Source organism: Pseudomonas sp. P4_B4 (assembly GCF_056402255.1).
In genome coordinates, this window is the sequence record NZ_JBFUHS010000010.1 from 56,827 (window position 1) to 172,169 (window position 115,343).

A 115,343-nucleotide genomic window follows, 5' to 3' on the forward strand; every position below is an offset into this window, starting at 1 on the left:
CAGGCGAATGTGTGCAGGCATGATTTCTCAAGACAATGGCTTGCTTGCCTGGAATTCTACGCTGCCTGAGACGCGTGTGAGGACTGTCGGAAACACGATTCGAATGTCCAGCCCCGATCGGCGACGCCGCAGTGCTCACCGAGCTTGAGCCCGAAGTAAAAGCGTCAGCAATTGCCCTTATATTGTTGGTGAATAGTCTGTTTGAGGTGTTACCGACGGCTGACCTTGATTGACTATGACGCTAGGGATTTTCGGTCATCCGGATGGACCAGGCAGCACGACCGCGGCTCCATCCATCAACCGCAACGAGGAGTTTGATAGCTATGGAAAAAGTCATCTATCTGCTGTGGCGTGATACTCAAGTCAGTCCTGATACCTTCGCCCATCGCCTGCGCAGTGAGGTCGCCGGGCAATTGCAGGCACTCGGTGCCCGTCATGTGCAATTGAACCTGGCCGATGCCGATGTGCAGCCTGCAGCCGGCCTGCGCCAGGAAAACAACCGGCCATTGCCCGATGGCAGCCTGTCGCTGTGGCTGGACAGTGCCAACGGGCCGGCTCGTCGCCCGTTCGACCACTTGATCAGCGCGGCAACGGCGCGCATGGCCACCTACCTGGTCTGCGAGTCGGTCGCCATCGCCAATACCCGCTTCCCTGCAACGCCCGGCGAGCGCACCACGGGTTTGCCCAGCTGGCCCTGCTGACCTGCCCTCCACGCCTGACCCCCGAGGCCTGGCTGGACATCTGGCGCAACCATCACACGGCGGTGGCCGTGGACACGCAAGCCAACTTCCAGTACGTGCATAACCTGGTGGTGTCGGCACTGACGCACGGCGCCCCACGGATCGACGCCATCGTCGAGGAATGTTTTCCGCCAGCGGCCATGACCGATCCCATGGCCTTTTTCGATGCGGTGGGCGACGAAGCGAAATTCCAGCGCAGCCTGGCCGTGATGATGGAAAGCTGCAGCCGCTTCATCGATTTCGACAGGATCAACGTGCTGCCCACCAGCCAATACTGCCTGTAGGACCGGGAAATCGTCATGCGTGAAGCCGGATAATCCAGACCTGGCCCTTGATTATCGAGCCTCAAGCGCTTTACGCATGAAAACCGCGCACCTCGAAGCAAAAGTGCTGTAGATCTGCGCCACTCACGCTAATTCACTGCATAGCGTGCCCGCTGGCGGTAATGATCACTGCGGCTGCAGCCATTAACTCCAGCGGTTATTTGGGTGAGGAGCATTCGTTCTATTGGGCTTGGTACAGGTAGCTAATCTACTGAACTTGAGAGGGAGCAACCTTCAGAAAGGCGAAAGCATATGGACGAAAACTTGATCGAAACCGACTACCTGATCATAGGGGCTGGCGCGACGGCCATGGCTTTCGTCGATACGCTACTCAAGGAAACCAATGCATGCATCATGATGGTGGATCGACACGACCGACCTGGCGGGCACTGGAATGATGCCTACCCGTTCGTCCGATTGCACCAGCCCTCGGCCTTCTATGGCGTCAACTCACGCGAACTGGGCAGCGGAACGAAAGACCAGGCGCAACTGAACGAGGGCTTGTATGAGCTAGCCTCCGGCGCCGAGGTGGTGAGCTACTTCGACCAGGTGATGAATCAGCAGTTTCTGCCGTCAGGTCGAGTCCGTTACTTCCCCATGTGCAACTACACCGGCGACCGCATTGACGATCACCGCTTTACCTCGCTGGTCAGCGGCGCAAACCATCAGGTCCGGGTGCACAAAAAGGTGGTGGACGCCACCCATGCCCAGACGGCAGTTCCCTCGACCCACCCGCCCAGGTACAGGGTGGAGCCCGGCGTGCAATGCGTGCCAGTGAACGACCTGCCGAAGATCCGGCACCCACACTCTGGCTACGTAGTGGTGGGATCGGGCAAGACCGGGATCGACGCTTGCCTGTGGTGCCTGCAAAACGGTATTGCGCCCGAAAACATCTGCTGGATCATGCCGAACGATCCATGGTTGATCGACCGGGCCAACCTGCAACCTGGCCTCGACAGCTTCGAACGAACAATCGGCGGTCTCACGGCACAATTTGAGGCCATCGCAGCCGCAGTCTCGATCCCGGACCTGTTCTCCAGGCTTGAGGTGGCGGGCCAGCTCCTGCGCGTGGATAAGTCCGTCGAACCCACTGCTTACCGCTGCGCCACCGTCACACGGGCGGAGTTACGTGAGCTTCGACGCATCGACAACATTGTGCGCCTGGGGCGGGTGCGAGTGATCGAGCCAACGCGCATCGTGCTCGAGCAAGGCAGCATCGCCACGAGCCCAGGTGCCCTGCACATTGACTGCAGCGCCAGTGCTATCCCGACAATGCCTGAAATGAAGGTGTTCGACGGCGGCAGGATTAACCTGTTGATGGTAAGCAGCTGCCAACCCTTGTTCAGCGCGGCCTTGATCGCTTATGTGGAAAGCCACCTGGACGATCAAACGCAAATGAACGTGCTTTGCACGATGGTCCCCCCGCCTCACGTTCCCACGGACTGGATCAGAATGTGGGCGGTCTACCTGGGAAACCAACTACGCTGGGGAGAGCATGAAGGCCTGACCCGCTGGATCAGGCAGTCGCGCTTATTCTTTCTGACTGCGGTGGTCAGGGGCTTGCAGGAAACCGATACCGAGAAACTGGCACAGCTGCATCGGCTCTCTGTCAGCAGACAGCAGGCTCTGGCGAGCCTGCCGCGGTTGCTGAGGTCCATCGCTTGAATTGCAGGAAGCGCACATGAACGAGCCACACCTCGAAATGCTCGACATCAATGGTATCCGCATGCAGGTCGCCATCCAGGGTTGCGGTCCGTTGGTCTTGCTATGCCACGGATTCCCGGAGCTGTGGTACTCGTGGCGCAACCAGCTTGCTGCGCTGGCGGCCGCCGGCTATAGAGCGGTAGCACCCGACATGCGTGGCTATGGTGGCACCGATGCGCCGGCCGAACCCGACGCCTACACCACACTCCACCTGGTAGGCGACATGGTGGAGTTGGTCAACTCACTCGGCGAGCGGCAAGCCGTGATCGTCGGCCATGACTGGGGCGCGCTGGTGGCCTGGAGCGCAGCATTGATGCGACCCGATCTGTTCCGCGCAGTGGTCGGCATGAGCGTTCCCTTCTCGCCACCGGATCGCGTGGAGCTCCTGAGCGCGCTTGCCTCGCGGGGTATCAGCGACTTCTACATCCAGTACTTCCAGACGCCGGGCATGGCCGAGGCCGAGCTGGAAAGGGACGTCGAGTCGTCGATCCGGCGCATCTACTTCAGTGGCTCGGGAGACGGGCCCGATGGGCCGGTGTTTGGCCGACTGCAGCCGGGCCAGGGATTCCTGGGGGGGATGATCGAGCCCGAAACCCTGCCAGCCTGGCTAAGCCTTGAGGATATTGCCTACTACACCCGCGAGTTCACCCGCAGCGGATTTCGCGGCGGCTTGAACTGGTACCGCAACATGACGCGCTCATGGGCACTGCTGGCACCTTGGCGCGGTTGCATTATCCGGCAGCCGTCGATGTTCATTGCCGGGAGCCGCGACGCCGTGCTGAAGTTTCCGGGCTCCCCGCGGCAGATCGAAGCTTTCGCGCAGACACTGCCGGGCCTGCGCGGGTGTCATATCCTCGAAGGTGCCGGCCACTGGATACAGCGAGAACGCGCGACCGAGGTCAATGAGTTGCTACTGGGCTTCCTGAAAAAACTCTGATCAGGAGGTTCAATTTCTACCCATAGTGGGAGGGCTGGTATGGCGCCCCAGAGAAGCACGCCCGCCAAAGGACGAAACCTGACGGCGGAACTCGTCGCTCGCGTTGAGCGATTTGAGCCCGATCCCGGACCCGAACCGGGCACGGCCGAACACACCGAAGCAGAGTTTGATGCGATGGTCGAGGCTCTGTTGTTTGAATACAAACCGCAGGAGCTTTGGATCTTTGCTTATGGCTCACTGATCTGGAATCCGGAGTTCGATTTTTTGGAGAGCCGCAGCGCCACCGCCTTCGGCTGGCATCGATCGTTCTGCCTGAAACTGACTCGCTGGCGCGGCACGCGCGAGTTGCCCGCCCTGATGTTGGCCCTCGACCGGGGCGGAAGCTGCAACGGGTTGGCATACCGGCTTCCAACGCAAGACCATTCCAAGCAATTGGGACTGTTGATGGTCCGGGAAATAGACGCAAACCCACCGACCAATGTTCCGCGCTGGATTTCGGTTAAAACCGAATCCGGGATAGTGCGTGCATTAGCCTTTGTCGCAGCACGCGACGGAATGGCCTATGCCGGAAAGTTGCCCATGGAAAAGGTGGCCCATGTATTGGCTCGCGCAGCCGGGCACTGGGGCTCGGCGGCCCAATACCTGTTCCGGACTGTGACAATGCTGGAGGAGCATGGCATTCGGGACCGTAATATGTGGCGGATACAAAGCCTTGTCGCACAGGAAATCGAAGACTCCCTGCTTGCTGCGCAATAACCAGGTTGGGCGAGCGAATCCCGCGATGCTCGCCCCTTGAGGATTATCCACGCTGAGTCGAAGCAGATCCGAATCATCACCCACCGTGGGAGCCAAATCTTTTCTTGTGAGTAAAGTCGAAGTAACGAGCAGCACAGTGACAGCACCGGACAAGGCAATTACAATTTGATTAACATATAGCGACTTGAGCGATTGAATACCCCATGGAAAGCAAGACTGCGCGCCTCACTGTGCTCATTGATCCCGTCAAGAAAAAAGCCTTCGAGGAACTCTGTGCAGCACAAGACCTGACGCCCTCTCAGGTTGTCCGTCAACTGATTCGTGACTACCTGGACACCCACGGTGCCACCTATTCGACCAAAAGCAAGCATGCCGCCAGTACCAAGTCATAACCTGACACGGGCGGTAAGCCTCTAGAGGGTCGACGGACCCTCTGCGAGACTGACCGCTTTAGCCAGCGCGGTGTTGAAATCGGCGTGGTAATGCTCCGTGCCGATTTCTTGCAAGATACCCACCCTATCGAGCTTGCTTAGCACCTTCGTGTTCGCTTCGCAGAGTTTCACCACGATATTGCGCTTGTGCAATTGCTGAATGACCTCCTCCAGCACCTGCAAGCCAGTGATATCCATAAACGGTACACGCTTCAAGCGAATAATCAGCAGACGTGGATCGGTATGGGTCTGCGCCAGGACACGCTCGAAGGTCTCAGCCGCACCAAAGAACAATGGCCCTTCAATCGTATAAATCAATGTCCCTGGCGGCAGGCGAATGTGCCCATTGGCCCTCAGCTCTTCTTCAAGCTCGTGCTCGATTACCTGTTGCACCTCCACAGATGAGGCCATGCGGCGCATGAAGTGCAGCATCGCAAGAATGACGCCGATATTCACGGCGATCACCAAGTCACTGAACACTGTGAGGCTGAAAGTGATGAGCAGGATAGCTACGTCTGCGCGTGGGGCCCGCTGGACCATGCGTTTGAAGTGCTTCAACTCGCTCATGTTGTACGCGACCACGAAAAGAATGGCGGCCAGGGCGCACAGTGGGATGTTTGAGGCCAGAGGTGCCAGAAACAGAATAATAAGCACCAACGTGACCGCGTGCGTAATGCCGGCCAGCGGGCCCGTGCCGCCGTTACGGATATTGGTTGCAGTACGGGCAATGGCTCCGGTAGCTGCAAAGCCGCCAAACAATGGCGTGACCAGGTTAGCCACTCCCTGACCGATCAGCTCCTGATTGGAATCGTGCTTAGTGCCCGCCATGCCATCGGCCACCATTGCGGACAGCAGCGATTCGATTGCTCCAAGCATGGCGATAGTAAACGCCGGACCAATCAAATCGATGACGCGAGACAACGTGATTTCAGGCAGGCTCAACGTTGGAAGGCCTTGAGGTATGCCCCCAAATGCGCTGCCAATCGTGGCTACCCCCTCGAAATGAAAGGTTGACTGTATCGCTGTAGCTACCGCCATTGCGACTAATGGGCCAGGTACCCGTTTGAGTCCGGGAATTTTGGACGCGGTGATGACCAGGAAAAGACTAAGTACCGCCAGCAGGGTCGTGGCCATATGAAGATCCGGGAGCGCCTGGAGCAAATGCCAGAACTTTTCATGGAAATGCTCTCCACTGATCTTCGCTAAACCGAAAAAGTCTTTCCACTGTCCGACCCAGATGATCACGCCGATGCCTGCGGTGAATCCGACGATCACCGGATCGGGGATAAACTTGATGATTGCACCTAGGCGGGCCATCCCCAGCAATAACAACATGGCCCCCGCCATCATCGTGGCGATTTGCAGACCGTCAACACCATGCTTGGCCGTGACCCCCGCCAGAATCACGATGAACGCACCTGTCGGCCCGGCAATCTGCAAGCGGCTTCCGCCAAAGAGTGAAACCAGCAGACCACCGATGATTGCGGTGTAGATGCCTTGCTCAGGCTTGACGCCAGATGCAATGGCAAACGCCATTGCAAGGGGGAGCGCCACGACCCCGACGATCACGCCAGACACCAAATTGCGCAGCCAATGCTCTCGCCCCAACAACCCAGCCTTCCATGCCTCACCTATCGCAATCATGGCTAGATCCTCAGTGGATGCATGTGCATAATATTAACATACAGTGATAATTGAAATGCCCTTGATCCACTGCTTCGTGCGGCTGGAGATGTTTATAGAGAAAGTTCAGATGGAGCTGGGCGGGCATGCACTGCAAATAGAGAATCTTGAGAGCGCGTGTAGCGTGGTGACTGACATGAATCGTAAAGCTGTGAAAAGCAAACATGCCGAAGGCGTGACCTTTGACACCCATGTGATCGCAAACCCGACCAACCCCAAGGAGTGGATCGTGTTTTTCAAGAAGGACGCCGGGAGAAGTTATTTCCTGGTTGATGACAACGAGGAAGTCGAGTCTTTCGGGCATCTGGATGACCTGATCGCCGAGCTTCGAGACTTGGGCCTCAAGACCGCTGAAATCCACTTTTAACCCTTGGATCACGCCCTGGAGACATGATCATGTCAGTGAAAATCGAGTACCTATCCAGTCAAAGCGAAGCTCTTTAGTCTGTATGTTTTGGCATCAGACGAGTTCAGTTTCGGCATGAAAAAAGTGCTCACGACTTTGCTGCCAAGCTCAAGGAGAGAATCGAGGCTCCGCATGTTTACCCTCAACGTGATCCGCCAGCGAAAATCATAGTTGATCGGTACAGGCAGATTGAACGTCACCCTGCATATCTACCTGCTTGTTCTACATAACGGATCCGATTGAACTCGTGACCTCCGGTAAAAAGCCGAGCAGCTCAATCACCGGTCAGATAGGCGTGTAACTACAAGGGAGTGACTGTTTTTTTACCGATTGATGCCTGACATGACAGGCCGCTCAGGGTCGATTTTGGCCCGTCGGGACAGGCAGAAATCGGCCAGAAGCCGTCAGTGGACGGAGCAATAACCAATGAGTAGCTATGCTTGGTTTGTTGCCAGTTTCTGGTAGCAACATCGTGAACGGAGGCGTTTGAGATGCAACTCATCACGTTGAAAATCGAAAAGCCGGATGTGACGAACTTCATTTTGGGTCAGACGCACTTCATCAAGTCCGTCGAGGACATCCACGAAGCGCTGGTTAATGCCGTGCCAGGTATCCAGTTTGGCGTGGCTTTTTGTGAAGCCTCTGGCAAATGCCTGGTGCGATGGTCTGGCACCGATACCTCAATGATCGAACTGGCACAGAAGAATGCGAAAGCCATCGCTGCAGGCCATAGCTTCATCATTTTCCTGGGCGACGGTTTCTATCCGCTGAACGTGTTGAACACCATCAAGATGGTTCCAGAGGTATGCCGTATTTTTTGTGCAACAGCCAATCCAACCGAAGTGATTCTCGCCGAGACGCAACAAGGGCGAGCAATCCTGGGGGTAGTGGATGGCTTCTGTGCCCAAGACATTGAAGGCGATGAAGACATCCTGTGGCGCAAGAACCTGTTGCGGCAGATTGGCTACAAGCTGTGAATGGCAGAGCGAGCACGCCCGGCCCTGCGTACACTGCACGGGGTGCTGGCCTGACGCCTATGCAGGGTGCCCTGCAACCCGGCATCACTCCCTGTCCAGCGCATCGATGATAGGGCATACGGCCCCGCCGCCGCTTGCATCGCATTGCCGCACCAGTCCGCCCAGCACCTGCTGCATTGCTGCAAGGTCGGCCATCTTTTGCTCGATCAGGGCCAGCTTGCGCACGGCCAGTGCCCGAGTCTCGCTACAACTGCAGGCCGCATCCAGTGTCAGCAGTGCGCCCACCTCATCCAGCGTGAATCCCAGCGCCTGTGCCCGTTTGATAAAGCGCAGCCGTTTGACCTGCTCCGGTAGATAGCACCGATAACCGCCGAGCGGCTTTGGCGGCTCATCCACCAAGCCACGTCGCTGGTAATAGCGAATAGTCTCGATGTTCACGCCGGCAGCTTGCGCCAACTTGCCGATACTCATTCCTGTCGCCATCACACGTCTCTTGATTCTGTACCTAGGTACGGAGTGTAAAGTCACTCTAGGTTAGTTCGATTCAATGGAGAAGACGATGGCGCAACAAATCGGCAAAAGTTCACTGATCGCGGGCGCGTTGGCCGCTATCAGTGCGTCGGTGTGTTGCGTCGGACCACTGGTACTGCTGGCGCTCGGCGTCAGCGGCACATGGATCGGCAACCTGACGGCAATGGAAGCATACCGGCCCCTCTTCATCGGCTTGACGCTACTGTTTCTCGGGCTGGCTTTTCGCAAGCTCTACCTGATGCCACAGGTCTGCGCAGCGGGCACGGCCTGCAGTCCGCGCACTATTACACGTCAGCGGACCGTGTTCTGGATCGTCACCGGGCTACTACTTGGCCTGCTGGCCGTTCCGTGGCTTGCCCGACTGTTTTATTGAAGGAACCTCGCCATGCGCAAACTGCTGATCGCCGCACTCACCGCCTTGTCCCTATCCGTGATGGCCGCTCCAGTAGAAACCATCAGGCTCGACGTGCAGAACATGACCTGTGCGGTATGCCCGATCACGGTCAAGAGATCGCTGGAGCAGCTGCCCGGCGTGAGTACCGTCAAGGTCGATTTGGCCGAGAAAGTGGCCATCGTCACCTATGACCCCGATAAAGCCGATCCCGAGGCGCTGACCAAAGCGACGACGAATGCGGGCTATCCCTCCACCGTGCACAAATGAGGCAACCATGAGTCCCGTCATCCTCGAATCCGTGCTGACCTGCCCGCATTGCAGCTTCGCCAAGCAGGAAGCCATGCCCACAGATGCCTGTCAGTATTTCTACGAATGTGGCAATTGCAGGACTCTGCTACGCCCAAATCCCGGTGACTGCTGTGTGTTCTGCTCGTTTGGCTCGATGAAGTGCCCGCCGATCCAGGAGCAGCGCGGATGCTGTGACATTCGGACGAATGTTCCTCCACATGTGGGGAATCCCATATTTGGGGGGGAGATTTAGGGTCAGCTTACGCCTGAAGGAAGTAGCCTGGAACGTAGCGCTAAAAGCCCAAGGCTTGCGGACAAGCGTCTTTCACTCAAATGGCTTGATTATTGCGTTATTGCTCATACGAGCTCCCAACTTACCAGGCACCAATGTAAAAGCAGCGGTTATGGGAGGTGTGTCATGTGGAATCAACCTCTGATGCTTGTGGTGATCTACCTTACTATCACCCTCAGCATCGGCTGGTTGTGGTCCATTGCTATCCTGTATTGGCTTTGAACCAATGGGAAAAGTGAATCACCACCTGATTTTATAAACACAAATGACCGGCAGTTATGGTCAAAAGCAGACGCCCGATGATTTTTCGCAAAACAGAGCGCCCGCTCACCGCTATGACTCTGAATCGCCCCACCCTTCCAGGATGTTTAATGCATCAGTCGTCGTTGTCGTCGCGATCGCGGTAGCGACGGTGATCGCGATCATAGTTACGAGAATCATAGTTACGACGATCATAGTGGCGGCCATAACCTTGATCATCGTCATCCCGTTGGTCGTAACCACGTCGATGATCATGGTCGTGATATCGGCCGTACCTTTCTCCATCATCCCAGTGAGGGCCACAGCCTCCCAACAACAAGAAACTGAAAATGGCCAGGATCGTGATGACTGCGCGATTCATAGGAACGTCCAAAACGTCGGGGTATTGAATGGTTATGGCGGCTGGAAATTTTCATCCGGACAACGTTCAGCCGTAACTATGACCACTGAGTAACTTAATGATTCCTTTGGAAAATACAGACAAGTGATGGTCACACTCGTGAACTAATAGCCCTTGGACCTGTCGACCAGATTTAACAAAGGCATTCCCTCTCTCTCTTTGCAAGTTCTCGACTATCACCGCCACCCCACCTTCAATCTGCACATCGCTCCGCGAACGACAGGCTATTGCCATGACAAAACGGCAGTGATCAAAGGAGCCAGGAAGCCAATCGACGAGTTGATGTGGCCGTCATCCCTTCCAGTCATGGACTCGGCTCTTCGTCCCAATATGCGAAGAAACTGTCCTGCTACGCCCATGGCGTCGCGCCCGGGATACCTACTATAGGACCGCCACCCCTGCCCAATCAGCAGGAGGCAGTTACCTATAGCGGATGCACATATTGCGCACCGCCGTACAGCACGGATTGGAGACAACAATGACAAAAGTCGCCGCAACCCAAGACGCTCCTTCACCTATCACCCCCTCGGCACCCGCCATTATCCGGTCGTCAGTGCGCCAGCATTCGATCAAGGTGCAGATTTGCTCCCCCGCCATCGGTGCCGAGCTCAGCAACGTCAACCTGGCCGACGCTGCCCAGGACCCCGAACTGATCGCAGAAATCAGGGCGCTGTGGTTGAAGCACAAAGTACTGTTCTTTCGCGATCAGGACATCACCCCCCTGGAGCAACAGCACTTCGCCGCGCAATTCGCTGAGCTGGAAGCCCATCCCCTGGCGCCGAGCCATCCGGAGGCGGACAAGCTGCTGATGCTGTATCGCAATCTCGATTTGAGCAAACCCAAGAGCTATGTTGAAAAGGCCAGCCGCGAAAACCTCTGGCATGCCGATGTCACCTACAAGAAGGCCCCGCCCCGCGGAGCGGTATTGCGTTGCGAGATGGGGCCGGAGGCTGGCGGCGACACCCTGTTTTCCAACATGGTGATGGCTTACGAAAACCTGCCGCAGGCCATCAAGCAACGAATCGACGGCCTGTACGCAAAACATGGTGCCGAGCAGACCTTTGGCGCCCAGTTGCCACGCGAAGAACGTCATGCGATGGCCGCGAAGAACCCCGCCGCTGAGCACCCGGTAGTGCTTACCCATCCAGAGACTGGCGAAAAGGTCTTGTTCGTCAACTCCGCGTTCACGACCCACTTCTCGAACTTCTTCAACTTCGAGGATATCCGCTACGGCCAGGACTTCATGCCAGAGGCTCATCATCTGATGAACTATCTGATGTCTCAGGCCGCCATTCCTGAGTACCAGGTACGTCTGAAGTGGCGAACCAACACGGTTGCCATGTGGGACAACCTGCAAGTCCAGCACTACGCGGTGGCTGACTACGGCAATGCACCCAGAAAGATGCTGCGCGCCACCCTCGCGGGTACCCCGCTCACCTGATCCGAACAGCCTCCCCCAGATAAACCGGGGCACCCGACCAGCAGAAATTGTCGGGCGGCCCTGGCTGCGACGAAAACTCGATCTGAACCGCATCATTGGAGAAATGACATGCTCTATGAACACGTCGACACCGCAGTCATCGATGGCGAATCGCTGCCGTGGATTCCCTTTACGCCCTATGCCGAAAACGTCCTGCTGAAGTACTTCAAGCTTGACCCGATCCGCGGCGAATGGATCGTCATGATGAAGGCGCCGCTGGACATGCAACTGCCCAAGCACCACCACACAGGCACGGTGATGGTCTACACGATCGAAGGCCAGTGGAAATACAAGGAGCATGACTGGATCGCCGGCCCCGGCAGCATCGTCTACGAGACGGCCGCGTCGACTCACACACCTGAAGTCGTCAGCACAGGAAGCGCAGACGGGTATTCGCTCATGCTGGTTCAAGTGACTGGCGATCTGGCGTTCCTGGACGGCAACGACAACATCGTCGCGCTGGAAAACTGGAAGACCGGGTTGCAACGTTATCTTGCTTACTGCGAGCAACATGACATCGCGCCGAAAGACCTGACGGCATTCAACTGATCCGGATTTCATGGGGAAACCCGGCGCCTCTGGTTCAAGGGGCGACCGGGCCAGTTACCGGATAGCAATCATTCAGGGGAGGGAAACAGGCTGTGTCGGGTCGCGGTCTTGACGCGAAATCTGACCCGGGCCTGGCCGCCTGCTCGCTCCCCGATCACAGACAAGCGAACGGAGCGATGCCATGAAAGGCCTGATGATGCAAAAGCAGCTTTTGATTTCCTCACTCATTGAACATGCCGACCGCCATCACGGCGATACGCAGATCGTATCCCGTCGAGTGGAGGGCGATATCCATCGCTACACCTTCCGTGACTGCCACCGCCGCGCGCGCCAGCTGGCCAGCGCGCTGACCCGCCTGGGCGTCAAGCCTTCCGAGCGGATCGGCACACTGGCATGGAATGGCTATCGGCACCTGGAGTTGTACTACGGCGTTGCCGGCATGGGTGCCATTGTGCATACCATCAACCCTCGTCTGCATGAAGACCAGGTTGCCTACATCGCCAATCACGCCGAAGACCAGTACATCTTCTTCGACTTGACCTTCTTGCCGCTGATCAAGGCCATCGCCGGGCGCTGCAATAGGGTCAAAGCGTTCGTCGCCATGACCGATCAGGCGCATATGCCCAAAGACGCCGGCATCGACAACTTGCTGTGCTATGAAGATCTCCTTCAACAGGGATCCCCTGACTACGCTTGGCCGATTTTCGACGAGGATGCCGCCAGTACGCTCTGCTACACCTCTGGCACGACGGGCAACCCGAAAGGGGTTTTGTACAGTCATCGCTCGTCGGTGCTGCACACCTATGCGGCCGCGCTGCCGGACGCCCTGAATTGTTCGGCACACGACGTGATCCTGCCCGTTGTGCCGATGTTCCATATCAACGCCTGGGGACTTCCGTACATCGCGTGCATGGTCGGGGCGAAGCTTGTATTTCCCGGACCTGCCCTGGATGGAGCATCGCTGTTCGAACTGCTCGAAGCCGAGCAGGTGACACTGTCCGCGGGTGTCCCGACCGTGTGGCAAAGCCTTCTTGGCCATGTGGAAAAAACCGGCCGGCAATTCTCCAGCATGAAACGCAGCATCATTGGTGGCGCCACCTGCCCCCCGTCCATGCTGCACACATTTCAGCAAACCTACGGTGTAGCGGTATTGCACGTCTGGGGGATGACGGAACTGAGCCCTATCGGAACCGTCGGCGCCCTGAAGGCCAGGCACGTCGAAATGTCCCCGGCAGAGCGTTATGCCGTGCAATCCAAGCAAGGCCGAGCGGTGTTTGGCGTCGACATGAAGATCGTTGACGCCGAAGGCATGGAATTGCCCTGGGACGGCGCAACCTCAGGTGAGCTGTTGGTGCGTGGGCCATGGGTGGTGCGCGATTATTTCAGGAACGAAGCGAACAGTTCGCCGCTGCTCGAGCACGCAGGTCAAGGGTGGTTCCCAACCGGCGATGTGGCGACCATCGATGTCGATGGCTTCATGCAGATCACCGATCGCAGCAAAGATGTGATCAAGTCGGGTGGCGAATGGATAGGCTCCATCGAACTGGAAACCATTGCGATGGCCCATCCGGCAGTCTCCCAGGCGGCCTGCATTGCCGCGAAACACGCCAAGTGGGACGAACGCCCATTGCTGATCGTCGTCAGGAAGCCGCAAGCGACACTGACGCGGGAAGAGCTGCTCGCGTTTTATGAAGGCAAGATCGCGAAATGGTGGACGCCGGATGATGTGATCTTTGTCGACACGATTGCGTTGGGCGCTACGGGCAAGATCCAGAAGAACCGTCTGCGGGAGCAGTTCGGTGATCATCTGATGGTCAAGGCTGCCGGCTGAACGAGTGCATGCACTGTGCGTGGCCGCGAGTGATCGCGACCACGCACAGTGCACTCGTTGCTAGCGCTCCAGCTGCTCGAGAAACGTCAGGAGCAACTCATTGACTTGATCCGCGCTCTCTTCAGCGGCGCTATGGCCCACGCCAGGTAGCAGCACTTTCTTCTGCAGTCCGGGTAGATAGGTGTCGAGTTGCTCGTAGAGACCGCGGATTTCCATCGGCTCGAGCGAAGGGTCGGCGGCACCACCAATGAACAGGCTCGGCTGGCGTACCACCGCGCCGTCGAGAAACGCGGTGATCTCCCAGTTCCGGTCGCGACAACGGTAGTAGTTCAAGGCACCGGTGAACCCTGTGCGCGTGTATTCAGCGACGTAGTAGTCGAGCGCCCGCGCGCTCAGCCATGACGGGAACTCGCCCTTCGGCTCAGTGAACGCGTTGAGAATGGGCTCACCAGGCTCGACGAACAGGCGCCAGCGTTCAGCCCCGACAGCGCTGCCGGAGATCGAGTAGAAGACGCTGCGCAAGGTCTTGCGCGGATCGCTGGCCAACTCGCGGTCCGGCTTGTCGAGCTGTTGGAAATACAGGTGGTGGTACACCCTGCCCTTTGCCATTGCCTGCAAACCTATGGTCGGCTTGATCTTGCCGCGCGGCGGCACCGGCGTATTGAGCATCACCAGGCCACGGAACAGATCCGGCCGCAGCATGGCCGCCGCCTGGGCCACCCAGGCGCCCAGGTCGTGCCCGATGATCACCGCGGATGTTTCGCCCAGCGTCGCCATCAAGCCGACCATGTCGCCGACGGCCTGACTCATGTCATAGTCTTCAATGGCATCGGGTCGATCGGTTTGGCCAAACCCTCTTTGATCGGGGACCACGACTCGATGACCGGCCTCGGCCAACACCGCGATCTGGTGCCGCCACATGTACCAAAGATAAGGAAAACCGTGCAGCAGGATGACGAGAGGACCTTGCCCCTCGTCGATGTAATGCATGCGAATGCCGTTGAGTTCGGCAAAGCAGTGGTTGAATGCATCAGGATCGTCAGCGTCCACCTGCGCCCTTGCCGCGAGCGGCTGACCGATACCTGTAGCGGTGCGCGTGTCCATTATCTACCTCCATCATTGTTGTCATTGTCGGCGTGAAGGTAGCCCTGAGCGGCTGTCCTGCACTAAGCTTCTCAGGACACAATCTGGTGAAACTGGGACACGAGGCAAAGCATGTATACCTTGACGCGAAGCGCCAGCCTTACCGACTTTGAGCAGGTTGCCCGCTCAGTGGGGCTCGATCCATTTCGCATGCTGCGCATGACCAGGCTACCGGCCAGTGTCCTCGACGATCCGAACATCATGATCAGCAGCGATTCGGTAGGCTGGCTGCTGGAGGAGTCCGCCCGCCTGTCCGGTCAGGACGCCTTCGGGCTGCTGCTCGCGGAAACCAGGCACCTTTCCAACTTTGGCATGCTCGCACTACTCATCCGCGAAGAGCCAACACTTCGCGCAGCGTTGCAATCCTGCTTTCGCTATACGCGCTTGCATAACGCCGGTGTGCAATTGTGGCTTGAGGATGTAGGCGACCTGACCCTGCTGCATGTGGGTGTGAACATGCAGGGCCATCGTGGCGTCTGGCGCCAGGCGATTGAACAGGCGACCGGTATTATGCTTCGGACGTTGAGCATCCTGAGCGGCCATACCTTCCGGCCGGTAAGGGTCAGTTTTACTCACGACCGACCTTCCAGCCTTGAAGTGCACCAGCGCGTGTTGGGAACAGCTATCGAGTTTTCCCAGGAGTTCAATGCCATCGTTTGCCGCAGGCGCGACCTGGACATGCCCATTCCCACGGCCGACCCCGCATTGCATCGCGAGGTGAAGCGATCGCTGGACATGCAGTTGGCCAACCTGCGCGACGAACCGGCGCAGCGGGTACGCCAGATCGTCAAGATGCTGCTGCCAAGCGGACTGTGCTCTGTCGATGGCGTGGCCCAGCATCTTGGCATGCACCGACGCACCCTTAACCGACACCTGGCGGCCGAGGGAGAGAGTGTCACGACGATCATCAATGCTGTACGCGCCGAACTTGCCGAAGAGTATCTGGCCAACAGCAAGCGCCGATTGTATGAAGTCGCCGAACTCCTCGGCTTTTCCTCTGCCGGTGACTTTTCACGCTGGTTCCGCAGCCGTTTTGGCAAGACACCCTCGGCTTGGGCCGTCTCCTACCGAGCGAGCAAGACGGCATCCGGGCCCCTATCGACTGAATAAAAAAACAGGTTCATGGGCAACTCAAGCCTGCTGGCCAGCCACGTTGCCTGAGCCTCCCGTACCCGACGTTTTTGACCCCGCCATCCCGCTGCTGGCGTCCCAATACGCGAAGATTCTGTCCCACAATGCTCCTTGCATTGCTCTCGTGCAGCCTACTATGGGTCAGTGGCCCCTGCTCTGTTGATGGGGGCCACAACACCTACCGGATACACGTAGACCGCCCGGGATCCTGGATCCTTGATGGCTCCAGCGGTTTGTGAATTCGGGTCCAGCAACCAATTCGATGGTGATGCAAAAAATACGATCCTGAATCTGATCGCGCTACTTGCAGTCCTCCACCGGGATCGCCCCGGGAGCAGCGCAAAAGTCATCAGAGCAGCGCCTGATCGCGCAACACATCTTCATGAAACGTCACCATCGGCCGAGGGAAGTCCTACACATGCCCACGCTTGTTCGCGCCGCCGTTTTGACCAAATACCTGGACGTTGCCCAGGACCTGGGATTCGACCCGCACGACGTCATGGCAGTCGCAGGCCTGCACAAGGCTCAGCTGCAAGACCCCGAATCCCGCATCCCCATCGATGCCGCCGTGCGTTTGCTGGAAGATTCGGCCACCGCCAGCGGTTGCCAGACCTTCGGCCTGAGCATGGCGGAGTCGCGCCAGCTTTCGGACTTCGGCGTGGTCAGCTTGCTGCTCAGTCATCAACGCACCCTGCGCGAAGCATTGCAGGTCATGGTGCGCTACCGTCATCTGATGAACGACTCGCTGGCCATCTTCGTTGAAGAGAGCGGCAAGATGGTGATCATTCGTGAGGAGATGGTCACCGAGTCGCCGATGCCCAGTCGCCAGGCCACGGAACTGGCGATCGGCGTGACATTCGGTCTGTGCTCTGCCCTGCTCGGCTCGCACTGGCGCCCTTACAGCGTCAACTTCATGCACCAGCCGCCGGACAACCTGTACCTGCATCGGCGGGTGTTCGGCTGCAACCTGGAATTCGGCAGCGAGTTCAATGGCATCGTTTGCCCTGCCGCCTGCCTCGACATGATCAACTTCAATGCCGACCCGACCATGGCCCGTCATGCCCAGAGCTACCTTGACTCGCTGCAAAACCCTGAGAGTACCTCGACGCTGTTCGAAGTGCGCAAGGCCATCTACCTGCTGTTGCCCATGGGCCGCGCCACCATAGAGCAGATCGCCCAATACCAGGGGATGAACGTGCGCACCCTGCAACGTCGCCTCAAGGACCACGGCTGTGCCTTCAGCGACCTGATCAACGACGTGCGCCGCGCCCTGGTACTGCGTTATCTGGAAAACCCGAACCACTCACTGAGCCATATTGCCGACATGTTCGGCTTCACCATGGCGAGCTCCTTTACCCGCTGGTTCATCAACCAGTTCGGCATGCCGCCGGCGGTGTGGCGCAGCGCGCAGAAACAGTCCGGTTCGGACGCTGCCGCCTCCAAGCCATTCTGAACACACGGCAAAAAAAAACGGCGACTGCTGGTACAGTCGCCGCAAAAAAAGGTGCTTGTGATACAGGTCGGGAGCCTCGCGCTCCCTCCCAGCGGCATCTGCCGATCAGCCCCCAATGAAAATGAAACACAGGTCGAGATGTAAACGGCGACTCACAATTTCACCTCTAACCCGACTTCACTGATGGACTCAGGCACGCTCTGCCCCTGAAGGCGGGCGATATCTTTGTGGTAATGACACTTGGCATAAAAGAACACCGCCGCCGCCACGAGGCTGATCAATGGAACCAATTGAAATGCCGCATGCAGACCGATGAGGTCCGACACCCGACCGGTGATGAACGGCCCCGGTGCCAACCCCAGCAGGTTGTTGGCCAGGGTCAGCGTGGCGAAGGCCGTGCCGTGCACCGAGTAATGGGTCAGGTTGGCAACCATCGCACCGGCGGGGCCAGTGGTGCCGGTGGCAATCAACATGCCCAGACAGATCAGCGCCAGTTGCACCGGCCCCGCCTGCAAGGCAAAAGCCGCCGACAGCAACAGGCAACTGCCCAGGCAGAAGCCGATGGCCAGGCTGACCTTGCGCTCCGGCGAGTGACGACACAGCCGATCGCTGAGCATGCCGCACACAATCATCCCCACACCGCTGCACAGCACGATGCTCGCCGCCATGCCACCGGCCTTGTCGGTGGGCATGTCGTAGTAGCGATTGAGGTAGCTGGGAATCCACACCATCACCGTGCCGCCCACGAATAACTGCAAGCCGCTGGCAATGTAGGTCGACACCACCGAACGGCTGGACCACAGCGTGCGCAGCGGACGCTTGACCACCACCGTTGCCCTGTTCGCCACTGGCGCGGCACGTGGCGGCGCAATACGTGCTTCCTTGACGATGAGCGGATACAGCATCGCCAGCACCAGGCCAAACAGCGACATGCCGGCGAACGACCAGCGCCAGCCCAACTTGGCCGCAATGGCGCCGCCCAGGGCCATCCCTAAAACAGCGCCGAACAAACCACCGGCCATAAAGGCACTGGTCAGGGTCGCGCGCATGTGTTTGGGGAACACCGAGATCACTACCGCGATGCCGACGCTGCCATAGGCTGCCTCACCGACACCGACCATGAACCGCGCGATGAACATCTGCTGGTAATCCTGCGCCACCGCGCAACCCAGGGTCGCCACGCTCCACAGCAACGCCATCAGCGCCAGGCTCTTGACCCGGCCGAAACGGTCAGCCAGCAACGACAGGGGAAACGTCAGCAGGCCGACCATCAGGGCAACGATGCCGCTGAGCAGACCGAGCTGTCCGTCGCTCAACGCCCACTCAGTCTTGAGCAGGGGGAATACCGCGTTCAGCACCTGACGCGACATGTAATCGGAAATCAACAGGCCGAACGTCAGTGCAAAAACGATCCAGGCATATTGGCGCGCAACGCTGACGCAACCAGCATCGTCATCGTCGGCGGCGATTGGGTGAAAGGCCATGCAGCCTCCTCGAGGTCTTTATTTTATTGTTGTTATCAAGCGTGTAGCCGGACGGCGAGCGATAGTGTCTACAAAGCCCGCACGCGAGTGCATCTACATGGCCAGGGCCATGCCGTTGCCCGGCAGAACGTTCTTGAGCAGGGATTCGGCGGTCAGGGTTGACCAATGCGCATTGCAGTGCGTGCATCCACTTTCTACCTCCATCTATTTTCAGTAGTCGGCTTGAAGGTAGTCCTCAGAGGGCGCCTTGCACTCAGCTTTTCAGGACGCAATATTGTGATATTGGGACAGGAGAATCCCGGTACACCCTGACGCAGAAACGAGACACCTTCCAATTTGGGCATGCTCGCGCTGCTCACCCTCGAAGAACCAACCACTGCGCGCATTCCTGCAAATTCGAACTCGCTAGATGTTGTTGCACAACCAGCGTCCCAATACGCGAAGAATTTGTCCCGCAATGCCCATGACGGCGCTCTCGAGCAATCTACCATGAGGCCGCAATCGCTCTGCCGATCGGGCCAGAGCGTATGCCGGGCACGCGTATCCCCACTCACCGAACCCGCAAAGACTGGATCAACAATAAAAAGCGCCACCGTGTATCAAGGCACGATTTCACCTGCCCCGCCCACGGTCCGGCCATAAACCATCGAAACGGAGACGCCATGCGAGTCGAACAACTAACCTGTGCCATCGGCGCGGAACTGCTCAACGTGAACCTGGGCGACGCAGTACGCGATGATGAATTGTTCAATGAAATTTACGCGGCGCTATTGAGGTTCAAGGTGCTGTTCCTGCGCGACCAGGATCTGGACAAGCTCTCGCGCCGCGATCACGAAGCATTTGCCATGCGCCTCGGCCAGCTTGAAACCCATCCGATGCTCCCCAGCCATCCGGAGGCCCCTGGTCTCGTGCAAATCTACAAGACCCCGGAGAACCCGGCGGATCGCTACGAGAATGCGTGGCACTGCGATGCCACCTGGCGTGAATCGCCTCCGATGGGCGCTGTACTGCGTTGCATCGAATGCCCACTGACCGGTGGCGACACCATGTGGGCCAACATGGTGCTGGCTTATGACAACCTGCCCATAGATGTGAAGCAGGAAATCGACAGCCTGATCGCCAACCACAGCTTCAATTCTTCCTTCGCCGCCGCCATGCCAAAGGAAAAGCGCCTGGCGATGAAGGCGCAATATCCGGATGCCGAGCATCCGGTGGTGCGTACCCATCCCGAAACTGGCGAGAAGGTGCTGTTCGTCAATGCCTACGCTACGCATTTCGTGAATTACCACAGCCAGGGACGTGTGCGTGTCGGCCAGGACTACAACCAAAAAGGCGTCGACCTGCTGAAGTACCTGATCAGCCAGGCCTACAACCCCGAGTACCAGGTCCGTTGGCGCTGGAAGAAAAACAGCGTGGCGATATGGGATAACCGCTGCACCCAGCACTATGCAGTGATGGACTATCCGCCCTGCCATCGCAAGATGGAGCGTGCGGCCATTATCGGCGACAAACCCTACTGACAAGTAAAAAGGCCCGGAGTCCAGAGACGCTGCTGAGCGTCTCTTTTGGGTCGATTGCATCCCTTGGTGACAGGCAGAAATCAGCCAATACGGACTTTCCGGTGCCACAATACCTGTTTGCCATTTGCTAAAACATCAACAGAGCTAAGGCCCCATGACCAAGAGGACTCAACCTTCAAACCGGTGGCTCACTGTTTCCCTGGATCGACAGGAACGGCTCACTCAATTCTCACCTAATAACATCGCGCCTTCATGAACATTCGTCCGCCGACAGCTTGCGAAGACACCCGGGGCAGGCGGACATCCCGGGTGTCAATCGACTCGGTGTTTACTTTTCCCACTCGGCCTTGGGAATCAGCAAGCCGTGGTTACCGTTATAAGCGGCGCGCTCAGGCTGTTTCCAACCCTCCAGCAGCGAATCGTCGAGACGGTAGATTTCCACGCCGAGAGGACGGCAAACCTTCAGCGGATCCTCCGCGTCGGGGCCCCACATCGGCAATGACAGGTCACCGCCCGGACAGGTGGACAGCGCGCAGAGCAGGTCGATTTCCGCGAAGAACTCCAGGTAGTCGCCCTGCTTCGCCGGGCACGCCTTCATGAAGTACATGTCGTCGTGATTGAGGCCAGTGCACTGGAAAATGTTCAACACATCGTGCACGTCGAACTCGGTCAGGCCGTGCGGCAACACCGCGCGGGTCAGGTTGGAGTGGCAATGGTGATGGAAATCCTCGCCGGTGAGCATCTTGTTCACGTAAGGATCGCAGCGGGTGCCGAGCAGGTCGTGCAAACGGCCGCCATGTTCGTCGATGCCGTAGTCGGCCAGGCTGTCGTCGGTGATGGTGACCATCGGTCGCAGGAACGGCAGGTTCGACCACAAGCGGTCGTAGGTGGTGACGTGCGCGCCTTGCAACTGACGGGTGCGGGCCGCCCACATGCGTTCGCGGGGATCGTTGGCGCTCCACACGTTGAAGTCGCCGACCTGCGGCCCCACAGGCGTGGTCACGCGAAACACATGCCCCGCCGGCACCTTCCAGGCGCGGCCGGTGCGAATCGGCACTTCGAATTGCTCGACCAGCGTGCGGCCTTCCTTGCTTTCGCGCACGCGGTCATAGAACGCTTTGTCTACCTGCAATGCGGCGCCCTTGCTGACTTGGTAGGCCGCTGGATAATCCTTGTACATGATGGATCCTCTCTTCAGTGTTTTGGTCGGCTGCTCAGAATATCCAGCAGCACGAGTTCGGAGTCGTTGAGATAGCTGCTCATGGCTTCCTCGGCTTCCTTCTTGCGGCCATCGCCCAGCAGGTCGTGAATATGCCGGTCGCGTTCAAGCCAGGGTTTCTGGAACGTTTCCTCGCTGGGAGCGTTGGAAAACACCAGGCGCATCTGAGCCGCCACGTGGGTGAAGAATTCGTCGAACAGCGGGCTGCGCATCAGGCCGACGATGTGTTGGTGAAAACGCAGGCTGTGGGTACCGAAGGCTTGCCAGTTCTCGCGATCCTGGGCCAGTTGCGCCGCCTCGATGGCATCGAGCATCAGATCGGACTGGTACTCGCGTAACGGTTTGCTCGCGGCGATCGCCTGCAATTCGAGAGTGCGGCGGACCTTGAAGATGTCGCGCACATCGTCGATACCCATTCGGCGCACCATCACGCCTTTGTTGCGCACATAGCTGGTCAGGCCTTCGCGACCCAACTGGTGTAGCGCCTCGCGTACGGTGTTGCGCGAGGCGTTGTAGGCGTTGACCAGCTCGCTTTCCACCAGTGGCATGCCTGGCAACAGGCGTCCGCCAATGATGTCTTCGCGCAGCTCGATGGCGACCTGGTCCGGCAGCGACAGGCTTTTTTCCTTGGGTTGACTCACCGTGCACTCCCTCCGTTCACGCGAGTTGTACGTCTTTGAGAAACTTGGTCATGCGCTCGCTTCGCTGTTCCAGCATCTCGCGCGGCGCGGCGTTCTGGATAATCTCGCCACCTTCCATAAACACCACCCGGTCGGAGAGCCTGAAGGCGAAGTTCATTTCATGGGTCACGATCACCATGGTCATGCCTTCGCGCGCCAGTTCCTCGATCACCGCCAGGACATCGCCGACTAGTTCCGGGTCGAGGGCCGAAGTCGGCTCGTCGAACAGCATCACCGAAGGTCGCATGGCCAACGCCCGGGCAATCGCCACCCGCTGTTGCTGGCCGCCGGACAGTTGGTGCGGGTATTTGCCGGCATGCTCCAACATGCCCACTTTGCGCAACAGCGCCAGGCTCAACAAGCGCAAATCATCGCCGCCACCATGGGCGTGATAGACCGGTGCAAGCATGACGTTTTCCAGGGCCGTCTTGTGCGGGAACAGGTTGAAGCCCTGGAAGACCATCCCGACCTGCACGATGCCCTGCATATGCACCTTGTGACCCAAGGCGCCTTGCGGTTCTTTGCTGCCCCGCAGAAAGGGTTGGCCTTGCAGAGTGATTTCGCCATGGTCGAGGCTTTCCAGGCCGTTCATGGTGCGGATCAGCGTGGTCTTGCCTGAGCCGGATGGGCCGATGATCGACACCACCTCGCCCCAACGCACATTCAGCTCGACGCCCTTGAGCACCTCCAGTTCGCCATACGACTTACGCACGCCCCGCGCCTGAAGGGCAAACTCACCAGGCTCGGCCTGGCCGGCAGCACGCCGGGTCGCCACCTGCCCGAGTTCGACGGGGGCGATGAGCTTCGGTTTGCGCAGGGTCACGTCCAGATGGTTTTCCAGCAGACGCAACAGGCGGCTGAACACCGTGACGATAAACACGTAGTAGAAGGCCACCGCGAACATGGTCTCCATGACCAGGAAGTTCTGGGTGTAGAGCTGTTGGCCGACCAGCAGGATTTCCGACAGCGAAATCACCGAAACCAGCGAGGTCAGCTTGACGATGGTGATGTATTCGTTGGCCAGGGTCGGCAACGCGACGCGCAGCGCCTGAGGCACCACGATCAGTTGCTGTACGCCGCGATAGCCGACGCCCAGGGCCTTGCCCGCTTCTAATTGACCCTTGGCCACAGCCAGCAGGCCGCCCCGGTGGATCTCTGCGATATACGCCGCTTCACTGAGTACCAAAGCGATAAGGCCTGCCGAGTAGGGATTKGAAAGCAGCGCACTGGTGGAAGGAAACGCCTGGGGCAGGTTGTAGACGAAGATCAACAGAACCAGTAACGGCAGACTACGGAAAAACCAGATATAGWGGCTGGCCGCGTCCCGCAGAAAACGCCGTTGCGACTGTCGCGCCAGGGCCAGGAAGAAACCGAAGACGATACCCAGCAGCCAGGTTTCCAGGCTCAGTTCGACCACAGTCGCCACGGCTCGCCAAAAGTCGCCGTTCCACAATAGGCCCAAGGTGTAGTGCCAATCGAATTGCATGTACTTACTCCGCGTTGCTGTGATTTTTCCACAGACTGGAAAGAATCGATGAATCGGCTACCGGGTGCGCTCGGCGCAATGTCTCAGTGTGTGGTGGTGCCCAGCGCCGCGTTGATCTCCTCGGCATTCGGTTCGTCCAGGTTGTAGCGGGCGAGCAATTCACCGTAGCTGCCGTTCTGTTTGATCTGGCCAAGTGCCGTGGTCAGCTCTCCCAATAACGCCTGGTTGCCTTTGCGCACGGCCAGCCCGATGACCACCGGATAGATCAGTTCGCTGGAGCTGATAACCGTTTTGCCCTGCAGTTTTTGTACGGTGATCTTGGCTACTGCGGGATCCTCCATCTGCACATCGACCGCCTTGGCCAGCAGGGCCTGAGCTGCTTCGGGCGAGGTAGGGAATTCACGAGACTCGATCGCCGGCTTGCCCGAGGCCAGGCAGTATTCGGTGGAAACCTTGTTGAGCTTGGGAACCCAGGACGCGCCCTTGATCGAGCCCACGCGCTTGCCGCAAAGGTCTTCCGGCCGCTGTGGCCTGAAGTCGCTGGCGGTGAGCACCATCAGCGAAGAGCCGGTCTTCAGGTAGCTGAGGAAATCTACCTGCTTGGAGCGTTCCGGGGTGACGTACAGTGCCGAGGCGACCACGTCGAAACGCTGGGCATTGACACCCAGTATCAGGTTGGCAAAACGAGTGTCGAGGAAGCGCGGCTCCAGCCCCAGTTGTTTGCCTATCAACTGCATGAACTCGGGGTCGAAGCCGGTTGGCTGCTTTTGCTCCAGATAGGTGTAGGGCGGATAAGTCAGGTCGGAACCGACCGACAGCTCTCCCTGCTTGAGCGTGCCCTTGATCTCTGCGGCAGACAGTAGCGGCGCCACGCAAGCCAGGGCGATCGTCAACGCGAGGTTGCGCGTGGTTTTCTTGCCCATCAGACCTTTTTGCATGTTCGTATCCTCGGTAGGTGGAAGCAGTAAGGGCGGCCATGATTGTTCAACAATCACTTAGTTACATATATGCGGATACTGTGCCAACTATTGAACTTAAGGCCTGCTTGAAAGTTTTTTGTCTGGAGAACGCCTTTTATGGACAGGCGGGTACGCCAACACGGTGCGATTCGTTACCGAATGCTACGTTGCAGAGCAAAAAACAGTTTTTACGCAGCTGAAATTCCAAGTTATTACCGAACGCGCACGATTTCCGCATAGCTCGTAAGCTGCAATGGATTGATCGTCATTGTGGAGGGGCAGCTTCACTATTTGGTGACCCTGCGCTCCGTAGTGGCTCGGTAAATCGCGCGCTCATCTCGATGGATTCCTGTACCCAATCGAACGGCAGCCAATGACCTCAACTTTGGATTGGCGGCGCCCAGGCAGGCGTCGATTTCACGGCCCTCCGGACATCTTCAGACAGAAAGGGACCTGGTCCCCCTCATTACATCGATCTCTATTTCGAGGTAATGAGGGTCGACGTCAGCGTTTATAGGCAATGGCGCGATCGAGGTGCATTTTGAAGCCAAGCTTTTGCCTCATTAAGAGCCCCAGTGTTTGTCTGCATGGTGTGTAGCGATAGGCCGCTTAGGGTCGGTTTCATCCGGTCGTGGCACGCAGAAGTCGGCCGGGAGCGGTCATTGGAATTTCCTCCTCGCTATGAGACAAAGACCGGGAGTCCTGCGGAGCACCAACACATTCAAGGAGAGTTGCGCATCATGGATGAAGTCATTACGTACCGAACGGCAACCGTAGAGGATGCACTGACCATTTGTGAGTTGGGCCAGGTGCTTAACGCGGTACATCACGCTGCCCGTCCCGATATTTATGCAGCTGCCACCCAAGATTTTTCGCGTGACCTTCCTCACTGGATGAGTTTTTTCGAGAAGCCGGGTCAGGTTGTATTCATTGCGAATGTCGGTCACCAGGCCGCAGCCTTCATTTCTGCCAGCCTGTCGATAAGCTCCGGGCCGCTGATGCAACCACTGGCTATTGTTCGTATCGGATCGGTGTGTGTAGCCGAGCATTTTTGGGGGAAAGGCATTGGTCGAAACCTGGTACAACTCGTTCAAAACTGGGCAATCGAGAACAACGCCCAAGACATAAGGCTGTCTGTGTGGACGTTCAATGCACGTGCCACGCGTCTGTACACAGAGTTGGGGTTTGAGGCACGTGCACTCGAGATGGGAATGCGCGTGTAGGGGGGGATTCCCTTCATAGTGAACAGAAGTTTTGAGCGACCGTTATGGGTCCAGGCTGTGTGAAAACGCACTGAATACGTCGAAAACTGAGAGCTGCGCGTGTTGCCTGCGAAACCAGCAGACGGAAGCGCGAATTGCCCTAGTCAGCTACATCGGCGTTTGTAGTGCCGTTTGGGCCGCGTCAGCGGCCGAAACGGCCACTCACGGACGATCAAGCGGCTGGATTCACGCCCTGATCGCTTCAAGCAGTTCTGCGATGCCGAAGATGCTCATCATTCGGTTGAGGTTGTAGGCCAGCACGTGAAGGCTCATCTCGGTGCTTACCCTCGGCAGGGTTTTGGTCAGGAAGTGGGTACTTCCCATCCAGTATTTGAGCGTTCCAAAAGGATGTTCAACGGTCTGTCGGCGACGCCTCATCATCGTTGGATCATTTTCCAGCCGTAGTTGCATTGCATCGACTACGGCTTCATGTTCCCAGCGCTTTACCCGACGCTCCTTGCCCGTCGTACATTGCTTGTGCATTGCGCAGGACTGGCAGCCCGAGAACCAATAGCAGTGCAGTAGCATGCCGTCTTCCACCGAAGAATGCCGCCGGGTCAGTAACTGTCCCGCAGGGCATCGATACTCGTCCGATGCAGCAACGTAGATGAAGTCCTGCTTACCAAATCGGCCTTCGGCTTTGCTGCCTGATGTCAGGGGTTTCGGTACGAAGGTAGTGATACCGGCTTGCTCGCAGGCAAGGATTTCCAGACCTTTGTAATAGCCTCGGTCGGCCACCACCGTTAGCGATTCAGCCTCGATTTCTTCACGCACCTGGTTCGCCATATTGCTCAGTTGCCCACGATCATTACCAACGTTGGTCACCTCATGGGCAATGATCAGATGGTGCTTGTCGTCGACAGCTGTTTGGACGTTGTAGCCAACCGTCCCGGTGCCTCGTCCGCTCGTGGCCATTGAGCGTGCATCTGGGTCTGTGAGGGAGATTTGCTGGTCTGGACTGTCGTGGAGCTGCGCCTCGATGTCCTTGAGTTTCTGCATCTGCTTTTTCAGGGTTTCGATTTTTTCTTTCAGCCGCTCGGCTTTGGCCTCGGCCACTTCGGGCGTTGCCCGATCCGCCGAATCCATCGCCGCCAGATAACGATCAATGCTCTGCTCGATCTGTTGCATGCGCGCCTTCACTTTGCCCTGGGTGAAGTTACGGTCACGGTTGTTGACGGCTTTGAACTTGCTGCCATCGATGGCGATGATCGATTGAGAGAAGAGATTGAGGTTGCGACAAAGCACTACGAACTGGCGGCATACACTGCGAATGGCTTTGCCGTTGTCCTTGCGAAAGTCGGCGATGGTTTGAAGTCAGGAGCCAAACGCCCCGTCAGCCACATCAACTCGACGTTGCGCTCGGCCTCACGTTCAAGCCGGCGGCTGGACTGAATCCGATTGAGATAGCCGTAGATATAGATCTTTAGCAAGGTCGCTGGATGGTAGRCCGGACGGCCCGTTGCAGCAGGATCGACACCCACAAACCCAAGTGCACCCAGGTCGAGTTCATCGACAAAAACGTCGACCACGCGCACTGGATTTTCTTCAGCTACGTAATCGTCCAGACACTCCGGCAGCAAGGTGACTTGCGTCCGAGCCTCACCTTCAATGAATCGCTTCATGATCGCCCCCGAAACGATCTCGACGATCAGAAGGTTAGACAATCACTGGCGTGTTCACACAGCCTGGACCCATAGCTGCCCGCTTCTACAAGGTTGCTGCAAGCCCCGGAGAAAATAGATCTATCATTGGTCGGACTTCCTGCTATCGCGCATGCAGCGGCTGAAATTGACCCGCGCGTATTTTCCAGGCGCGGTTGATCGGGCTCTCAGGCTTCAATGCAAGGCGCTCGGCAACCAGTGCCTCGGCAAGTGTGCGGTTGCCAAGGCGAATAGCGGCTTCGGTCAGCGTCCATGAGAAGACATCACGCTGCGCGTGACTACCGCCGAAGCGGTTGGCTTTGGCTCGTAGCGGCATCAACGACGCTATAGCCTGGGCGTAATCCCCACGACCAAACGCCACCAACCCTTCGCACGCCGGCACACCAATCTCTCTACTCATCATGGCGTTGGTACCAGTGCCAGCAGCGGCCCGCTTCAGGGTATCCAATTGCTGAGTTTGTGCACGGCTGTTTCCAGAACCCACGAATGACATCATCGCGTTCACGTCGTTAAAGGCGTAGAAGCCGTCTTCACAACGGGACTCCCATCTTTCGGCCAGTCCTTTCCACCGATCTCCAACGTCATGACCGAGCAGAGAGAGTCTCCAGAGCAGCGCTGATCCATCAAGTAGCTCAAGCGCTTGACCAAATCCACCCGCTGAAATGTCCTCATCAAAGAGACGAAACGCGCCCGCCACATCATTGGCCTCAAGGAGGAATAGCGCTTGGTGCCACCACAAATGGAAGGCAAACATGCTATTGGGAGCCCAAGCACTGGCGCTGGATGAAAGATACTTGGCCCCCTCTTCGCTACGGCCCTGCATTTCCATGACATGGGTGACGGCATGCACTGCCCAGCCATCCTGCGGGTTCAAGGCAACAGCCTCGCGCCCCTGCTCTTCGGCCTGCCGGTAATCCCCTGCCTCTTCCAGGCCAAAGGCATACATCCCTTTCACAAAGCCAAAGCCAGGAGTCTGGTTATCCCAGCGCGGCATCACACGAGCCACGCGATCACGTAGCATGTGCGAGTAACCTAGATAGAAGTCGCCCAAATGGGCGAATTGCAGTGCCAGCAGATCGCGGGGGTGCTCCATCGAAACACGCCCCCAGGTTTCGATTGCCCGCTCCCAGTCGCCGTCGAACCAAGCGCGTACGGCATGGATATGCTGCCGCTCGCGATCATTCGCTTTCGGCGCCAACCGCTCTGCCGCGTCCAAACTTTTGAACAGCTCTGAGTCAAACGCTTTGTCGGTCGCAGTCGCAATCGCGCCAGCACGAAAGGCGTAGGCCAGCGCAAAATCCGGGTGCTGCGCGATAATTTTGTCAGCCGCCGCCAGAGGATCGGCCTGGTAGGCATGCAGCAAGTCGCAAGCGCTATCCAGAGCATCGATCGCCTCCTGCACGCCATAGGAAACAGGATTGCCACGCTTGTCGCGTTTGCTCATGGTTTCCTCCTGACCACGCCCTAAGGGCATACATGATCGAGATGTGAAGATCGCTCTCGATTGTCCCCCCGAATGTGGCTCAGAGACACTTTTCCGACGAAACGTGAATGGCTTCTGGCCCAGGCTGTGTAAAAACGCCTGCATCATTTTTTAGGTCTGCGTTGCTACGTGAAATCTGCCGGAGTTCTGGTCAAATCAAGACCTGAAATTTGCGCGGGATCGCGTTATTTGACCCGAATCAGATCGCCGTTACTGGTCGAGAACGTTTTTACACAGCCTCGGTCGGATACAGCCTTTCGCCAAAGGCAGAAAACGGCCAGAAACAACCCGTCGTCAATCCCGTCTTATCGTTGCTGAAAAGCCACCTTCACTCCGAGCCCTACAAACAACGTTCCTATAATTTTCCCCTCCCAGCGACGTAACCCTGAAAGGCCCTTGACCCACTGGCTCAAGGGACGAATGGTGATGGAAATGACGCTGGTATAGACCGCGCTGAGCCCCGAGAATATCAAGCCAAGCACCGCGAACTGACTCAAGGATGAGCCTGATTCCAGGTGAATGAATTGAGGTAGGAATGCCAGGAAAAACAGGGCGGTTTTCGGGTTCAGTACCTCTGCGCCGACCGCTTGAACAAAAGCCTGGGGCAATGTCACGCCAGCCAAGGATGTTCGCGCAGTGGTGCTGGATTCAGCAAAAAATGCACGCACGCCCAGATAGATCAGGTAACAGGCGCCTGCCGTCTTCACGACATCGAACGCGAGTGCCGAGGTCATCAGAATTGCCGATAAACCAAGCGCTGCGCTCAACGTATGGATCAGGTCTCCTGTTGCAATACCCAGCCCTGTGGCAATGCCGACTTTACGTCCACCTTGAAGGGTGCGTGTGATGACCAGCAGCACCGCGGGGCCCGGGATTAAAAAAAGACCGATGACGACGGCTACATACGTCACGATAGAGGTCAGATCAAACATTGCCGTCACCTCAAGCCAGGACAAGGCTGCAGTTATCCTGATAAGGACGTCGAAAGCAATATGGGTTGCCTGAAAGGAGGAACACCATGAGCCGCACCCGCCATACCTGCCTGATGGCGACCTACAACGAGTGGATGAACGCAAAGATCTATCAAGCGGCCAACAGCCTGTCTGATGAAGAACTCGCAGCGGACAGGAAAGCATTCTTTGGTTCCATTCTCGGGACCCTGAATCACTTGGTGGCCGGGGACACTGTCTGGCTCAAGCGATTCGCCGCGCACCCGGCGAACCACTTGGCACTGGAGCCGATTCGACAGCTGTCTGCCCCCAGGAATCTCAACGAGTTACTGTTCTCGAATATCCGCGAGCTGTCGGCACATCGAGTGTGGCTCGATCAGGTCATTGTCCAGTGGTCTCGCTCCATTACCGAGTCGGATCTGGATCACACTCTCAAGTACTCAAGCATGAAGGGAGTGCCCGCTGACAAGAGCTTTTATGGCTTGGTCATGCACTTCTTCAACCATCAGACCCACCACCGCGGACAAGTGACGACCTTGCTTTCACAAGCGGGTGTCGACACAGGTGATACGGATCTGGTCATCCTCATTCCATCCGAACCCTGCACACAATAGAAAGCCCAGGTGCTGGGACGGGTTTTGCCGCATCAGGTTGGCTCACCGAGTTGATCGCCGCTCTCAGAGATCCGTCCCGCAAGCACCATCCAGGGTTATGGCCTTCAGTCCGGAACACCCTGACGTCGCTTGCGGAACTCGGCGACCTTATGCCGATTTCCGCACAGCGCCATGCTGCACCAGCGTCGTTTGTGCGATTTGGTTCGGTCGTAAAACATCAATGAACATTCGGGGCTTTCGCATTTGCGCACCAGGTTGAAATCGCCTTCTGCCAGCAACTGCGCGGCGGCGTAAGCGAGCCTGCCCAGACGCTGATGGCCTGCATCCCCCTGACGGAAGCGATCCAGCACCGGCGCGCCCGTCTCCTCCCACACCAGTTGCGGCACCACCCGCTGCAGAAAGGCATTCAGCGCCGCCGGATCCGCCACGCGGTTCTCTCGACGGGCGACGAGCAGGCTCTCGATGCAGTCGCGCAGCTTGCGCAACCGGGCAAGCAACTGCCCGTCACCCACCGCCACTTCCGTCGCCAGACCGAAACCGATCTGCTCCAGCCAGCGCGCCGCGTCGGCATCGCTGTTGAGCAGATCGCGGCGTTGGCCTTCGACCATCATTCGGGTGTTCAGCAAATCCAGCGCCGGATGGTCGGCCAGTACCAGCGGCGTGGGCAAGTCAGGCGTGGTGACGACGTCAGTCATGGAAATCTCCCGGCAATCAATGCGCGAATTGTAACCCACAAAAAAGATTTGACCAGTTACAAGACTCGTGCAAAATAAAATCCAGTAACCCGTATAAACATTTTTACAAGTTACAAAGGAGATCAATCATGAGCACGCCCACCGTTGCCTGCAAATTCGTCGAAGCCGACGGCGTCAGGGTTTTCTACCGCGAAGCCGGTGCAGCCGACGCCCCCGTGCTCTTGCTGCTGCACGGTTTTCCCAGTTCATCGCACCAGTTCCGGGACCTGATCCCGCAGCTCGCGGACAAGTACCGCCTCATTGCGCCGGATCTGCCCGGTTTCGGTTTCACCGAGGTTCCTGTCGAACGCAACTACGTCTACACCTTCGATACCATCGGCGAGACAATCCGGCAGTTCGTCGATGTGCTGAGTCTCAAGCGTTATGCGATGTATTTCTTCGACTATGGCGCGCCCACTGGCCTGCGCCTGGCGCTGGCTTATCCGGAGCGGGTCAGCGCGATTGTTTCGCAGAACGGCAATGCCTATCTCGAAGGACTGGGGGATGCCTGGGCGCCGATCCGCCAGTATTGGGACGAACCGTCGCAAGCCAATCGCCAGGTGATCAACGATGCCATCCTGCACCTGGAGGGAACGCGCTGGCAGTATATGGAAGGCGTGAACAACCCCGAACTCATTGCACCCGAGGGTTATCATCTGGACGCACTATTGCTGGAACGGCCCGGCAACAAGGACATTCAGCTCGATCTGTTTTATGACTATCAGAACAACCTGAAGCTGTACCCGGCGTTCCAGCAATTCTTCCGTGATACCCAAGTGGCGACGTTGGCGATTTGGGGCAAGGGCGATCCGTTTTTCATTCCGCCAGGTGCCGAGGCCTACAAGCGTGACAACCCGAATGCGGTGGTCGAGATGCTGGACACCGGCCACTTCGCGCTGGAAACCCACGCTGTGCAGATTGCTCAGCGAATAGTCGAAGTGGTGGGCAAGCATCTCGATTGAGATGTGCAGATGCTAAGGCTTTCTCGTCCCCGGGTTCTGCCAGAACGAGGGATCGGCACTCTTGAGCCGCTCGACAGCATTATTGATGTGGTTGAGCGCCGCATGGCGTGCGCCTTCGGGGTCTCGTGCGGCAATGGCGGAGTACACGGCCAAGTGCTCGGCCCGCACGGTCTTGGCCAGATCCCGGCGGCGCTCCTCGTTGGAGCGCGTGATGCGGATCGCCTCTTTGATGAATTGAGCGATGAATTCGTGCAATGACGGGTACAGCGGATTGCCGGTAGCCCTGGAAATGGAGTGATGAAACGCCAGGTCTTCCTCCACCCCGTCGCGACTCGCCTGCTCGGCTGCATCAATGGCCTTCAGTGCCTGGTGGATGGCTTCCAGCTGCGCCGGTGAATGCCGTTGGGCCGCCAGTGCCGCCGCCTCTCCTTCAATACCGCGGCGCAGTTCGGTGACCCTCAATACCGCCTCGATCGACCCGCCGACATCCAGATCAATAGTAAACGCCTTGATGTGCGCACCTTCGCTGACCACGGTACCGCTGCCCTGGCGAACCTCGACCAGACCGGCTGACTTCAGGCGCGAGATCGCCTCCCGAATGACTGTCCGGCTGACTCCGAAACGTTCCGAGAGCACGGGTTCGGTGGGCAGGCGATCGCCCGGCAGCGCTTCGCCGCTGGCGATATAGGCCTTGAGGGCCGCCGTCACCTGATCGGACAGCGTGCCCTTGGCGGAGTCTTTCAGGGCGCCCAGCGCATCGGCGCTACAGGAAGATTTGTCACGAATGGGCATAGGCATCTCTGGGGTCAAATCGGTGAACGGTACTGCATTTTAGACCCGCCGTCCTCTCTGGATTTAGTCATTGAATTCGTATGACGTATTATGATAAAAAACGCCACATCATGTAATCCGACAAAAACAAAGTCACCCACTACAAAAAAAAGGATGGGGGAAACACATGACTGAATCAGTGATTCAAACCGGTGCCGCCGTACCCGCCGATCGCTTCGAGGATCTGGCGTATCGCAAAGTGGCGTGGCGTATCCTGCCGCTGTTGTTGCTGTGCTACCTGGTTGCCTATCTGGACCGGGTGAACGTCGGTTTCGCCAAGTTGCAGATGTCCGACGATCTGCAATTTTCCGAAGCCATCTACGGCCTTGGCGCAGGGATTTTCTTCATTGCCTACTTCCTCGTGGAAATTCCCAGCAACCTGATCCTGCATCGCGTCGGCGCACGGTTGTGGATCGCGCGCATCATGATCACCTGGGGAATCATCTCCTCGGCCATGGCACTGGTGAGTACGCCAATGTCCTTCTACATCATGCGCTTCCTGCTGGGGATCGCCGAAGCCGGGTTCTACCCGGGTGTCATCCTCTATCTGTCCTACTGGTTCCCGACCCATCGCCGCGGCAAAATGTACGCCCTGTTCGCCACCGCCGTGCCGCTGTCCGGGCTGATCGGCGCGCCCTTGTCCGGCTGGATCATGAGCGCCTTCAACGGTGACCACGGGTATGCTGGCTGGCAGTGGCTGTTCTTTCTCGAAGGACTGCCCTCGATCGCCGTCGGTATCCTGGTGATTTTCTGCCTCAGCGACCGCATCTCCAGTGCCGGCTGGCTCACCCGGGAAGAGAAAACCCTGCTGCAGACGCGCATCGACGCGGAAACCGCCGGCCACCAGAAACACAGCCTGAAAGAGGTGTTCCTGCAGCCGCGCATCTGGCTGCTGACGGCCATCTACTTCTGCATGATCGCCGGTTTCTACACCGTCGGTTTCTGGTTGCCGACCCTTATCCGCCAAGCCGGCGTCAGCGACGTCTTGCAGGTCGGCATGCTCACCGCCATCCCTTACGCCGCAGCCGCAATGACCATGACTCTGGTTTCGCGTAGCGCCGACCGGCTGCGCGAGCGGCGCTGGCACCTGGCGCTGACCGCCGTGCTCGGCGGTATCGGCCTGTTCATCTCCGCGACCTGGAGCGACAACTTCACGGTTTCCATGATCGGTCTGACCCTTGGTTCGATGGGGGCCATGAGCACCCTGCCCTTGTTCTGGAGCCTGCCGACTGCCTTCCTCGGCGGCACGGCGGCGGCAGCCGGCATTGCCCTGATCAACTCCTGGGGCAACCTGGCGGGCTTCGTCTCGCCGTACCTGATGGGTTTCCTCAAAGACGCAACCCACAGCACTACGATCGGCATGTATGTGATGGCGAGTGCATTGTTCCTCGGCGCCCTGCTGGTCTTCAGAATTCCCGGAAAACTCGTCAACCGCTGACGTTTGGAGTAACTCATGAATATTCTCGTGACCGGCGCAGCCGGCTTCCTCGGCCGCCGCCTGATCGAAGCGCTGCTGCTGCGTGGTTCGCTCACCGACCGTACTGGCCAGTCCCGGCCCATCGGGCAAATCGTCGCCTTCGACATGGTCGAACTCACAGGGATCGATGATCCCCGGGTAAAAGTGGTGTGCGGCGATATCGCCAACCCTGAAGTGCTGGAGCGCCTGATCGATGCAAACACAGACAGCATCTTCCATCTGGCTGCGGTGGTTTCCAGCCAGGCCGAAGGCGACTTCGAACTGGGCATGCGCATCAACTTCACCGCGACCCAAAACATGCTCGAACGCGTTCGCCGACTCGGCACCTGCCCGAAATGGGTAATGACCAGTTCGGTCGCGGTGTTCGGCGGGCAGTTGCCGGAACGTGTCCGCGATGATCAGGTCTGGGCGCCGCAGAGCTCCTATGGCACGCAAAAAGCCATGAACGACCTGCTGCTCGCCGACTACAGCCGGCGCGCATTCGTCGATGGCCGCAGTCTGCGCATGCCGACCATTGTGGTGCGCCCGGGCAAACCCAACCTGGCCGCGTCCAGCTTTGCCAGCGGCATCATTCGCGAACCGCTCAACGGCCAACCCAGCGTATGTCCGGTACCGCTCGATACCCGGCTCTGGCTGATGTCGCCAGCACAGGCGATTCGCAACCTGATCCATGGTCATGAACTGTCCGGCGAGCAATTGACTGAAGGTCGGGTAATCAACATGCCGGGCCTGTCGATTACCGTCGAACGCATGATCGATGCCCTGCGCCAGACCGCAGGCGAGGAAGTGGCCGGACGGATTCGCATGGAACGCAATCCGGCGATCGAGCGCATCGTCGGCTCTTGGCCTGGCGCCCTTTGCGCCACCTACTCCCGGGACCTGGGCTTCACCGCGGATGAGGATTTCACCGATGTGATCGAGCAGTTCATCAATGAGTACCTGCCCGGCTAAACCAGATTGAGGAGTTCAACATGTTGAATGCCCCTGCCCGGCCGCTGCTGGGCTGCATCGCCGACGATTTCACCGGTGCCACCGACCTTGCCAACATGCTGGTGCGCGGCGGCATGCGCACCGTGCAAAGCATCGGCATACCCGCTGCCGATGTCGCCGGCCAGCTCGACGCCGACGCTATCGTCATCGCCCTGAAGTCGCGGACAGTGCCGGCCGTCGATGCCGTGAAGGAATCGCTCGAAGCATTGCGCTGGCTGCGTGAGCGTGACTGCGAACAGATTTTCTTCAAATACTGCTCGACCTTCGACTCTACCCCGGCCGGCAATATCGGCCAGGTCAGCGAAGCCTTGCTCGAGGCACTGGACAGTGATTTCACCCTCGCATGTCCCGCCTTCCCGGAAAACGGTCGCACGGTCTTTCGCGGGCATTTGTTCGTACAGGACCAATTGCTCAGCGAGTCGGGCATGCAGCATCACCCGCTGACTCCGATGACTGACGCAAACCTGGTTCGCGTGCTGCAAGCGCAGACTCGGGGCAAGGTCGGCCTGTTGCGCCACGACAGCGTATCCGGTGGCGTCGAGAGCATTCGAACGCGCATCGCCCAGCTTCGCGCCGACGGAGTACGCATGGCCGTCGCCGATGCCTTGTCCGATGCCGATCTCTATGTACTGGGCGAAGCCTGCGCGGACCTGGCGCTGCTCACCGGCGGCTCCGGACTGGCGCTGGGCTTGCCGGACAACTTTCGTCGTGCCGGCAAGTTGCGCGACCTGGACGCCGCACAAGTGACCGCGGTCGAAGGCGGCGAAGTGGTGCTCGCAGGCAGCGCTTCGCAGGCCACCAATGGCCAGGTAGCGACCTGGCTGCAGGCAGGTCGTCCGGCCTTTCGTGTCGATCCGCTGGCCCTGGCGGCGGGACAGCCGGTCATCGAGGAGGCGCTGGCCTTCGCCGCTGACCATGCGCAAACAGTGCTGATCTACGCCACCAACACTCCGGATGAGGTCAAGGCGGTACAACGTGAGTTAGGCGCCGAGCACGCCGGGCATCTGGTCGAGCAGGCCATGGGCCAGATCGCCGGCAGGCTGCGCGACGCAGGTGTCCGACGCTTCGTGGTCGCCGGGGGGGAAACCTCGGGTGCCGTGGTCCAGGCACTGAACATCCAGCTGTTGCAGATCGGCGCACAAATCGACCCAGGCGTGCCCGCTTGCATCAGCACGCCCGGGGAACCGCTGGCCCTGGCACTCAAGTCGGGCAATTTCGGTGGCGCGGATTTCTTCGACAAGGCCCTCAAGCAACTGGCAGGAGTACCGGCATGAGCAATGAAAACGCCCTGCGCGAAGAGATCTGTGAGGTCGGCGTTTCGTTGTATGCCCGTGGCTACACGGTGGGCAGCGCCGGCAACATCAGCGCCCGGCTGGAGGACGGATGGCTGATCACGCCCACGGACGCGTGCCTGGGACGCCTCGACCCGGCCGCGATTGCCAAGGTCAGCCTGGCAGGGGAATGGGTCAGCGGAAACAAACCGTCAAAGACCCTGGCCCTGCACCGCCAGGTCTACGATCGCAACCCGGGGGTTGGAGGCGTGGTACACACCCACTCGACCCACCTGGTGGCGTTGACGCTGGCCGGTGTCTGGCACGAGGATGACATTCTGCCGCCGCTGACCCCCTATCAGGTGATGAAGGTCGGCCACATCCCGCTGATCGCCTATGAACGTCCCGGCTCACCAAAGGTGGCCGAACGTGTGGCGCAATTGGCCAACCGCGTGCGCGGCGTGATGCTTGAACGCCTGGGCCCGGTGGTCTGGGAAAGCTCGGTGTCCAAAGCCAGCTATGCCCTGGAAGAACTGGAAGAAACGGCACGCCTGTGGCTGATGAGCAATCCACGGCCGACTCCGCTGCACCAGGCGGCGCTGGATGAATTGCACGAGGCCTTTGGTGTTCAGTGGTAACCCACAGGCCATACGATTGATTTTTTGACCGCAGGAGTCTTCATGCCACGTTTCGCTGCCAACCTCAGCATGCTCTACCCCGAACATGATTTTCTCGACCGTTTCGCCGCAGCCGCCGCCGATGGTTTTCAGGCAGTGGAATACATGTTCCCCTACGACTACAGCGCGCAGCAACTGAAACAGCGGCTCGACGATAACGGCCTGGTCCAGGCCCTGTTCAACGCACCACCTGGCAATATCGCGGCAGGCGAAAAAGGCATCGTGTCCTTGCCAGGCCGTGAATCAGAGTTTCGCGCCGGTTTCGACCAGGCCCTGGAATATGCCGCGGTACTGGGCAACGACCGCATTCACGTCATGGCCGGACTACTGGCGAACGAAGCGGATCGTGCCAGGCACCAGCATACCTACCTGGAAAACCTCAGCCACGCAGCGACGCAAGCAACCAGTGCAGGCATCACCGTTTTGCTGGAGCCGATCAATACCCGTGACATGCCGGGTTTTTTCCTCAACCACCAACATCAGGCCCAGGCCATCTGCAAGGCGGTCGGCCAGGCCAACCTCAAAGTCCAGTTCGACGTCTACCATTGCCAGATCGTCGAGGGCGACGTGGCGACGAAGCTGCGACAGGATTTCGCCGGCATCGGCCATATCCAGATCGCGGGCGTGCCGGATCGCCACGAACCGGACCTGAACAATGAGTTGAATTATCCCTACCTGTTCGAACTGATCGATCAACTGGGTTACACCGGCTGGGTGGGTTGCGAGTACAGGCCACGCGGCGACACCTCCAAGGGCTTGCAATGGCTGCGTGATTGGCAGGCCCGATCAAACCAGGGCCGGGCATAAATTACCCAGGACATACGGCATATGGAAATTGCCCCGCATTTGATCGACCGGTTGAATCCACAATCGTTTGCTGCCCCTCCCAAAAGGCGGCAATCGGCTGTGCAGTCATTCACTAAGCGCGTGACGAGGCAATGCAATCGAAATCAAAGCTGCGAACAGCACGAAAGCACTCGATATCCATAAGCACGCTTGCAGTCCATACACCTGATAGACCCAACCGGAAAGCACCGTGCCGATCAGGCGGCCCATCGCGTTCGACATGTAATAAAAACCCACATCCAGCGACACACCGTCTTCCTTGGCATAGGACACGATCAAGTAGCTGTGCAGCGACGAATTCACCGCGAACAGCACGCCAAAAACCATCAATCCTCCGAGCAGCACAACCTGTTGCGATAGCCCGGTGTTCAGCCCGAGAGCGATTGCCGCAGGTAGACCCGCCAGAGCAAGTGCCCAAAAAAATGCCGCACGACCATCCGGTACATGCCCACGTTTCTTGCCGGTGATGTTGGGCGCGAAAGACTGCACGATGCCGTAGCCAATCACCCAAGCTGCCAGGAAGCCGCCAACTTTCCAGAAGTCCCAGCCGAAGGCACTGCTCAGGTACACCGGCAACGCCACTACAAACCAGACATCGCGGGCGCCGAACAGGAACATCCGTGCCGCCGAGAGGATATTGATCGCCCGGCTCTTGGACAGGATGTCGCGAAATTTGGGCTTGGCTTTGGCCTTGCCCAGGTCCTTCTTCAACAGGATCAAGCTGCTGATCCAGATCAGCGCCAGGACACTCGCCATGGCCAGCAACGCGCCTTTGAATCCGATCAATGCCAGCAAGGCTCCGCCAAGAAAGAAGCCGACGCCCTTGAGTGCGTTCTTCGAGCCGGTGAGGATCGCCACCCACTTGTAGAGTTTGCCCTGCTGCCCATCGGGGACCAGGAGCTTGATAGAGCTTTTGGCACTCATCTTGTTCAGGTCTTTGGCGATCCCGGACAATGCTTGAGCGCCCATCACCCAGGGGATGGTCAACAAGGCCGAGGGCACCGTCAGCATCAACAGCGCCGCGACCTGCATACCCAGCCCGATGTTCATGGTTCGGTTCAGACCCAGCCGAGCGCCGAGGTAGCCACCCACCAGGTTGGTGATCACGCCAAAGAGTTCGTAAAACAGAAACAACGCAGCGATTTGCAGTGGGCTGTAGCCCAACGCGTGAAAGTGCAGCACCACCAACATGCGTAAGGCGCCATCGGTGAGGGTGAAGGCCCAGTAGTTGCCCGTCACGAGCAGGTACTGCCGCACATCCGGCGCGAGGGCTGACAACGCTTTCATGACCGTTCCTTAGACTGCCAGACCAACCATTTTGGCCAATTCGACGGTGCGGTTGGCATAGCCCCACTCGTTGTCGTACCAGGCATAGAGTTTGACCTGGGTGCCGTTGATGACCATAGTCGACAGCGCATCGATAATCGATGAACGCGGGTCGGTACGGTAGTCGATGGACACCAGTGGACGCTCCTCGAATCCGAGAATGTCTTTCAGCTCGTTCTCGGAAGCGTCCTTGAGGAACTGATTGACCTCTTCGACAGTGGTGGCACGCTCGACTTCAAAGACACAGTCAGTCAGCGAAGCGTTGGCCAGCGGCACGCGTACGGCGTGGCCATTGAGGCGTCCACGTAACTCCGGGAAGATTTCGGCAATGGCGGTGGCCGAGCCGGTGCTGGTTGGAATCAAACTCATCCCGGATGCACGCGCACGACGCAGATCCTTGTGCGGCTGGTCGAGGATGCTCTGGGTGTTGGTGAGGTCGTGGATGGTGGTGATCGAACCGTGGCGAATGCCCAGTTTTTCGTGGATGACTTTGACGACAGGGGCCAGGCAATTGGTGGTGCAGGAAGCGGCGGTGACGATGCGGTGCTGCGCAGGGTCGAACAGGTGCTGGTTAACACCCATCACCACGTTCAAGGCGCCTTGCTCCTTGACCGGCGCACAGACCACCACACGTTTCACACCTTGGTCCAAGTAAGCCTGAAGCACAGCGACGGTCTTCATCTTGCCGCTGGCTTCAATCACCAGATCACAATCCGACCAGTCGGTATCGGCAATTGCCTTGTTAGCCGTTACTTTGATCCGCTTACTGTCGATGACGACGCTATCGCCTTCGGCGCTGGCTTCGTTGTTCCAACGGCCATGCACGGAGTCGAAGTTCAACAGGTGTGCATGAGTCGCCGCGTCACCCGCTGGATCGTTGATCTGCACGAACTCGAACTCTGGCCAGCTCCAGGCTGCTCGCAGAGCGAGGCGACCGATCCGGCCAAAACCATTGATGCCAACTTTGATAGTCATGTTGTAGTGCTCTGTCTCTGTTGTCAGTGGGAGTTCGACTGGGTGTCGAACTGTACCAAGGGCAGTACGGAATATGGGTGTTGTTGCACGGTGAAATATCCTCAGATGGAGCGCTGATTGACACGTTTCATGAGTTCTTCCGCCGACTCCTTGCGCTCGGAATAACGATCCACCAGATAGTCCTGACGGTCGCGAAGCAGCAGCGTGAATTTCACCAACTCTTCCATCACATCAACGACACGGTCGTAGAACGGAGAAGGCTTCATCCGACCGTTGTCGTCGAATTCCATATAGGCCTTCGGTACGGAGGATTGGTTTGGGATGGTGAACATGCGCATCCAACGTCCCAGCACTCGCAGCTGATTGACCACGTTGAACGACTGCGAGCCACCGCACACCTGCATGACGGCGAGGGTTTTGCCCTGGGTCGGGCGTACCGCGCCCATGGCCAGTGGCACCCAGTCGATCTGCGCTTTGAACACTGCGCTCATGTTTCCGTGACGCTCTGGAGAGCACCAGACCTGTCCTTCGGACCACAACACCAAGTCACGAAGTTCCTTCACCCGTGGATGATCGTCGGGTGCGTCATCTGGCAGCGGCAAACCGGATGGATTGAATATCCGCGTCTCGGCGCCGAAGTGCTCCAGCAGTCGAGCAGCCTCCTCTACCAGCAGACGACTGAAGGACCGCTCACGAGTCGATCCGTACAACAGCAAAATGCGCGGCTTATGAATGGAGGTCTGTTCAATACCAAGCTTGTCAGCCGTCGGGAGATCAACCAGTTCGGTATCGAGTTGGGGGATATGGTTATCAAACATAGTCTTTGTCCTGCGCAACGGCGCTCTTGGATTCATCGAACCAGCGGCGTTTCAACCAGAGGGCCACACCAACCAGGGAAATCAGTACCGGCACTTCCACCAACGGGCCAATCACCGTGGCGAAAGCGACCGGGGAAGCCAGGCCGAAGGTGGCAATGGCCACGGCAATCGCCAATTCGAAGTTGTTGCTTGCGGCGGTGAAAGCCAACGCGGTGGTGCGTGGATAGTCAGCATTGAGCAGCTTGCCCATCCAGAAGCTGATGAAGAACATCACCACGAAATAGATCGTCAGGGGGATCGCGATGCGCAATACATCCAGCGGCAATTGCAGCACCACATCACCCTTGAGGCTGAACATGGCCACGATGGTCAACAGCAGTGCCACCAGCGTCAGCGGACTGATCTTCGCAATGAAGCGTTCCTGGAACCAGGCTTCGCCTTTACGAGCGATGAGGATCCTGCGGGTCAGGAAACCTGCCAGGAACGGCACGCCCAGGTAGATCAGGACCGACTCGGCGATGCTGACAATGCTGGTCTCAATCACACTGCCTTCCAGCCCGAACAGCGGCGGCAACAGCCCAAGGAAGACCCAGGCGTACACACTGAAAAACAGGATCTGGAAGATGCTGTTGAACGCCACCAATCCAGCGACGTACTGATTGTTGCCACCTGCGATCTGATTCCAGACCAGCACCATCGCGATGCAACGAGCCAAGCCGATCAGGATCAGGCCCGTCATGTATTCCGGCTGGTCCCGCAAGAAGATGATCGCCAGTGCGAACATCAACACCGGGCCGATGACCCAGTTCTGGACCAAAGACAAAACGAGGATGCGCTTGTCCTTGAAGACTTCCGGCAGTTCCTCATAACGAACCTTGGCCAGAGGCGGATACATCATCACGATCAAGCCGATAGCGATGGGGATGTTGGTGGTGCCCACAGACAGACTGTTGAGCCACTGCGGCCAGCCTTCAAACAGGCTCCCCAAACCAATACCCAACGCCATGGCGAGAAAAATCCACAGGGTCAGGTAACGGTCCAGGAAGGAAAGGCGGCTTTTACTCATGGTCATTGCTCCTGCAGAGGATGCTGCGGCAACTGTTGCCAGTGCAAAGGAACAAGATTTTCATCGAGCGATCTCGTAGTCGAAGGTGGAATCCAACGATCTGGCTTTAACAGCAGGCGAGTGCCCGCTCAGGACGGTCGCCCATTTCATCAAGGCGTTTGGCATCAGGACTTAACCAATGCTTGTTGCTTTCGAGCACCGTGGTCAGCACTTGATGAACCCAGTCCGGCATATTTGGATGCAGTCGGTAATAGACCCACTGGCCTTGCCGACGGTCTGACAACAGACCGCAAGTCCGAAGTTGCGCGAGGTGCCTGGAGATTTTTGGCTGACTCTCGTTCAACGCGCAGGTCAGTTCGCAAACACAAAGCTCTCCTTCGCGGGTGATCAGCATCATCGTGCGGACCCGAGTGTCGTCAGCCAGGCATTTGAAAACAGTGGTCGGTGTCAGATGGTCAGCCATATCGGTTCTCAGAGTTTGTTTTTGACCAAGACGAACATCTCATTGTGAAGCCTCAGGCCATATATGGTTTAACGAATATATGTTTTCCCGTATGTAATGTAAAGAGTCAACGGCAGATCAATCCATCAAAGCGATTGAATTCCGCAGCTAACCTTCAATGAAAGCCGTGTATCAAGGCATAAGCTACGTAATTCGCTTACGGGCCTCTTCAAACATCTGTGGCGGCATATATATGGTTTCTGTAATGAACCTGTCATTCATGCAGAAATAGGTCGCCCCTAACCCGCCCCGGTCATCGAGGGCGGGCTCGGTGGCTGTGCACCAGGCTTTGCAACAACCCGGCGAGGTGCGACCTCAGGAATTGTCCCTCCAGTGCCGCAACAAGACGCCGGACTTGCCGAAGCCTTCAAGCGATCATCGACTTCATCGAAATCCGAGTTGCAAATGCCAGTCTCCGGAAGGACCAGCTCAACTCTTTTAGCCGCATCCCAATCTCCCGCCATTGATGTGCTTCATTGCCAGCTGGCGCTTACCGGCAACTCAAAAACCCATTGGGTGATGTTGCTCAGGAAGCACAGAGTTGATGATGAAGTTCGACGAATTCGACAGTCCGCTTCACGCCCTGAGGAAGTCAGTCAACCTAAATCGACGTTCTTCAGGAGCGGTGAACCGCGCTTCCTCAAGGCATTCAAATAGGTGGTTTCATCGTAGAGCATCCTGGACTGCCAGCACCGATACAGAATCCGAATCCACTTAAACGCGAGTGCGCGTTACGCGCCAGGTCGAGGCGCTCGTACAATTCGCGCAGCTGCAGCGACGGTTTCAGGGCATGCACGTAACAGCCGTGGCTGATGATCCGCCTCTTGAGCAGTTCGCGGTCGCGGGTTGGCACGATGCGGCCTTGCTGCGAAGCGATCTCGGCGATCTCGCCATCCTCGAAACCATTGTCGTAGAGGGTGTCGAAGCCGCTCATGCGCAGCACCCGTAAAGGTTGTGCACGAACCTTGAGCAGCGGGCTGATGTCCAGCGCTTCGAACTTGGGATACACCGCCAGCCGGTCGCTGTCGAAGATCACCCGCTCGAATCCCACCGACTCGCCGTTGAGCAGCACCAGTTCGACCTCGGGCTGGCTAACCATGACAGGAGGATAAGCCCGAAACGACCCAGGTCTGAAGACTGTCAGACGTCAGATGCGAGTTCCATAGACGCGCCCTACCCATGGGCTCTGCCTATGCTCATCCCTTCGCGAAGCCCCGTAACATTGGTGATTGCGTAACTTTTCTTCGTCTAACCTATGTCTGCTAGCGCGTGGCTAGCCCTGCGTGCCATATGGACAAGGAGAGACGAAATGGGCTTCGTTCGACAGCACCAATTGGACCTGAGCGCGAGACGAGCCGCCAAGGCGGCTTTAAGCGGCGCTAGCAATCAACCACTGAATATTGGGCCAGCGGTTGAAGCTCACTCTTTGCCCCTCAAGCTCTTGGTGAGACGTGCTTTCTTGTCGGCCGGAGGCGCTCAGCCAACCAAGGTCGAGCAAGAGCGGATCATGGGGACGAACGATCTGGTCGACGAGTTTTTCTTCGATCGGGCTTTGTTGGCGGGCATGCCGGTTTGCCGCATTCTGGTTCGGGCAGAGGATGGGCGGTCTCTTGGCTCCGGAACGGGGTTCATGGTGTCGCCGCGACTGCTACTTACCAATGAGCATGTCTTGGGAAGCGTCGAAGAGGCAGCCCCGTCATTGGCCGAGTTTAACTATCGCCTGAACATTGCAGGCGATCCTGAACCAACATATCGATTTCATCTGCGGCCCGACTTGTATTTTTTCAACAACGTCGAGTTGGACTTCACCTTGGTAGCCGTTGAACCAAAATCAATAGATGGATCTACTTCTTTGACGCGTTTCGGCTATCACCGCTTGCTGCCTACCAGTGGCAAGGCTGTGAAGGGGGAATGGCTGACCATCGTCCAACATCCTGGTGGTGCGGCTCGACAATGGGCTATTCGAGAAAATGAATGTACGGATGACAGTATTGCGGATGTGCTTTGGTACCGAAGCGATACTGCTCCCGGCTCCAGTGGAGCGGCTGTTCTAAACGATAGTTTCCAGGTTGTGGCGTTGCACCACTCGGGTGTGCCGAAGAAAGATGCCGCTGGCCGACCGATGTTACGCGACGGCAGTGCTGTCGATAGCCTTGATGGCATCGACGATTCACTTGTGGATTGGGAAGCCAACGAAGGTATTCGTGTGAGCAGTATTTGTGCTCACATCGATCAGACGGCACCGGAAAATCTAGGGTATTTGGCAGAGCTTGTAGCAGCGCGAGAAGGTGGAGATATCCTGTCCAACGCGTTTCATGCATCACGTCTGGATGAGGAGCTTGCTCCGCAGGTCAGTGTAATTGCACCTACGCCTGTGACTACTCCCGCAACAATACCTGCGTCTACATTTGGTGCCGGTAAAGGGCGTTTGGAGATAGGGACTTTGGTGCTTGAGCTTGGTGAGCCATTAGCCGGTCTCGTTGCACGCCTGGGACTCGGGACGCAGTCAAACCCAACAGGCAGTGATGTACCTGATGTGACAGACTTGTCGGTCGTTACAGAGGTTTACAAGGAACCAATTGTCGATACTGATTACTCGACCAGGCTTGGGTTCAATTCGAATTTTCTTGGCATCGGTACACCGCTCCCCACCGTTAAGGATCCATTGCTGATCGCCCCAACCAAGGGCGGCGATACGATCATCCCTTATGAGCACTTCAGTATCGTTCTTCACCGCGAAAGGAAGCTGGCAATCTTTACCGCTTCTAACGTTGATGGTCGGGTGGAGGTAAAGCAACCACAACTGGGACGTGACTACACTCGAACAGCACTCACGGGGCTACTCAAAAAAGGTGAGATGGAAAAGTGGGTCTTGGACCCTCGCGTTGAGGAGCGCTTTCAGATTCCAGATCGGTTTTACACCAAAGACAATGGTGCGTTCGACAAGGGTCATATTGTTCGTCGAGAAGACGTCTGTTGGGGAAATTCGTTTGAACAAATTCAACGGGCGAACGGTGATACCTACCACGTGACCAACTGCTCACCGCAGCGCGGAAACTTTAACCAGTCCGGGAAAAGTGGCATTTGGGGACGGCTGGAGAATTTCATTGGTGCTCAGGCAGATTCCGAGCGTTACTGCATTTTTGCAGGACCGATTCTGTCCAACGACGATGAAACGTTTCCAGGAACCGAGCGAGTCCAAATTCCTTCTCGCTTCTGGAAGGTGATTTGCGCAATAAAGGACAGAAAGCTCCAAGTCTTTGCTTTTGTTCTCGAGCAAGATCTATCAAGCCTGCCCATGGAGTTTGTCGTCACGCCGGAGTGGAAGGCCAGGCAAAAATCCTTGGCGGAAATCGAGGAGCTGGTCGGTCTGCTGAGCTTTGCGCAGATCTACCACGATGCAGATCAGATTTGAGTCTGGTTGGTAATAGACTGACGAGAAAACGGGGGATGGATTTATTTTTCACTCTAACTCTGTCTAGTTAGTCAGTTCTAGAGTAGAGAAATAAATCTGTCCCCTTTTTCCAAACCGCCGCGATCAGGGAAACGCGACCGCCGCCGCGAGATACAGCAGCAACGCTAGCAGCAACACCACGGTGAAGCCCAGGTGGATCGCCAGCAGGGTCGCCAGCACGGCCGCCACCACCGATACGCTGGCGTTGACGCCCCAGGCGATCGGCACCAGTGCTTCGGCGCGCGCGGAGACGCGCCCGAGTCCGAGCGGAAACGGCATGCCCATGGCGAACGCCAGCGGCGCTACCAGCGCGGCGCAGATGCCGAACCTGGCGAGGGTCTGCACCGGCGCCAGCAACTGGAACAACGGGGGCAGGACGATCAGGTAGAGAAGCACGATCGCGCAGATCGCCAGGACCGGACGCGCCAGCGGATGACGGGGCCCCACACCCGTTCCAATGTCCCCCCGCCGCCGGCCGGAGTAACGGCTGCCGAGGCCAGCGAAGATCAGGAACGCACTGAGCGTTACTGCCACCGAATACAACGGGTGGCTGAGGAACAGGGTGAACTTCTGGATGAAGGCGATTTCCATGAACATGAAGGCACCGCCGATGGCGGCGAAGTAGGACACGACCCGAAGTTCGAACCTGGCCAAAGCCGCATTTCGAGAGCGCCGCTGGCGCCGCCGCGCCACCCATAGCGGCGCCAGGATCAGCAGCACGGCGGCCACGCCGGACTGCAGCAGCGTGGCGATCAGCACCGGATAGCCCCACTCCAGCATTGACAGGCCGCCCTGCGCCTTCAGCGCCAGCAGTTCCGGCAGCGAGCGCCACTTGAAGAAGAGGAAGAAATACGGCCGATCATCCGTGGTCGGACGCACGTCGAACTTGTAGTGCGCCAGGAACTCCGCGCGCTCGCCGGACAGCAGGGCCTGCGCCGCGTCGAAGAACCAGGGCCGGTCGAGCAGGTTGTAGCGGTTCGCCTCGGTCACGGTCATCCCGGGGTAGTAGGCCAGGTCGAAGGAGCGCGCCCGGCAGAACTCCCGCAGCACGGCGATGCCGGCGTCGTCAAAATCCCTGTTGCTGACCAGCAGCGTCGCGGTCTTCCAGCCGCGGATCATGACGATGCGGCGCGCCGCGCTGGCCTGCCCGTCGCGCTCGATGGCCGCGGCCGCGGTGGCCAGCAGCCTGGGAACATCGCGCGGCGGCAGGGTGACCCAGCGGGTGATGGCCAGCAGGCCGCCGGGCGCGAGATGGCGCAGGTACTCGGTGAAGGCCTCCACCGTGTACAGGTAGTTCTCGGACAACGCATGCAGGCCGCCCGAGGCGGTGCCGAAGGAGTCCAGCAGGGCGATCTGGATCAGCTCGTAAGGCTCGCCGCGCGAAGCCACCAGGCCGCGCGCCTCGCCGATCAGCACACGGACGTTGGGCGCGCTGTAAGGCTTACCGGAGAAGTCGGCGAAGCGGCGCTGGACCAGATCGATCACCTGCGGGTTCAGTTCGATGGCATCCACCGCGCTGGCGCCGTGGTAGATCGCCTGCAGCACATCGGCGCCGGCGCCGCTGCCCAGCACCAGCACGCGGGGTTGCCGCAGGAGGTGATAGGGCAGAGCCGAGGTCAGGTAGTCCAGGTAGGCGAGCGGCTCGCGGCGTCCGTCATAGCGGTTCAGCACGGAAAGGCCGTCGCCGTCGGTGAAGATGGCCAGTTGTGCGGGCGGTTCCTGCGTCGCGTTGAGGCTTAGGCCCGGTGCGTAGCGCAGGGGAATGGTCGGGCTGTCGACGACCGTGAGCAGGCCCAGCGGACTCCAGGTCTGGGCGATTGCGCGCGCATCCTTGATACGCAGCGTCTGGCTCAGTTCCTTGTACTCGGAGGGCGACAGGGCGATCCAGCGCCCGGGCACGCCGGCCGGCACCGCGACCGCCGCCGCCAGCAGCAACGGCACGAGCCAGTGCCTGTGCCCCGTGCAAGCCATGCCGGCCAGCGCCCCGGCGGCGATGCCGGTGCCGCCCAGCAGCCGCAGCGCATCGACGGGCGTCAGGGCGAACAGCGCGGCGACGATCGCCAGGCTGCCCAAGCCGGCGCCGAGAATGTCGAAAGCGTAGATCCGGTGAATCTGTTCCTGAAAGCAGGTGAAGGTCAGGCAGATGCACACCGCCGCGCAGAAGAACGGCACGAACAGCAGCAGGTAGATCATCAGCAGGCGCGCCGACTGCCGCGCGTCCCAGAGGATCTCGAGGGGATTGAACGGAACCTGCTGGGCCAGGCTGAAGCAGGCGATGGCGCTCAGCCCGAACAACACCGCGCCGCCGATGAACACGCCGTGGAAGCGCGGCGCCAGCACAGGCCGTGCCAGCGCCACTGCGGTGCCGGCAGCGCCGTAGCCGAGCAGCGCGACGCTGATCATCATGTAGGCGAAATGGTGCCACTGGATGATCGAAAGCAGCCGCAACAGCAGCACCTCATAGCCGAGCACGGAGGCAGACAGCAGCGCCAGGGCGAGCAACGGCGGCGAATGCATGCTCAATCTCCTCCGACCAGCGGCACGAAGCGCACAGGCAGCAACTGCCGGGTGGACACACTGCCATCGCCGGCCTTCTCGATCAGCAGCAGGTACTGGATCATGAACGGCGCGCCGACCGGGATTACCATCCGTCCGCCGGCCTTGAGCTGGGCGATCAGTGGCGGCGGCACATGGCTGGCGGCGGCGGTGACGAGGATGGCGTCGTAAGGCCCGTGCTCGGGCCAGCCGTGGTAGCCATCGCCCAGCCGGGCCTGCACCTTCGCATATCCTAGCCGGCCCAGGCGCTCCCCGGCCTGCACTGCCAGCGGCTCGATGATCTCCATCGTGTAGACCGCCTGCGCCAGCTCGGCGAGGATCGCCGCCTGGTAGCCCGAGCCGGTGCCGATCTCGAGTACCACGTCGCCGGGCCCGACCTGCGCCAGGTCGGTCATCAGGGCGACGATGTAGGGCTGGGAGATGGTCTGGCCGTAGCCGATCGGCAGCGGCCGGTTCTCGTAGGCGTAGGGCACCTCGTCGGGCGGGACGAACTTATGGCGTGGCACCTTGGCTATCGCGGCCATCACCGGCGCGGCAAACTCGACTCTGCCGGTTTCGTCGCGGGTGACGGACGACATGTTGGCGATCTCCCGCACCATGGCGTCGCGCAACGGCGCGAACGGGTCGTCGGCATGCAGGCCGGCGGATGCCAGCGCCAGAGCGATGGCAGGCGCCAGGATGCGCGTCAGGAGCATCACCGGCTTCACAATGACTCCTCCGCCTGAGGAATAGTCGAATCGTATGGCCGGCGGGCGGGCTCGGCAAGCCGGGAGTGCCGGCAACCAGACCAGGCTGCGGCGACTGCCTGAGAAAATATCCAGGCTGCACGGGGCCTTCAGGTTTTCAGTTCGACTTAATGCGATCTGCACTGCTTATAGAGTTATAGAGTTATAGAGTCCAGCGCCATCAGACTCCTGTAGTTTTACGCTACTCGCCGGAGTAGAGCGCACCGTATTCACGGGCAAACAAACGATTTTGGTTAACAGCTTCATGGTTCCACGAAACGCCGGTGGTTTAGTAGACAGTTGTGAATGTCGACTCTTGATTATTGGCACACTATCACCAACCTCCGTTATTGCCCGTTAACTGCCCTGCGCGAAGGGCAGCCTCACGCCCTTCGTGATAGGCAGCAATCGGCCATTAACTGCCTCTCGCGAAAGGTAGCTATATAGATCGGTTGTTGCCAGTCGCAACAGGCGGCTACCGACCAACTGCGGCTGATGGTAGCAAAAGGCTACCGACCGGCCGCCTGTTACACGACTCCTGAAACATGGTGTCACTGGCATCTTCTGAAAATGACCAAAACCTCATGTTGGATTGACCGGCTCACAGAAGTGAATGCGCAGCTTGAATGAAGCTTACGCAGCCTTGAAGCAGTACACGGCCAGCTTGTTACCGTCCAGGTCCCGCGCATAGGCCGCATAGGCGTTAGGGGCCCAACCTCGCGGGCCCGGTGCACCTTCGTCGGTGCCACCGCAGGCCAGGGCTGCCGCGTGGAAGGCATCGATAGCGGCGCGATCCGGTGCTTCGAAGCTGATGGTGACACCGTTACCGACGCTGGCCGGAGCACCGTTCGCCGGCTTCAGGACGAAGAAGGACGGGGCATTCTCACCCCAGATCGAGCCATTATCTTCCAGATCAGCGATGCGTTTCTGGCCGAGTGTGCTGAGCACATTGTCGTAGAAACTGCGGGCCTTTTGCAGATCGTTGGTACCGACGGTGACGTGAGTGAAGATGCTCATTTTGATGCTCTCTTTATAAAGACACAGTGAGTAGATATTGCAGTTGGCCCGTGCGCGAGACGTCAGACGCTCAACGCCAGGACGATTCAATCAGCGATCGAAATGGATAACGGTGCGTATGCTCTTGCCTTCATGCATCAACTCGAAGGCCTTGTTGATGTCCTCAAGCCCCATGGTGTGGGTGATGAAGGTGTCGAGCGGTATTTCACCGGCCTGGGTCTTCTCGACATAAGTGGGCAGTTCGCTGCGGCCTTTAACACCGCCAAATGCCGAGCCGCGCCAGACCCGACCGGTCACCAGCTGGAACGGTCGGGTACTGATTTCCTGGCCCGCGCCGGCAACTCCGATAATCACCGACTCACCCCAACCTTTGTGGCAACACTCCAGGGCCGCGCGCATGAGATGGACGTTGCCAATGCATTCGAAGGAGTAGTCGACACCGCCCCCGGTCATCTCGACGATCACGCCCTGGATCGGTCTGTCGTAATCGTTGGGGTTGATGAAGTCGGTAGCGCCCAGTTGCCTGGCGATTTCGAACTTGGCCGGGTTGATATCGATCGCGATGATGCGACCGGCCTTGACCATGGTGGCGCCAATAATGGCGGCCAGGCCGATGCCGCCCAGACCGAAGATCGCCACGCTGGCGCCCTCTTCCACTTTTGCAGTGTTGAGCACCGCACCAATGCCGGTGGTCACACCGCAACCGAGCAGGCAGACCTTTTCCAGTGGCGCATCCTTGGGGATTTTGGCCAGGGAAATTTCGGGTAGCACGGTGTATTCGGAAAAGGTCGACGTGCCCATGTAGTGGAACAGGGGCTGGCCGTTATAGGAGAAACGACTGGTGCCGTCTGGCATCAATCCCTTGCCCTGGGTTGCACGAATTTTCTGGCAGAGATTGGTCTTCCCGGACTTACAGTATTTGCAGTCTCCGCATTCCGGGGTGTAGAGCGGGATCACATGATCGCCCACTGCAAGTGAGGTCACCCCCTCGCCCACCGCTTCGACAATACCGCCACCTTCGTGGCCAAGAATGACGGGGAAGATCCCTTCCGGATCGGCGCCGGACAAGGTAAACGCATCGGTATGGCACACGCCTGTCGCAACAATGCGCACCAGCACCTCACCGGCTTGCGGCGGCGCCACATCGATTTCGACAATTTGCAGAGGCTGGTTCGCCGCGAAGGCGACGGCCGCTCGTGATTTGATCATGGTCATGATTCCCGGAGGCAAAGAGAAGCCTCCACTTTGTAGAAAGGGTAAAGAGGTTGTGTTCAGAGGGGCGTTACAGAAGTCAGGCGTCCTTGCCCTGGAGGCCGGTTAGAGCGATGCCTCGATCTTTTTTGCTACGCCTTCATCCACCCAGGCATGCCAAACTTCCGGGTGTTCCTTGAGGAACATCCTGGCCAGCTTCGGCGACTCGATGCGTTCCCGGGTCATCCTGGCCAGATTCTGATTCAGCAGATCGATGGGAATGTTGACCTTCTCCAATACTGCGACCAGCTCGGGCGCCTGTTCATGAAACGCCTTGGAGAGCCCGACCATGGTGATGACGTCTTTGTTGGCCCCAGTCTTTTCTTCCAGTCTTATCGCATCGATCTGTCCCATCAACGGGGTCGGTGACCAGTAGTAGAACAGTACCGGTTCACCGCGTTTATAGCTGGACAGGACCGCTGCATCCAATGCCGCACCAGTGCCTGGACGGAAGTTGATGAAGGTGCTTTCAAGACCGTATTCTTTCAGCATCTCGGTATTGTCCTGTTCGCAGATCCAGCCAGCGGGACAGTTGTAGAAGCGGCCTTTGGACGGCTCCTCCGAGTCTTTGAAAACGCCAGGGTACTTGCTCAGGTCGGCGACTGTCTTGAGGTCGGGTGCTTGCGCCGGTCTATTGCGTTTTGCGTCCCCCTCCACGACATAGCGCGGCACATACCAGCCTTGAGTCGCACCGACGATCGGCGCGCCAACCCCGACGACCTTCCCGGCTGCCGCAGCCTTCTTCCAGACTTCGCTGCGCTCCATCCACTCTTCGCCAAACACTTGAATGTCGTTGCCGGCCAGCGCGGTCTCAAGAATGATGGTGTTACCCACCAACTGATCCGTTGCGCAGCCGTAGCCTTCCTTGAGCACGATCATCATGATGTCGGTGAGGAGCATCCCGCTCTCCCAGTTCAACCCGGCAAATTTCACCGGCTTGCCCGATTCACACCATCCCGAAGCCTGGCTTGAAGCACTACCAACGAGCAAGCCGAGGGTAAGTAACGAGGCCAGCAAACTCTTCCTGTTTTTCATGATCAGACGCTCCGAATCGTTATTATTGGGGGCAGCGAACTGTTGTGTGCGACACAGGAACAAACGAGCCCATCTGATTCAGCATGGACAGGTACGCGCGCAAACACGTGAGGCAAAGGCGTGAATCAATTGCTTTTATTGTTATGGGCGAAACTCAGACTGCCGGGTCAACGGAGGTACGCCCGTAAAACAATTGCCGGGCATAGGCACTGAACTCGACATTGGGTTGATCCACATACGCGAACACCGCGTTGAGCCTCAACCTGCCTCCTTCCACCGGCGTGACCCGGTGCAATGAATAGCGGCCACGGAACAATGTCAGGGTGCCTGGCACTTGAGGCAGAACCTCTATCTGCTGTGTTTGCGAGTCATCGAGGAATTGCCTGACTGCGTCATAGCAATCGTCGTATTCATTGCGCAGCATGCGCACGTACTCAAAATCCCCGCCAGCACTCGCCGCCTGAAGGGACAGCGTGACGCTGAAGTCGGAACGATCAAAGTGCCATCCCAACTCCTGTCCAGCCGTGAAGCCCTGCAAGTTAAGGGCGGCCAGCGGATCGGCATGACGATAGAGCGTGTCCAGATCCAGGACATCCTTGATGAAAGCAAGGACTTCGTCCGATCCGTAGATCTGCCGGATCAAATGGTCGGCAGGAATATCGGCATAAGCAACGGTGTCTTTTGCCGTGTTCATCAAGCGCCGGAGCGGATGTTCCGGGTCAACGCTTTCGTCCTGGGGTTTGAAATAAACCGTGTGGTTTTCCCGAAAATGAAACATGCGCGAGTGCAGGGCAAGTGTCTGTTGCGCCATCGCGACAACCGATGGATCACGAACAAAACCCGGAAAGATCGCAACGCCCTCTTGTCCCAGCAACGCCTGACTGCGCGTGACCAGTGCGAGATAAGCGGGACTGGTGCGATCGGTAATGGGGTAACGCTCGAGATCAATGATATCGCCCAGGGTGAGCGCAGGTGTGAAAGGCAGGGTAGTCATTGTTGTTGGTCTCCGGTGGGCTCTGCTGGATTCAGATTGCAACGGCACCAAAAACAAGTCACGCTCATAATTTTACGCAATTTTGTGAATTATTTTCAGGTCGCCTGCCATGAGACTGACGCTGGATCACCTTGTGATGTTGAAAACCCTGTCGGAAGTCGATTCGATTACGGCGGTGGCCGAGCGTCTATGGCTGACCCCTTCAGCCGTCAGTCACCGCCTGCGCGAAGCGGAGCGGCGGCTGGGTGTGAGCCTGACGGAAAGATCAGGAGGAAAGCTCAGACTCAGCCCTGCCGGTGTGCGCCTGGAACGGGCCGCCAAAGACATCATCGCCACACTCAATGAAGCCGAGTCCGAAGCCCGATCCATGGCCGGCGGCGTCACCGCTTTTGTACGCATGGGCGTCACCTCCTACGGTCCGTTTCGCTGGATTCCAAAATTCATCAAGCACTACTCCAGCCTTCGGCCAGACATTGAAATCACTCTGGTGACCGTGCCCCGCGATGATGTTTACGCGAGCCTGATGCAAGGCAGACTGGATGTATCCATTATCGATGACGGCATGGTGCCTAGTGGCGTAGCAAAACTGCCGCTGTTTCGGGACGACCTGATTGCGATCATGGCGACCGATCATCCTCTGGCAGGCAGGAAAAATATCTACGCGGAGGACTTCAAGACTTACAACCTGGTGACGTATTCAACCGATCGCGCCAGTGGCTGGGAATATGACCGGTTTTTCGCCCCTGCCAGCATCTTGCCGCGTCGAATGATCACGGTGGAGTTGATCGAAGCCATCGTTGAACTGGTTCGGTCAGGATACGGAATCAGCATATTGCAACGGGACCTGGTGACCCCCAGCCTTGAGCGTGGGGAGCTGGCGTGGGCCGCCCTGAATGACGGCCTCGACATCGCCTGGAACGCCATTGTTCGCCCCTCGGAACGAGAGGACAGTGAGGTCAACAAAATGGTTACAGAGCTTGATACCTGGATTAAAAATGCAGGAAAACCTGAACACAGCTAATCCCTGGTTAGCGCGTGAAAATGGTTTCTTTGGGTCGATTACAGTCTTTTGCGAGAGGCAGAAAGTGGCCGATTCTGTTGAAAACAGTCGGTCTGCCCAAACTGCCTGATCATTGACTAGTGAAAACGCCTTTTTTGCACGCAGCTACGTGAAATCCGAGTCCGGAAGCCTCTGCCAAAAGTAAAGATTTCAATCTCGGACGCGTACTTTTCTGATGCGCAAACCATGGCCGACTTTTTCAACAGAATCGGCCAGAAGCGGCCCCTCACGTTCAACTGAACCCATGTTACGACCGGGCTAACAGCGCTTGCTCAGAGCCGCGTACATCTTGAGTTAATTGCCCATCACCCCGCCTCAACCTGGTTGGACTTCCGGGCTTCCAGTATTGGCGGCAGGCCGCTCTCAAGTGGTTGTTCAGAACAGCGCCCCCTTACCCCGTCGATGCATTGCATGCATAGGCGTATCCTTGGCTGCAGAGTAAACTTCGCTCCAGGCCTATCGGAGCAATTCATTTTTATATTGGGAATTATTGTGTCCAAACCTATTGAGGATAATGCATCCCTCGAGCCCTTTTCGCTCGAAAGCCCCTCCCCGCTTTATGCACGGGTCAAGCAAATCATCATGCAGAAGATTCGCTCCGGTGCGTGGCTGCCCAATTCCAAACTGCCCTCTGAAAGTGAACTGCTGAATTTGCTCGGCGTGAGTCGCATGACCATCAACCGGGCGCTGCGAGAACTGACCATTGAGGGTTCGCTGGTGCGCATGCAGGGTGTAGGCACTTTTGTAGCCGAACCAAAAGGCCATGCGGCGCTCTTCGAGATCCACAACATTGCGGAAGAGATTGCGGCCCGAGGTCATGAGCATCGCTGTGAAGTGGTCGTGCTTGAAGAGATGCCTGAACGGGCGCGAGCTTCGATGCCCTTTCCCCTCGAGGGGGTCAAGCGCTTGTTCCATTCGGTTGTCGTGCATCACGAAAATGATGTGCCGGTGCAGATCGAAGAGCGCTTTGTCAATGCCGAGGTCGCACCCGCCTATCTGCAGCAGGACTTTACCAAGGTCACGCCTTACGCCTATTTGATTCAACTGGCCCCGCTGACCGAAGGCGAGCACGTGGTCGAGTCGATTCACGCCAAATCTGCCGAGTGCAAGCTTCTGCAAATCAATCGCTATGAACCGTGCCTGCTGATTCGCCGTCGTACATGGGCGGCAATGGGTCAAGTGGGTTGCGCACGCCTGGTTTACCCAGGTTCGCGCTATCGCCTCGAAGGCAAGTTCGGCAACTGACTCACAGGTCGAGCGGCCCCCGCCTGCCGCTCGATAGACATCTCCCCCTAGCCATCCCTCTGAAGCTGTTACCCGTGCCGACCCAATTGGCAGAATGGTGACACTCCTCAAGCCGATCGCGAAAAAGTGTTACATAACGCACAACTATCGTGACCACCAATCGAAAAATTGCAACAACATTTTCGTCCATCCCGCTCCGCTCAGAAATTTCGTATAAATCTTAACTATTTGATTTAAAACTATTTTATTTACTTTCTAATTTTCATTCGGCTTTCATCAGGCGCATTTGGCCCTTCACTTGCATTCACTTGTACATACAGGTTGGTATAAGCGTATACAGACATTGTAAGCGTGACTACCACCCCGTTCACCACTGAATGAGGAGATAACCATGACCACCAAGACCACTCGCCTGCGTGATGTCGAAATCCGCTCTGCCCGCGGTAACAAGCTGACCGCCAAAAGCTGGCTGACCGAAGCGCCGCTGCGCATGCTGATGAACAACCTCGACCCGGAAGTCGCCGAGAACCCTAAGGAACTGGTGGTTTACGGTGGCATCGGTCGTGCGGCACGTAACTGGGAATGCTACGACAAGATCGTCGAAAGCCTGACCAACCTGAACGACGACGAGACCCTGCTGGTGCAATCCGGCAAGCCGGTCGGCGTGTTCAAGACCCACAGCAACGCCCCGCGCGTACTGATTGCCAACTCCAACCTGGTACCGCACTGGGCGAGCTGGGAGCACTTCAACGAACTCGACGCCAAAGGCCTGGCCATGTACGGCCAGATGACCGCCGGCAGCTGGATCTACATCGGCAGCCAGGGCATCGTTCAGGGCACCTACGAAGCCTTCGTCGAAGCCGGTCGCCAGCACTACAACGATGACCTGAAAGGCAAGTGGGTACTGACCGCAGGCCTGGGCGGCATGGGCGGCGCTCAGCCACTGGCTGCAACCCTGGCCGGCGCGTGCTCGCTGAACATCGAATGCCAGCAGAGCCGCATCGACTTCCGCCTGAACAGCCGCTACGTCGATGAACAAGCCACCGACCTCGACGACGCGCTGGCCCGCATCGACAAATACACCAAAGAAGGCAAGGCGATTTCCATTGCCCTGCTGGGTAACGCCGCTGAAATCCTCCCGGAGCTGGTCCGTCGCGGCGTGCGCCCGGACATGGTCACCGACCAGACCAGCGCCCACGACCCGCTCAACGGCTACCTGCCAGCCGGCTGGACCTGGGAGCAGTACCGCGACCGCGCCGTCACCGATCCGGCAATGGTGGTCAAAGCCGCCAAGCAATCGATGGCCGTGCACGTTAAAGCGATGTTGGACTTCCAGAAAATGGGCGTGCCGACTTTCGACTACGGCAACAACATCCGTCAGATGGCCCAGGAAGAAGGCGTGGAAAACGCATTCGATTTCCCAGGCTTCGTACCGGCCTACATCCGTCCGCTGTTCTGCCGTGGCATCGGCCCGTTCCGCTGGGCTGCACTGTCGGGCAACGCTGAAGACATCTACAAGACCGACGCCAAGGTCAAGGAGCTGATCCCGGACGACGCCCACCTGCACAACTGGCTGGACATGGCCCGCGAACGCATCAGCTTCCAGGGTCTGCCGGCCCGTATCTGCTGGGTTGGCCTGGGCCTGCGCGCCAAGCTCGGTCTGGCGTTCAACGAAATGGTGCGCAGCGGCGAATTGTCCGCGCCCATCGTGATCGGTCGCGACCACCTGGACTCCGGTTCGGTGGCCAGCCCTAACCGCGAAACCGAATCGATGCAGGACGGTTCCGACGCCGTCTCCGACTGGCCACTGCTCAACGCTCTGCTCAACACCGCCAGCGGCGCGACCTGGGTTTCCCTGCACCACGGTGGTGGCGTCGGCATGGGCTTCTCCCAGCACTCGGGCATGGTGATTGTCTGCGACGGCACTGACGAAGCGGCCGAGCGTATCGCTCGCGTGCTGCACAACGACCCGGCCACCGGTGTCATGCGTCACGCCGATGCGGGTTACCAGATCGCGATCGACTGCGCCAAGGAACAAGGCCTCAACCTACCGATGATCGGCAACGTCTAAGCCCCGGAATCGAGGAGCCTGCACCATGAGCAGCAGTCCGTTTACCCAACAACTCCAAGGCATTCGCGTGCTTGATCTGAGCCGCGTTTTGGCCGGTCCGCATTGCACGGCCATGCTCGCCGACCTGGGCGCCGACGTCATTAAATTCGAAGTCCCTGACCACGGCGATGACAGCCGTCACCTGGGCCCCTTCAAGGATGGCGAGAGTGTCTATTTCGGCCTGATCAATCGCGGAAAGCGCAGTGTCGAAATGGACTTCAAGTCCACTGCTGATCGTGCCCGGCTATATGAGCTGGTCCGTGACGCAGACGTCGTCGTGGAAAACTTTCGTCCCGGCGTGACACGTCGCCTGGGTATCGACTTCGACACCCTCAAGCAATACAACCCCAAGCTGATCTACGCGAGCATTTCCGGTTTCGGCCAGCATGGTCCGCTGTCGGCTAACCCGGCCTATGACATCGTCGCCCAGGCAATGTCGGGGCTAATGAGCGTCACAGGTTTTGCAGAGACAGGCCCTACACGCAGTGGCGAAGCCATCGGTGATCTTTGCGCCGGTGTTTATGCGGCCTGGGCCATCAGCTCCGCGCTATTCGCTCGCGAACGGCATGCACCCGGCGCCCAGTACATCGACGTCGCCATGTTCGATGTGTTGTTCAGCCTGCAAATGACCGGCCTGTCGAATCTCCTCGCCAATGGTGTTGCGCCTGGGCTGGTGGGCAACCGCCATCCGGTTTCGACCCCCTTTGATACTTACCGCGCCGCCGACGGTCAAGTGGTCATCGCCGTGGCGAGCAACAAGCTCTTCCAACGGTTATGCGAATGCCTGGGCAAGCCAGCACTTGGCAGCGACCCACGCTTTGCCGATGACCCGCAACGCACACTCAACGAGCCGGCGCTACGCGCCGAAATCGAAGTCTGGACGCAGCAAATGAGCGTTGAGCAGGTCTGCGACATCCTGCTCGAGGCGGGCGTGCCGTCCTCCCCGGTGTGGAACCTCGCCCAGGCCGCCAGCAGCGAACAGGCCCAAGTACGACAGTTGCTGATTCACCCCGAAGGCTCCGCGCAACCGCTGGTACCGCAACCTGTTTTCTTCAATGGCCGCAAACCCCACGCAGTCACTCACGCCCCACGCCTCGGCGCCGACAACCATGCTTTCGGACTGAACAAACAGGAGCTTTCCCATGAACTTTAAATTAGATCAGGTCGAATTGGCCGTTGTCGAAACCGCTGAAAAACTGGCTCGCGAGGTGATCCAGCCGCGCGCCCAGCATTACGACGAAACCGAGACATTCTGTGCCGAAAGCCTGCAGGCGTTGGCCGAGCTGGGTGGCATGGGTATCAATTTGCCCGAAGAGTACGGCGGACTGGGCATTGGCAGCCTGGCCATGAGCCGCGTCGTTGAAGCCGTGGCTGGCGCCTGCGCCTCCACTGCATCGGCGTTGACTGCGCATTTTCTGGCAACCGATTCGATCCTGATCGGCGGTACCGAAGAGCAGAAGCACGAGTGGCTACCTCGCGCAGCGAGCGGTGAATTACTCGGCGCCTTCGCACTGACGGAGCCGGCAGCAGGCTCCAACCCGGCCGACATGCGCTGCCGTGCGCAGCGTGAAGATGGCGGTTGGCGGGTGCGCGGCAGTAAGCACTACATCACCAATGCCCGCGAAGCAGGCTTCATTGTGCTCTATGCCAAGACCGACGCCGAAGCCGGCCACAAGGGCATCAGTGCCTTCATGATTCCCCAGGGAACGGTAGGGATCAGCTTCTCCAGTCCGGAAAAAACCATGGGACTGCGTGGCAGCACGATCTATGAGCTGGCCCTGGACTGCTGGTTGCCCGAATCGGCATTGCTGGGCATCGAAGGTGCCGGCTTCAACACGGCAATGGCGGTGCTGGACCGGGGTCGCGTTGAAGTGGCGGCCATGTCCTTGGGGATCGCCAATGCCGCCTTGCAAGCGAGCTTGAACTGGGTCCGCGAACGGCAGATCGGCCCCAAGCCGCTTGCCGCCTACCAAGGCACACAGTGGCGTCTCGCCGACATGTATGCACAGCTGGAAGGTGCCCGCATGCTGACCTGGAAAGCCGCCGCCCGCCGCGACAGCGGTGAGCGCTTCAGCCTGGACTCGGCCACCGCCAAACTGGTCGCCGCCGAATGCGCCGGTTTCATCACCGATGCAGCGCTCCAGCTCCATGGCGGTTATGGCTACATCCGCGACCTTCCACTGGAACGCTACGTACGCGACGCACGGATCCTGCGCATTTTCGAAGGCACGTCCGAAGTGCAGAAAATCATCATTTCGCGAAGCTTGCTCGACGCCCAGCGCTGATCGAGCGAAAAACCGGGCCTGTTTAACAGGCCCTCCCCTGAGTCACTCCCCCACGAGAAGGCTGTCGTACAGTACGACGCCCGAGAGGAACTGCCATGTCCGCCACCAAAGAAAGTGCGCAGCGCAAGACGTATATAGAACGGCGATCCATCGATTACATACCTGAGTCCGAGCGCCATGGCCGGCTGCTCAGTCAGTTCACCCTGTGGTTCGGCGCCAACCTTCAAGTCACTGCGATCGTCACTGGTGCACTGGCTGTCGTATTGGGCGGCGATGTGTTCTGGTCGCTGATTGGCTTGTTGATCGGGCAACTGTTGGGCGGCGCAATCATGGCGCTGCACGCCGCTCAGGGCCCCCAGTTGGGCCTGCCGCAGATGATCTCCAGTCGCGTGCAATTCGGCGTCTACGGCGCCGTTATCCCTATCGTCCTGGTCTGCCTGATGTACGTGGGCTTTTCTGCCAGCGGCTCGGTGCTTGCGGGCCAGGCCATCAGTCAACTGGTCAATGTCAGTGACGCCGCTGGCATCCTGATTTTCGCGGTGATGATCGTTGTGCTCACAGTGCTGGGCTATCGGACTATCCATTTGATCGGACGCCTGTCGAGCCTGATTGGCGTGGTGTCTTTCTTCTACTTGTTCTACCGCTTGCTGTCAGCTCATGACATCAGCGAGCTGCTTGGAAATCGACACTTTTCACTGGCCAGTTTTCTCTTGGCAATATCACTCTCGGCTTCCTGGCAGATCGCATTCGGCCCCTATGTCGCTGACTATTCGCGCTACCTGCCGAGAAAGACTTCAGCCTGGAAAACCTTTTTGGCTGTGGGCCTGGGCTCAGTGATCGGCACTCAAATTTCCATGGTCTTCGGTGTATTCGTCGCCGCCTTGGCGGGTGATCAGTTTGCCGGCCACGAGGTGTCCTACATCGTCGGCATGGGGGCCAGCGGCGTCGTCGCGTCACTGCTGTTTTTCAGTATCGTGTTCGGGAAGGTGACCATTACCACGCTCAACGCCTACGGTAGTTTCATGTCTCTGGCTACCATCATCAGCGGTTTCAGAGGCAACCAGGAAATTTCCAAAACCGTGCGGTTGATCTACATCCTGGTCATGGTCGGATTCGCCACGGCGCTGGCGCTGTTGGGGAGGCATTCGTTCCTTCATGACTTCTCAGCGTTCATCCTGTTCCTGCTGGCCTTTTTCACGCCCTGGAGCGCCATCAACCTAGTTGACTTTTATCTGGTGACCAAGGAGCGCTATGACATCCCCGCCCTCTCCAATCCGGATGGTCGATACGGACGCTGGAATGTCACCGGCATAGCAGTCTACGCCCTCGGCGTAGTGATTCAGATGCCCTTCATTGCCACCAGTTTCTACACCGGCCCCTTGGTTGAAACCTTGGGTGGGACGGACATTTCGTGGTTGATCGGCCTAACCGTACCAGCCCTCATTTACTACTGGGTGGCGCGTAACTCGACGCAACGGATTCCCGCGCAGCTGATTCTTCCGGAAGAAGCCAATCCAGCCTGATTACACACTCACGGCAGGGCGGTCCAGCAGGACCGCCACTGCACTTCTCTCAACGCAGAGCGCCTGACCTCCTATGCTTGCCGCAAACACACCGAAGCACCCCGCCCCGAGTGCCCGCGACCGCCTGCTCGATGTTGCACTGGAACTCTTTGCAACGCGCGGCTACCAGGCCATCGGCCTGCGTGACCTGGCTGGCCAGTTGGGGCTGCATGCCGGCTCGCTGTACAACCATATCGAGAACAAACAAAGCCTGTTGTTCGAACTGATCGAAGGCGCAGTCTCCGACCTGTTGGCCGGTACCAAGCGCCGCATGCGGGGAGCCCGGACGCACCGCGACCGTCTCCAGCGCTTTGTGCACGCATTTGTGGTGTTCAACCTGACCGAGAAACATCGGCTAATGCTGGTGACACGGGAGTTCGTCAACCTCAGCGATGATCAACAACAGGAGATCAATCAGCTGAAGAGCAGCTACGCCACCCTGCTGAAGGCCATCGTTTCCGCCGAGTGTGGCGAAACTGGCTGCATCAGTGACCGCACAGGCCTGATCACAGAGGCCGTCATCGGCATGCTTTACGGACAGTCCCTCTGGCAAATCATTGACGTCCCGGAACAAAAACTCACGGATGCCCTGACTCACTTTGCCCTGGGCATCATTGCCTGTAGCAGAGACTCAGCGCTCAAGGCATAAGCACTATGCACCCGTTACGACATACGCTTCATGACGAACTGCACGCCCGCCCTTCCCTGTACTTCAGCGAGCCGGCTTATGTTTTTCACCTGGCCGTCTTGGGCAGCGACAATGAGCGACAGGCACTGCTCAACAGCCTCTACGACGAACCAGTCAGTGGTGAAATCCCCCAAGGCATCACCAGGCTTGACGAGCATTGGCTGAAATGGGAGCGACATGCGGAGTTCTTTACCCTTACTTACGTCGTCACCGCGAACACGGATCGCCCGCACTGGACTTCCTTGCCTGAGGCCCTGGCAGCAAAGATCAGCCCTTACACCCAGCTGCTGATCAACCGCGTGCAAATTGTGGTGCGCAACCATGACTCATGGGAGGGGGATCACGCGGCGTACGGATTCAAGGACCCGTGCGGCTCGTCCATCGGGGGTGGCGATGCGGCGGTATGGAGCGACTTCCGGCTGAGCGAATGCGGTGAAAACAGATTTTTGTTCATCAACACTCACCTCAACGCCTACCGCCAAGGTCGAATGATTCGCCGGCTACTTGAGATTGAAACCTATCGCATGATGGCCTCGCTTGCGCTTCCAACAGCGAAGCAATTGAGCTCGCAACTCGATGCCTTCGATAGAACCCTGGTCGACCTGTCGGAGCGAAACGCTGCGCCCGACTCCAGCAATGCAAAAAAACTGCTTTCAGAAATTGCAGCGTTGTCGGCCAAAGTCGTCAGTCTCTCAGCCAGGCACCGGCATCGCTTCAGTGCCACACAAGCTTACGCGCAGCTCGTATTCGATCGACTGGCAGAATTGCGGGAGAATCGCGCAGGTGACTACCAGCGCCTGGGAATCTTCATTGAGCGACGCTTCAAACCGACGGTAAGGTACTGCGCCGTGACGGAACAACGGCTCGATGTGCTGGCCAAGAGCGTGGCCAATCTAGGTGACCTTTTGCAGGCGCGCGTACAGGTAGAGATGGAAGAACAGAACGCCGAAATCCTGAAAAGCCTGAACGCCCGGGCCGATGCTCAGATCAAGATTCAGCGGGCGGTTGAAGGCCTTTCCATTATTGCCATCACGTATTACGTGCTGAGCTTGTTGAAATTGCTGTATTCGGGCGTCCATCTGCTGGGAGTCGACTTGTCACCAAGGTCCGCCGTGATTGTAATTGCGCCCGTCGCAGCTCTCATACTTTCACACATACTGATGCGGATTAGAGCCGTAAAACATCACTAAATCGTACTGAAAACTGCAGTATCAAGAGGTGGGCGACCCCACCTTACTGTTGATCTGACGATCTTTACGTTGAGTCAGCCCAGGCCGAAATCAGCTGACCGCAACCGACTGCTTTCGGTTGAATCCACAGTCGAAATCAGCCCTCCCGGACAGGCAGCGATCGGCCAATAGGAGCCATTCGTGACCGGAAGCAATCGGCCATTTTCTGCCACTCGCCAAGGGCAGTAATCGGCCCAGAGTGTGTAAAAACACGCAGACATCGTTTGGAAATCTGCGCTGCTACGTAATATCTGCCCGCGCTTGGCTAATCACTCCCCCTGTTGCGCGGGGTGGGCGATTCCACGGGCAAGACGCACGGTATAGTCCGTAGCGGCGGTCTCTAGCTCTTATGTCGCAGTAAGTGAGCGGACGCCTCAAAACCCGGGGGAACCATCCCTCAGTGGGCCAATGAGTAAAACTGTTCAGTTGCAGAAAAATTTTTCCCGGGGCCAAACATCTGGTCCTTGGTGATCATGTACATGAGCTCAATGCCACCCAGCAAAATGCTCGCGCAGCTAAAGCATTTAAGCCCGAGTAAAACGCCGCTAATTCCGGACTAATCAACGACTCACCGTATTCAATTCGATAGCCGCGCAGTCTACTGGATGCTTACTGCGACAGAACCACGGCGAGATCTGTCGGAAAACAGTTGTTTTCCGACAGACGTGTCCTCAACGCAAATGGCAACTGTAAGTCCTTAAAACGTCCACGAAAAACCGTGTCGGATAGCTGCAACAACTCGGAAATGCAACCCATCACGTTTCCAGGGGGCCGGCGTACATCCTCTACTCAATGCAGGTCCCTTTGCGGCTACGAAAACAGGCCCTGCTGCGACAAGAACGGATTCAGGAACATGCCGTGAGGATCGAGCTGGCGGCGCAAACTATTAAATTTCTGCAGATTCTGATCCGGGTAGAGTGATTTCACGTCTATATGCGGCGTGATGTATTGCCAATTCTTGGCCCAATGTGGCCGCCCGTTCCGGGCGCCGATCCAGTCCGCCATGACAGAGTTGATCATGGCGAGATGGGGAGCCATCGCCGCGGACCGCTTACCAGCATCGGGCTCGGATTTGGGATATGCACTAATGATTTCCATCCAGCAGACCCGGTCTTCCGTGGCACTTGAAAAAGCGGGAGACAACAGAGATTGACTCGTCTTCGTAAAGCGGGCGTGGAGACAGGTTGTGAGCGGAAAATCGCCTTGGAACTTGTAGGCATAGTTGAGTGCTGCGTACCAGGCCCGGACGATATTATCAACGTCCCATGCTCCCGGTCCCGTTTGAGGAATGGGAATGGCGACTTCGAGGTCGAGGACTGGAAAGGCCTGGTCTACATAAAACATTACGCGTGGGGCCGGGGCAACGAAGCCACCTTTGGCCTCGATAGCCTTTGCCCTATCGTGGATCGTGTTCCAAGTCAAAGACAGGATCGGCGTCCAGAATAGGGGATGGGTCGCCGTCCACTCCATGACCTGGGTCGCCATTTTATCGGCCCAGCCATCCGGCCTGAGCGGAATATCGCGTGACTCGTCTTGGGTCCGGTTAAATTTCTTGATCCAGATTTGCCCATTGTTGTAGCCGCTGCCCGGGAACCAGAACAGCTCGACATAGTCGTTCTCGGTCAACAGCTTGTGCAGACTATGCGGCCTTATCTCGCCCCCGGTGCCGTTCGGGTTCGGACCCATCACGCTTTCGGTAGCAGTGACGATTTCTTCGTCATGGAGATTGTAGAGCGGCTCGACCCGCAGCGTCAGCTTGGTGATGATCCCCAGTGTGCCGAGATTGACGCGAACGGCCGGCATATCGTCGGGAGTGGTTTCCTCAGAAAAAACGTGCAACTGGCCATCGGCAGCGACAATTTCGACCGCGTAGACAAGGTCGGACACCGTCTGCTGATTCCAGCCAGTGCCATGGCAGCCTGCCACCACGAAGCCAGTTGCGTTAATCGAGGCCAGAGCCCCCGTCGATGATAAATACATCTGCGGTAGCGACGGGTCCGGGGCAGTCAGGGCATCGCGGACTTCAGACCAGAGCGCCGAGGGCAGAAAGCTGACAAGATCGACCCCGTTGTTCTGCCATCGCCAAGCCTTTCGCGGGCCATCGGTATAAGCCGACATTTCGACGAGGGTCTCGCCATTGTTGACGATAAGGGGGCTGAAAGAATGACCGGTACCAATGGTACGTATAGTGGTACCAGCGCAACGTTTCACTAGATTCTGAACATCAGACAAGCTGGTGGGATAGGCGATTTCATCCGGTACGCTCGTCACGTTTCCCGCCCAGTTGGTCCAACGATTTTCATTGCCTTCGTCGTTATCGTTCTGATCGCTCACGATACATCTCCCTCTTCTATTGCCGAGCTTTATCGTTTCTTTCCGGTACAGCCCGGGCAGGAGCCGCAGCAATATGTCCGGGCGCCGGGACCATTATTCCACTGAGATCAACCCGAGAGTATTGCTCAATGTAGTGCCGGTAATTGTATAGTTGGCAACTACAGTGCTTCCCTTCTTGTAGATGAAGGATTGCCTTGCCTCATTGTCGTAGCCCCACACGACAAAGACATAGAGTGAAACAATACTTCCATCCGGAATATCGAACGCACCCGGATCAACTTCCTTGGTCTGACCAAGAAGAATGTCACCCGCATTGCCAGAAAGATGCTTTTCGCCGCCGTCATCAAGATATGTGACTTCGCCTCTTGCAACAAAACCGCCGCCATTATGCAGTGAAAACTTGCCAATCTCTTTTATAGCCATGAGTATTTATTCCTTAGATGATAACTGTCATCCGAGACGTCTAAACACGGACTGTGGTTGAACAAAGCACTCCAATGTTAATGCGAGCCTGTTTTTTATAGCAGCATTGCGGGATAACGCAAATTTTTACAAATGCTGGCGCAATCCGCAATTGGTGCGCAACTTGCTTAGCACACAAAATCGCATCGAGTTCTATCACCCCGCTACCGATTAATGCTTTTTTCTTTCTACCTATCAATCAATTCGCGATAACGCCGCTTCTTTGTTAGCCCGAGGTAGCGTCAAATTGCACTTTTGACCAAACACCCAACGATTCAAGTGCCACAAATGAATATTCGAATATAAGGATGCCTTGAGAACCGATTAGGCTAACTTCTTTAACATCTGCCCGCCTTTGAGCCGACACACTCCATGTCGGATCAGTAAAGAAATACTGGCCGTCATTGACAAACAAGACAGGTCCGTCGGTTGACGAATAGACTCCGATAAACCCACCGGGAAACTTGACATAAAAAGCATTATTTCGTGGCTTATTGTATTCGCGAAGCCCCCCTCGCCCAAAAATCAACATGCCTTTACCCATCAAATTTTAAATTGCGAAGTACTTCCTTAACGAAAACACTCGACATCTCTTGCTCCTTATCTTCCTGGTTCGCAACGATTTTCGCGTAATTGTACCCACAAACCTAAGCGCCTCCCTTGCGGCAGCTCCAGTGCGAACTGTTGTTTTTTTACAAGCCGTACTCTCTTCAGGGGTGATTACTTTATTTTTTTTCGCGCATGATCCAATGTAATTTTAAGTCTGCTACTAGAATCTCGGCCCATATGAAAAACTAGTTCACAGGTGAATGAAATTTACTACCGAAAATCATTAGGCGGCGGCGACACTACTTCTGCGCGCGGTAAAAACCTATGGTCGCGTCCGTCAGCCACGACAAGGTGGCCTACCTTTATGACAGTTTCAGCCGATTGCCGATGGGTACAGAAGAGCTTGCCCAGTACGACGAGGTGTTTTCGTTTGACCGGAAAAATGCTCAAAGCCATGGCCTGCAAAAGCTGTACAACTATATTTATGCCGACTATGACGCCGAAAGTCAGCCCCGCGAATACTCGGCTTTTGTAGTCATGTCCGGTAAAGACCGAGTCCCGCTTCTAGTGCGCCTGGCCCATGAGGTTGATCGTCTCAACATCTCCGATTACAAGTTTTTGGTTCAGTGCAAGAGCATCCTTGACTCGCATCCAGGCATAACCTATTTTAAAGAGCGGATGTCTTTGGAGTCCGTGGAGGAGTTGGTCAAAAAATCCAGGATTGTCATAGATATTTCTAAGGCCGGCCAGACGGGTTTGAGTTTTCGTTTTTTCGAAGCGATGGCGTTTCGCAAAAAAATCATCACAACGAACAGCAGCGTTACCGAATATGACTTTTATAACCCGTGCAATATTCTGGTCGTCGACGAGGCTTGCCCGGTAATTCCCGAGACATTCATCAACGCACCGTATGTGGATATTCCCGCTGAGGTCTATCAGAAATACACGTTGCAGGGTTGGGTTCAGACGGTCTTCTGCTTGCCGTAATTCCCTTCAAGATCGGCGCCGGCTTATTTACCGGCTCGATGTATTAGAAAAAGTGTTGTCACCCCTTTTCAATGACGCTAAGGCTCTGGCCCAAAAAAATGCGCAGGCTTTAAAAAGGGCAGGAGCGCAAATTTTGGCCATGGAAACTCATATCAGGGATCTGACGCCTCGGACTGTATTATCGGGCGAATTGACGATGCTCAGGATGCGGCCGAACAATTGTAAGCGCTTCAAGAACCCCACCTATTCAAAAATAGGCAGTGCGCTCAGCGAGGCTGATGAAAGCGAGCAGTTACAAGGCATCAGGGCTTCGTAGTTTTCAACCGAGATTACCTATGGCAGGCGTTCAAGTGTGTAGCGCAGCCACACAAAAGGGTTCTTGCCCGTTAGCTTTGACCGTCGTTTCTACGTCCATTGGTGGCGAACGCTGCTCGCCATTTCGCCCACGGCAACAGAATGACTTTCGGACTGCGTTTTTGGCACGCTGAACGACTGCAATGGGTCGGGGGCTGCCGGTCACGACCGGCAAAAATCGGCCAGAAGTGGACACTCAGAAACTCAACCGCGCACCAGGTAGGCCCCTGAGGGAACCCGATATCGCAGCTTCTTGCATTTGCCGGGTGCAGGCTGATGCCCCGGCGGACGATCAGGAAACCAAATTCGGCATTTGCCCGGAGGCGGCATATGGCCGCGGGGAATCTCAACCTCAGCGTACGCCCGCTCTGGCTCGACATTAGCCATTTGCACTTCCCCTTCGGGCTGAGGTCTGCTAGCCGTCGATAAATCCGGCGCCCGATCTGTCTCTGTGTTAGCGAAGTTGCCAGCGTCGCGCCCAGTGTCCGGAGTGGATTGCTCAACAACCGCCATTTCCGCTTCGCGGCGCCTTTGGGTCTCCTCTTCCAGCCCCTTCTGTACTGCGACCAGGTCCTCTTTGGCATTGGGTGGGGTACCCGAAGATTGGGCCTGCTGCGCCGCCTGGATCAATTGGAAGTTGCGGTTGCGCAACTCGACGTTGCGACCAACCCGCATGTTCGAGCGCGCCGCCAAGGTTTCAGCCTGCTGGTACTGCCCCTGCTGAAGACGCAACACACCGAGGTAATGCAGCGTCGCGGGATTGTTCGGCTGGATATGCAGGGCACGCTCCAGCGTGGCAGCGGCTTGGTCCAACTGGCCATTCTCATACTGCCGCGAGGCGGTTTCGATCAGGGTGGTTGATGCGCTGTTACTTTGCGAGGGAACTCTTCGCTCAGCAGCAACCGAACAAAGCGACGCGACGGCGCAGAACGCCAAGATGAGACCCGACAGAAAACTCTTGGTTGGCATCAGGGGACGGACTCGGCTGATCAAGGACGGCACTGCCGTAAAACAGGCCACAGCGCTGCTCGGCATCTCCGATATAAGGCCGCAATTGACCTGGCCAGTACCCTGAAGTTCCCGCTTGGGGTGACGACCATTGGCCTTGACCCAATCTTGTACGGCACTCACACGCTACGACGAACCTAAGCGCTGTCCAACTCCTGCTTGGTCATACGAAACTTGAAAGCACCGTCAGGCACCTGGAAATCGAGGTCGATGATGCTCTTGAAATGGCGGAACAGACGGAAGTCTGACTTCCACTGCGACGGTAGTGGTTAGACCGTCGCTTCCCGGCTAGGCGCGGCCTTTCAGGCAATGTTGGAGATGGCCTGAAGAAGTTGTGGAACTCAGGGAGTCGAACGGTAGTCGCAGCGGTCCAACACCTGGCAGGACAACGGGCGCGAGATGCCCAAAGTATCGTCTGCCGACCACCATTGCCTTTGGGAGAACCAATTGTTAACTGTCTTTTTACGTCAAATTTTCCGGTTAGCGATACCGCTCTTTTCCGTTGGCACTTCGTCCGCTGTTTTCGCCTGCCCGGAAGGACAGTACCAAGTCTGCATGGTCGCTTGTTTTTGTGCTCCAGGCTCCAAAGAGGAAACTGGGGAGATTTTCGAAAACATGAACCAAATGGCGGCCTCTGGATTGCAGAATTGGATTGTGCAATCGCGCAACACCGCGGCAACTGACGATATTCGGACAATCCCGCTGAATATTCGAGCCCAACTCGAACCCTACTATGACATCCAGGTGCTCGATTCGGCTCGCTACAAGGTAGGCGATGATGCAGAGCTGAACGCCGCACACACCATGCTGCAGAATCCCGATGTAAGTGCGGTCACCCTTATAGACATCATCGTCTTTCGCAGTCCCGATGATGCACTTAACAATGTCGCGCTATGGGCGCATGAATTGAAGCACGTGCAGCAGTACTTGCAATGGGGCGTTCACGAGTTTGCCACTCGCTATACCCGTGATTACACAACCGTTGAGGCGCCTGCCTACGAAATTCAAACCCAGGTAGCCAGAGCGCTAAGAGTCAGCGTGGCCCAGCCAGAGCCTCCTCGAAATCCTTGAGTTCAACGGGTTAAACCTGGTCGGCTAATGACGGATGAGATACTTGAAACGACCCGTTATAGACTTTTTTAACGTCCGCAAAGGGTTGCTTGCAGGCCTTCGCGAAAGGCAGCCAGCGCCCGATAAACGTCGTGAACACCTGCCGTGGGCTTGCGTCGCTGACGTATGCAGCGCCCTACAACTCCCCGCCAACGCAAGCGAGAAGCGCGTCGCAGGATGAGTGTCATGGGATTTAGAGAGTCGTTAAATCTGTTGGCAATTTAGGTAAGGAACAACTGTTCTTTTACGACAAGCAAAATGAACTAGCCTGATTCGATGGAGGCGAGTATTCACCCGTCATTAGGGCATACCTATGAACACAACCACCATAGCGACGGATTATCTGGTTGTCGGCGCGGGGGCAACAGCTATGGCCTTCGTCGATACATTGCTCGATGAGTCGGATGCGAGTGTGTTGATGGTGGATCGACATGCTCAACCTGGTGGACATTGGAACGATGCCTACTCGTTCGTCCGCTTGCACCAGCCGTCTGCCTTTTATGGAGTTAACTCCTGCGAGCTGGGCTCCGGCCAAAAAGACGAATCCGAATGGGGCGGTGGCTTATATGAATTGGCCTCAGGCGCCGAGATTGTCAGTTACTTCGATCAGCTTATGCATCATCGATTCTTGCCGTCAGGTCGGGTGCAATATTTTCCGATGCACAACTACGAAGGTGATCGCAGCAATAATCATTGCATCACATCCTTGGTCACCGGCGAAAGTAACCTTGTCCAGGTGCGCAGGAAGCTAGTGGACGCGACTATTGCACAGACAGCCGTTCCTTCGACCCATCCACCGCATTACCGGATAGAACCCGGAATACGGTGCGTACCGCTGAACGACTTGCCAAAGATCAGACAGCCTTACTTGCGTTACGTGGTGGTGGGAGGAGGAAAGACCGGCATCGATGCCTGTCTGTGGCTGCTGCAGAATGGCGTGGCACCAGGCAGGATTCAATGGATCGTTCCAAACGACCCCTGGCTGCTGGATCGCGCCAACCTTCAACCCGGCCAGGAGAATGTTGTACGAACAATCGGTAGCCTCGCTAACCAGTTCGAAGCAATAGGTGCTGCAGATTCGATCCCGGACCTATTCTTCAGACTCGAACGTGTCGGCGAACTGGTGCGCATCGATCAAGCCGTCGAACCCACCGCCTTCCGTGCTGCGACCATTTCACAGGGTGAATTGCGTGCACTACGGCGCATAAGCAATGTAGTGCGCTTGGGGCGGGTTTGCGCGATTGAAGCCAACCGTATATCCCTCGAAAGGGGCTGCATCGCTGGAGATCCCGACGCCCTTTACGTCGACTGCAGCGCTAGCGCTGTCCCAATTATTCCTGATGGAATCGTGAAAGCATTTGATGGCAATCGCATCAATTTGATGACAGTAAGCAGTTATCAGATCTTATTCAGTGCCGCAGTAATCGCATACGTGGAAAGTCACTTCGACGATCAGATGCAGATGAATGAACTATGCGGGATTGTCCCACTACCACGCTCACCGGTGGACTGGGTCAGAATGTGGGCCGCTTATCTTGGCAATCAACGGCAATGGAAGAACCACGCGGGGTTGTCCAACTGGCTTACGCAGTGCCATCTGCACCTTTTGCCGATAGTGATGAGAAGCCTGCAGGAGGGGGATCCTGAAAAGCTGGCAGTGTTGAACCGATTTACTGAAGCTAGAAAGAAAGCCTTGGAAAATATCCCCAGGCTCTTGCGGGCCGTAGAAGGTTCAGCGCAATCGTCCTGAGCGAATGAGTTGGGTCGGTTGTTGTCTGCTCCCGCAGACAGAAACCGGCCAAAAGCTGTCAGTCAGCGTCGATGAAATACGTGGGTGATTCCAATTTCAAATAAACACTGGGAAATACTCGGATCGATCTAGGCTTGAATGAAACCACGCGGGAGAAAAACACCATGTCCCTCGCTCCCCGAAATCTATTGGCCCTGGCTTTGGGTGTCTTCTTTTGCACAGCCGTGTGCGGACAAGGGGTAGCAGACACCGATTCCCCACCGGCAATACTTCCATTGGAATCCGAGACTGCGCCAAAACTCATTGTCTACCCGCCGCTTGCCGAGCCACTCGCCCGCGGTGTTGTCATTATCCAGTATCGAGCAGAACACGCCAGGATCATGCCGGTATTTGGCAAGGCGGCTGTTGATGTATCACCACGTCTCGGTCACCTCCACGTGACCGTCGACGACTGGAAAGGTACATGGGCGCACACCAGCGAAGACCCGATTATCCTGGTTGGACTGACGCCCGGCACTCACAAGGTTCTTCTTGAAGTGGCCGACCCGACTCACAAAATCCTCACCAGTACGACAGTGAGTTTTATAGTTCCGGAGAAGAAACCAACGGACGCTCCCCACATTGACGATGATCACGCAGTAAAACCATAACTGCTGGGTGTTCATAGCTAACTGCGGTGGTGTGAGTAGCCCCTGATTTCGAAAACACATCTGACTGACTACTCAGCCGATTTCTGCCTTTCGTCACCGTCAGCAATGGGTCGGTTGCAGCCCTTCCCGGCAATCACCTCTCGGCCAGAACCGGTCATTACCGGAAAACACAGATTGTCCGTCAGCCGACGAAACCTCAGGCCCGCCAGGCCGGATTCTCGATCAATAGCGCCATGCCTTGCCCGCCGCCAACACAGGCCGCGGCGACCCCGTAACGCAGATTGTGCTCACGCAGTTGTCGGGCCAGGGTCAGCACCAGGCGCAAGCCACTGGCGGCCAAGGGGTGACCGAGTGCCAACGAACCACCCTGGACGTTCAGACGCGAACGATCCAGCTCCAGTTCCTGAGCCACCGCCAGGACCTGGGCGGCCTGGGCTTCGTTGATTTCGAAGCGATCGATCTGCTCCAGGCTCAAGCCGCTGCGCTGCAACAGCAGGCGAATCGCCGGTGCCGGACCGATGCCCATGAACTCCGGCGCCACGCCGACCACCGCGCTGGCCCGCAGCAAGGCCAGCGGTGTATCCCGACAGGCCGCAGCGCGCCCGACCAGCGCCGCTGCCGCGCCATCGACCACTGCACAACTGTTGCCGGCGGTTTGCACCCCACCTTCGTGCACGCTGCGCAATCGGGCCAAAGCCGCGATTTCTCCGGGCCGAGGGTGGCTGTCCTCACTCACCGCGGCGACACCGCGTGACAGGCGGATGCTGCGTGGCTGATAGCCTTCCAGCTCAAACGTCTGATGCCCCACGGCAACGATCTCGGGTGACAACCACCCGGCCTGCTTCGCCGCAAACGCCCGCTGATGACTGGCACAGGCGTAGGCGTCCACCGCTTCGCGAGTCAGCCCATAACGCCGCGCCAGGTTGTCGGCGGTGGTGATCATGTCCACCCCGGGAGCCGGGTCGTACAACGCTTCCCAGAGAAAATCCTTGAACTGCACTTGCGCGCCAAGACGGAAACCGCCTCGATGGGTATAGGCCGCAATCGGATTGCGCGACATCGATTCGGTGGCCACGCACAACGCCAACTGCACGCCGTCATCCAGTTGCCTGGCGGCCTGGCGCAGCAGTTCGAAACCGGTGGCGCAGATGCGCTGCACCCCCAGTGCCGGAACCGATTGCGCCACGCCACTGTAGAGGCCGATGTGCCGTGGCAGCAGGTAGGCATCGAAACTGGCCTGGGCCATGGAACCCGCCAGCACGCTGTCTACCGCCAGCGGATCGACTGCCGCGCGCGCCAGTACTTCGCGCCCGACCTTGATGCCCAGGTCGATCGGCGACACCTCGGCCAGTGCCCCACCGAGGTCCACCCACGGCGTGCGTACCGCATCGAAAATAGCCGCATCGGCAAAGGCCGAGTACTGCCCGCCTGCGTTCACGACTTCGCTCACGATTTCGCCCCGGCGCGCAGGATGGCCGGATCGAGCCCGCGATACAGCGCCTCGACCTGCTCCGCGCGCCACTGCAATACCGCACGCTGATTGATCGAGCCCTTGTCGGTGATTTCACCCCGGTCGATGGACGCTGGCTCATCGAGCAAGGCGATCCACTCCAGGCGACTGGCGTTGCCCGTGGCCTCGCGATTGAGTCGCTGCAACCAGCCGGCGAACCACTCGCGTACCGGCGCGCTGGCCAACACCTCGGTGTCGCTGGCACTGGCCGCCAGCCCTGACAGCCGTCGACATTCGAACATCCGCGCAAAGACCAGCGCGCCCAGGCATTCGCGATCTGGCGCGCTCACCACCAGGTCCTGGACATAGGGCGAACCTTCGAGTACCGCGCGGCTGCGCAATGGCCCGACGCTGACAAACACCCCGGATGACAACTTGAAATCTTCGGCGATGCGCCCGTCAAACATCAGCCCCAATTGCGGATCGCGCGGGTCGGCGAGCTTGAGCGCATCGCCGGAACAGTAGAAGCCCTGCGGGTCAAACGCTTCGAGGGTCTGCTGCGGTGACCGCCAGTAGCCGGGCATGATGTGCGGCCCACGAAAGCGCCCTTCCAGTTTGCCGTCCACCGGCACCAGGCGCACCTCGCAACCAGGCGCCGGCAGGCCGACATAACCGGCCATGGACAACGACCCGGTGGTGAAGGTGCAGGACGGCGAAGCCTCGGTCATGCCGAGCCCGGCCATCATGCGGATACGTTCACCGCAGTGCTGTTCGCTGATCCGGTCGAGTCGGTCCCAGACACTTTGCGACAGACCGGCCGCGGCGAAGAAGAACAAGCTGATACGTTTGAAAAAGATCTCCCGCAGCTCCACATCCTGCTCCAGTGCCGAGGCCAGTTCTTCCCAGCCCTTGGGCACGGTCAGGTAAGCGGTGGGCGACACTTCCTTGAGGTTACGCAGGGTCTGCGCGAAACCCTGCGCTGTGGGTTTGCCGTCGTCCAGGTAAAAGCTGCCACCGTTGTAGAGCACGATGCCGACGTTATGGCTGCCGCCGAAGGTGTGGTTCCACGGCAGCCAGTCCACCAGCACCGGCGGTTCTTCGCCGAACACCGGAAACGTCTGCAACAGCATCTGTTGGTTAGAGCACAGCATGCGTTGGGTGGTGATCACCGCCTTGGGCAATTTGGTCGAGCCAGAGGTGAACAGGAACTTGGCGATGCTGTCCGGCCCCGTGCTGGCAAACGCGGCTTCGGCCTCGGCAGCGCCCGGTTGCTCAAGCAGGCTGGCAAAGCTCACCTGGCGACGCCCCGCGACCTGGCCACGCACGGTGATCAGTGGCGTTTGGGCCGGTAGCACGGCATCGATGGCACGCTGGTAGGCCGCGGCATCACTGACAAACACCAGGCCAGGCTGCAGCAGGTCGCAGACGTGACGCAGCTTGGCGAAATCCTGGGACAGCAGCGAATAGGCCGGCGACACCGGGCAGTAGGGAATGCCCGCGTACAGGGCGCCGAAGGCGAGTTGCAAATGCTCGATGTCATTGCCCGAGAGCAGCACCAGCGGTTTGTCCGCCGACAGGCCGTAGCTCAACAGGCTTTGGGCGATGGCCCGGACACTGTCGAGCATCTCGGCGTAACTGACCCGGCGCCACTCGCCGTCGGCCTGGCGGGCGGCGATAAAAGTCTGCTCGGGACGCACCCGGGCCCAATGCACCAGACGGTCGAGCAGTCGCGGCGGATACTCGGCCAATGGCTCCAGGGAACGCATGTGCAATGCACCCTGCTGTTCTGTCACCTCGACCGCTGCGCGACCGATGGACACGTGACGGTAGCGCGGCGCGCTGATCTGGGTGTGGGGTTGCGATCTGAATTCGGAACTCACGTGCTTGTTCTCCATCAAGGCACGCTACCACCAAGCCGCACGAATGGGCATGGTGGTGGCTGCAGCCTTTTTTATTGTTATTTCTGCTGTTCAGATCGGGTAATGCCGCGGTCCATGCTGCAAGGTGACCCAGCGCAACTGGGTGAAATGCTCGATGGACGCCTTGCCGCCAAAACTGCCGTAGCCGCTGGACTTGACCCCGCCGAAGGGCATTTGCGCTTCGTCGTGCACGGTCGGGCCATTGATATGGCAGATGCCCGACTCGACCCGTTGGGCCAGCGCCAGGGCGCGCCCGGTATCGCGGCTGAAAATCGCCGCCGACAACCCGAACTCGGAGTCGTTGGCCAGGCGCAGCAACGCTTCATCGCCCTCCCCGCGCAACAACACCGCCACCGGGCCGAAGGACTCTTCGCGATACAGACGCATGGTCTCGTTGACGCCATCGAGCAAGGTCGGCTGCAAAATGCTGCCGTCCAGTTGCCCACCGACCACCAGTCGCGCGCCCTTGCCCAAGGCATCGTCGATCAACCCCTTGATGCGCGTTCCGGCACTGGCATCGACCAGCGAACCGAGCACCGAATCCGCCGATGCAGGATCACCGGCGCGCAGGGTCTCGACCTTGGCCGCCAGCTTTTCGACAAAGGCGTCGGCGACCTTGGCATCGACGATCAGCCGTTCAGTGGACATGCAGATCTGCCCCTGATTGAAGTACGCGCCGAAGGCCGCTGCCTCCACCGCCGCATCCAGGTCGGCATCATCGAGCACCAGCAACGGTGCCTTGCCACCCAGCTCCAGCAAGGCCGGCTTGAGGTGGCGCGCCGAGAGCTCGCCGACAATGCGCCCGACATGGGTCGAACCGGTGAAGTTGACCCGCCGCACCGCCGGGTTGGCGATCAGCCGCTCGACAATCGCCGCGGCATCGGCCGGGGCATTGCTGATGACATTGACCACGCCATCACCCAATCCTGCATCCTGCAAGACCTGGCCGATCAGGCGATGCACTGCCGGGCTCAACTCGGAGGCCTTGAGCACCACGGTATTGCCGCACGCCAGCGGCATGGCGATGGCGCGGGTGGCGAGAATCACCGGGGCATTCCACGGGGCGATACCCAGCACCACACCGCAGGGTTGGCGCAGGGCCATGGCAAAACTGCCCGGCACATCCGAGGGGATGACTTCGCCATAGATCTGGGTGGTCATCGACGCCGCTTCACGCAGCATGTTGGCTGCCAGCCGCACGTTGAATCCGTACCAGTTGGCCATGGCCCCGGTTTCGCCAGCCGCTGCAATGAACTCGGCACTGCGCGCCTGCAACTGCTCGGCCGCCTTGAGCAAACGGCTGCGACGTTCATTGGGCGCCAGGGCGGCCCAGGCGGGAAACGCTGCCTGGGCCGCAGCCACCGCGGCATCGGCATCTTCCAGGGTGGCGGCAGCAACCCGCGATACCCGTTCACCGGTCACCGGGTTGCGGCGTTCGAAGGTCCGACCGTCGCGGGCAGGCAGCGACTGGCCGCCAATCAGCAGGGGCACGTCCAGCATGGTGATTCCTCTTTATTGTCTTTATCGGGAATACATTCGAGCGATGCAGAGCGCCGGGGCGCAGATGCACCCGGCGATCAGTCTCAGCGTTTGTAGGCCTGCAGACCGGGCTTGATGCTCTTGTCGTCGAGGAACTGCTTCATGCCCTGCTCGCGGCCACCTTCGGTATCGAGCAGGCGCGACTGGTCAAGCTTGGCGTACAGGTAGTCCTCGTTCTGCTCCCAGGTCAGCTCGCGGCAGCGCTTGAAGCCATGCTTGGCCGCACGCAGTACCACCGGGTTTTTCTCCAGCAGGTTGCGCGCCAGATCCACGGTGACTTCACGCAGTTGCGCCAGGGGTACGCTTTCGTTGACCAGGCCCATCTCGGCGGCTTTCTGCCCGCCGAAGGTCTTGCCGGTCATGATGTAGTACAGCGATTGACGATGGCCCACGGTGTCGGCCATGGCCTTGCTCACCAGGTTGCCCGGCGGGATGCCCCAGTTGATTTCCGAGAGGCCGAAAGTCGCTTCGTCGGCGCAGATCGCCAGGTCACAGGCCACCAGCGGGCTGAAGCCGCCACCGAAACACCAGCCGTTGACCATGGCGATGGTCGGCTTGGTGTACATGCGCAGCAGTTTCCATTGCCATTGCGAGGCTTCGCGGCGGATTTTTTCCTGGAGGATCTCCGGGCCCGCGTCCACTTCGCGGAAGTATTCCTTGAGGTCCATGCCCGCGGTCCAGGCTTCGCCGGCACCGGTCAATACCAACACGCCGGCCGCCGGATCCTGCTCCAGGGTTTCCAGCACATCGATCATTTCCCGGTTGAGTGTCGGGCTCATGGCGTTGCGTTTTTCCGGGCGATTGAGAATGACCCAGGCGATGCCTTCTTCGATCTCGACCTTGACGGTTGTCCAGCGACCTTCGTAGTTGCTCATGGCGATGCTCTCTTGTTCTTGGCTTGAAGATGACTGGAAATTAAAGGACCCATATAGTTATGTCAATTAACTATTAATCGAATTAACCATTTTTTTATCCACCCGCAAATATCCTCCGAACCCATCGCACTGAACGACGGGCATAGCTATCAGCGGCCAACCCCGGCAAACTAGATACGCTTGTTAACCTCCACTTCTTCAGGATTCACCCGCAATGGCCAAGCCTTCTCCCCTCGCCGACCAGAGCGAGTCCCCGTCCGCCACCGCCGAGCTGCAGGCACCGCTGGATTCGGCACTGGATGACCTGATCGGCTACGCGATGCGGCGCGCCCAACTCAAACTGTTCCAGAACCTGATCGGTCGCCTGTCAGCCCACGACCTGCGCCCCGCGCAATTCTCGGCCCTAGCGATCATCGAGCAGAATCCAGGGCTGATGCAGGCCGACCTGGCCCGGGCCCTGGCCATCGAGCCGCCGCAGGTGGTGCCGCTGCTCAATAAACTGGAAAGCCGCGCGCTGGCGGTGCGGGTGCGCTGCAAGCCGGACAAACGCTCCTACGGAATCTTCCTGAGCAAGACCGGCGAAACCTTGCTCAGGGAGCTAAAGCAGATTGCCGCACAAAGCGATTTCGACTCCACTTCATCGCTGACCGGCGAAGAGCGCGAGGAGCTGCTGCGCTTGCTGAGAAAGGTTTACCAGGACTGAACGCACGCTGCCGGCACGCTCCCCTCCAAAAAAAGGGACGGCCGGCGGGGAACATCGAAGGACCCGGGATTACCAGATCGGCAAGGTATAGAGCACCAGGAAGCGGGTCTGGTTTTCATCGCGAAATGCCGCGCCGGCCGGGAAGTCATTGCGGTAGATCGACTTGCGCGCCAACAGACCGACGTTTTTCAGCGGACCGCTCTGAATCACATAACCCAGCTCCATCTGAAACTCGCGTTCCTTACGGTCATCGGCATTGAAAGCGGCCAACTCGATATTGTCGCCGCGCACATAACGCAACCGCCCCTTCAGCCCAGGCACGCCGGATGCGACGAAGTCATAGTCGTAGATGGCCTGCCAGGTGCGTTCCCTGGCATTGAGAAAGTCCGAACTCATGGTCAGCTCGCTCATGCCCATCAACTCGGTGCCAGAGATGTACGGCGTCGCCGTGTCGCCACTGGCGTGCATGTAGCCGAGGCTCACCCGGTGCCCGCCGAAGCGGTAGCCGAACAATGCCGAGAGGTTGCGGTTGTCCACCTCACCCGCCTTGGCGCTGCCATCCTCGCGGCTGAAAAAACTGCGCAAGTCACTGGTGAACACGCCTTCGCCGAGCGGCAGGTTATGCAGCAATGCCAGGGTGTCCTGTTGGTACAGGTCGGTCACCTCGGCATGGTAGGCGCGCAGGCTCAGGTCCTTGTTGACCTGGTAATCACCTCCCAGATAAGCCAGGTGTGAGGTGGTGGCAGCGCCGTTGAAACGCCGGTTCGGCGAGGCGATGGCCATGGCCTGATAGTCCGTGGAATCACGCTTGTTGATGCGATCGATGTAACCGGTGTTCAGGGTCAGGCCATCGATGTCCCTGGAACTGAGCGTGGTGCCGCGAAAGGTCTGTGGCAGCAGTCGCGACGGGCTGGCAAAGGCAAACGGCAGGAAGATCGAGACATCGCCGCTCTTGACCGTTGTCTGGGCAAACCGCAGCTTGGCCGTCGGCGCCAGCCGCGAATAGTCATCCGCCGCGCGCTTGTCGCTGGCCGACACCGGCAACAGTTCGGTGCCGCTGCGATCCGGAGCGGAATCGAGCTTGACCCCCAGCAACCCCCGCACATCCAGACCAAAGCCTACAGTTCCTTCGGTAAACCCCGACTCCATGCCCAGGATGAAACCCTGGGCCCATTCCCGCGCGGCCGTCTTGGCGCCGCCGTCCTGGTACTCACGGTCGATGTAGTAATTGCGCAGGGTCAAGTTTGCGTGACTGTCCTCGATAAATCCCTCGGCCCGCAGCTGAGAAGGCAGAACGCTGACGCCAAGCAGCGCCACGACCCACCCTGGATGGATACTGCAAACGCAGGGGAGTGACGCTATGGAACCGGTGTTCATGGGGCGTTTTGGCATGTTCGATGTCCACTTTTTATTGTTGTTTTTGAGTGCCGGCCCCGCACGGGTCTGCCGGTTTCACGATCAGAGAATGGAAACAGCCAAGGGGCGTCGTCAATCACTAATGACCGATAATCGAACATTAATATTATTATCTACTTTTGCATAAGCATCACAATGCATTCATAACAATCTGTTTTTAAACACTTTATTCGTAGTTTTTTGCAATTCTCAGGACATCATTCTTTTTTTAGTTATCTTTGTTATCTTAATCGTCAGCAGTCACTGACGGCGCACCCAACGCTCGGAGGGCTCGACTGCATAACAAAAACAACAATGAGGTTCACCCATGGACAGTCCATCGCGTCGCTCGACGCTGACAATCGCTTTGTGCTTTATCGTTGCGCTGATCGAGGGGTTCGATCTGCAGGCTGCCGGCACCGCTGCCGCAGGATTGCGCCAGAGCTTTGCCCTGGACCCGAAGATGATGGGCTGGGTGTTCAGCGCCGGGATCATCGGTCTGCTGCCGGGTGCGTTTTTTGGCGGCTGGGTGGCCGATCGTATCGGCCGCAAGAAAATCCTCGTCGGCGCCGTGCTGCTGTTCGGTGTCTTCTCGCTCTGCACCGCCTATGTCGAGAGCTATTCCAGCCTGCTGCTGGTGCGCTTCATGACCGGCCTGGGCCTGGGTGCCGCCCTGCCCAACCTGATTGCCCTGTGTGCCGAGGCCGTAAGCGAGCGCCATCGCGGCACCGCCATCAGCGTCATGTACTGTGGCGTGCCCTTGGGCGGCGCGCTGGCGGCAGTGGTGGCGATGTTTTCCAGTGAACACTGGCAAACCACCTTCATCATCGGCGGTCTGACGCCCTTGCTGGTGGTGCCGCTAATGGCGCTGCTGCTGCCCGAATCCACTGCGTTTCGCCAGCAACACATCACGACCGCCAGCCCACGGTCGTCTACCGCCCAGGCGCTGTTCGGCGAAGGACGCGCACGTAGCACGCTGGCCTTGTGGTTGAGCTACTTCTTCACCCTGACCGTGATGTACATGCTGCTCAACTGGCTGCCCTCGCTGTTGCTGGAACAGGGTTTCACCAAGCCCCAGGCAGGCATGGTGCAGATGCTGTTCAACATAGGTGGGGCCATTGGTTCGCTACTCGGCGGGGTGATGCTGGACCGCTGCAACGGCCTGAAAGTGGTCCTGTTCGTGTACGCCGGAGTGTTGGCGGCGCTGGCCGGGGTCGGCCTGTCAGTGGGTATCGTGCCGATGGCCATCGCCGGGTTTGCCGTCGGGTTGTTCGTCATGGCCGCACAGCTGGTGCTGTACGCCCTGGCGCCCCCTTCCTACCCGACTTCGGTGCGCGCCACCGGTGTCGGCGCGGCCGTGGCCATCGGCCGGCTCGGCTCGGTGGCAGGTCCCCTGGCCGCCGGCCAGATCCTCGCCGCCGGTGCCGGCACCACTGGCGTGCTGCTGGCAACGTCACCAGGGCTGGTGATCGCTGCGCTGTCGATCCTGACCGTGATCGCCCGCAATGGAGCAACCACCGAGTCTCAACCGCAAGCTGCAAACTGAGCCCCGCCACCAGGGTGTCAGGAATGAAAATGCCCGGCAATGTGCCGGGCATTTTTTTATGAGCACCAGACCCGCTTCAATCAGTCGGAGTACCCCATGGCCCCAAACCCGCGCTGCAGATCTTCGATCAGCGCCTCAACATCCTCCAGCCCAACGTGCAATCGCAACACCGGATTCATTGAGCGATGCACCGCACTGTTGCGGTCCCTGGTATCGGCTACGGTGATCAGACTTTCATAGCCGCCCCAGGAAGCGCCCAGTCCGAACAACTGCAACCCATCGATGAAGCGCTCGACATGAGCAGCGTCCGCCTCTTTCAGTTCAAAGGACAGCAGACCGTTGCTGCCCGTGAAGTCCCGCTGCCACAAGGCATGGCCCGGATGATCGGGCAAGGCCGGATGGAACACCCGTTTGACTCGGGGGTGCGTTTGCAGCCAATGGGCGACTTCCAGCGCCTGGCGCTCATGCACCTCCAGTCGTGGCGCCAGGGTTCGCGCGCCACGTAGCACCAGATAGGCGTCGTCGGGGCTGACGGTCGCTCCAAAGTTGTCGCTCATGGACGCGAGTGCCGGCCACACTTCTTCCCGGGTGCAAACGCTGCCCATGACCACATCGCTGTGGCCACACAGGTACTTCGTCAGCGCCATGATCGAGATATCCGCGCCCAGTGCCAGCGGTCGGTACAGGTAACCCGAGCCCCAGGTGTTGTCGACGGCCAGCAGAATGCCTCGCGGTTTGCACAGGGCGGCGATGGCCGGCAAGTCGCAGAGTTCGTACAGCAAGGAACCTGGCACTTCGGTGTAGACCATTCTGGTGTTGGCTTGCAGTCGGGCCTGCAAATCACTGCCGTCCGGGGTGAAGTAGCTGACCTGGATGCCAAAGGGCTCGAGAAACTCCCGGGCCAGACGTCGCACCGGTGCGTACACCGCATCGGTGATCAGCACATGATCGCCGGGCCGCAGGTAGGCCAGAAACACCTGTGCGACCGCCGCCAGACCGGTGCCGAACAATCGCGTGCGATACCCCCCCTCCAGTTCAGTGACCAGGTCTTCGAGGGCGAACGCCGTCGGGTTGCCACGGGCACCGTAACTCAGCACACGCTCGTGATCACGGCGGGCTCGAGCGTCGCGCATTTGCGCCAGGTTGTCGAACAGCACAGTGCTCAAACGGGTGACGGGTACGTTGACTGACCGACCGCCACCCCCTGGCTCGGTGCGCGCGGCATGCACCAGACGAGTGCGTACCCGTGCGCCCACACGAGTTTGAGGTTGCAGCGGTTTGAGACTGGCGAGTTCGTCGTCACTCATCTGCGCCAGCAAGCCGATTTCCCAGGCCAGATACTGACGCGCCGCATCCTTGTTGCCGGTGTGGCGGTCATGGGTAAAAAACAGAAAATCGATGCATTGATCATCGGCTGGCGAGTCCGGACTTTCCTGCACGCCAAGGCCCTCTGCGTGCCACGCCGCGAGTCCGCCGTCCAGCCATCGGATGCCCGTGCGCTGGGCTTCAGGCAGTTCCCGGGCAACCAGCGCGGCCAGCCGCGGATCGTCGGCCATCAGCACCAGAGGCCGCTGCTCATCCGCGACATGCGTCGCCAACAGCGAGCGGATCGACCAGCGCGAGCCGCTGATGTGTCCCTTGCGATAGGCCATGCTCGGGCGCAAGTCGACCAGCACAACGGCGTCATCCTTCAACGCATCGGCCAGCGCCCGCGCCGTGATCGATGGCAACAGGTCGTGGCCGATCACTTCACCTGCGGACAACGCCAGACCGCTGCTGACGCCACCTGCCAGTACATACGCCTCGTGCCCCAACTGGCGCAGCCAACTGACGACAATGGGCGCACGCACGCCATCGCTGTCGATCAGCACTAGCCGCGCCCGGCGCACGCCGATATACAGATCAGTGGATTGAATCAACTGCCCGCCCGGTGTGTGTTGTGCGCCGGGCAGGCTGCCGGCAGCGAACTCTTCAGCGGTGCGCACGTCGCACAGAAACAGGCTGCGCCCGGCATCGTTGGCCCACTGCTCGACCTGGGCAGCTGCAACCGTTTTCACACCGCAACGCTCCCCCAGTCTGGCAGCCGCCAGTCGCTGCGCGGCCAAGGGTGCATCGGACACGGCATCGGCATAACGACGGGAGCTGCCGTGCTCCAGCGGAAAATCTTCCAGGTACCAGCCCTGGGTTCCGTTTTCCAACGCGTAGATCGGGTTTTTCAAACCCAGGTTGATCAGCGTTTGCGCGCCGATGATGCTGCGGGTTCGCCCGGCGCAATTGACCACGACCGGTGTTTTTTCGTCTGGCACCAGGTCATGGATGCGATACCCCAACTCACCGTTCGGGCAGCACACGGAACCGGGAATGGTCATCTTGCGGTATTCATCGAACGGGCGGCCGTCGAGCACCACCAAAGGCTCGCCCCGGGTTTGCCATTCGGCCAGTTGCTGTGCGGTGACATGCGGCGTGTGACTGACCTCTTCGACCAACTCGCCAAACGCCTTGGACGGTACATGCACACCGGCAAACAGCTGAAAACCGGCGGCCTGCCAGCCATCGACACCGCCCTCCAGAACGTGCACGCAACTGTACCCCAGCGCTTGCAGGCGCTCGGCGGAACGCGAGGCAACGTCGCCGCCATTCTGGTCATGGATCACCAGCCGCACCTGAGGATTCGGCGCCAGGCGCCGCACCTCCAGCTCCAGTCGGCTGTAGGGCAGGTTGACCCCGAAAAACAGATGGGCCTCGCCATACTGGCCGTGCTCGCGCACATCAAACAAGGCGATTTCCTGCCCGTCGAACAGCCACTGCTGCAATTGCCCTGGGGTTACGGTCTGGCTCATGGAAGTCCTGTTCGAAAGAGAATTATTGAAGCGCCAGAGAGCGCTCGTTGGCCGCCACTTATGCGTAGGCTTTGATCGACGGCGCCATTTGCGAGGCGTTGTAATTGAGAATGCGCCCGTCGGCCTCGACGCCGTAGCGACCGTTGAGGGACTCCAGCGGCAGACCGTAGAGATGGAAATGCAAGGTCGCCTGCTCACCCTCGACGCGAATGCCATGCAGGTTTTCCCCGAAAAACGAGATCGACGTGCCGGGTTGCACGATCACTTCCTTTTCCAGATGCAAGGTGGTGAAGCCCGGCTCGCGACCTTCGTCATCACGGCGGTAAACGTAGTTGATCTCCTGGCCTTCGACGGCACTGATGATCGCCCAGGTTTCGTGGTTGTGAGGGATGGTGCTTTTGCCCGGCAACAGCGAGTTCAGGTACAGCGTTGGCGTATCGCCGTCGTCATTCAGGCGGTAGCGAAATGCTGTGCTGCCCTGCCCCGGCACTGGTGCGGGAAACGCGTCGAAATTGAACAGGTCACGACGCTCGGCCAGTGCTTCGAGCAGGGCAACAATTTCCGACAGCGCGGCGCGGTCGACGCCGCGTTGATTGATGACACGGATTTTCTTCAGGAAATCCTCGATGACGACGGCACGGTTTTCAGTACTCATGAACAGGCTCCTCGGTATTAGACGGACAGGCTGTAGCGACCCAGGTTGGTCAGCAGGTAAGGGTCGTTGGCGACGACGGGACGGCGCCCCGGATCACCCAATGCATGGCGCAGGAATTCCCGGGTGCGCTCGCTGGTGGGATGCTGGAAAATCTGTGCGGCGCTGCCGTGCTCGACGATCACGCCGTTTTCGGTGAAGTAGACGATGTCGCTGATCTCTTCGGCGAAACGCATCTCGTGGGTGACCAGCACGCAGGTCATGCCCTCTTCGGTCAACTCGCGGATCACCGTCAGCACCTCGCCAACGGTTTCCGGGTCAAGGGCCGAGGTCACTTCATCGAACAGGATCAGTTCCGGGCGCATCGCCAGTGCCCGGGCAATCGCCACGCGCTGCTGCTGGCCGCCGGACAGTTGTCCCGGATAGGCATCGGCCTTGTGCTCCATGCGCACTTTGGCCAGCAAGGCACGCGCGTCTTTTTCGGCTTCGGCCCGGCTGCGCCCCAACACCTTGCGCGGTGCAATCACCAGGTTCTCCAGCACCGACAGATGCGGGAACAGGTTGTACTGCTGAAAGACAAACCCCACGCGCTTGCGCAACTCGATGCGCTGGGCTTCCTGGACCAGTGTGTGAACCTCGGTGGTGCCGACGCGGATGCTGCCGCGCTGGGGCTGCAACAGCCCGGTGATGCAGCGCAGGATGGTCGACTTGCCGGAGCCGGACGGGCCGATGATCGACACCGCCTGACCACGGTGCACGTCAAGGTTGATACCTTTGAGTACCGGGTTGCTGGCGAACGACAGGTGCAGATCGCGCAGGCTGACCAATGGCTCGGCGACGGTTTCAGTAAAAGGCATAACGTCGCTCCAGGCGTTGGGTGAGTCGGGAAATCGGGTAGCAGTAAGCGAAGAACAGCACCAGCAGGCTCAGGTAGATCACCACAGTGAAGCCGGTCATGTTCACGGTGTTGCTGGCAATTTGCGCGGTGTCGATCACGTCATGCACGCCCACCAAAGAGGCCAGCGCCGTGCCCATGGTGATCACCGCATACAGGTTCATCCACGGCGGCAACATGCGCTTGAAGCACTGCGGCAGGATGATCGAGCGGAAAATCTGTCCGCGGCTGAACGCCAGCGAACGGGCCGCTTCCCACTGCGTGCTCGGGATCGAAGCAATGGCGCCACGGAAGATTTCCGCGACGTTGGCACTCGCCGGCAACGCCAACCCGAGGGTGACCTTGACCCAGCCGGGGAACGAGACATAGGCGCTGCCGATCCTGATCTCGAACGGGAACACATAGGTGGTGAAATAGATCAGCACCAGCCACGGCGCATTGCGGAAAACCTGGACCCAGATCCGTGCTGGCAAGCGCAGCAGACGCAGCGGCGACAAGGCCAGCGCACCCACCAGCAACCCCAGCAGCGAACCCAATGCGATCGCGACCAGACTGATCAGGATGTTCTGGCCAAAGCCTGCGGCCAGGGCCGGCGACCATTGCAGCAATGCCTTGAACACCGGGCTGTGCGGTGCAAGCCACAACAGCCAGGGCACGGCGCAGATCAACAGCAACAACTTGCCGACATGTCGCCGCGGCCAGGCCTGCGGCGCGGGGACGGACGATTCAATGGCCATAGCCGGGCATCCTCAGGCGCGCTTCCAGAGAGCGCCCCACACAATTGACGATAAAACTCAGCAGGCCGAAAAAGCTCAGGATCAGAATCATCAGTTCCAGCACGTTATCGCTCTGGGTCCAGATCATGATCGACGCGTAGGTGATGTCGCCGACCGCAATGGCCGAGGCGACGGCGGTCATCTTCACCAGGTCGATCAGGTTGTTGATCAGTGACGGCAGAGCGAAGCGCAGGGCCAGCGGCAGTTGCACGTTCCACAACAACTGACGACTGCTCAACGCCAGCGAACTGGCCGCTTCCAGCGTCACCGCCGGCACGGCCTCGATGCCAGCGCGCAAGGCTTCGGCATGAAACGCGCCCTTATGCAGCGAGATCACGATCACCACCCAGGCGAATGGCGTCAGCGGGTTCGCCGCGCCGACGGCCTGGGTCAGTAACATGTTCAACACCAGGAACGCGCAATACAGCTGCACCAGCGTCGGCGTGTTGCGGGTGACCTCAACGAACACCCGCGCCGGTTTCGCCAGCCACGGTTTGCCCGACGTCAGCATCGCCGCCAAGCCGACACCGGCGAGCAAACTGCCGACGATGGTGAACAGGCACAACCACACCGTGGTCAGGGCCCCCTGTTCCAGGGATCCACGCTGATAGGTGTCCAGGAGAAAGCTGTAGTTCAGGCCGAACCCGGCGGCCCAGTGGACGAAAAGCTCCAGCCAGTGACTCATGCTGTACCCCGCAATTGCGCGCAGGCACGAGCGATGCGGCGTCCGGCTTCAGCGACGCTGTCAGTCGCGGTCGCGGTGGCGCCGGCCAGGCACTGCGAGGTCAGGGCTTTAGCGGAAAAATGACGATTCATGCACGACTGCCTTGAGCGGCCGTCGCCTCATGCGGCGGCCTGTTGGATACGATGAAGTGAAGAACCGGCGTCAGGCGCCATTGGCCTGGAACTGCTTTTGCAATTCGACCAGCGCCGGTGACGCAGGCGTGATGTGGTTGCGGGTCTGGGCTTCAATCAACCAGCCGCTGCGGTGCAGGTCCTTGACGATGGGGTCGAGCCTGGCCTGGGTGTCGCTTTCACCACGACGAGTCCAGATCACCGAAGGCGCCGGGTTCAGTTCCGGTGTGATCGTGCGATAGCCCTGCCATTCGGCACTGTCGGCGATCAACGGGTTGACCAGCGTAGCGTCATGCACCGCCGCGACGCAGTTGTTGCCGCGCAACGCCAGCAAGGATTCGGACGAGCTCTTGAAGGCCTTGATTTCAGCGCCCAACCCGGTGAGCGGCTTGATGTAACTGCTGCCCTGGGAAGTGCAGACCGGCTGACCCTTGAGATCCTCCCAGCGGCTGATCTTGCTGTCCTTGAGTACCGCGGCGGTGCCGCCAACCCGGTAAAACGGCGTCGGCAAAAACCCGAGGATTTCGCCGCGTTCGGCGGTCCATTCCATATTGGCGATCAGCAGATCGACCTTGCCCTGTTGCAAGAACTGCACGCGATTGGCGGGTAAAACCGGCACCAGCTCCACTTCAGCGCCCAACCGCCGCCCCAGCTCCTGAGCCAGTTCGACGTTCAATCCGCGCGGCTTCTGTGTGGCCGGATCAATCCCGCCAAAAGGACCTCCCGACAACAGGACACCGACCACCAGCACATGCCGTTGCTCGATCTTGTCCAGGGTTGCATCAGCCTGGGCGCCGGCACTGACGGCCAGCGAAATCAAGGAACCTAACATCACGGGCAATATTCGTTTTAAAGGCGCGTGCTTGAGCAACATGGATTTCCCCCCATTGGATGATCGGCGTCCCCCGATCCGGTATGAGGGCATCCTAGGTATCGCGTTGAGGTAACGGAAATGCAGATATCTAATATCGTTATAACTTGCCGTATATCAGTTTGTACCTCAGATCACCAAGCCCAGCACTTACTGGCTTATTTGCTACTCAAGATCGCTAAAGCCTTACAAACACATAACGTTATCTGATATTAATGTTTGCACTGCTGATGTAAAAACGCCCTCGGAAAAAACGCCATGTCGACGCTCGATCTCGAACTGTTGCGCACCTTCATTGCCGTCGTGGATCACCACAGTTTCGCCGAGGCCGGTGTGCAACTGGCACGCACGCAATCATCCGTCACGCAACACATGCAACGCCTGGAGCAACAGGTCGGGGTCAGCCTGTTCGAGAAACGTGGACGGCAAAAGCACCTCACTGAACCCGGCTTGCAATTGCTGCGACACGCCCGGCAAATGCTCTCGCTCAACGACGATGCCTTGACCTCCCTGCGTGAAAGCAGCTTGAGCGGGGTACTGCGCATCGGCTCCCCCCATGACATCGCCGACACCATCCTGCCACCGATCCTCAGTCACATCGCTCGCTCGGCCCCGCGTTTGCGCCTGGAAATCGACGTCGGCCGAAGCCCTTTCCTGATGGACGATCTGCACCGTGGCAAGGTCGACATGGTGATCTCTACCCGTGAAGACCCGAACCTCGAAGGCTTTGCCCTGCGCACTTCACCGGTGTGGTGGATCTGTTCGGCGGATTACATCCACACCCCCGGCGAACCCCTGCCGCTGATTCTGGTGGATGAGCCAAGCATCTACCGCCGCTACGCCCTGGAAGCCCTGGAGCGTGCGAACATTGCCTGGCGCCAGGCTTACCTCGCCTCGAACCTGATCGGCATCAAGGCGGCGACACGTGCAGGTCTGGGCGTCACCCCCAGAAGCATGGAAATGCTCGGCCCGGACATGCGGGTGCTGGGTGAAAACGACGGGTTGCCGCGCCTGCCCGACGTCACCTATCACCTGTGGATTCGGTCCAATACCGTCAATCCCCTGGTACGTCGAGCCTATGAGTTGATCCGCAACAGCCGCGGGCATTGAATGCCGAAGGGGCGTTGCGCCCGTTCGCCGTTTCAACCGTTTCTACACCCGTCAAATCGGCGCACTGCAAGAGCGCCTGCTTCAAGCCGAATTTGCATAGAGTCGATAGCCGTCTCAACTGAATGGCAGCTGCCTGTGGATTCAACCGGTCGACGCAACAGATTGGCTGAATCGTTCCGCAGGTGTTTCGTAGTTTAGTGTTTTCCGAGGGCGGCTATTTAGCGGCCTTGCGATTGTCACCGCTCAAATGGCTGGCCATGCTCGGAGAAAGTTACACCACCTTGATTCGCGGTATTCCAGACCTGGTGTTGATCCTGCTGTTCTAGAGATGTTTCCTTCGCCAACTACATGCTGAATCGCCTCGGGTTTCGTAGATACCTTGAAGGCAAACTCAATCAAGTAGTGAAAGAAATCCAACACACGCTTCTTGCTGATTGCGGCCTGGCGCCACTGGCAGCCTGGGCCAGTGACCGTCAAGCCGCGAGGACCATGACGAAGTAGCCGGCAACATTGGAAATATAAGGAGCGAGGAATCAACGCAACTTCAGCGGGTCGACCATCTGCGACGCGATGGCCATGCCCACCAGGTCCGGCAGCGTGTTGGCCTGCATGCGTTTCATGACGCGCGCGCGATACAGATCAACGGTTTTTGCGCTCACGCCCAGTTGCTCCGCGATTTCGCGGGTGGTGTATCCCTGCACCAGCGGCAACATGACATCGCGCTCGCGCGGGGTCATGCTCAGCAAGCGCGTCTGCAAGGCGTCATGGCCCCGGTTGCCCGAGCGGTTGGCTGCACAGTTGCTGAGTGCCTGTTGCACGCTGTCCAGCAACAGCTGCTCGTTGTAGGGTTTCTCGATAAAATCATGGGCACCGGCCTTGAACGCGCGCACCACGATCGGCACATCCGCGTGCCCGCTGACGAAGATGATCGGCAAGTCCAGTTGGCGTACGCGCATTTCTTCCTGCACGTTCAATCCGCCCATGCCGGGCATGCGCACGTCCAGCAGCACGCAGGCATCGAGACTTGCATCGCAGGCATCGAGGAACGCGACGCCACTGGTAAACGGCAAGGCCTTGAGCCCGACCGACTCCAATAACCAGACCGTCGATTCGAGCATGCCCTGGTCATCATCGACCACGTACACAACCTGCTCCGTTACACCTGCCATTACCTGATTCCTATTGTTGTTGTTTTGTTGGGCCGGCAAGCGGCAGGCGGCAACACATCAGCAGCCCGACAGGCTGGCGCCGGGCATTCAATTCGCCACCGAAACCTTCGATAATGCTGCGGCTCATGGACAGACCGAGCCCCAGGCCATCGGCCTTGCTGGTGTAGAACGGGGTAAATATCTGTTCCAGTTCCGGCTCGCTGACGCCCGGCCCCTGGTCTCGCACACGGATTTCCACGCAGGCGCCATTGCCTTGCTCCACGGTCATCACGATCAGCGAAGGTAGCCCGGGATGTTGTTCACGGTTGGCGTCGATGGCATTGCGCAACAGATTGAGCAGCACCTGTTCCAGCAATACGCGGTCGGCATAAACGGGTGGCAGATTATCCGGCAGTCGATCCTCGATTGTCACTTGGCAATTACTCGCCTCCCAGGCACACAAACGCACGGCTTCGCGGGCGACGTCGGTCAAGTTCAACGCCTGCATGCGCCGCTGCCCCTTGCGCAAAAAGGAGCGTAACCGCCGGATCACTTCGGAGGCGTGGGTGGCGTGATGGGTAATGCGTTCCAGGCCTTGCGTCACCCTTGCAGCGGCCTGGGGATTGGAATCCAGCGTCTGCAAATAGCGCTGGCTCGCATTCGCATAATTGACCACGGCAGCCAGCGGCTGGTTGATTTCGTGGGCGATCCCCGAGGCCAGTTCACCGAGGGTGACCAGCCGCGCGGTGTGTGCCAGTTCGTCCTGATGACGGCGCTGTTGCACTTCCCGCAGCTCGCGCTCGGTCATGTCGCGCGCGACCAATGAGTAATAACGCTCGCCGCCGGCGGAACGGTGCGCCAACAGTACCAGCGACACCGGCACGGATGTACCGCCACCCGGTGGTTGCAACCGCGCATCGGTGCTCCAGACACCGTCGCGCTCAGCGCTCCGCCAGCCATCGCGTTGCAGGCGCGCAAGGTCGCCGCTGGCGAACAACGCGGCCAGGGCCGGCATGGGTTGTTGCTCATCAATCCCGAGGATGCGGCGCGCGGCTGGATTGAGGTAAGTGACCTGGCCCTCGGGGGCGATGAACAACACCGGATCGATGTTGGCCTCGACCACTTCGGCCAGGCGTCGCTTGTTCTCCTCGGCCTGCACTCGGGCGGTGATGTCCCGGGATACGCTGACGACTTCGACCACAGCCCCGGTGTAGGTTTCCCGGATCGCCCGGCTGGCAGTTTCGAACCACAGGTAATGGCCGTCGCGATGGCGGATGCGATAAGTCATGGTGTGATAGCCATCCTGCTCCAGCGCATCACGCGCGCGCTGCACCAGACCGGCCAGATCCTGGCCATGAAACAGGCCCTGGGCCAATTTCCCGCGCAACTCTTCGGGCCAGTAACCGAGCAAGGTCCAGGATGCCGGTGACGCATCGATAACGTGCCCATCCGGCGTGTGGCGGGAAATCAGGTCGGTCGTGTTTTCGATGATCAGCCGGTACAGCCGCCGTGCGGTGGCCGCCTCACGCTCCGCCAGCACTTGGGCCGTGGCGTCGCGGCAACGGGCGAGCACTCGGTTGTCCTGGGGATCGGGGATGAACGTCCAGATCAGGATCTGCGCTTCAAACTGAGCCTCGACGCCTTCGACGGCGCGTTGCTGGTCCAGGCAGGCACGCACCAGCACCCGATGATTGACCGGTAAAAAACCCAACACATCGGTCAGCGACTTCTCGGCGAGCAGCGCCATCAGTGCCGCGTTGAACTCCAGCGGTCGACCTTGTGCATCGAGCAGCAGGCTCGGTTGTGGGTCGTGGCCCAGCAGCGGCGAACCACGCAGCATGCCGTTGACACTGCTCAGCAGCGTCGTCAGCAAATCCTGAACCCAGCCCAGCCAATCGAGACTCACGCCCTCGCACACTTGCACCAGCAACAACCCCGGCTGCCCCGTCTGCAAGGCCAGATCGAATACCTGGCCATGACTGATCGCGGCCCGCCGCAACCGGCCGGACAACCAGCAATCGAGTTGACGGACTTGAGCCAGGTCCAGGCGCCCTGCCTCGCCCAGATGCTCGAAGAGCAACTGGTCGCTGGCCAGCGCCGGGTCGCCAAGTCCCGGCGGAAAATGCTGGGCGGCGCCCTCATGGCTGTAGATCCGCGCATTGGGCTGCCAACTCAGGTAAACCGCCCGCTGCACCTCGGGGCAATCCTGCAGCGCCCGACACAACGCATCGGCCCGGGCGGCCAGAGACACGCCCTCGCGCTGCAGGCGCAACCAACTGTGCAATCGAACGGGAGTCAGGGTCATTGCGGGTCCACTTCGTCAGGGAAACCAAGCATATACCAGCCTTGGAAGGCTGGCGGCGGTGATTTGGAGTCAAAAGAATAAAATATAGTATATATACTATACCTAGTAGGTTGTACTTCCATACTCACAGCAGAATGTTATATAAGGTAATCCGGACTTTGAAGGTGACCTCGGCGAGGTCAACCATAGAGCTAACAATCAGCCATTGAGTACCCGCACATGTCTATCTATGACCAAGGCCTAGGCCCTTCGGCTGTCAACCACATTGCCTTGTCTCCGCTCAGCTTCATCGAGCGCACCGCCAGCACTTATCCGAACCACCCCGCCGTTATCCACGGTTCGATTCGTCGCACCTGGGCGCAGACCTACACCCGTTGCCGACGTCTGGCCTCGGCGCTGGCCGGTCGCGGTATCGGCAAGGACGACACGGTCGCGGTGATGCTGCCCAACATTCCCGAGATGCTTGAAGTGCATTTCGGTGTGCCGATGATCGGCGCCGTGCTCAACCCGCTCAACGTGCGCCTCGATGCCGAGGCGATCGCCTTCATGCTGCAGCATGGCGAGGCCAAGGTGTTGATTACCGACCGCGAGTTCCATGATGTGATCCAGGCGGCGCTTGGCATGCTCGATCACCCGCCTCTGGTGATCGACGTCAATGACCCGGAATACGGTGAAGGCCAGGCCGCGAGCGACCTGGACTACGAAGCGTTGTTGGCCGAAGGCGACCCGGCATTCGACTGGCAATGGCCGGTCGACGAGTGGCAAGCCATTTCGCTGAATTACACGTCAGGCACCACCGGCAACCCCAAGGGCGTGGTCTACCACCATCGCGGCGCTTACCTGAGCGCATTGGGCAACCAGATGACCTGGGCCATAGGCAACCATCCGGTGTACCTCTGGACCCTGCCGATGTTCCATTGCAATGGCTGGTGCTACCCATGGACCATCACCGCCCTGGCGGGTGTGCACGTTTTCCTGCGCCGGGTCGATCCACAGAAAATCCTCACGCTGATCCGCGAGCATCAGGTCACTCACCTGTGCGGTGCGCCGATCGTGCTCAATGCACTGGTGAACATGCCCGAATCAGCGAAAGCGGCCATCGATCACCCGGTCAACGCCCTGGTCGCGGGCGCTGCGCCACCGGCCAAAGTGATCGGTGCCGTCGAAGAGATGGGCATCAAGGTCACTCACGTGTTTGGCCTGACCGAAACCTATGGCCCGGTGACGGTCTGCGCGTGGCACGCCGAATGGGATGAGTTTTCTCTGGAGGAGCGGGCGCAAATCAAGTCGCGACAGGGCGTGCGCTACCCGACTCTGGAAGGCGTGATGGTCGGCGATTGCACAACGCTGGAACCAACCCCGCGTGACGGCCAGACCATCGGTGAGATCTTCCTGCGCGGCAACACTGTCATGAAGGGCTACCTGAAGAACCCGACCGCCACTGCCGAAGCGTTCGAGGGCGGCTGGTTCCACACCGGTGACCTGGCCGTCTGGCATCCCGACGGTTACGTCGAAATCAAGGACCGGCTCAAGGACATCATCATCTCGGGCGGCGAGAACATTTCTACCATCGAACTCGAAGGCGTGCTCTATCGCCACCCGGGCGTGCTGGAAGCAGCCGTGGTCGCGCGTCCCGATGAGAAATGGGGCGAAACGCCCTGCGCCTTCATCACCTTGAAGGCTGATCACCAGGACGTTCGCGAGGCCGACATCATCAGTTTCTGCCGTGAGCATCTGGCCGGATTCAAGGTACCGCGAACAGTGGTTTTCACGCTCTTGCCGAAGACTTCCACAGGCAAGATCCAGAAGTACGTATTGCGCGACCGGGCCAAGGCGCTCTAACCCCATCTGACATTGCAACCATCAAGCAGCAGGTCTTTGCCCTGCTGCTGCGGGTTCGTGCAGGCCGAATTCAGCAGTGCCCTGCCCCTACACAACGACAACAAAAACAATGTGGAGCTACCAATGACCGACATCCATTCAACCGATACCCAACGTTGCGAACGCATTCGGAGCAATCCGAAATTCCTTCAACTGGTGAGCAGCCGTTCACGCCTGGCCTGGTCGTTGAGCGCCGTTGTATTGGGCACCTATTACCTGTTCATGCTGGTGGTGGCGTTTGCCCCGCAGTGGCTGCATGCACCACTGGGCGAACATCGGATGTTGACCTTGGGCATGCCGGTGGGCGCGGCAATCATCGTGTTTTCCTGGTTACTGACCGGTTGGTATGTCTACAGCGCCAATACCCGTTTTGACGCCCTGGGCGCAGCCATTATCGAGGAGAGCAAGTGATGACTCTGTTGCGTAAACTGATCCTCGCCGCTACCGGTCTGCTGCCAGCCTCCATTGCACTCGCCGCGCCGACGATGGGCGCGGTGGAAAAGCAACCACTGAACCTGAATGCGATCGGCATGTTCTTCGTGTTCGTCCTCGGCACGCTGGCCATCACTTGGTGGGCCGCGCGCCAAACCAAATCCACCTCGGACTTTTACACGGCGGGCGGTGGTATCACCGGGTTCCAGAATGGCCTGGCGATTGCCGGCGACTACATGTCCGCAGCCACCCTGTTGGGGCTTTCCAGTCTGGTATTCGCCAAGGGTTACGATGGCTTCATCTATACCATCGGCTTCTTCGTTGGCTGGCCCATCATTACCTTCCTGATGGCCGAGCGTCTGCGCAACCTCGGGCGTTATACCTTCGCCGACATCGTTTCCTATCGACTGGACCAGAACAAGGTGCGGATCTTCGCAGCCTTCGGCTCGCTGACGGTGGTGTGCTGCTACCTGATCGTGCAGATGGTCGGTGCCGGCCAACTGATCAAATTGCTGTTCGGCCTCGACTACCCGGTCGCGGTGATGATCGTTGGCGCGCTGATGCTGATCTACGTGATCTTCGGCGGAATGATCGCCACCACCTGGGTCCAGATCATCAAGGCTGTGCTGCTGCTCGTCGGCGGCACCACCCTCGCGGTCATGGCCATGTCGCAGTTCGGTTTCAGCTATGAAACCCTGGCCGAAAAAGCCGTCAGTGTTCACGCCAGTGGCTGGAACATCATGGGCCCGGGCTCTCTGCTCGCCAACCCGATAAACACCGTGTCGATGTCGCTGGGCCTGGTGTTCGGGATTGCCGGACTGCCGCACATCCTGATGCGTTTCTTCACCGTGCCGAGCGCTAAGGAAGCCCGCAAGTCAGTGTTCTACGCCACCGGTTTCATCGGTTTCTTCTTCCTCGTGGTCTGCACCCTGGGTTTTGTCTCAATGGTGATCATCGGCACCGATCCGCAGTACTACGTCAATGGCGAAGTCGGCGGTGCCTTGATTGGCGGCGGCAACATGGTTGCCATGCACCTGGCCAAAGCTGTCGGCGGCAATCTGTTCTTCGGTTTCCTCGCCGCAGTAGCGTTCGCAACCATCCTTGCGGTGGTGTCCGGCCTGGCGCTGGCCGGTGCTTCGGCGATTTCCCATGACCTTTACGCCACCGTGTACAAGAAAGGCACCGCCACCGAGAAGCAGGAAATGCGCGTGACCCGCATGGCCACTGTGGGCCTGGGCATCATCGCGATTGTGCTGGGCATTGTGTTCGAGAAGATGAACGTCGCCATTCTGGTTGGCCTGACGTTCGGCATCGCCGCTTCGACCAACTTCCCGGTGCTGATCATGGCCATGTACTGGAAAGGCCTGACGACCAAAGGCGCGATCCTCGGCGGTTTTGCCGGGCTGATCTGCGCGCTGGCACTGGTGATCCTGTCGCCACCGGTCTGGGTGACTGTACTCGGTCATGCGCAAGCGATCTTCCCGTACGACCATCCGGCGCTGTTCTCCATGCCGCTGGCCTTCCTGGTGATCATCGTGGTGTCCAGGCTCGACCGCAGTGCGCGCGCCGACAAGGAGCGTGACGCCTACGCCGACCAATTCGTTCGCGCTCAGACCGGCCTCGGCGCTGCCGCCGCTTCCAGCCATTGACTAAAGGGGCACGGCCCGCCTGTGCGGCGCTGTGCCCATGACACAACCGTCCCAACGAGGTTTACCTTATGCCCCAATTCAAAGCCCCGCTGCGCGACATGCGCTTTGTGCTGCACGAAGTGTTCGAGGCCCCGGCCATGTGGGCGCGCCTGCCGGCCCTGGCCGACAGCATTGACACCGATACGGCGGACGCCATTCTTGAGGAGGCGGCGAAAGTCACCTCGCACCTGATTGCGCCCCTCAATCGCAGCGGCGACGAAGAAGGCGCGCAGTGGCATGAGGGTCGAGTCAGCACCCCCATCGGTTTCAAACAGGCTTACGCTACCTACATCGAAGGCGGTTGGGTGGGACTGTCCGGCAACCCCGGGTTCGGTGGCATGGGCATGCCGAAAATGCTCGCCGTGCAATTCGAAGAGATGCTCTACGGCGCCAATTCAAGTTTTGCGCTGTATTCGGCATTGAGTTCCGGTGCCTGCCTGGCGCTGGACGCCCACGCCAGCGACACCTTGAAAAACCTCTATCTGCCACCGATGTATGAAGGCCGTTGGGCCGGCTCCATGTGCCTGACCGAGGCCCATGCCGGCACCGACCTCGGGCTCATCCGCACCCGCGCCGAACCTGAGGCTGACGGCAGCTACAAGATCACCGGCAGCAAGATTTTCATCACTGGCGGCGACCAGGACCTGACCGAGAACATCGTGCATCTGGTACTGGCCAAACTGCCGAATGCGCCTGCTGGTCCGAAAGGCATTTCGCTGTTTGTCGTACCTAAAGTGTTGGTCAATGCCGACGGCTCCCTCGGCGCTGCCAACGCCGTGAGTTGCGGCTCGATCGAACACAAGATGGGCATCAAGGCCTCGGCCACCTGCGTGATGAACTTCGACGGCGCCAGTGGCTGGCTGGTCGGTGAGGAGAACAAAGGCTTGGCGGCGATGTTCACCATGATGAACTACGAACGCCTGTCCATCGGCATTCAGGGCATCGGCTGCGCCGAGGCGTCTTACCAGAGCGCCGTCGCCTACGCTCGCGAACGCCTTCAAAGTCGGGCACCCACCGGTGCCGTGGCCCCGGACAAACTGGCCGACCCGATCATCGTTCACCCGGATGTGCGGCGTATGCTGCTCGGCATGAAAGCCATGACCGAGGGCGGCCGCGCGTTCGCCAGTTATGTCGGGCAACAACTGGACCTGGCGAAGTTTTCCTGCGATGCCTGCGAGCGCGACAGAGCACAGAACCTGGTTGCGCTGCTGACGCCGGTGGCCAAGGCGTTTTTTACCGACACTGGCCTGGAAAGCTGCATCAATGGCCAGCAGGTTTTCGGCGGCCATGGCTACATCCGCGAATGGGGCCAGGAACAATTGGTCCGTGATGTGCGCATTGCACAGATCTACGAAGGCGCCAATGGCATCCAGGCATTGGACCTGCTCGGACGCAAAGTGCTCGCCGATAAAGGCGTCGTGCTTCGCCAATTCACCGGCGAGATTCGCCGTTTTGCCACTCAGCCCGATGCCCCCTATGCCGCACAGCTGCTCGATGCCGTGCAGCGGCTGGAGGACATCAGCGACTGGCTAAACGACAGGGCGACAACCAACCGCAACGAAGTCGGCGCAGCCTCGGTGGAGTATTTGCACCTGTTCGGTTACGTCGCCTACGCCTGGCTCTGGGCGCGCATGGCTCAGGTTGCCGGGCAAAAACGCGGCGAAGACGAAGATTTCTACGACGCGAAAATCGCCACCGCCGACTTTTACATCCAACGCTTGCTACCACGCATTTTGAGCCTGGAACAATCCGTTCGGGCCGGCAGTGCCTCGTTGTATGGCCTGAGCGCGGAACAGTTCTGACGATTGAGCCGACGCCGCGTCAAAAAACTCCTCTCTTTGGGCGTTGGCGTTTTTTTTCCAGTAACCCTCGCCCCGCTGGCGAGGGCTGCTTCACACCTGCACGGCCCCTGGACATCGAGCCCCAGCCGCCCGGTGACAGACCCATGATTCCAAAAATAAAAACAAAGGAGCTTCACCATGGACCGCAACACCCGCATTCTCGCTACCCGAATCCTGCTCACTGGAGGCGTCATCAGCCTTTCAGCCCCGGCCGCTGCTGACTTTATCAAGGACAGCAAGGCCAGCCTTGAACTGCGCAACTTCTACTTCAACCGTGACTTTCGCCAAACCAATGCCGCGCAATCCAAACAAGAAGAGTGGGCGCAGGGTTTCCTGCTGCGCTATGAATCGGGATACACCGAAGGTTTGATTGGCGTGGGTTTCGATGCCCTGGGCCTTGAAGGCGTCAAGCTCGATTCCAGCCCTGATCGCGCGGGTTCCGGCCTGCTCAAACGCCATAGCAACCCCCGCAATGGTTCCCAGGACGAGTATGGCGAACTTGGCCTTACCGCCAAACTACGCGCTTCCAGGAGTGCGCTGAAACTCGGCACGCTGATGCCTAAACTGCCGACGATATTGGCCAACGATTCACGGCTGCTGCCACAAACGTTCGAGGGAGGTCAGCTGACGTCGCTGGAGATTGAAGGCCTGACGGTGGATGCCGGGCGACTGACGCAGGTCAATCAGCGCGACTCCTCGAATTACGAAGACATGAGCATCACCCGGACTGGCGCCAAAGGCATCACAACGCAAAATGCCGCCAGCGACACATTCGATTTCGCCAGCCTGAATTACAAATGGACCAGCAATCTCGCTACAGCCTACAGCTATGGGCATCTCGACAACTTCTACAGTCAACACCTGGTCAACCTGACCTACATGTTGCCGGTCACGACGGGCCAGTCGCTGAAGACGGATCTGCGCTTCGCCCGTTCTACAGACGATGGCGGCAGCAATGTGGACAACAATGCGTTCGGTGCGATGTTCACCTATAACGTCGGCGGGCACGCGTTTGGCCTGGGCTATCAAGGCATGAGCGGTGACACTGGTTATGCTTACGTTAACGGCGCCGACGCGTTCCTGGTGAACTTCGTGCAGATCGGCGACTTCGCCAGCAAGGACGAAAAGTCCTGGCAGGTTCGCTACGACTACAACTTCGCGGCCATCGGGGTGCCTGGCCTGACCTTCATGACCCGCTACATCAACGGCGACAACATTGACCTGGGCAATAACCGGCCAGAGGGCAAGGAATGGGAGCGTGATACCGACATCGGTTACGTCTTGCAAAGCGGCCCGCTGAAAAACGTCGGGGTGAAATGGCGCAACGCGACTGTGCGTTCGACCAACTTTGGCAGCGATCTGGATGAAAACCGTTTGATCGTCAGCTACACCTTACCAATCTGGTAGGCGTTCCGCTCTGCGTCACTATTGCCCGGTATACAGGGTTTATAGCTGAAGGCTGCCTTGCGCAGCTTTCAGCTTTTCTCACTCCCGCCTTCATAGGAGTCGGCTAGCCGCGACGCGGTTAAAGGATTGCGAAGCGCTTTCAGATGCCTATGCCAAACAGGTTGTCGAGGCTCATGATGAAAACCACTGACAAGTCGGGCGGTGCTTCAACTGCTGCGCCAATCCGGAAGGCGTCAACCGGCAGTGTCTGGCGCACCATGCCTGGCGGCATCTGGGCGCTAGGCTTCGTCTCGATGCTGATGGACATCTCCTCAGAGATGATCCATGCATTGTTGCCGCTCTACATGGTGACAGTACTGGGTACCTCCGTCCTGGCAGTGGGTCTCATCGAAGGAATAGCCGAGGCAACGGCCTCGATCACCAAGGTATTCTCCGGGGCACTCAGTGATCGATTGGGCAAGCGCAAACTGCTTGCGGCGCTGGGTTATGGGTTGGGGGCGCTGTCCAAACCGATCTTTCCTTTGGCAGGCTCGCTGGACTGGCTGACCGGGGCGCGCTTTATCGACCGTATCGGCAAAGGGATTCGCGGCGCCCCGCGTGATGCATTAGTGGCCGACATCACGCCACCTGCGATACGGGGGGCGGCTTTCGGCCTGCGTCAGACTCTGGATACCGTTGGTGCATTCCTGGGACCGTTGCTGGCGATTGGTTTGATGTGGCTGACCGCGAACCACTTCAAGACTGTGTTCTGGGTCGCCGTCATCCCGGCCTTCCTCGCCGTCGCGGTTTTGCTTTTGTTCGTTCGTGAGCCCAAACAGGTACAAGGGACGCAAAGGGTGCATACGCCCTTGAGCCGGCGGGAATTGGCCCGACTGGGCGCCGGCTACTGGTGGGTGGCGGGTGTCGCTGCGGTGTTCACCCTGGCGCGCTTCAGCGAAGCCTTTCTGATCCTGCGCGGCCAGGCCGTTGGGCTGGCGCCGATGTGGGCGCCAGCGGTACTTGTCCTCATGGGAGTGGCGTACTCGCTGTCAGCCTATCCTGCCGGGGCATTGTCTGATCGTGTCAGCCGCGTGACGGTGCTCGGCGCAGGTCTGATATTGCTGATTGCTGCCGATCTGACGCTGGCGTTCGCGCCGGGCATCGCCGGCCTGGTCGTCGGTGTCGTTCTATGGGGGCTGCACATGGGGTTTACCCAAGGGACATTCGCCGCCCTGATCGCCGATTGCGCGCCGGCTGAACTGCGCGGGACGGCATTTGGCATGTTCAATCTGCTGACTGGGTTAGCCTTGCTGTTGGCTAGTGTCATCGCGGGGGCGCTGTGGGATACGGTCGGCTACCAAGCTACCTTCCTGATGGGAAGCGGCTTTGCTGTTCTGACTTTTCTGGGGTTGTGGGTGATCCCGGCGAAAGCTCAGGTTCGATAGCAACACCCAGTCACTACCGACAGGACGGCAAGTCCGTCTGCCTCTGGTCGATTGCAGCCCCTCACGACAGGCGGCAGTCGGCTGTGGATTCAACCGGTCGACGCAACACAACTAAATTCTGTGTAAGCAGAAGGAGTGTTGCAAATGTACGCCAATAAAAATGGAGCTCTGTCGATTAGTACCGATAGGTTGCCTGCACTGAAACTCCATTCGCACTATTGTCATATTTGGCACTGTATTCAGGCTGAAGACCGGAGTTGTTCGACTGTTTTACGGAAACTTTGGAATCCCAGAGATAACCATAAGCAAAGTCTATCGTCAGATCGGCATTCGGCGAATAAGCACCGCCCAAGGTCACGGCCTGGCGATTCCCAACCGGAACGCGCACGCTGCGATCGGCATTCCTGATAGGCGACGGATCATAGGCGTACCCTACGCGCAACAGCCATTGTTGGTTCAATTGATAGGAGGCGCCAACTGCGGTGGCCCAAGTGTCGCGCCAGTTCATTTCTTCGGTCACACGTCCCAGGCCAGCCGCCTGGCCCAGGGGGGAAAGACCGCTGTTGACTGCCTCGACCTTCTGGATCCGACTCCAACGTTTCCAGGTGGTCCCCAGGTATCCCGTCCAGCGACTATTGAAATGATGGGTGATGGACGTGTCCACTGATTCGGGCATAGTGATGTCTATCTTGTTGTCATACTTTCCGTCCAGCGGGATAACGCTCGGGGAGCCGGAAACCTCAGTATGCCCTTCGAGTTCATAGCTCACCTTCGAGTGATAGTTAATCCCCCAACTAGTTGCCTCACTGAAGTCAACCAAGATGCCGACATTGTAGCCAAGTGCCGTGTCATCGCCTTTGATGGTAACCAGTGTGTCCTCGCCGTTGTTCAGGGCGCCGGTGGCCAGGTAATTCTGAAGCTTTGCATTGAAACGATTTATGGTCGGTCCGCCTCCAATGGACACGTAATCATTAATCCGATAGGCAATGGTGGGCTGCAGGGTTATTTCTTTGGTCGTGCTATAGGAACCATGGTAGCGGCCCTGAAAAGAGCCCTCGTAATCATTGATCAGGCCACTCGGAGCATACAGGCCCAGACCAATCGAAAAACGCTCGTCAAGCGGCGTCGACATATAGGCGAAGGGCACGACCCCCAAAGGTACCGAGTCCCCTTTATTCGTTCCTGAGGCACTGCTCTGTGCATCACTAATGTCGTCGCTCACCGAGACGACCGCGGCTCCGCCGGAAATCTCACTACGCTTCAACTTGGTCAAGCCCGCAGGATTCCCAAAGATAGTGCTGGCGTCCAACGCGGAAGACGACCTTCCCGCATACGCAGTACCCGCACTGCTTGCACTCTGTTCATTAAGGGCAATGCCATTGGCGCCCGCGGTTGCTGAGGCGGTGAGTATTGCAATGGCGCCGGTAAACTTAATCCAGGCAACACTTGCTCGCGGAGCGGAGAAATAAGGAATCGCACGGCTATTCAGTTTCATTTTCCACCTCTTTATTATTTTTTTGATTGCACGCAGGCAAGGCTTCGCCTTCCTGTGCACTTGTCAGTGCCAGTTGAAGTTGACCGAAGTTGTGTAAAGACCCTGGCGGAACAGCGCCAAGGCATGTTTGTTGGGTTTACGGTGGCAAATTCGGGCTCATTTAAGCCATTCCACTTGAAAGCTGTAGCGACCCAAAAGGCGGGCCAGGTTTTTCTCATCGGCCCCAGCCCGTATGCATGCGACTAGCCCACGACGACCATCCTGCACCACTTCTACCGCAATCTCCTGCAGACACAGAAGCTCCACTTCCTGCTGGACTACCCTGGCAATCTCGCGCTGCTGCAAGGCGGGCTTGAATATCTTGCCCACGGCAGTCAGTGGCAACGTTTCGAGGATTTCAATGCGCTTGGGAACTGCAGCCCGCTCGCTGATGTTGAGTTGAGCGAACGACTCAAGTTCTTCTGCGTTGCAGGTGTGCCCGGGGCGCAGTTGAACGTAGGCGACCGGCACCTCGCCCGAATAGGCGTCGGGGCTGCCGATCGCAGCGGCCAGGGCGACGGCGGGATGCGCCTGCAGTGCCTCCTCGATTTGCTTGGGATCGATATTGTGGCCGCCGCGGATGATCAACTCTTTCTTGCGTCCGGTCAGCCAGAAGTAACCCTGTGCATCCTGGCGACCCAAGTCGCCCGTATTCAGCCAGCGCTGACCGTCGATATCGATCCAGAGGCCCTGGTTATGACGCTCCTCCAGATAGCCTTCGAAGAGATTCGGACCACTGATCGTGATGAGGCCGATCTCATCCACGTCAGCGTCGCGCAGGTACTCTCCAGAGTCATCGAGCAGGACCGCGCGCATATTCTGGTAGGCAATCCGTATCCCGATGGAGCCGATACGGCGCTCGCCATGGGGTGGATTGATTGAGGAGACGCAGGCGCCCTCAGTAAGACCGTAACCTTCAAGGATCTTTACCCCGGTCCGGCGCTCGAACTCACGGAAAAGCTCAGCCGGCATGGGTGCGGCGCCACACATTGCAAAGCGAAGACTGGACAGGTCGCGGCCCTGCCATTCATTTTGCAGAAGTGCTGCATAGACAGTTGGCACGCCGGAGAAAAGGTTGATACCGAAGTGCTCGACCATCTCCCAGAATCGTGGGATCACCCCCTCGCCACGATACCCCTGAGGCGTCCCGAGGATCACATGGTCGCCTTGAGTCCAAGGCGTCAGTCCAGTAACCAGTTGTCCGTTGACATGAAATAGCGGCAGGCCACAAAAGATAACCTGACCACCACTGCGTGGCTGCAAATGAGCGGATACAGCCCATGCATTGAATACTTCCGAACCATGGGTACGCGCGGCGATCTTGGGGAGCCCGGTGGTGCCGCCAGTACAGATGTAGGAGGAGCAGTCATCCTGGCGTATTTGCCGACCGCTTTTCAGGTGTGTGTGCGGCTGAGTATTCATCAGCGATTGCCAATCGTGGATCACGATACCCCTGTGTAAGCCTCGCTCCTTCAGTGCCACGGCCTTTAGAGCCCCACGCACAGGTTCGGCGACATAGGGCTCCATGCTGACCCAAACAACAGACCTGAGCGTGGGTAACTGATCCAGCTGCGAAGACAGTTTGGGCCACAGATCACTGCCCGCAGTCGGCGCAAGCGTTACCACCACGGATACCTTCGCGGCATTCAGCAAGCCAGCCATCTGCCTGGCCTCGAGCAGAGGATTGATCGCCATGACGATGCCGGCTGCCTCCCCGCCCCATATAGTGAAATGGGTTTCCGGCAGGTTGGGCAGGATAAAGGCAAGCACCTCACCCGGTTTTATGCCCAGGTCATGGAAGGCATTTGCCGCGCGGGTGATATCCGCGAATAGCTGAGAGTAGTTCCACTCGTAGGTGCGTTTGAAATCGGCGGCATCGGCGAAGAAACTTAGCGCCGGTGCCTGGGGGGTGTACTCGGCCGCCTGTCGCAGCGCTTCATAAGTACTGGAAGCCAGGTCACGCTCCGACAAGGGGACTCGTTCCAGACTTTCGATGTCGTCCAGGGTCTGCACAATCATCAGGCTTCCCCCACGACTCGGTTGCGTTGTAAACCGAGGTCGACCACACCATCGGCGCTGCGAATGCGCGCCTCGACCACGTCACCGGGCTTGAGATATTGCGGCCGGCTCTCCTGCGCCTTGAGAAAAAGTTTCCACTTGGTGGCTTCTGGCATCAGGGCCGCAATGCGCTGTTTCGCAGGTGAAGGGATCGTTAGCGCACAGCCCGCGGGAGTACCGGTAGCGATCAGATCTCCAACGGCGAGATCTTGCACTGAGGAGAGTTCAGTAAGGGTTTCAGCCGGACCGTAAACCAGGTTGGCCGTGCTGTCGCTCTGGCGAACCTGGTCGTTGACTGTCAGGCGCAGCTGCAGTGCTTTCAAGTAATGCATGTCCTTGGCATCCAGAAGACAGAGGTAGGGACCGACCGGACCAAAAGTGCGGAAGCTCTTGCCCTTGTAGAACTGCATCTGGGGAATCTGAATGTCACGAGCCGAGTAGTCATTGACAATGACGACGCCTGCAATGAACTCATGCAGATTGGCGTCGGTGATAGAAACAGCGCCGGTGATCGCGCGTTTCATCACAAGCCCCAGTTCAATTTCGTAATCGAGGAAGCGCACGGTGCGCGGCTTGACCAGGTCGCTGTCAGCCGCTACCAGGCAACTCGTCGCCTTGGTGAAGATCATGTTGAATTTCTTCGCATCCGGGTCCATGCCCGACTCGATCATGTGCTGTCGATAGTTGGCGCCCTGGCAGAGGAACTGCTGGTTACGGGTCACCGGCGACAGCAGCTTTACTTCGCCCTCCTCCAGCTCAGGGCCTTTCAATTGAGCGAGGTCGTCGATACTGTTCTGGCGAATGAAGTCACCGGTGGTTTCAAAAGCACCGGGAACCACCGTGATACGACCCTGGCGAAGCACGCCCCAGTGGATACCGTTCTGAAATTCAAAGCGGACTACGTGTACAGCAGACATTGAAGGTACTCCTGGAGCGGCGTTTGTCCCGCGTTCGGTGGCACGAGAACTGAGGTGTTGTTCTGTGGGTGGGCTGGCGATGCTGTAGATAAACGAGCCGCCGACGATCAAGGCGCCGGCTATAAGCACGTCTCGCCGGCCATACTGGGTTGAGTTGCCCGACATGGCGGCAGCTCTACCCGAACATCCGCATGAGTGTTATCAACTTGCGAATGGTTAAGTCCGGGCTGCGTCGCAGGTTGCGGATCAGCGCACGCAGGCTGGTTAAACTTATCTTGGGTTTTGTAAAACTCTTGGGCATGCGCTGCCCCCACTGGGCCATGGCCTCGGGGCTTACCGGATGAATCCCCGTCGGCCGACTGGCCGTGAAAATATCCCCGTCGCAGTAATGCTCGTGCTTATCGCCCCATGGGTCCTGCCAGTAATCGAAGATCTGACTGCCCAGAATGTGTCGGCCGATTCCCCATGAATGCTCCCAACCCCGCTCCCGCAGGAAGCGCTGCCCCATTCCCACCGCGTCTGCATCGACGACTTCATAGGCGCTATGGCTATAGGTCGCCATGAACCCTTGCGCTATCGCGAGCGTATGGTGTGCCGCGGGAATGTCACCAAGATCAAGGCGCATGAAAGCGACGATAGGCGTGCCGTCGGGGAGTACTTGCACATCGCTGGGAATAAACCCGAAATGCTGCGTATACCAGGCACAAGTCGCCTGGTAATCAGCCACTTCGATCACGATGTGGCCAAGCCTGAGTACTTCAGGGGGAGCAATCGGCGGACGCTGCGTGGCGTTGATTCGCGGTTGCTCGTGCGCCAGATTCCAGGCAAGCGGTGCCCGGTGTGCCAGCGTTTTACCTGGGGTCTGGTCGCAGACAGCTTCCACCGTGAAACCGGAAGGATCGGTCAGTCTGACGAAGTACCCGCCACCCGGATGGTCTGATTTCGCTACYGGTGAAGCACCTGGGATTCGGGTGAGCTTTTCCAGATCCTCACGAGACTGCACTGCCAGCCCGAATCCGATAAAACGTGCCTGTTCTGCAAGATGGATACGGTAACAGTATGAAGTGGGCTCGGTGGCGCGCAGGTAGAGCGTATCGGCGTCCTGCCGACTTACCGTCAAGCCGAAATCGGTCAGGAAACGCGCTGCCTCCTTCAAGTCTGGTCTCTGAAAGATCAGGTGAGTCAGCGCTTGGGCCTTGACCGTCGGCTGCGGATGCCGGGCGGGTTGTTGTGTCGCTAACCGGTGCAATTCATTTCTGTTGTTCATTGTTCTTGTTTTCCGGGTTTTTAGGGCAAAGCTGTCCCGAACCCCCGAAAAATCAGGGGCTTGTCTAGTTAAGCCAGTTACGAACTCAGTCGAGAGACGGAAGTACCGGCAACTCTATGGTCGCCAACGCACGCGCCTCCTCTGGCGGCACACCCAATGCCCGCAGTACCAGCTCGGCGGTATCAGAGCCCGACTCTCGCCACGTTCTGTGACCTTCCAGCACCAGGAAAATCGAGCCAAGAACGCTGCTCGATATCAGCGTCAGTACCGAGAGCAATTGCTCCTGCGCAAACGTGTAGCGCCCAGTGGAAAGTCCGTTCAGAAGATCCGTAGTCGCTTGGCTGCTGAACATTTCGCGCAACGAAGAATTGCTCATGGCGAATTTGTGGATGAACGCCCCCCACTGGGAGTCCTCATGAGCTCGACGAATGAAGAACCGAATGCCATTGGCAAGGCGCTGAGCCGGATCGGAGAGGGAATTGAAGCTCTTGTTGACGCGCTCATGCATCTCCCTCGCGAGATGACTGGCGACCGCCTCGAACAGGCTTTCCATGCTGTCGATGTTGCTATAAATCGTTCCGCGCGCCACGCCTGCCTCTTGCGCGAGGTCAAGGATGTTCACTTGGGAGGTGCCTCTCTCGGCGAACAGGCGAAAGGCAGCTTGATGAATGCGGCGCTGTGTTGGATTCAGGGATTCCACGGTTCTCTCTCCAGGATTACCTCATGGATCAATTGAACACTCGTGTTCATTTTACGTCAACAGCATTTTTAAGCGTGTAGGTTTTTATGTCTGAAAACCCGCCTAAAACCTGATAATTCGGATGCTTTGATTGATGTAACCGGACCAAATAAAAGTCCTACACATTGACTAATTGAACACTAGTGTTCAATTATGTCGTGTCTCAGGCTCGCCTTCTCGGCAAGCATCAAGCCCTGCCCATCGATGGAAACCAGTACCTCAACACCCTGAGCAAGCACTGTGCAGACAGCTCTCAAACGGTATGACCCCCTAGCGATGGCTGGCCGACTTTTCATTAGCTGAAGGACAGAACATGACCGGCTCAAAGCTCTTCAAACCGCTTCGATTGCCTAACAGCACGGTGATTCCAAACCGAATCGCCAAGGCTGCCATGGAGGAGAACCTTGCCAATGAGGATCACGCTCCAGGAGAAGCGCTGGTTAAGCTCTATCAGCGTTGGGCGCAGGGTGGTGCCGGTCTGATCATCACTGGCAACGTCATGGTTGACCGCCACGCCTTGACCGGACCCGCTGGCGTAGTGCTTGAGGACGATCGGAACCTGGGTGAATTCAGGCTATGGGCCGATGCTTGCCGCAGTCGCGGAGCCCAGGCCTGGATGCAAATCAATCATCCCGGACGGCAGCTGTTGGCTTCCATGGGGCAATCGGCACGGGGGCCCTCTGCGGTTGCCGTCGACATTCCCGGACTATCAAAGGCTTTTGTGCCGCCCAGGGCCTTGGATGAGCAGGAGATCGAAGAGCTGATTGAGCGCTATACCCATGCCGCAGCGCTAGCCGAGCTTGCCGGATTCACCGGCGTGGAGATTCATGCAGCGCATGGCTACCTGTTCAGCCAATTCCTTTCGCCCTTGACCAACCGGCGTAGCGACCGCTGGGGTGGCAGCCTGGAAAATCGTGCGCAAATTCTCCTGCAAACCATCGACGCAATACGTCAGCGAGTGGCACCGACCTTTTGCGTCGCGGTGAAGCTCAATTCCGCGGACTTTCAGCGCGGCGGATTCGATGCCGAGGATGCGGCTCGCGTGGTGGAAATGCTTAACGCCAAGGCGGTCGACCTGGTCGAGTTGTCGGGTGGCAGCTACGAAAGCCCGGCAATGCAGGGGCAGACCCGCGATGGCAGCCGCTTGGCTCGAGAAGCGTATTTTCTAGAGTTCGCGGAGAAAATAGGAGACATAGCGCGCATGCCGCTGATGGTCACCGGCGGCGTGCGTAGAAAGGAGGTGGCGGAGCGAGTGGTGAGCGGTTCGGTGTCGATGGTGGGGCTTGCCACCGCATTGGCAATCGAGCCGACCCTGCCAAGCCAGTGGATGGCAGGTCAGGACACCGAAGTGGAGCCCATCGTCGTCCGCTGGAAGAACAAGGCGCTGGCATCGCTTGCAGTGGCGTCGGTGATCAAGAAGCAACTCGGCTTGCTGAGTCAAGGGAAACGGACAAAACCCAGGACGTCGCCACTCATGGCATTGATCGGCAATCAGCTGAAGTCTCGTCGCCAGGCGAAGAACTATCGGCAATGGATTGGCCGGGTTTAGCCGGCCGATGATGACATCAGGACTAGGGGGCGTTCTCAATTAGTTTCCCCGCCGCGTTGTGGTAGCGGCTTACCGGCGATTCTCTTGGCTCTGGCTGGTGTTACACCCAGAGCCTTGAGAATCATCTCGGCGACCCGCTGGTCGTGTTCCGCCACTGCACGCCCTTCGACAACCGAGCGCATGGCTCCGGTTGTGCACGATACGACCATGTCCAGGGCGATCCCCTCGTCCTCATAAGCGAAAGCCCCCGCGCGCAGACCTTCACGCAGGTCGCCCAGCACATGAGCAGCCAAGCGCGAGCGCATGGCCTGATCGGAATGGATGATGCGCAGTAGTGCGTTGGCCCATTGATGGTCGTACGCGGCCCGGCATACGAACATGCGCACACCAATCGAAAGCCGCTGTGCACCGCAGTGCACGCCCGAACTCAGGGCGGAAATGGCATCGGAGAACTCACTCGCCATGGCGATGCCAACCGCCTCGAGTACTTCGTCGCGCGTTCGAAAATAGTTGTAGATGGTGCCGTTGGATACCGCGGCCTCCGAGGCGACATCGAGCAGTGCAATCTCCCCCACCTCCTTCCGTGCGACAAGACGCAATGCCGCATCCACCAGGCCGCGACGGGTGCGTTCACGCTTCTTGTGGCCCCGAGTGAGAGGCTCTTGCGCAGTTGCTTCTGAAGGAAAAGTGGGGGAAGGCATCTTCAGGCTCTTAATCGAGGGGGATCGTTTATGGTAATGGAAACGCTATCGGCTGTGGCGTCGGCGCTAGCCAACAGGCCCATACAGTCTCGAACGAGACTGCCTGCCTCTACGCCTGGGGCGTGGTGCATGATGATACGGTCGGGGCGAACCGCAACCAGCGTGCCTTTGGCAGCCAGCGGCAGGATGCCATGGTTCAGGTCTTCGATGAAGTCGCAACCGCCGCCGGAGCGCTGGCCGCAGGGTCCGATCTGCAAGAAATGGCCTCCCACTTTGTCCCAGGAAACGACCTGAGCAGCGGTCAGCAGTGACAACGGGTCAACACCGAATCCAACCAGGGTCAGGTTGGCTCCAAGAGCATCGTCGCTCAGTTGGATCTGCTGTTGCATGTTGCGAACCCAGGCTTGGGGAAACAGACTGCCACGAACCAGCTTGTCGCCACGACGATGCTGCACGAACAGCCCCTGTTTGAAGATGTTCTTTGGCTTGATGTCCAGCTGCTCGAAGTACTTTCTGGTAGCGGGGGTCAACGCCAGCGTGCGCATCAGGCCGTGGATGAAGAAAGCTGCGACCTTGTTTCTCGGCATCACCAGGCGGCCCATGAGTTTCGCCAGATTGATCATCGCCTGGGCATGGGGGCGACGCTCTACGTCATAGGTTTCGAGTACTGAAGGCGCGGCTTGGCCGCGAAGGACCCAGGCCAGTTTCCAGGCAAGATTGGCTGCATCGCGCAATCCCGCTACGAGACCTTGCCCGACAAAAGGGGGGGTGATGTGGGCTGCATCTCCCGCGAGAAAGATGCGTCCCTTGCTGAATCTGTTGCAGCAGCGCGCGTGGAACCGATACACCGCCTTTCGCTCGATTTCCAGCTCCTGCGGATCGATCCATGGCGCGATCAGTCGGGCTATGCTTTCGGGGCTTTCCAGCTCTTCCCGGGATTCGCCCGGGTGTAGCATGAACTCCCAACGCTCCCTTCCGCCGGGAGCGGGCATGTGCGGTGTTGGACGCCGTGGATCACAGATAAACTCAACGTGATCGATGGCTGACTTATGCCGGTTCCTGGCATCGACAATCAGCCAGTCCTCACCATAGGTCTGTCCTTCGAATTCCTGGCCAATCAGTGCCCTGACCCTGGAGCTTGCGCCATCCACACCTACCAGGTATTGGGCGCGAACAGGATACGTCTGGCCATCATCGCCCCGTACGGTGGCGACAACACAATCTGATTCCTCGACCAGGTTCTCGAGCTCGAATCCTCCCAGGCTGGTCACTGTCTTCAGCCGGGAAACCTGGCTGCGCATCGCGTGTTCGAGGTCGGGTTGATAGAAAGTCACCAGTTTGGGATGGCCATCGATGCATCCCGCGGTATTGGCCCGACCGAATTGCCCGAGGACCGGGGAGTGCATCCTCACTTCAGGGATAGCGATCTTCTCGAAAGCGTCTTCCGACAATCCGGCGAGTTGCAGGATGCGAAGCGCCTCGTTATCCAGAGCAATGGCACGGGGCATCAGCAGGACGTCATGGGTCTTGTCCAATACCAGTGTCTTTACCCCATAGCGGCCGAGCAGCGCCGCGATTGTCGCCCCTACCGGACCGTTACCGACGACCAGCACATCGACAGCGGTGGGAGGCAGTTCGGTAGCTTTCTTGTTGTTGTTCATCTCGAGCCCTTGTTGTGATTGAAGTCGTGAGACGTAGAGATCTCATCGTCAGGCAAGGTGACGGTAAGCAATATTGATAAATATTTCAATATTGATATTTTTGTCATTAATGTTCTGGGATCATTACCGCACCGTGATGAGGCCATGTGAGCTATGCCGAGGGCCAGTTTCCGACCGATGAGGCTTGGCTTCTGAGTCGATCAGCGTTGTTATTGGAGTGACCACGTGCCATGCCTCACGAGGGCACACCCATGTTTTAGTCTTCAGGAATCCAACGTGGCGCGTCCGCAGCCCCATCCGAAACCGGTCCAGCTCTGTTTCGTCGAGTTCGAACTCGACGAGGCCAACGCGAGCTTGTTACGTAACGGAGAAGCCGTGCCGTTGGCGCCAACGCCCTTCACCCTGCTGTGCGCACTTGCACGCCAACCCGGATCGCTGGTGGCCAAGGATGCCTTGCTTGATGCCGTGTGGGGGCATCGGTTCGTCAGCGATTCAGTGCTGAAGACGGCCATCAGCGATCTGCGCAAGGTGCTGGGCGACGACCCCAGGCAGCCCCGCTTCATTGAGACTGTGTCGCGACGCGGCTATCGCTTCATCGCCGCTCCCTCCCCTGCGCCTTCGATGCCGCCGGCACCCGCGACGGTGCCAGCGGCCGAAGCGTATCCATTACCGACATTCATTGGTCGCACCGACAAGCTTTCACGACTGCAGCGGGCATGGGAACGGGCTTGCGGCGGGCAACGTGCAGTGCTCTGGCTTGCCGGAGAACCGGGGATAGGCAAGACCACGTTAATCGAGCATTTCCTCGCCAGCCTTGGCGGCATTGCCTGCGCACGCGGCCATTGCGTAGAACACTACGGCACCGGCGAGCCATACCTGCCGGTGCTGGAGGCGTTAGCCGATCTGTGCCGTAGCGACCCCACCCTGCCGGCGCTACTGCGCGATGTGGCGCCGACCTGGTTGCTGCAACTGCCGTGGCTGAGCACCGCGCAAGAGCGAGACGCGTTGCGGCGCGAGCTTGCCGGCATCGGTCCGGATCGCATGTTGCGGGAAATGGGTGAACTGCTGGACCGCTACACCGAGCAGCGGCCGCTGTTGCTGATAACCGAAGACCTGCACTGGAGCGATCGGGCGACGGTCCAGCTCATCGACTATGTGGCGCGGCGACGCGGCCGCACTCGGCTTATGTGGCTGGCGAGCTTCCGCGTCGCCGAGGTGGTGGCGCTCGATCATCCGCTCAATTCGTTGCGCCACGAACTGCGCCTGCAACGTCTGTGCGAGGAAGTGGTGCTCGATCCATTCTCGGAAACCGAGGTCGCTGACTATGTCGCGCTGCGTTCGTCCTCTCTGGCCCGCGATGAAGCCTTCGTACGTGCCCTGCACGAGCGCACCGACGGTGTGCCGCTGTTCGTGTCGTCAGTCATCAGCGAAGTGATGGACACCACGG

Annotated in this window: 98 protein-coding genes and 4 pseudogenes (2 of these 102 only partly in view); 51 read left to right on the forward strand and 51 right to left on the reverse strand. The window is 58.6% G+C overall.

Features of this window, described 5'->3' with window-relative positions; genetic code table 11:
• On the reverse strand, nt 1-21 hold the 5' portion of the coding sequence (locus AC1DVE_RS13165; protein WP_223457018.1) for a GNAT family N-acetyltransferase. Its footprint begins 507 nt before the window's first position; 21 of the gene's 528 nt are visible here — the first part of the coding sequence; the start codon lies at nt 19-21; the stop codon falls past the left edge of the window.
• 302 nt (nt 22-323) lie between these two features.
• On the opposite strand from AC1DVE_RS13165, the gene AC1DVE_RS13170 reads away from it, so the two are divergent.
• The 6 genes from AC1DVE_RS13170 (at nt 324) to AC1DVE_RS13195 (ending at nt 4,852) form a co-directional block, all read left to right on the forward strand.
• A complete protein-coding gene (locus AC1DVE_RS13170; protein ID WP_223457020.1) occupies nt 324-701 on the forward strand; it encodes a hypothetical protein in 378 nt (125 codons plus the stop codon).
• Between the two features lie 68 nt (nt 702-769).
• Nucleotides 770-1,024 carry an EthD domain-containing protein gene (locus AC1DVE_RS13175; protein WP_317848745.1) on the forward strand — a complete coding sequence of 85 codons (255 nt, stop codon included), beginning with the start codon at nt 770-772 and terminating at the stop codon, nt 1,022-1,024.
• Nucleotides 1,025-1,315: 291 nt separating this feature from the next.
• Nucleotides 1,316-2,728: an NAD(P)-binding protein gene (locus AC1DVE_RS13180; RefSeq protein WP_223532148.1), complete on the forward strand. Its 1,413-nt coding sequence runs from the start codon at nt 1,316-1,318 to the stop codon at nt 2,726-2,728.
• Nucleotides 2,729-2,744: 16 nt separating this feature from the next.
• Complete coding sequence (locus AC1DVE_RS13185) at nt 2,745-3,704, forward strand: alpha/beta fold hydrolase (RefSeq protein ID WP_223456307.1); 960 nt, start codon at nt 2,745-2,747, stop codon at nt 3,702-3,704.
• A 39-nt stretch (nt 3,705-3,743) separates the two neighbouring features.
• Nucleotides 3,744-4,460 (forward strand): gamma-glutamylcyclotransferase, encoded by a 717-nt coding sequence (locus tag AC1DVE_RS13190; RefSeq protein WP_223456308.1) that lies wholly within the window; start codon nt 3,744-3,746, stop codon nt 4,458-4,460.
• 203 nt (nt 4,461-4,663) lie between these two features.
• Nucleotides 4,664-4,852, forward strand: coding sequence for a ribbon-helix-helix protein, CopG family (locus tag AC1DVE_RS13195; protein WP_046043116.1), 189 nt, complete (start codon nt 4,664-4,666; stop codon nt 4,850-4,852).
• A 21-nt stretch (nt 4,853-4,873) separates the two neighbouring features.
• On the opposite strand, the gene AC1DVE_RS13200 is transcribed toward AC1DVE_RS13195, so the two are convergent.
• Complete coding sequence (locus AC1DVE_RS13200; protein ID WP_223456309.1) at nt 4,874-6,535, reverse strand: SulP family inorganic anion transporter; 1,662 nt, start codon at nt 6,533-6,535, stop codon at nt 4,874-4,876.
• A gap of 175 nt (nt 6,536-6,710) precedes the next feature.
• Here AC1DVE_RS13200 and AC1DVE_RS13205 point away from each other — a divergent pair, with 175 nt between their 5' ends.
• Both AC1DVE_RS13205 and AC1DVE_RS13210 read left to right on the forward strand, forming a co-directional pair.
• The gene (locus AC1DVE_RS13205) at nt 6,711-6,941 is read left to right on the forward strand and encodes a hypothetical protein (RefSeq protein WP_032828974.1); all 231 of its coding nucleotides are present in this window, start codon (nt 6,711-6,713) and stop codon (nt 6,939-6,941) included.
• A 530-nt stretch (nt 6,942-7,471) separates the two neighbouring features.
• Nucleotides 7,472-7,957 (forward strand): adenosine-specific kinase, encoded by a 486-nt coding sequence (locus AC1DVE_RS13210; RefSeq protein WP_223446770.1) that lies wholly within the window; start codon nt 7,472-7,474, stop codon nt 7,955-7,957.
• Between the two features lie 84 nt (nt 7,958-8,041).
• On the opposite strand, the gene merR is transcribed toward AC1DVE_RS13210, so the two are convergent.
• Entirely contained in the window at nt 8,042-8,440 is a 399-nt protein-coding gene (gene merR, locus AC1DVE_RS13215) for an Hg(II)-responsive transcriptional regulator (RefSeq protein ID WP_223456310.1), read from the reverse strand.
• A 76-nt stretch (nt 8,441-8,516) separates the two neighbouring features.
• On the opposite strand from merR, the gene AC1DVE_RS13220 reads away from it, so the two are divergent.
• Genes AC1DVE_RS13220 through AC1DVE_RS13230 form a run of 3 tightly spaced genes read left to right on the forward strand, consistent with a single transcriptional unit; the run spans nt 8,517 to nt 9,423 of the window.
• A complete protein-coding gene (locus AC1DVE_RS13220; RefSeq protein WP_223456311.1) occupies nt 8,517-8,861 on the forward strand; it encodes a mercuric transporter MerT family protein in 345 nt (114 codons plus the stop codon).
• 12 nt (nt 8,862-8,873) lie between these two features.
• Nucleotides 8,874-9,149, forward strand: coding sequence for a mercury resistance system periplasmic binding protein MerP (gene merP / locus AC1DVE_RS13225; protein ID WP_223456312.1), 276 nt, complete (start codon nt 8,874-8,876; stop codon nt 9,147-9,149).
• A gap of 7 nt (nt 9,150-9,156) precedes the next feature.
• A complete protein-coding gene (locus AC1DVE_RS13230) occupies nt 9,157-9,423 on the forward strand; it encodes a GDCCVxC domain-containing (seleno)protein (protein WP_223456313.1) in 267 nt (88 codons plus the stop codon).
• Nucleotides 9,424-9,838: 415 nt separating this feature from the next.
• On the opposite strand, the gene AC1DVE_RS13235 is transcribed toward AC1DVE_RS13230, so the two are convergent.
• On the reverse strand, nt 9,839-10,084 hold the full coding sequence (locus tag AC1DVE_RS13235) for a hypothetical protein (protein WP_223543519.1): 246 nt from the start codon (nt 10,082-10,084) through the stop codon (nt 9,839-9,841).
• A gap of 607 nt (nt 10,085-10,691) precedes the next feature.
• Between AC1DVE_RS13235 and AC1DVE_RS13240 the strand changes: the two genes are divergently transcribed.
• From AC1DVE_RS13240 to AC1DVE_RS13250, 3 genes are all read left to right on the forward strand, one after another.
• Nucleotides 10,692-11,564, forward strand: coding sequence for a TauD/TfdA dioxygenase family protein (locus AC1DVE_RS13240; RefSeq protein ID WP_223456358.1), 873 nt, complete (start codon nt 10,692-10,694; stop codon nt 11,562-11,564).
• A gap of 108 nt (nt 11,565-11,672) precedes the next feature.
• Entirely contained in the window at nt 11,673-12,152 is a 480-nt protein-coding gene (locus AC1DVE_RS13245; RefSeq protein WP_108217363.1) for a 2,4'-dihydroxyacetophenone dioxygenase family protein, read from the forward strand.
• 181 nt (nt 12,153-12,333) lie between these two features.
• A complete protein-coding gene (locus AC1DVE_RS13250) occupies nt 12,334-13,983 on the forward strand; it encodes a 3-(methylthio)propionyl-CoA ligase (protein ID WP_477783964.1) in 1,650 nt (549 codons plus the stop codon).
• A 60-nt stretch (nt 13,984-14,043) separates the two neighbouring features.
• On the opposite strand, the gene AC1DVE_RS13255 is transcribed toward AC1DVE_RS13250, so the two are convergent.
• Nucleotides 14,044-15,087 (reverse strand): alpha/beta fold hydrolase, encoded by a 1,044-nt coding sequence (locus AC1DVE_RS13255; RefSeq protein ID WP_223456316.1) that lies wholly within the window; start codon nt 15,085-15,087, stop codon nt 14,044-14,046.
• Nucleotides 15,088-15,198: 111 nt separating this feature from the next.
• Here AC1DVE_RS13255 and AC1DVE_RS13260 point away from each other — a divergent pair, with 111 nt between their 5' ends.
• Complete coding sequence (locus tag AC1DVE_RS13260; protein WP_223456317.1) at nt 15,199-16,236, forward strand: AraC family transcriptional regulator; 1,038 nt, start codon at nt 15,199-15,201, stop codon at nt 16,234-16,236.
• A gap of 439 nt (nt 16,237-16,675) precedes the next feature.
• Nucleotides 16,676-17,710: an AraC family transcriptional regulator gene (locus tag AC1DVE_RS13265; RefSeq protein ID WP_477783965.1), complete on the forward strand. Its 1,035-nt coding sequence runs from the start codon at nt 16,676-16,678 to the stop codon at nt 17,708-17,710.
• 152 nt (nt 17,711-17,862) lie between these two features.
• Here AC1DVE_RS13265 and AC1DVE_RS13270 read toward each other — a convergent pair whose 3' ends face one another.
• Nucleotides 17,863-19,194, reverse strand: a complete 1,332-nt coding sequence (locus tag AC1DVE_RS13270; RefSeq protein ID WP_223456319.1) for an MFS transporter — start codon at nt 19,192-19,194, stop codon at nt 17,863-17,865.
• Between the two features lie 662 nt (nt 19,195-19,856).
• Here AC1DVE_RS13270 and AC1DVE_RS13275 point away from each other — a divergent pair.
• Nucleotides 19,857-20,714, forward strand: coding sequence for a TauD/TfdA dioxygenase family protein (locus AC1DVE_RS13275; protein ID WP_223456320.1), 858 nt, complete (start codon nt 19,857-19,859; stop codon nt 20,712-20,714).
• A 328-nt stretch (nt 20,715-21,042) separates the two neighbouring features.
• Here the strand turns inward: AC1DVE_RS13275 and AC1DVE_RS13280 are convergent, their stop codons facing one another.
• The 4 genes from AC1DVE_RS13280 to AC1DVE_RS13295 all read right to left on the reverse strand — a co-directional run bounded on the left by AC1DVE_RS13280 (nt 21,043) and on the right by AC1DVE_RS13295 (nt 25,037).
• Nucleotides 21,043-21,894 carry an urea carboxylase-associated family protein gene (locus tag AC1DVE_RS13280; protein WP_223456321.1) on the reverse strand — a complete coding sequence of 284 codons (852 nt, stop codon included), beginning with the start codon at nt 21,892-21,894 and terminating at the stop codon, nt 21,043-21,045.
• Nucleotides 21,895-21,908: 14 nt separating this feature from the next.
• Complete coding sequence (locus AC1DVE_RS13285; protein WP_223456322.1) at nt 21,909-22,574, reverse strand: GntR family transcriptional regulator; 666 nt, start codon at nt 22,572-22,574, stop codon at nt 21,909-21,911.
• A 16-nt stretch (nt 22,575-22,590) separates the two neighbouring features.
• A complete protein-coding gene (locus tag AC1DVE_RS13290) occupies nt 22,591-24,099 on the reverse strand; it encodes an amino acid ABC transporter permease/ATP-binding protein (protein ID WP_477783966.1) in 1,509 nt (502 codons plus the stop codon).
• 83 nt (nt 24,100-24,182) lie between these two features.
• Nucleotides 24,183-25,037: an ABC transporter substrate-binding protein gene (locus tag AC1DVE_RS13295; protein WP_223456323.1), complete on the reverse strand. Its 855-nt coding sequence runs from the start codon at nt 25,035-25,037 to the stop codon at nt 24,183-24,185.
• Nucleotides 25,038-25,798: 761 nt separating this feature from the next.
• Between AC1DVE_RS13295 and AC1DVE_RS13300 the strand changes: the two genes are divergently transcribed.
• The gene (locus tag AC1DVE_RS13300; protein ID WP_223456324.1) at nt 25,799-26,281 is read left to right on the forward strand and encodes a GNAT family N-acetyltransferase; all 483 of its coding nucleotides are present in this window, start codon (nt 25,799-25,801) and stop codon (nt 26,279-26,281) included.
• Between the two features lie 225 nt (nt 26,282-26,506).
• Here AC1DVE_RS13300 and AC1DVE_RS13305 read toward each other — a convergent pair.
• The 3 genes and pseudogenes from AC1DVE_RS13305 to AC1DVE_RS13315 all read right to left on the reverse strand — a co-directional run bounded on the left by AC1DVE_RS13305 (nt 26,507) and on the right by AC1DVE_RS13315 (nt 30,396).
• Nucleotides 26,507-27,942: pseudogene (locus AC1DVE_RS13305) on the reverse strand (IS1182 family transposase).
• Nucleotides 27,943-28,084: 142 nt separating this feature from the next.
• A complete protein-coding gene (locus AC1DVE_RS13310; RefSeq protein ID WP_223456326.1) occupies nt 28,085-29,425 on the reverse strand; it encodes a tetratricopeptide repeat protein in 1,341 nt (446 codons plus the stop codon).
• A gap of 344 nt (nt 29,426-29,769) precedes the next feature.
• The gene (locus AC1DVE_RS13315; RefSeq protein ID WP_223456327.1) at nt 29,770-30,396 is read right to left on the reverse strand and encodes a LysE family translocator; all 627 of its coding nucleotides are present in this window, start codon (nt 30,394-30,396) and stop codon (nt 29,770-29,772) included.
• A gap of 86 nt (nt 30,397-30,482) precedes the next feature.
• Between AC1DVE_RS13315 and AC1DVE_RS13320 the strand changes: the two genes are divergently transcribed.
• The gene (locus AC1DVE_RS13320; protein WP_223456328.1) at nt 30,483-31,028 is read left to right on the forward strand and encodes a DinB family protein; all 546 of its coding nucleotides are present in this window, start codon (nt 30,483-30,485) and stop codon (nt 31,026-31,028) included.
• 104 nt (nt 31,029-31,132) lie between these two features.
• Here the strand turns inward: AC1DVE_RS13320 and AC1DVE_RS13325 are convergent, their stop codons facing one another.
• The gene (locus AC1DVE_RS13325) at nt 31,133-31,723 is read right to left on the reverse strand and encodes a CGNR zinc finger domain-containing protein (protein ID WP_223456329.1); all 591 of its coding nucleotides are present in this window, start codon (nt 31,721-31,723) and stop codon (nt 31,133-31,135) included.
• 128 nt (nt 31,724-31,851) lie between these two features.
• Between AC1DVE_RS13325 and AC1DVE_RS13330 the strand changes: the two genes are divergently transcribed.
• Complete coding sequence (locus AC1DVE_RS13330; protein ID WP_223456330.1) at nt 31,852-32,724, forward strand: alpha/beta fold hydrolase; 873 nt, start codon at nt 31,852-31,854, stop codon at nt 32,722-32,724.
• A gap of 12 nt (nt 32,725-32,736) precedes the next feature.
• Here the strand turns inward: AC1DVE_RS13330 and AC1DVE_RS13335 are convergent, their stop codons facing one another.
• Nucleotides 32,737-33,516 (reverse strand): FadR/GntR family transcriptional regulator, encoded by a 780-nt coding sequence (locus AC1DVE_RS13335; RefSeq protein ID WP_223456331.1) that lies wholly within the window; start codon nt 33,514-33,516, stop codon nt 32,737-32,739.
• A gap of 166 nt (nt 33,517-33,682) precedes the next feature.
• Here AC1DVE_RS13335 and AC1DVE_RS13340 point away from each other — a divergent pair, with 166 nt between their 5' ends.
• The 5 genes from AC1DVE_RS13340 to otnI are packed head-to-tail and all read left to right on the forward strand — an operon-like array spanning nt 33,683 to nt 38,777.
• Nucleotides 33,683-34,993: an MFS transporter gene (locus tag AC1DVE_RS13340; protein WP_223456332.1), complete on the forward strand. Its 1,311-nt coding sequence runs from the start codon at nt 33,683-33,685 to the stop codon at nt 34,991-34,993.
• Nucleotides 34,994-35,008: 15 nt separating this feature from the next.
• Nucleotides 35,009-35,983 (forward strand): D-erythronate dehydrogenase, encoded by a 975-nt coding sequence (gene denD, locus AC1DVE_RS13345; RefSeq protein ID WP_477783967.1) that lies wholly within the window; start codon nt 35,009-35,011, stop codon nt 35,981-35,983.
• A gap of 20 nt (nt 35,984-36,003) precedes the next feature.
• A complete protein-coding gene (gene otnK, locus AC1DVE_RS13350) occupies nt 36,004-37,296 on the forward strand; it encodes a 3-oxo-tetronate kinase (RefSeq protein ID WP_223456334.1) in 1,293 nt (430 codons plus the stop codon).
• Nucleotides 37,293-37,931 carry a 3-oxo-tetronate 4-phosphate decarboxylase gene (gene otnC / locus AC1DVE_RS13355; RefSeq protein WP_223456335.1) on the forward strand — a complete coding sequence of 213 codons (639 nt, stop codon included), beginning with the start codon at nt 37,293-37,295 and terminating at the stop codon, nt 37,929-37,931. Before otnK ends, otnC begins: the two co-directional genes overlap by 4 nt.
• A gap of 42 nt (nt 37,932-37,973) precedes the next feature.
• Nucleotides 37,974-38,777, forward strand: coding sequence for a 2-oxo-tetronate isomerase (gene otnI / locus AC1DVE_RS13360; RefSeq protein ID WP_223456336.1), 804 nt, complete (start codon nt 37,974-37,976; stop codon nt 38,775-38,777).
• Nucleotides 38,778-38,882: 105 nt separating this feature from the next.
• On the opposite strand, the gene arsJ is transcribed toward otnI, so the two are convergent.
• The 6 genes and pseudogenes from arsJ to AC1DVE_RS13390 all read right to left on the reverse strand — a co-directional run.
• The gene (gene arsJ / locus AC1DVE_RS13365; RefSeq protein WP_223456337.1) at nt 38,883-40,103 is read right to left on the reverse strand and encodes an organoarsenical effux MFS transporter ArsJ; all 1,221 of its coding nucleotides are present in this window, start codon (nt 40,101-40,103) and stop codon (nt 38,883-38,885) included.
• Between the two features lie 9 nt (nt 40,104-40,112).
• Nucleotides 40,113-41,117: an ArsJ-associated glyceraldehyde-3-phosphate dehydrogenase gene (locus tag AC1DVE_RS13370; RefSeq protein ID WP_223456338.1), complete on the reverse strand. Its 1,005-nt coding sequence runs from the start codon at nt 41,115-41,117 to the stop codon at nt 40,113-40,115.
• Nucleotides 41,118-41,218: 101 nt separating this feature from the next.
• The gene (gene arsH / locus AC1DVE_RS13375) at nt 41,219-41,935 is read right to left on the reverse strand and encodes an arsenical resistance protein ArsH (protein ID WP_223456339.1); all 717 of its coding nucleotides are present in this window, start codon (nt 41,933-41,935) and stop codon (nt 41,219-41,221) included.
• Entirely contained in the window at nt 41,928-43,001 is a 1,074-nt protein-coding gene (arsB, locus tag AC1DVE_RS13380; RefSeq protein WP_223456340.1) for an ACR3 family arsenite efflux transporter, read from the reverse strand. Before arsB ends, arsH begins: the two co-directional genes overlap by 8 nt.
• Before the next feature lie 106 nt (nt 43,002-43,107).
• Nucleotides 43,108-43,464: a metalloregulator ArsR/SmtB family transcription factor gene (locus AC1DVE_RS13385; RefSeq protein ID WP_223456341.1), complete on the reverse strand. Its 357-nt coding sequence runs from the start codon at nt 43,462-43,464 to the stop codon at nt 43,108-43,110.
• A 718-nt stretch (nt 43,465-44,182) separates the two neighbouring features.
• A pseudogene (locus tag AC1DVE_RS13390) lies at nt 44,183-44,599 on the reverse strand (Mut7-C RNAse domain-containing protein); the annotation flags it as partial.
• Nucleotides 44,600-44,812: 213 nt separating this feature from the next.
• Here AC1DVE_RS13390 and AC1DVE_RS13395 point away from each other — a divergent pair.
• Nucleotides 44,813-46,918, forward strand: coding sequence for a DNA/RNA non-specific endonuclease (locus AC1DVE_RS13395; RefSeq protein ID WP_223456343.1), 2,106 nt, complete (start codon nt 44,813-44,815; stop codon nt 46,916-46,918).
• A 123-nt stretch (nt 46,919-47,041) separates the two neighbouring features.
• Here AC1DVE_RS13395 and AC1DVE_RS13400 read toward each other — a convergent pair whose 3' ends face one another.
• The 6 genes from AC1DVE_RS13400 to AC1DVE_RS13425 form a co-directional block, all read right to left on the reverse strand.
• Nucleotides 47,042-49,474: a polyamine aminopropyltransferase gene (locus AC1DVE_RS13400; RefSeq protein ID WP_223456344.1), complete on the reverse strand. Its 2,433-nt coding sequence runs from the start codon at nt 49,472-49,474 to the stop codon at nt 47,042-47,044.
• 2 nt (nt 49,475-49,476) lie between these two features.
• Entirely contained in the window at nt 49,477-50,220 is a 744-nt protein-coding gene (locus AC1DVE_RS13405; RefSeq protein ID WP_223456345.1) for a protein-L-isoaspartate(D-aspartate) O-methyltransferase, read from the reverse strand.
• Between the two features lie 651 nt (nt 50,221-50,871).
• Nucleotides 50,872-51,255 (reverse strand): VOC family protein, encoded by a 384-nt coding sequence (locus AC1DVE_RS13410; RefSeq protein WP_223456346.1) that lies wholly within the window; start codon nt 51,253-51,255, stop codon nt 50,872-50,874.
• A 90-nt stretch (nt 51,256-51,345) separates the two neighbouring features.
• Nucleotides 51,346-52,464, reverse strand: coding sequence for an S-(hydroxymethyl)glutathione dehydrogenase/class III alcohol dehydrogenase (locus AC1DVE_RS13415; RefSeq protein ID WP_223456347.1), 1,119 nt, complete (start codon nt 52,462-52,464; stop codon nt 51,346-51,348).
• A 108-nt stretch (nt 52,465-52,572) separates the two neighbouring features.
• Nucleotides 52,573-53,541: an ABC transporter substrate-binding protein gene (locus tag AC1DVE_RS13420; protein WP_223456360.1), complete on the reverse strand. Its 969-nt coding sequence runs from the start codon at nt 53,539-53,541 to the stop codon at nt 52,573-52,575.
• Nucleotides 53,542-53,695: 154 nt separating this feature from the next.
• Nucleotides 53,696-54,535, reverse strand: a complete 840-nt coding sequence (locus AC1DVE_RS13425) for a HalD/BesD family halogenase (protein ID WP_223456348.1) — start codon at nt 54,533-54,535, stop codon at nt 53,696-53,698.
• Nucleotides 54,536-54,644: 109 nt separating this feature from the next.
• Here AC1DVE_RS13425 and AC1DVE_RS13430 point away from each other — a divergent pair, with 109 nt between their 5' ends.
• The 8 genes from AC1DVE_RS13430 to AC1DVE_RS13465 all read left to right on the forward strand — a co-directional run bounded on the left by AC1DVE_RS13430 (nt 54,645) and on the right by AC1DVE_RS13465 (nt 64,675).
• Nucleotides 54,645-55,556 (forward strand): LysR family transcriptional regulator, encoded by a 912-nt coding sequence (locus tag AC1DVE_RS13430; RefSeq protein WP_223456349.1) that lies wholly within the window; start codon nt 54,645-54,647, stop codon nt 55,554-55,556.
• A gap of 531 nt (nt 55,557-56,087) precedes the next feature.
• Nucleotides 56,088-56,840, forward strand: coding sequence for a histidine utilization repressor (gene hutC, locus AC1DVE_RS13435; RefSeq protein WP_046038586.1), 753 nt, complete (start codon nt 56,088-56,090; stop codon nt 56,838-56,840).
• A gap of 391 nt (nt 56,841-57,231) precedes the next feature.
• Complete coding sequence (gene hutU, locus AC1DVE_RS13440) at nt 57,232-58,911, forward strand: urocanate hydratase (protein WP_223532136.1); 1,680 nt, start codon at nt 57,232-57,234, stop codon at nt 58,909-58,911.
• A 112-nt stretch (nt 58,912-59,023) separates the two neighbouring features.
• Entirely contained in the window at nt 59,024-60,103 is a 1,080-nt protein-coding gene (locus AC1DVE_RS13445) for a CaiB/BaiF CoA transferase family protein (protein ID WP_411741606.1), read from the forward strand.
• Nucleotides 60,093-61,235 carry an acyl-CoA dehydrogenase family protein gene (locus AC1DVE_RS13450; RefSeq protein WP_477783968.1) on the forward strand — a complete coding sequence of 381 codons (1,143 nt, stop codon included), beginning with the start codon at nt 60,093-60,095 and terminating at the stop codon, nt 61,233-61,235. The genes AC1DVE_RS13445 and AC1DVE_RS13450 overlap by 11 nt, the downstream gene beginning before the upstream one ends.
• A gap of 95 nt (nt 61,236-61,330) precedes the next feature.
• A complete protein-coding gene (locus AC1DVE_RS13455) occupies nt 61,331-62,758 on the forward strand; it encodes a purine-cytosine permease family protein (RefSeq protein ID WP_046043091.1) in 1,428 nt (475 codons plus the stop codon).
• 73 nt (nt 62,759-62,831) lie between these two features.
• Nucleotides 62,832-63,446 (forward strand): TetR/AcrR family transcriptional regulator, encoded by a 615-nt coding sequence (locus AC1DVE_RS13460; protein WP_223456352.1) that lies wholly within the window; start codon nt 62,832-62,834, stop codon nt 63,444-63,446.
• 5 nt (nt 63,447-63,451) lie between these two features.
• The gene (locus tag AC1DVE_RS13465; RefSeq protein ID WP_223456353.1) at nt 63,452-64,675 is read left to right on the forward strand and encodes a DUF3422 domain-containing protein; all 1,224 of its coding nucleotides are present in this window, start codon (nt 63,452-63,454) and stop codon (nt 64,673-64,675) included.
• An 849-nt stretch (nt 64,676-65,524) separates the two neighbouring features.
• Here the strand turns inward: AC1DVE_RS13465 and AC1DVE_RS13470 are convergent.
• On the reverse strand, nt 65,525-67,048 hold the full coding sequence (locus tag AC1DVE_RS13470) for a D-arabinono-1,4-lactone oxidase (RefSeq protein WP_223456354.1): 1,524 nt from the start codon (nt 67,046-67,048) through the stop codon (nt 65,525-65,527).
• Nucleotides 67,049-67,141: 93 nt separating this feature from the next.
• Nucleotides 67,142-67,471, reverse strand: coding sequence for a hypothetical protein (locus AC1DVE_RS13475; RefSeq protein ID WP_223456355.1), 330 nt, complete (start codon nt 67,469-67,471; stop codon nt 67,142-67,144).
• 912 nt (nt 67,472-68,383) lie between these two features.
• On the opposite strand from AC1DVE_RS13475, the gene AC1DVE_RS13480 reads away from it, so the two are divergent.
• A complete protein-coding gene (locus AC1DVE_RS13480; protein ID WP_223456356.1) occupies nt 68,384-69,046 on the forward strand; it encodes a WaaS/CpsH family glycosyltransferase in 663 nt (220 codons plus the stop codon).
• Between the two features lie 558 nt (nt 69,047-69,604).
• Here AC1DVE_RS13480 and AC1DVE_RS13485 read toward each other — a convergent pair.
• The gene (locus tag AC1DVE_RS13485; RefSeq protein ID WP_223455566.1) at nt 69,605-70,369 is read right to left on the reverse strand and encodes a tetratricopeptide repeat protein; all 765 of its coding nucleotides are present in this window, start codon (nt 70,367-70,369) and stop codon (nt 69,605-69,607) included.
• A 120-nt stretch (nt 70,370-70,489) separates the two neighbouring features.
• Between AC1DVE_RS13485 and AC1DVE_RS13490 the strand changes: the two are divergent.
• From AC1DVE_RS13490 to AC1DVE_RS13505, 4 genes and pseudogenes are all read left to right on the forward strand, one after another.
• Nucleotides 70,490-70,656: pseudogene (locus AC1DVE_RS13490) on the forward strand (tyrosine-type recombinase/integrase); the annotation flags it as partial.
• Between the two features lie 151 nt (nt 70,657-70,807).
• Nucleotides 70,808-71,479: an eCIS core domain-containing protein gene (locus AC1DVE_RS13495; RefSeq protein WP_223455565.1), complete on the forward strand. Its 672-nt coding sequence runs from the start codon at nt 70,808-70,810 to the stop codon at nt 71,477-71,479.
• Between the two features lie 352 nt (nt 71,480-71,831).
• Entirely contained in the window at nt 71,832-73,268 is a 1,437-nt protein-coding gene (locus tag AC1DVE_RS13500; protein ID WP_223455564.1) for an NAD(P)-binding protein, read from the forward strand.
• A gap of 164 nt (nt 73,269-73,432) precedes the next feature.
• Nucleotides 73,433-73,918 (forward strand): DUF6130 family protein, encoded by a 486-nt coding sequence (locus tag AC1DVE_RS13505; RefSeq protein WP_223536380.1) that lies wholly within the window; start codon nt 73,433-73,435, stop codon nt 73,916-73,918.
• A gap of 196 nt (nt 73,919-74,114) precedes the next feature.
• Here AC1DVE_RS13505 and AC1DVE_RS13510 read toward each other — a convergent pair whose 3' ends face one another.
• From AC1DVE_RS13510 to AC1DVE_RS13525, 4 genes are all read right to left on the reverse strand, one after another.
• Entirely contained in the window at nt 74,115-75,356 is a 1,242-nt protein-coding gene (locus tag AC1DVE_RS13510; RefSeq protein WP_223455569.1) for a thiolase family protein, read from the reverse strand.
• An 8-nt stretch (nt 75,357-75,364) separates the two neighbouring features.
• Nucleotides 75,365-77,248 (reverse strand): feruloyl-CoA synthase, encoded by a 1,884-nt coding sequence (locus tag AC1DVE_RS13515; protein ID WP_223536228.1) that lies wholly within the window; start codon nt 77,246-77,248, stop codon nt 75,365-75,367.
• Nucleotides 77,249-77,338: 90 nt separating this feature from the next.
• Nucleotides 77,339-78,787 carry an aldehyde dehydrogenase gene (locus AC1DVE_RS13520; protein WP_223455562.1) on the reverse strand — a complete coding sequence of 483 codons (1,449 nt, stop codon included), beginning with the start codon at nt 78,785-78,787 and terminating at the stop codon, nt 77,339-77,341.
• An 83-nt stretch (nt 78,788-78,870) separates the two neighbouring features.
• A complete protein-coding gene (locus tag AC1DVE_RS13525; protein WP_046038330.1) occupies nt 78,871-79,701 on the reverse strand; it encodes a p-hydroxycinnamoyl CoA hydratase/lyase in 831 nt (276 codons plus the stop codon).
• Nucleotides 79,702-79,915: 214 nt separating this feature from the next.
• Here AC1DVE_RS13525 and AC1DVE_RS13530 point away from each other — a divergent pair, with 214 nt between their 5' ends.
• Nucleotides 79,916-80,404 carry a MarR family winged helix-turn-helix transcriptional regulator gene (locus tag AC1DVE_RS13530; RefSeq protein WP_223455561.1) on the forward strand — a complete coding sequence of 163 codons (489 nt, stop codon included), beginning with the start codon at nt 79,916-79,918 and terminating at the stop codon, nt 80,402-80,404.
• 69 nt (nt 80,405-80,473) lie between these two features.
• Here the strand turns inward: AC1DVE_RS13530 and AC1DVE_RS13535 are convergent, their stop codons facing one another.
• The gene (locus tag AC1DVE_RS13535) at nt 80,474-81,781 is read right to left on the reverse strand and encodes an OprD family porin (RefSeq protein ID WP_411741610.1); all 1,308 of its coding nucleotides are present in this window, start codon (nt 81,779-81,781) and stop codon (nt 80,474-80,476) included.
• Nucleotides 81,782-82,127: 346 nt separating this feature from the next.
• Between AC1DVE_RS13535 and mhpT the strand changes: the two genes are divergently transcribed.
• Complete coding sequence (gene mhpT, locus AC1DVE_RS13540) at nt 82,128-83,345, forward strand: 3-(3-hydroxy-phenyl)propionate transporter MhpT (protein ID WP_223532125.1); 1,218 nt, start codon at nt 82,128-82,130, stop codon at nt 83,343-83,345.
• Nucleotides 83,346-83,425: 80 nt separating this feature from the next.
• On the opposite strand, the gene metC is transcribed toward mhpT, so the two are convergent.
• The 7 genes from metC to AC1DVE_RS13575 form a co-directional block, all read right to left on the reverse strand.
• Complete coding sequence (gene metC / locus AC1DVE_RS13545; RefSeq protein ID WP_223532123.1) at nt 83,426-86,185, reverse strand: cystathionine beta-lyase; 2,760 nt, start codon at nt 86,183-86,185, stop codon at nt 83,426-83,428.
• 58 nt (nt 86,186-86,243) lie between these two features.
• Nucleotides 86,244-86,840, reverse strand: coding sequence for a cysteine dioxygenase family protein (locus AC1DVE_RS13550; protein ID WP_223455557.1), 597 nt, complete (start codon nt 86,838-86,840; stop codon nt 86,244-86,246).
• A 17-nt stretch (nt 86,841-86,857) separates the two neighbouring features.
• Nucleotides 86,858-87,694: an amino acid ABC transporter ATP-binding protein gene (locus AC1DVE_RS13555; RefSeq protein WP_223455556.1), complete on the reverse strand. Its 837-nt coding sequence runs from the start codon at nt 87,692-87,694 to the stop codon at nt 86,858-86,860.
• A complete protein-coding gene (locus AC1DVE_RS13560) occupies nt 87,681-88,469 on the reverse strand; it encodes an amino acid ABC transporter permease (RefSeq protein WP_223455555.1) in 789 nt (262 codons plus the stop codon). Before AC1DVE_RS13560 ends, AC1DVE_RS13555 begins: the two co-directional genes overlap by 14 nt.
• On the reverse strand, nt 88,459-89,193 hold the full coding sequence (locus tag AC1DVE_RS13565) for an amino acid ABC transporter permease (protein ID WP_223455554.1): 735 nt from the start codon (nt 89,191-89,193) through the stop codon (nt 88,459-88,461). The genes AC1DVE_RS13560 and AC1DVE_RS13565 overlap by 11 nt, the downstream gene beginning before the upstream one ends.
• The gene (locus tag AC1DVE_RS13570; protein ID WP_263287441.1) at nt 89,190-89,324 is read right to left on the reverse strand and encodes a hypothetical protein; all 135 of its coding nucleotides are present in this window, start codon (nt 89,322-89,324) and stop codon (nt 89,190-89,192) included. The genes AC1DVE_RS13565 and AC1DVE_RS13570 overlap by 4 nt, the downstream gene beginning before the upstream one ends.
• A 70-nt stretch (nt 89,325-89,394) precedes the next feature.
• A complete protein-coding gene (locus AC1DVE_RS13575; RefSeq protein ID WP_223455552.1) occupies nt 89,395-90,237 on the reverse strand; it encodes a transporter substrate-binding domain-containing protein in 843 nt (280 codons plus the stop codon).
• 255 nt (nt 90,238-90,492) lie between these two features.
• Here AC1DVE_RS13575 and AC1DVE_RS13580 point away from each other — a divergent pair, with 255 nt between their 5' ends.
• The gene (locus AC1DVE_RS13580; RefSeq protein WP_223455551.1) at nt 90,493-91,344 is read left to right on the forward strand and encodes a LysR substrate-binding domain-containing protein; all 852 of its coding nucleotides are present in this window, start codon (nt 90,493-90,495) and stop codon (nt 91,342-91,344) included.
• A gap of 215 nt (nt 91,345-91,559) precedes the next feature.
• A pseudogene (locus tag AC1DVE_RS13585) lies at nt 91,560-91,664 on the forward strand (arginine ABC transporter permease ArtQ); the annotation flags it as partial.
• A gap of 213 nt (nt 91,665-91,877) precedes the next feature.
• On the opposite strand, the gene AC1DVE_RS13590 reads toward AC1DVE_RS13585, so the two are convergent.
• A complete protein-coding gene (locus AC1DVE_RS13590; protein WP_223455550.1) occupies nt 91,878-92,513 on the reverse strand; it encodes a response regulator transcription factor in 636 nt (211 codons plus the stop codon).
• Nucleotides 92,514-92,523: 10 nt separating this feature from the next.
• Nucleotides 92,524-94,797, reverse strand: a complete 2,274-nt coding sequence (locus tag AC1DVE_RS13595; RefSeq protein ID WP_223536225.1) for a PAS domain-containing sensor histidine kinase — start codon at nt 94,795-94,797, stop codon at nt 92,524-92,526.
• Nucleotides 94,798-95,016: 219 nt separating this feature from the next.
• Here AC1DVE_RS13595 and AC1DVE_RS13600 point away from each other — a divergent pair, with 219 nt between their 5' ends.
• The 6 genes from AC1DVE_RS13600 to AC1DVE_RS13625 all read left to right on the forward strand — a co-directional run bounded on the left by AC1DVE_RS13600 (nt 95,017) and on the right by AC1DVE_RS13625 (nt 103,470).
• Complete coding sequence (locus AC1DVE_RS13600) at nt 95,017-96,639, forward strand: acyl-CoA synthetase (RefSeq protein ID WP_223455548.1); 1,623 nt, start codon at nt 95,017-95,019, stop codon at nt 96,637-96,639.
• A gap of 123 nt (nt 96,640-96,762) precedes the next feature.
• A complete protein-coding gene (locus AC1DVE_RS13605) occupies nt 96,763-97,089 on the forward strand; it encodes a DUF485 domain-containing protein (protein WP_223455547.1) in 327 nt (108 codons plus the stop codon).
• Nucleotides 97,089-98,759, forward strand: coding sequence for a cation acetate symporter (locus tag AC1DVE_RS13610; RefSeq protein ID WP_223455546.1), 1,671 nt, complete (start codon nt 97,089-97,091; stop codon nt 98,757-98,759). The genes AC1DVE_RS13605 and AC1DVE_RS13610 overlap by 1 nt, the downstream gene beginning before the upstream one ends.
• A gap of 68 nt (nt 98,760-98,827) precedes the next feature.
• Nucleotides 98,828-100,600, forward strand: coding sequence for an acyl-CoA dehydrogenase C-terminal domain-containing protein (locus AC1DVE_RS13615; protein ID WP_223455545.1), 1,773 nt, complete (start codon nt 98,828-98,830; stop codon nt 100,598-100,600).
• A gap of 177 nt (nt 100,601-100,777) precedes the next feature.
• The gene (locus AC1DVE_RS13620; protein WP_223455544.1) at nt 100,778-102,046 is read left to right on the forward strand and encodes an OprD family porin; all 1,269 of its coding nucleotides are present in this window, start codon (nt 100,778-100,780) and stop codon (nt 102,044-102,046) included.
• 176 nt (nt 102,047-102,222) lie between these two features.
• Entirely contained in the window at nt 102,223-103,470 is a 1,248-nt protein-coding gene (locus AC1DVE_RS13625; protein ID WP_477783986.1) for an MFS transporter, read from the forward strand.
• A 175-nt stretch (nt 103,471-103,645) separates the two neighbouring features.
• Here the strand turns inward: AC1DVE_RS13625 and AC1DVE_RS13630 are convergent, their stop codons facing one another.
• The 5 genes from AC1DVE_RS13630 to AC1DVE_RS13650 form a co-directional block, all read right to left on the reverse strand.
• Nucleotides 103,646-104,965, reverse strand: coding sequence for an outer membrane protein transport protein (locus AC1DVE_RS13630; RefSeq protein ID WP_477783969.1), 1,320 nt, complete (start codon nt 104,963-104,965; stop codon nt 103,646-103,648).
• 156 nt (nt 104,966-105,121) lie between these two features.
• Entirely contained in the window at nt 105,122-107,023 is a 1,902-nt protein-coding gene (locus tag AC1DVE_RS13635; RefSeq protein WP_477783970.1) for an acyl-CoA synthetase, read from the reverse strand.
• Complete coding sequence (locus AC1DVE_RS13640; RefSeq protein ID WP_477783971.1) at nt 107,023-107,979, reverse strand: fumarylacetoacetate hydrolase family protein; 957 nt, start codon at nt 107,977-107,979, stop codon at nt 107,023-107,025. The genes AC1DVE_RS13635 and AC1DVE_RS13640 overlap by 1 nt, the downstream gene beginning before the upstream one ends.
• Before the next feature lie 175 nt (nt 107,980-108,154).
• Nucleotides 108,155-109,246 carry a VOC family protein gene (locus tag AC1DVE_RS13645; RefSeq protein WP_477783972.1) on the reverse strand — a complete coding sequence of 364 codons (1,092 nt, stop codon included), beginning with the start codon at nt 109,244-109,246 and terminating at the stop codon, nt 108,155-108,157.
• 85 nt (nt 109,247-109,331) lie between these two features.
• Nucleotides 109,332-109,946 carry a TetR/AcrR family transcriptional regulator gene (locus AC1DVE_RS13650; protein ID WP_477783973.1) on the reverse strand — a complete coding sequence of 205 codons (615 nt, stop codon included), beginning with the start codon at nt 109,944-109,946 and terminating at the stop codon, nt 109,332-109,334.
• Between the two features lie 352 nt (nt 109,947-110,298).
• Between AC1DVE_RS13650 and AC1DVE_RS13655 the strand changes: the two genes are divergently transcribed.
• On the forward strand, nt 110,299-111,534 hold the full coding sequence (locus AC1DVE_RS13655; protein WP_477783974.1) for an NADH:flavin oxidoreductase/NADH oxidase family protein: 1,236 nt from the start codon (nt 110,299-110,301) through the stop codon (nt 111,532-111,534).
• 35 nt (nt 111,535-111,569) lie between these two features.
• Here the strand turns inward: AC1DVE_RS13655 and AC1DVE_RS13660 are convergent, their stop codons facing one another.
• Both AC1DVE_RS13660 and mhpA read right to left on the reverse strand, forming a co-directional pair.
• On the reverse strand, nt 111,570-112,235 hold the full coding sequence (locus AC1DVE_RS13660; RefSeq protein WP_477783975.1) for a TetR/AcrR family transcriptional regulator: 666 nt from the start codon (nt 112,233-112,235) through the stop codon (nt 111,570-111,572).
• Nucleotides 112,236-112,237: 2 nt separating this feature from the next.
• Nucleotides 112,238-113,896, reverse strand: coding sequence for a bifunctional 3-(3-hydroxy-phenyl)propionate/3-hydroxycinnamic acid hydroxylase MhpA (gene mhpA / locus AC1DVE_RS13665; protein WP_477783976.1), 1,659 nt, complete (start codon nt 113,894-113,896; stop codon nt 112,238-112,240).
• A gap of 276 nt (nt 113,897-114,172) precedes the next feature.
• Here mhpA and AC1DVE_RS13670 point away from each other — a divergent pair, with 276 nt between their 5' ends.
• On the forward strand, nt 114,173-115,343 hold the beginning of the coding sequence (locus AC1DVE_RS13670; protein WP_477783977.1) for an AAA family ATPase. It continues 1,727 nt past the right edge of the window; the window shows 1,171 of its 2,898 coding nt (coding positions 1-1,171); its start codon is at nt 114,173-114,175; its stop codon lies beyond the right edge, outside the window.

What these genes read in the sequence shown, in the direction of transcription:
- AC1DVE_RS13170 (WP_223457020.1), top strand. Translation starts at nt 324, where the DNA reads ATGGAAAAAGTCATCTATCTGCTGTGGCGTGATACTCAAGTCAGTCCT.
- AC1DVE_RS13180 (WP_223532148.1), top strand. Translation starts at nt 1,316, where the DNA reads ATGGACGAAAACTTGATCGAAACCGACTACCTGATCATAGGGGCTGGC.
- AC1DVE_RS13185 (WP_223456307.1), top strand. Translation starts at nt 2,745, where the DNA reads ATGAACGAGCCACACCTCGAAATGCTCGACATCAATGGTATCCGCATG.
- AC1DVE_RS13190 (WP_223456308.1), top strand. Translation starts at nt 3,744, where the DNA reads ATGGCGCCCCAGAGAAGCACGCCCGCCAAAGGACGAAACCTGACGGCG.
- AC1DVE_RS13195 (WP_046043116.1), top strand. Translation starts at nt 4,664, where the DNA reads ATGGAAAGCAAGACTGCGCGCCTCACTGTGCTCATTGATCCCGTCAAG.
- AC1DVE_RS13200 (WP_223456309.1), bottom strand. Translation starts at nt 6,535, where the DNA reads ATGATTGCGATAGGTGAGGCATGGAAGGCTGGGTTGTTGGGGCGAGAG.
- AC1DVE_RS13205 (WP_032828974.1), top strand. Translation starts at nt 6,711, where the DNA reads ATGAATCGTAAAGCTGTGAAAAGCAAACATGCCGAAGGCGTGACCTTT.
- AC1DVE_RS13210 (WP_223446770.1), top strand. Translation starts at nt 7,472, where the DNA reads ATGCAACTCATCACGTTGAAAATCGAAAAGCCGGATGTGACGAACTTC.
- merR (WP_223456310.1), bottom strand. Translation starts at nt 8,440, where the DNA reads ATGGCGACAGGAATGAGTATCGGCAAGTTGGCGCAAGCTGCCGGCGTG.
- AC1DVE_RS13220 (WP_223456311.1), top strand. Translation starts at nt 8,517, where the DNA reads ATGGCGCAACAAATCGGCAAAAGTTCACTGATCGCGGGCGCGTTGGCC.
- merP (WP_223456312.1), top strand. Translation starts at nt 8,874, where the DNA reads ATGCGCAAACTGCTGATCGCCGCACTCACCGCCTTGTCCCTATCCGTG.
- AC1DVE_RS13230 (WP_223456313.1), top strand. Translation starts at nt 9,157, where the DNA reads ATGAGTCCCGTCATCCTCGAATCCGTGCTGACCTGCCCGCATTGCAGC.
- AC1DVE_RS13235 (WP_223543519.1), bottom strand. Translation starts at nt 10,084, where the DNA reads ATGAATCGCGCAGTCATCACGATCCTGGCCATTTTCAGTTTCTTGTTG.
- AC1DVE_RS13245 (WP_108217363.1), top strand. Translation starts at nt 11,673, where the DNA reads ATGCTCTATGAACACGTCGACACCGCAGTCATCGATGGCGAATCGCTG.
- AC1DVE_RS13250 (WP_477783964.1), top strand. Translation starts at nt 12,334, where the DNA reads ATGAAAGGCCTGATGATGCAAAAGCAGCTTTTGATTTCCTCACTCATT.
- AC1DVE_RS13255 (WP_223456316.1), bottom strand. Translation starts at nt 15,087, where the DNA reads ATGGACACGCGCACCGCTACAGGTATCGGTCAGCCGCTCGCGGCAAGG.
- AC1DVE_RS13260 (WP_223456317.1), top strand. Translation starts at nt 15,199, where the DNA reads ATGTATACCTTGACGCGAAGCGCCAGCCTTACCGACTTTGAGCAGGTT.
- AC1DVE_RS13265 (WP_477783965.1), top strand. Translation starts at nt 16,676, where the DNA reads ATGCCCACGCTTGTTCGCGCCGCCGTTTTGACCAAATACCTGGACGTT.
- AC1DVE_RS13270 (WP_223456319.1), bottom strand. Translation starts at nt 19,194, where the DNA reads ATGGCCTTTCACCCAATCGCCGCCGACGATGACGATGCTGGTTGCGTC.
- AC1DVE_RS13275 (WP_223456320.1), top strand. Translation starts at nt 19,857, where the DNA reads ATGCGAGTCGAACAACTAACCTGTGCCATCGGCGCGGAACTGCTCAAC.
- AC1DVE_RS13280 (WP_223456321.1), bottom strand. Translation starts at nt 21,894, where the DNA reads ATGTACAAGGATTATCCAGCGGCCTACCAAGTCAGCAAGGGCGCCGCA.
- AC1DVE_RS13295 (WP_223456323.1), bottom strand. Translation starts at nt 25,037, where the DNA reads ATGCAAAAAGGTCTGATGGGCAAGAAAACCACGCGCAACCTCGCGTTG.
- AC1DVE_RS13300 (WP_223456324.1), top strand. Translation starts at nt 25,799, where the DNA reads ATGGATGAAGTCATTACGTACCGAACGGCAACCGTAGAGGATGCACTG.
- AC1DVE_RS13310 (WP_223456326.1), bottom strand. Translation starts at nt 29,425, where the DNA reads ATGAGCAAACGCGACAAGCGTGGCAATCCTGTTTCCTATGGCGTGCAG.
- AC1DVE_RS13315 (WP_223456327.1), bottom strand. Translation starts at nt 30,396, where the DNA reads ATGTTTGATCTGACCTCTATCGTGACGTATGTAGCCGTCGTCATCGGT.
- AC1DVE_RS13320 (WP_223456328.1), top strand. Translation starts at nt 30,483, where the DNA reads ATGAGCCGCACCCGCCATACCTGCCTGATGGCGACCTACAACGAGTGG.
- AC1DVE_RS13325 (WP_223456329.1), bottom strand. Translation starts at nt 31,723, where the DNA reads ATGACTGACGTCGTCACCACGCCTGACTTGCCCACGCCGCTGGTACTG.
- AC1DVE_RS13330 (WP_223456330.1), top strand. Translation starts at nt 31,852, where the DNA reads ATGAGCACGCCCACCGTTGCCTGCAAATTCGTCGAAGCCGACGGCGTC.
- AC1DVE_RS13335 (WP_223456331.1), bottom strand. Translation starts at nt 33,516, where the DNA reads ATGCCCATTCGTGACAAATCTTCCTGTAGCGCCGATGCGCTGGGCGCC.
- AC1DVE_RS13340 (WP_223456332.1), top strand. Translation starts at nt 33,683, where the DNA reads ATGACTGAATCAGTGATTCAAACCGGTGCCGCCGTACCCGCCGATCGC.
- denD (WP_477783967.1), top strand. Translation starts at nt 35,009, where the DNA reads ATGAATATTCTCGTGACCGGCGCAGCCGGCTTCCTCGGCCGCCGCCTG.
- otnK (WP_223456334.1), top strand. Translation starts at nt 36,004, where the DNA reads ATGTTGAATGCCCCTGCCCGGCCGCTGCTGGGCTGCATCGCCGACGAT.
- otnC (WP_223456335.1), top strand. Translation starts at nt 37,293, where the DNA reads ATGAGCAATGAAAACGCCCTGCGCGAAGAGATCTGTGAGGTCGGCGTT.
- otnI (WP_223456336.1), top strand. Translation starts at nt 37,974, where the DNA reads ATGCCACGTTTCGCTGCCAACCTCAGCATGCTCTACCCCGAACATGAT.
- arsJ (WP_223456337.1), bottom strand. Translation starts at nt 40,103, where the DNA reads ATGAAAGCGTTGTCAGCCCTCGCGCCGGATGTGCGGCAGTACCTGCTC.
- AC1DVE_RS13370 (WP_223456338.1), bottom strand. Translation starts at nt 41,117, where the DNA reads ATGACTATCAAAGTTGGCATCAATGGTTTTGGCCGGATCGGTCGCCTC.
- arsH (WP_223456339.1), bottom strand. Translation starts at nt 41,935, where the DNA reads ATGTTTGATAACCATATCCCCCAACTCGATACCGAACTGGTTGATCTC.
- arsB (WP_223456340.1), bottom strand. Translation starts at nt 43,001, where the DNA reads ATGAGTAAAAGCCGCCTTTCCTTCCTGGACCGTTACCTGACCCTGTGG.
- AC1DVE_RS13385 (WP_223456341.1), bottom strand. Translation starts at nt 43,464, where the DNA reads ATGGCTGACCATCTGACACCGACCACTGTTTTCAAATGCCTGGCTGAC.
- AC1DVE_RS13395 (WP_223456343.1), top strand. Translation starts at nt 44,813, where the DNA reads ATGGGCTTCGTTCGACAGCACCAATTGGACCTGAGCGCGAGACGAGCC.
- AC1DVE_RS13400 (WP_223456344.1), bottom strand. Translation starts at nt 49,474, where the DNA reads ATGCATTCGCCGCCGTTGCTCGCCCTGGCGCTGCTGTCTGCCTCCGTG.
- AC1DVE_RS13410 (WP_223456346.1), bottom strand. Translation starts at nt 51,255, where the DNA reads ATGAGCATCTTCACTCACGTCACCGTCGGTACCAACGATCTGCAAAAG.
- AC1DVE_RS13415 (WP_223456347.1), bottom strand. Translation starts at nt 52,464, where the DNA reads ATGATCAAATCACGAGCGGCCGTCGCCTTCGCGGCGAACCAGCCTCTG.
- AC1DVE_RS13420 (WP_223456360.1), bottom strand. Translation starts at nt 53,541, where the DNA reads ATGAAAAACAGGAAGAGTTTGCTGGCCTCGTTACTTACCCTCGGCTTG.
- AC1DVE_RS13425 (WP_223456348.1), bottom strand. Translation starts at nt 54,535, where the DNA reads ATGACTACCCTGCCTTTCACACCTGCGCTCACCCTGGGCGATATCATT.
- AC1DVE_RS13430 (WP_223456349.1), top strand. Translation starts at nt 54,645, where the DNA reads ATGAGACTGACGCTGGATCACCTTGTGATGTTGAAAACCCTGTCGGAA.
- hutU (WP_223532136.1), top strand. Translation starts at nt 57,232, where the DNA reads ATGACCACCAAGACCACTCGCCTGCGTGATGTCGAAATCCGCTCTGCC.
- AC1DVE_RS13445 (WP_411741606.1), top strand. Translation starts at nt 59,024, where the DNA reads ATGCTCGCCGACCTGGGCGCCGACGTCATTAAATTCGAAGTCCCTGAC.
- AC1DVE_RS13450 (WP_477783968.1), top strand. Translation starts at nt 60,093, where the DNA reads ATGAACTTTAAATTAGATCAGGTCGAATTGGCCGTTGTCGAAACCGCT.
- AC1DVE_RS13455 (WP_046043091.1), top strand. Translation starts at nt 61,331, where the DNA reads ATGTCCGCCACCAAAGAAAGTGCGCAGCGCAAGACGTATATAGAACGG.
- AC1DVE_RS13460 (WP_223456352.1), top strand. Translation starts at nt 62,832, where the DNA reads ATGCTTGCCGCAAACACACCGAAGCACCCCGCCCCGAGTGCCCGCGAC.
- AC1DVE_RS13465 (WP_223456353.1), top strand. Translation starts at nt 63,452, where the DNA reads ATGCACCCGTTACGACATACGCTTCATGACGAACTGCACGCCCGCCCT.
- AC1DVE_RS13475 (WP_223456355.1), bottom strand. Translation starts at nt 67,471, where the DNA reads ATGGCTATAAAAGAGATTGGCAAGTTTTCACTGCATAATGGCGGCGGT.
- AC1DVE_RS13480 (WP_223456356.1), top strand. Translation starts at nt 68,384, where the DNA reads ATGGTCGCGTCCGTCAGCCACGACAAGGTGGCCTACCTTTATGACAGT.
- AC1DVE_RS13485 (WP_223455566.1), bottom strand. Translation starts at nt 70,369, where the DNA reads ATGCCAACCAAGAGTTTTCTGTCGGGTCTCATCTTGGCGTTCTGCGCC.
- AC1DVE_RS13495 (WP_223455565.1), top strand. Translation starts at nt 70,808, where the DNA reads ATGCCCAAAGTATCGTCTGCCGACCACCATTGCCTTTGGGAGAACCAA.
- AC1DVE_RS13500 (WP_223455564.1), top strand. Translation starts at nt 71,832, where the DNA reads ATGAACACAACCACCATAGCGACGGATTATCTGGTTGTCGGCGCGGGG.
- AC1DVE_RS13505 (WP_223536380.1), top strand. Translation starts at nt 73,433, where the DNA reads ATGTCCCTCGCTCCCCGAAATCTATTGGCCCTGGCTTTGGGTGTCTTC.
- AC1DVE_RS13520 (WP_223455562.1), bottom strand. Translation starts at nt 78,787, where the DNA reads ATGCTGGACGTGCCCCTGCTGATTGGCGGCCAGTCGCTGCCTGCCCGC.
- AC1DVE_RS13525 (WP_046038330.1), bottom strand. Translation starts at nt 79,701, where the DNA reads ATGAGCAACTACGAAGGTCGCTGGACAACCGTCAAGGTCGAGATCGAA.
- AC1DVE_RS13530 (WP_223455561.1), top strand. Translation starts at nt 79,916, where the DNA reads ATGGCCAAGCCTTCTCCCCTCGCCGACCAGAGCGAGTCCCCGTCCGCC.
- AC1DVE_RS13535 (WP_411741610.1), bottom strand. Translation starts at nt 81,781, where the DNA reads ATGAACACCGGTTCCATAGCGTCACTCCCCTGCGTTTGCAGTATCCAT.
- mhpT (WP_223532125.1), top strand. Translation starts at nt 82,128, where the DNA reads ATGGACAGTCCATCGCGTCGCTCGACGCTGACAATCGCTTTGTGCTTT.
- metC (WP_223532123.1), bottom strand. Translation starts at nt 86,185, where the DNA reads ATGAGCCAGACCGTAACCCCAGGGCAATTGCAGCAGTGGCTGTTCGAC.
- AC1DVE_RS13550 (WP_223455557.1), bottom strand. Translation starts at nt 86,840, where the DNA reads ATGAGTACTGAAAACCGTGCCGTCGTCATCGAGGATTTCCTGAAGAAA.
- AC1DVE_RS13555 (WP_223455556.1), bottom strand. Translation starts at nt 87,694, where the DNA reads ATGCCTTTTACTGAAACCGTCGCCGAGCCATTGGTCAGCCTGCGCGAT.
- AC1DVE_RS13560 (WP_223455555.1), bottom strand. Translation starts at nt 88,469, where the DNA reads ATGGCCATTGAATCGTCCGTCCCCGCGCCGCAGGCCTGGCCGCGGCGA.
- AC1DVE_RS13565 (WP_223455554.1), bottom strand. Translation starts at nt 89,193, where the DNA reads ATGAGTCACTGGCTGGAGCTTTTCGTCCACTGGGCCGCCGGGTTCGGC.
- AC1DVE_RS13570 (WP_263287441.1), bottom strand. Translation starts at nt 89,324, where the DNA reads ATGAATCGTCATTTTTCCGCTAAAGCCCTGACCTCGCAGTGCCTGGCC.
- AC1DVE_RS13575 (WP_223455552.1), bottom strand. Translation starts at nt 90,237, where the DNA reads ATGTTGCTCAAGCACGCGCCTTTAAAACGAATATTGCCCGTGATGTTA.
- AC1DVE_RS13580 (WP_223455551.1), top strand. Translation starts at nt 90,493, where the DNA reads ATGTCGACGCTCGATCTCGAACTGTTGCGCACCTTCATTGCCGTCGTG.
- AC1DVE_RS13590 (WP_223455550.1), bottom strand. Translation starts at nt 92,513, where the DNA reads ATGGCAGGTGTAACGGAGCAGGTTGTGTACGTGGTCGATGATGACCAG.
- AC1DVE_RS13595 (WP_223536225.1), bottom strand. Translation starts at nt 94,797, where the DNA reads ATGACCCTGACTCCCGTTCGATTGCACAGTTGGTTGCGCCTGCAGCGC.
- AC1DVE_RS13600 (WP_223455548.1), top strand. Translation starts at nt 95,017, where the DNA reads ATGTCTATCTATGACCAAGGCCTAGGCCCTTCGGCTGTCAACCACATT.
- AC1DVE_RS13605 (WP_223455547.1), top strand. Translation starts at nt 96,763, where the DNA reads ATGACCGACATCCATTCAACCGATACCCAACGTTGCGAACGCATTCGG.
- AC1DVE_RS13610 (WP_223455546.1), top strand. Translation starts at nt 97,089, where the DNA reads ATGACTCTGTTGCGTAAACTGATCCTCGCCGCTACCGGTCTGCTGCCA.
- AC1DVE_RS13615 (WP_223455545.1), top strand. Translation starts at nt 98,828, where the DNA reads ATGCCCCAATTCAAAGCCCCGCTGCGCGACATGCGCTTTGTGCTGCAC.
- AC1DVE_RS13620 (WP_223455544.1), top strand. Translation starts at nt 100,778, where the DNA reads ATGGACCGCAACACCCGCATTCTCGCTACCCGAATCCTGCTCACTGGA.
- AC1DVE_RS13625 (WP_477783986.1), top strand. Translation starts at nt 102,223, where the DNA reads ATGAAAACCACTGACAAGTCGGGCGGTGCTTCAACTGCTGCGCCAATC.
- AC1DVE_RS13630 (WP_477783969.1), bottom strand. Translation starts at nt 104,965, where the DNA reads ATGAAACTGAATAGCCGTGCGATTCCTTATTTCTCCGCTCCGCGAGCA.
- AC1DVE_RS13635 (WP_477783970.1), bottom strand. Translation starts at nt 107,023, where the DNA reads ATGATTGTGCAGACCCTGGACGACATCGAAAGTCTGGAACGAGTCCCC.
- AC1DVE_RS13640 (WP_477783971.1), bottom strand. Translation starts at nt 107,979, where the DNA reads ATGTCTGCTGTACACGTAGTCCGCTTTGAATTTCAGAACGGTATCCAC.
- AC1DVE_RS13655 (WP_477783974.1), top strand. Translation starts at nt 110,299, where the DNA reads ATGACCGGCTCAAAGCTCTTCAAACCGCTTCGATTGCCTAACAGCACG.
- AC1DVE_RS13660 (WP_477783975.1), bottom strand. Translation starts at nt 112,235, where the DNA reads ATGCCTTCCCCCACTTTTCCTTCAGAAGCAACTGCGCAAGAGCCTCTC.
- mhpA (WP_477783976.1), bottom strand. Translation starts at nt 113,896, where the DNA reads ATGAACAACAACAAGAAAGCTACCGAACTGCCTCCCACCGCTGTCGAT.